113 protein-coding genes, 12 pseudogenes and 1 riboswitch (2 of these 126 only partly in view) are annotated in these 114758 nt (G+C 60.6%); of the genes and pseudogenes, 58 read left to right on the top strand and 67 right to left on the bottom strand.

The window, feature by feature from the left end:
* Positions 1-155 carry the 5' portion of an ABC transporter substrate-binding protein gene (locus ELH03_RS35715; protein WP_128404054.1) on the bottom strand. Its footprint begins 1150 nt before the window's first position, so only the first 155 of its 1305 coding nucleotides appear in the window; it begins with the start codon at positions 153-155; its stop codon lies beyond the left edge, outside the window.
* Positions 156-297: 142 nt separating this feature from the next.
* Here ELH03_RS35715 and ELH03_RS38595 point away from each other — a divergent pair, with 142 nt between their 5' ends.
* Positions 298-432, top strand: a complete 135-nt coding sequence (locus tag ELH03_RS38595; protein WP_261319829.1) for a hypothetical protein — start codon at positions 298-300, stop codon at positions 430-432.
* 229 nt (positions 433-661) lie between these two features.
* Positions 662-961: an I78 family peptidase inhibitor gene (locus ELH03_RS35705; RefSeq protein WP_128404056.1), complete on the top strand. Its 300-nt coding sequence runs from the start codon at positions 662-664 to the stop codon at positions 959-961.
* A gap of 286 nt (positions 962-1247) precedes the next feature.
* On the opposite strand, the gene ELH03_RS35700 is transcribed toward ELH03_RS35705, so the two are convergent.
* The gene (locus ELH03_RS35700; RefSeq protein ID WP_128404057.1) at positions 1248-1985 is read right to left on the bottom strand and encodes a GGDEF domain-containing protein; all 738 of its coding nucleotides are present in this window, start codon (positions 1983-1985) and stop codon (positions 1248-1250) included.
* 305 nt (positions 1986-2290) lie between these two features.
* A complete protein-coding gene (locus tag ELH03_RS35695) occupies positions 2291-2710 on the bottom strand; it encodes a GNAT family N-acetyltransferase (protein WP_128404086.1) in 420 nt (139 codons plus the stop codon).
* Between the two features lie 615 nt (positions 2711-3325).
* Here ELH03_RS35695 and ELH03_RS35685 point away from each other — a divergent pair.
* From ELH03_RS35685 to ELH03_RS35670, 3 genes are all read left to right on the top strand, one after another.
* Positions 3326-4669, top strand: coding sequence for a chloride channel protein (locus ELH03_RS35685; RefSeq protein ID WP_128404058.1), 1344 nt, complete (start codon positions 3326-3328; stop codon positions 4667-4669).
* A 1180-nt stretch (positions 4670-5849) separates the two neighbouring features.
* Positions 5850-6275, top strand: a complete 426-nt coding sequence (locus tag ELH03_RS35675; RefSeq protein WP_130660113.1) for a hypothetical protein — start codon at positions 5850-5852, stop codon at positions 6273-6275.
* Between the two features lie 92 nt (positions 6276-6367).
* Complete coding sequence (locus tag ELH03_RS35670; protein ID WP_130767568.1) at positions 6368-7174, top strand: MBL fold metallo-hydrolase; 807 nt, start codon at positions 6368-6370, stop codon at positions 7172-7174.
* On the opposite strand, the gene ELH03_RS35665 is transcribed toward ELH03_RS35670, so the two are convergent.
* The 9 genes and pseudogenes from ELH03_RS35665 to ELH03_RS35625 form a co-directional block, all read right to left on the bottom strand.
* On the bottom strand, positions 7154-7420 hold the full coding sequence (locus ELH03_RS35665) for a DUF982 domain-containing protein (RefSeq protein ID WP_130660114.1): 267 nt from the start codon (positions 7418-7420) through the stop codon (positions 7154-7156). The two genes, ELH03_RS35670 and ELH03_RS35665, sit on opposite strands and share 21 nt — an antisense overlap.
* Positions 7421-7535: 115 nt before the next feature.
* A pseudogene (locus ELH03_RS38400) lies at positions 7536-7666 on the bottom strand (VapC toxin family PIN domain ribonuclease); the annotation flags it as partial.
* A 127-nt stretch (positions 7667-7793) separates the two neighbouring features.
* The gene (locus ELH03_RS35660) at positions 7794-8402 is read right to left on the bottom strand and encodes a thiamine phosphate synthase (protein WP_128410182.1); all 609 of its coding nucleotides are present in this window, start codon (positions 8400-8402) and stop codon (positions 7794-7796) included.
* Positions 8399-9172, bottom strand: a complete 774-nt coding sequence (locus ELH03_RS35655; RefSeq protein ID WP_128404063.1) for a thiazole synthase — start codon at positions 9170-9172, stop codon at positions 8399-8401. Before ELH03_RS35655 ends, ELH03_RS35660 begins: the two co-directional genes overlap by 4 nt.
* Positions 9173-9175: 3 nt before the next feature.
* Positions 9176-9373, bottom strand: coding sequence for a sulfur carrier protein ThiS (thiS, locus tag ELH03_RS35650; protein ID WP_128410184.1), 198 nt, complete (start codon positions 9371-9373; stop codon positions 9176-9178).
* 4 nt (positions 9374-9377) lie between these two features.
* Positions 9378-10355: a glycine oxidase ThiO gene (thiO, locus tag ELH03_RS35645; protein WP_128410185.1), complete on the bottom strand. Its 978-nt coding sequence runs from the start codon at positions 10353-10355 to the stop codon at positions 9378-9380.
* On the bottom strand, positions 10355-12178 hold the full coding sequence (gene thiC, locus ELH03_RS35640) for a phosphomethylpyrimidine synthase ThiC (protein WP_130660116.1): 1824 nt from the start codon (positions 12176-12178) through the stop codon (positions 10355-10357). Before thiC ends, thiO begins: the two co-directional genes overlap by 1 nt.
* Positions 12179-12277: 99 nt before the next feature.
* Positions 12278-12410, bottom strand: a riboswitch (TPP riboswitch).
* 539 nt (positions 12411-12949) lie between these two features.
* On the bottom strand, positions 12950-13144 hold the full coding sequence (locus ELH03_RS35630) for a hypothetical protein (RefSeq protein WP_128404067.1): 195 nt from the start codon (positions 13142-13144) through the stop codon (positions 12950-12952).
* Positions 13145-13493: 349 nt separating this feature from the next.
* The gene (locus ELH03_RS35625) at positions 13494-14333 is read right to left on the bottom strand and encodes an SDR family NAD(P)-dependent oxidoreductase (protein WP_128404068.1); all 840 of its coding nucleotides are present in this window, start codon (positions 14331-14333) and stop codon (positions 13494-13496) included.
* 315 nt (positions 14334-14648) lie between these two features.
* On the opposite strand from ELH03_RS35625, the gene ELH03_RS35620 reads away from it, so the two are divergent.
* Positions 14649-15299, top strand: coding sequence for a pyridoxamine 5'-phosphate oxidase family protein (locus tag ELH03_RS35620; RefSeq protein ID WP_128404069.1), 651 nt, complete (start codon positions 14649-14651; stop codon positions 15297-15299).
* Between the two features lie 346 nt (positions 15300-15645).
* On the opposite strand, the gene ELH03_RS35615 is transcribed toward ELH03_RS35620, so the two are convergent.
* Both ELH03_RS35615 and ELH03_RS35610 read right to left on the bottom strand, forming a co-directional pair.
* Positions 15646-16050: a type II toxin-antitoxin system VapC family toxin gene (locus ELH03_RS35615; RefSeq protein ID WP_130767552.1), complete on the bottom strand. Its 405-nt coding sequence runs from the start codon at positions 16048-16050 to the stop codon at positions 15646-15648.
* Positions 16047-16280, bottom strand: coding sequence for an AbrB/MazE/SpoVT family DNA-binding domain-containing protein (locus ELH03_RS35610; RefSeq protein WP_128410187.1), 234 nt, complete (start codon positions 16278-16280; stop codon positions 16047-16049). Before ELH03_RS35610 ends, ELH03_RS35615 begins: the two co-directional genes overlap by 4 nt.
* 75 nt (positions 16281-16355) lie before the next feature.
* Between ELH03_RS35610 and ELH03_RS35605 the strand changes: the two are divergent.
* A pseudogene (locus ELH03_RS35605) lies at positions 16356-16562 on the top strand (DinB/UmuC family translesion DNA polymerase); the annotation flags it as partial.
* A 103-nt stretch (positions 16563-16665) separates the two neighbouring features.
* On the opposite strand, the gene ELH03_RS35600 reads toward ELH03_RS35605, so the two are convergent.
* Both ELH03_RS35600 and ELH03_RS35595 read right to left on the bottom strand, forming a co-directional pair.
* Positions 16666-16974, bottom strand: coding sequence for a hypothetical protein (locus ELH03_RS35600; protein WP_432422312.1), 309 nt, complete (start codon positions 16972-16974; stop codon positions 16666-16668).
* 16 nt (positions 16975-16990) lie between these two features.
* Positions 16991-17098 (bottom strand): annotated as a pseudogene (locus tag ELH03_RS35595) (LysR family transcriptional regulator); the annotation flags it as partial.
* 99 nt (positions 17099-17197) lie between these two features.
* On the opposite strand from ELH03_RS35595, the gene ELH03_RS35590 reads away from it, so the two are divergent.
* The 3 genes and pseudogenes from ELH03_RS35590 to ELH03_RS38395 form a co-directional block, all read left to right on the top strand.
* Positions 17198-18547, top strand: coding sequence for an NfeD family protein (locus ELH03_RS35590; RefSeq protein ID WP_128404074.1), 1350 nt, complete (start codon positions 17198-17200; stop codon positions 18545-18547).
* A gap of 28 nt (positions 18548-18575) precedes the next feature.
* Positions 18576-19340, top strand: a complete 765-nt coding sequence (locus ELH03_RS35585; protein WP_003550345.1) for a slipin family protein — start codon at positions 18576-18578, stop codon at positions 19338-19340.
* Positions 19341-19447: 107 nt separating this feature from the next.
* Positions 19448-19569: pseudogene (locus ELH03_RS38395) on the top strand (site-2 protease family protein); the annotation flags it as partial.
* Between the two features lie 374 nt (positions 19570-19943).
* Here the strand turns inward: ELH03_RS38395 and ELH03_RS35575 are convergent.
* The 18 genes and pseudogenes from ELH03_RS35575 to ELH03_RS35490 form a co-directional block, all read right to left on the bottom strand.
* Complete coding sequence (locus ELH03_RS35575) at positions 19944-20486, bottom strand: GNAT family N-acetyltransferase (RefSeq protein ID WP_130767551.1); 543 nt, start codon at positions 20484-20486, stop codon at positions 19944-19946.
* Entirely contained in the window at positions 20486-20794 is a 309-nt protein-coding gene (locus ELH03_RS35570) for a type II toxin-antitoxin system TacA family antitoxin (RefSeq protein WP_128410189.1), read from the bottom strand. The genes ELH03_RS35575 and ELH03_RS35570 overlap by 1 nt, the downstream gene beginning before the upstream one ends.
* Before the next feature lie 75 nt (positions 20795-20869).
* Positions 20870-20970, bottom strand: a pseudogene (locus ELH03_RS38865) (nucleotidyl transferase AbiEii/AbiGii toxin family protein); the annotation flags it as partial.
* Entirely contained in the window at positions 20960-21580 is a 621-nt protein-coding gene (locus ELH03_RS35560) for a type IV toxin-antitoxin system AbiEi family antitoxin domain-containing protein (protein WP_130767550.1), read from the bottom strand. The pseudogene ELH03_RS38865 and the gene ELH03_RS35560, both read right to left, overlap by 11 nt.
* 291 nt (positions 21581-21871) lie before the next feature.
* A complete protein-coding gene (locus ELH03_RS35555) occupies positions 21872-22495 on the bottom strand; it encodes a nucleotidyltransferase family protein (RefSeq protein WP_033184099.1) in 624 nt (207 codons plus the stop codon).
* Between the two features lie 189 nt (positions 22496-22684).
* Positions 22685-23380, bottom strand: coding sequence for an XdhC family protein (locus tag ELH03_RS35550; RefSeq protein ID WP_130767549.1), 696 nt, complete (start codon positions 23378-23380; stop codon positions 22685-22687).
* Positions 23380-23709: an XdhC family protein gene (locus ELH03_RS35545; protein ID WP_029874441.1), complete on the bottom strand. Its 330-nt coding sequence runs from the start codon at positions 23707-23709 to the stop codon at positions 23380-23382. The genes ELH03_RS35550 and ELH03_RS35545 overlap by 1 nt, the downstream gene beginning before the upstream one ends.
* A 16-nt stretch (positions 23710-23725) precedes the next feature.
* Positions 23726-26068, bottom strand: a complete 2343-nt coding sequence (locus ELH03_RS35540; RefSeq protein WP_130767548.1) for a beta-glucosidase family protein — start codon at positions 26066-26068, stop codon at positions 23726-23728.
* 33 nt (positions 26069-26101) lie between these two features.
* Positions 26102-26581: a MarR family winged helix-turn-helix transcriptional regulator gene (locus tag ELH03_RS35535; RefSeq protein WP_128404080.1), complete on the bottom strand. Its 480-nt coding sequence runs from the start codon at positions 26579-26581 to the stop codon at positions 26102-26104.
* A 54-nt stretch (positions 26582-26635) separates the two neighbouring features.
* Positions 26636-27235 (bottom strand): cysteine hydrolase family protein, encoded by a 600-nt coding sequence (locus ELH03_RS35530; RefSeq protein ID WP_003554929.1) that lies wholly within the window; start codon positions 27233-27235, stop codon positions 26636-26638.
* Positions 27235-28284 (bottom strand): ABC transporter ATP-binding protein, encoded by a 1050-nt coding sequence (locus tag ELH03_RS35525; RefSeq protein WP_130767547.1) that lies wholly within the window; start codon positions 28282-28284, stop codon positions 27235-27237. The genes ELH03_RS35530 and ELH03_RS35525 overlap by 1 nt, the downstream gene beginning before the upstream one ends.
* Complete coding sequence (locus ELH03_RS35520; protein WP_003554934.1) at positions 28271-29050, bottom strand: ABC transporter permease; 780 nt, start codon at positions 29048-29050, stop codon at positions 28271-28273. The genes ELH03_RS35525 and ELH03_RS35520 overlap by 14 nt, the downstream gene beginning before the upstream one ends.
* A 10-nt stretch (positions 29051-29060) precedes the next feature.
* Positions 29061-29975: an ABC transporter permease gene (locus ELH03_RS35515; protein ID WP_128404082.1), complete on the bottom strand. Its 915-nt coding sequence runs from the start codon at positions 29973-29975 to the stop codon at positions 29061-29063.
* Positions 29965-31041, bottom strand: a complete 1077-nt coding sequence (locus ELH03_RS35510; protein WP_128404083.1) for an ABC transporter substrate-binding protein — start codon at positions 31039-31041, stop codon at positions 29965-29967. Before ELH03_RS35510 ends, ELH03_RS35515 begins: the two co-directional genes overlap by 11 nt.
* Positions 31042-31406: 365 nt before the next feature.
* A complete protein-coding gene (locus ELH03_RS35505) occupies positions 31407-33644 on the bottom strand; it encodes an MGH1-like glycoside hydrolase domain-containing protein (protein ID WP_128410194.1) in 2238 nt (745 codons plus the stop codon).
* 17 nt (positions 33645-33661) lie between these two features.
* Positions 33662-36346 carry a carbohydrate-binding protein gene (locus ELH03_RS35500; RefSeq protein ID WP_130767546.1) on the bottom strand — a complete coding sequence of 895 codons (2685 nt, stop codon included), beginning with the start codon at positions 36344-36346 and terminating at the stop codon, positions 33662-33664.
* Positions 36347-36357: 11 nt separating this feature from the next.
* Positions 36358-39897: a molybdopterin cofactor-binding domain-containing protein gene (locus ELH03_RS35495; protein WP_128402191.1), complete on the bottom strand. Its 3540-nt coding sequence runs from the start codon at positions 39895-39897 to the stop codon at positions 36358-36360.
* A complete protein-coding gene (locus tag ELH03_RS35490; protein ID WP_128402192.1) occupies positions 39894-40418 on the bottom strand; it encodes a (2Fe-2S)-binding protein in 525 nt (174 codons plus the stop codon). Before ELH03_RS35490 ends, ELH03_RS35495 begins: the two co-directional genes overlap by 4 nt.
* Before the next feature lie 351 nt (positions 40419-40769).
* Between ELH03_RS35490 and ELH03_RS35485 the strand changes: the two genes are divergently transcribed.
* From ELH03_RS35485 to ELH03_RS35460, 6 genes are all read left to right on the top strand, one after another.
* Complete coding sequence (locus tag ELH03_RS35485; protein ID WP_017997013.1) at positions 40770-41906, top strand: FAD-dependent monooxygenase; 1137 nt, start codon at positions 40770-40772, stop codon at positions 41904-41906.
* The gene (locus tag ELH03_RS35480; RefSeq protein ID WP_128402193.1) at positions 41903-42700 is read left to right on the top strand and encodes an alpha/beta fold hydrolase; all 798 of its coding nucleotides are present in this window, start codon (positions 41903-41905) and stop codon (positions 42698-42700) included. Before ELH03_RS35485 ends, ELH03_RS35480 begins: the two co-directional genes overlap by 4 nt.
* A gap of 89 nt (positions 42701-42789) precedes the next feature.
* Positions 42790-43542: a maleate cis-trans isomerase family protein gene (locus tag ELH03_RS35475; RefSeq protein ID WP_128402194.1), complete on the top strand. Its 753-nt coding sequence runs from the start codon at positions 42790-42792 to the stop codon at positions 43540-43542.
* A 55-nt stretch (positions 43543-43597) separates the two neighbouring features.
* Complete coding sequence (locus ELH03_RS35470; protein ID WP_128402195.1) at positions 43598-44239, top strand: N-carbamoylsarcosine amidohydrolase; 642 nt, start codon at positions 43598-43600, stop codon at positions 44237-44239.
* 45 nt (positions 44240-44284) lie between these two features.
* Positions 44285-45319 carry a 2,5-dihydroxypyridine 5,6-dioxygenase NicX family protein gene (locus ELH03_RS35465; RefSeq protein WP_128402196.1) on the top strand — a complete coding sequence of 345 codons (1035 nt, stop codon included), beginning with the start codon at positions 44285-44287 and terminating at the stop codon, positions 45317-45319.
* Positions 45320-45447: 128 nt separating this feature from the next.
* Positions 45448-45930: a MarR family winged helix-turn-helix transcriptional regulator gene (locus ELH03_RS35460; RefSeq protein WP_128402197.1), complete on the top strand. Its 483-nt coding sequence runs from the start codon at positions 45448-45450 to the stop codon at positions 45928-45930.
* Between the two features lie 431 nt (positions 45931-46361).
* On the opposite strand, the gene ELH03_RS35455 is transcribed toward ELH03_RS35460, so the two are convergent.
* From ELH03_RS35455 to ELH03_RS35445, 3 genes and pseudogenes are all read right to left on the bottom strand, one after another.
* Positions 46362-47888 (bottom strand): SulP family inorganic anion transporter, encoded by a 1527-nt coding sequence (locus ELH03_RS35455; RefSeq protein ID WP_128402198.1) that lies wholly within the window; start codon positions 47886-47888, stop codon positions 46362-46364.
* Positions 47889-47892: 4 nt separating this feature from the next.
* Positions 47893-48597 carry a carbonic anhydrase gene (locus tag ELH03_RS35450; protein ID WP_128402199.1) on the bottom strand — a complete coding sequence of 235 codons (705 nt, stop codon included), beginning with the start codon at positions 48595-48597 and terminating at the stop codon, positions 47893-47895.
* Between the two features lie 244 nt (positions 48598-48841).
* Positions 48842-49081, bottom strand: a pseudogene (locus ELH03_RS35445) (ABC transporter permease subunit); the annotation flags it as partial.
* Between the two features lie 149 nt (positions 49082-49230).
* On the opposite strand from ELH03_RS35445, the gene ELH03_RS35440 reads away from it, so the two are divergent.
* The 6 genes from ELH03_RS35440 to ELH03_RS35415 are packed head-to-tail and all read left to right on the top strand — an operon-like array spanning position 49231 to position 55101.
* Complete coding sequence (locus ELH03_RS35440) at positions 49231-50067, top strand: transporter substrate-binding domain-containing protein (protein WP_128402200.1); 837 nt, start codon at positions 49231-49233, stop codon at positions 50065-50067.
* Positions 50068-50090: 23 nt separating this feature from the next.
* Entirely contained in the window at positions 50091-50837 is a 747-nt protein-coding gene (locus tag ELH03_RS35435; protein WP_130767545.1) for an amino acid ABC transporter permease, read from the top strand.
* Between the two features lie 38 nt (positions 50838-50875).
* Entirely contained in the window at positions 50876-51616 is a 741-nt protein-coding gene (locus ELH03_RS35430; RefSeq protein WP_233943864.1) for an amino acid ABC transporter permease, read from the top strand.
* Positions 51617-51628: 12 nt separating this feature from the next.
* Complete coding sequence (locus ELH03_RS35425; protein WP_128402203.1) at positions 51629-52414, top strand: amino acid ABC transporter ATP-binding protein; 786 nt, start codon at positions 51629-51631, stop codon at positions 52412-52414.
* A gap of 9 nt (positions 52415-52423) precedes the next feature.
* Positions 52424-53782 (top strand): MmgE/PrpD family protein, encoded by a 1359-nt coding sequence (locus ELH03_RS35420; RefSeq protein WP_130767544.1) that lies wholly within the window; start codon positions 52424-52426, stop codon positions 53780-53782.
* A gap of 14 nt (positions 53783-53796) precedes the next feature.
* On the top strand, positions 53797-55101 hold the full coding sequence (locus ELH03_RS35415) for an LLM class flavin-dependent oxidoreductase (protein WP_128402205.1): 1305 nt from the start codon (positions 53797-53799) through the stop codon (positions 55099-55101).
* A 59-nt stretch (positions 55102-55160) separates the two neighbouring features.
* On the opposite strand, the gene ELH03_RS38905 is transcribed toward ELH03_RS35415, so the two are convergent.
* From ELH03_RS38905 to ELH03_RS38385, 6 genes and pseudogenes are all read right to left on the bottom strand, one after another.
* Complete coding sequence (locus ELH03_RS38905; RefSeq protein ID WP_497006783.1) at positions 55161-55253, bottom strand: AAA family ATPase; 93 nt, start codon at positions 55251-55253, stop codon at positions 55161-55163.
* Between the two features lie 377 nt (positions 55254-55630).
* Entirely contained in the window at positions 55631-55813 is a 183-nt protein-coding gene (locus ELH03_RS35405; RefSeq protein ID WP_128402206.1) for a hypothetical protein, read from the bottom strand.
* Between the two features lie 130 nt (positions 55814-55943).
* Entirely contained in the window at positions 55944-57905 is a 1962-nt protein-coding gene (locus tag ELH03_RS35400) for an elongation factor G (protein ID WP_128402207.1), read from the bottom strand.
* A gap of 529 nt (positions 57906-58434) precedes the next feature.
* Complete coding sequence (locus tag ELH03_RS35395; protein WP_245504935.1) at positions 58435-59415, bottom strand: MBL fold metallo-hydrolase; 981 nt, start codon at positions 59413-59415, stop codon at positions 58435-58437.
* A 315-nt stretch (positions 59416-59730) separates the two neighbouring features.
* A complete protein-coding gene (locus tag ELH03_RS35390; RefSeq protein ID WP_130767542.1) occupies positions 59731-60648 on the bottom strand; it encodes a LysR family transcriptional regulator in 918 nt (305 codons plus the stop codon).
* Between the two features lie 205 nt (positions 60649-60853).
* Positions 60854-61456, bottom strand: a pseudogene (locus ELH03_RS38385) (helix-turn-helix transcriptional regulator); the annotation flags it as partial.
* Between ELH03_RS38385 and ELH03_RS35380 the strand changes: the two are divergent.
* The 12 genes and pseudogenes from ELH03_RS35380 to ELH03_RS35325 form a co-directional block, all read left to right on the top strand.
* Positions 61455-61640, top strand: a pseudogene (locus ELH03_RS35380) (short-chain dehydrogenase/reductase); the annotation flags it as partial. The pseudogenes ELH03_RS38385 and ELH03_RS35380 overlap by 2 nt on opposite strands.
* 246 nt (positions 61641-61886) lie before the next feature.
* Positions 61887-62984: a LysR family transcriptional regulator gene (locus tag ELH03_RS35375; RefSeq protein ID WP_245461692.1), complete on the top strand. Its 1098-nt coding sequence runs from the start codon at positions 61887-61889 to the stop codon at positions 62982-62984.
* A gap of 137 nt (positions 62985-63121) precedes the next feature.
* A complete protein-coding gene (locus tag ELH03_RS35370; protein WP_233943377.1) occupies positions 63122-64204 on the top strand; it encodes an ABC transporter substrate-binding protein in 1083 nt (360 codons plus the stop codon).
* Between the two features lie 2 nt (positions 64205-64206).
* On the top strand, positions 64207-65292 hold the full coding sequence (locus tag ELH03_RS35365) for an ABC transporter ATP-binding protein (protein ID WP_128402209.1): 1086 nt from the start codon (positions 64207-64209) through the stop codon (positions 65290-65292).
* Complete coding sequence (locus ELH03_RS35360) at positions 65292-66170, top strand: ABC transporter permease (RefSeq protein WP_128402210.1); 879 nt, start codon at positions 65292-65294, stop codon at positions 66168-66170. Before ELH03_RS35365 ends, ELH03_RS35360 begins: the two co-directional genes overlap by 1 nt.
* Positions 66167-66964, top strand: coding sequence for an ABC transporter permease (locus tag ELH03_RS35355; RefSeq protein WP_128402211.1), 798 nt, complete (start codon positions 66167-66169; stop codon positions 66962-66964). The genes ELH03_RS35360 and ELH03_RS35355 overlap by 4 nt, the downstream gene beginning before the upstream one ends.
* Positions 66961-68475 (top strand): NAD(P)-binding domain-containing protein, encoded by a 1515-nt coding sequence (locus ELH03_RS35350; protein WP_130767541.1) that lies wholly within the window; start codon positions 66961-66963, stop codon positions 68473-68475. The genes ELH03_RS35355 and ELH03_RS35350 overlap by 4 nt, the downstream gene beginning before the upstream one ends.
* Positions 68472-69290 carry a creatininase family protein gene (locus ELH03_RS35345; protein WP_128402213.1) on the top strand — a complete coding sequence of 273 codons (819 nt, stop codon included), beginning with the start codon at positions 68472-68474 and terminating at the stop codon, positions 69288-69290. Before ELH03_RS35350 ends, ELH03_RS35345 begins: the two co-directional genes overlap by 4 nt.
* A 2-nt stretch (positions 69291-69292) precedes the next feature.
* Complete coding sequence (locus tag ELH03_RS35340; RefSeq protein WP_130767540.1) at positions 69293-70981, top strand: CocE/NonD family hydrolase; 1689 nt, start codon at positions 69293-69295, stop codon at positions 70979-70981.
* A complete protein-coding gene (locus ELH03_RS35335; RefSeq protein WP_130767539.1) occupies positions 70971-71453 on the top strand; it encodes a nucleoside deaminase in 483 nt (160 codons plus the stop codon). The genes ELH03_RS35340 and ELH03_RS35335 overlap by 11 nt, the downstream gene beginning before the upstream one ends.
* A 41-nt stretch (positions 71454-71494) precedes the next feature.
* A complete protein-coding gene (locus tag ELH03_RS35330; protein ID WP_128410206.1) occupies positions 71495-72544 on the top strand; it encodes a questin oxidase family protein in 1050 nt (349 codons plus the stop codon).
* Positions 72541-74112 carry an amidohydrolase family protein gene (locus ELH03_RS35325; RefSeq protein ID WP_128402217.1) on the top strand — a complete coding sequence of 524 codons (1572 nt, stop codon included), beginning with the start codon at positions 72541-72543 and terminating at the stop codon, positions 74110-74112. Before ELH03_RS35330 ends, ELH03_RS35325 begins: the two co-directional genes overlap by 4 nt.
* A 280-nt stretch (positions 74113-74392) precedes the next feature.
* On the opposite strand, the gene ELH03_RS35320 is transcribed toward ELH03_RS35325, so the two are convergent.
* From ELH03_RS35320 to ELH03_RS35280, 10 genes are all read right to left on the bottom strand, one after another.
* On the bottom strand, positions 74393-74890 hold the full coding sequence (locus tag ELH03_RS35320; protein WP_130767538.1) for a GNAT family N-acetyltransferase: 498 nt from the start codon (positions 74888-74890) through the stop codon (positions 74393-74395).
* Complete coding sequence (locus ELH03_RS35315; protein WP_018494987.1) at positions 74887-75183, bottom strand: type II toxin-antitoxin system TacA family antitoxin; 297 nt, start codon at positions 75181-75183, stop codon at positions 74887-74889. The genes ELH03_RS35320 and ELH03_RS35315 overlap by 4 nt, the downstream gene beginning before the upstream one ends.
* 144 nt (positions 75184-75327) lie before the next feature.
* Positions 75328-75735, bottom strand: a complete 408-nt coding sequence (locus ELH03_RS38590; RefSeq protein ID WP_261319826.1) for a M24 family metallopeptidase — start codon at positions 75733-75735, stop codon at positions 75328-75330.
* A complete protein-coding gene (locus ELH03_RS35310) occupies positions 75671-76411 on the bottom strand; it encodes a M24 family metallopeptidase (protein ID WP_246798819.1) in 741 nt (246 codons plus the stop codon). Before ELH03_RS35310 ends, ELH03_RS38590 begins: the two co-directional genes overlap by 65 nt.
* Before the next feature lie 53 nt (positions 76412-76464).
* Positions 76465-77685 carry a M20 family metallopeptidase gene (locus ELH03_RS35305; protein ID WP_128410209.1) on the bottom strand — a complete coding sequence of 407 codons (1221 nt, stop codon included), beginning with the start codon at positions 77683-77685 and terminating at the stop codon, positions 76465-76467.
* A gap of 22 nt (positions 77686-77707) precedes the next feature.
* Complete coding sequence (locus ELH03_RS35300) at positions 77708-79339, bottom strand: dipeptide ABC transporter ATP-binding protein (protein WP_130767537.1); 1632 nt, start codon at positions 79337-79339, stop codon at positions 77708-77710.
* Positions 79340-79349: 10 nt separating this feature from the next.
* On the bottom strand, positions 79350-80174 hold the full coding sequence (locus tag ELH03_RS35295; RefSeq protein WP_130767536.1) for an ABC transporter permease: 825 nt from the start codon (positions 80172-80174) through the stop codon (positions 79350-79352).
* Positions 80167-81114, bottom strand: coding sequence for an ABC transporter permease (locus ELH03_RS35290; RefSeq protein WP_105009197.1), 948 nt, complete (start codon positions 81112-81114; stop codon positions 80167-80169). Before ELH03_RS35290 ends, ELH03_RS35295 begins: the two co-directional genes overlap by 8 nt.
* A 62-nt stretch (positions 81115-81176) precedes the next feature.
* Positions 81177-82727: an ABC transporter substrate-binding protein gene (locus tag ELH03_RS35285; RefSeq protein WP_130767535.1), complete on the bottom strand. Its 1551-nt coding sequence runs from the start codon at positions 82725-82727 to the stop codon at positions 81177-81179.
* A gap of 19 nt (positions 82728-82746) precedes the next feature.
* Positions 82747-84060, bottom strand: coding sequence for a M20 family metallopeptidase (locus tag ELH03_RS35280; protein WP_130767534.1), 1314 nt, complete (start codon positions 84058-84060; stop codon positions 82747-82749).
* Positions 84061-84175: 115 nt separating this feature from the next.
* On the opposite strand from ELH03_RS35280, the gene ELH03_RS35275 reads away from it, so the two are divergent.
* Positions 84176-84940 carry a GntR family transcriptional regulator gene (locus tag ELH03_RS35275; RefSeq protein WP_128410213.1) on the top strand — a complete coding sequence of 255 codons (765 nt, stop codon included), beginning with the start codon at positions 84176-84178 and terminating at the stop codon, positions 84938-84940.
* Between the two features lie 27 nt (positions 84941-84967).
* A pseudogene (locus tag ELH03_RS35270) lies at positions 84968-85690 on the top strand (DinB/UmuC family translesion DNA polymerase); the annotation flags it as partial.
* Between the two features lie 361 nt (positions 85691-86051).
* Here the strand turns inward: ELH03_RS35270 and ELH03_RS35265 are convergent.
* Positions 86052-86198, bottom strand: coding sequence for a DUF1127 domain-containing protein (locus ELH03_RS35265; protein WP_128402225.1), 147 nt, complete (start codon positions 86196-86198; stop codon positions 86052-86054).
* A gap of 934 nt (positions 86199-87132) precedes the next feature.
* Here ELH03_RS35265 and ELH03_RS35260 point away from each other — a divergent pair.
* Positions 87133-87483, top strand: coding sequence for a LysR substrate-binding domain-containing protein (locus tag ELH03_RS35260; RefSeq protein ID WP_245504934.1), 351 nt, complete (start codon positions 87133-87135; stop codon positions 87481-87483).
* A gap of 13 nt (positions 87484-87496) precedes the next feature.
* Complete coding sequence (locus tag ELH03_RS35255) at positions 87497-88012, top strand: DUF2867 domain-containing protein (protein ID WP_128402226.1); 516 nt, start codon at positions 87497-87499, stop codon at positions 88010-88012.
* A gap of 428 nt (positions 88013-88440) precedes the next feature.
* Here the strand turns inward: ELH03_RS35255 and ELH03_RS35250 are convergent, their stop codons facing one another.
* A complete protein-coding gene (locus ELH03_RS35250) occupies positions 88441-89694 on the bottom strand; it encodes an ATP-binding protein (protein WP_130767533.1) in 1254 nt (417 codons plus the stop codon).
* 98 nt (positions 89695-89792) lie between these two features.
* On the opposite strand from ELH03_RS35250, the pseudogene ELH03_RS35245 reads away from it, so the two are divergent.
* Positions 89793-90229, top strand: a pseudogene (locus ELH03_RS35245) (DinB/UmuC family translesion DNA polymerase); the annotation flags it as partial.
* Between the two features lie 56 nt (positions 90230-90285).
* Positions 90286-90384, top strand: a pseudogene (locus tag ELH03_RS35240) (cold-shock protein); the annotation flags it as partial.
* A gap of 47 nt (positions 90385-90431) precedes the next feature.
* Here ELH03_RS35240 and ELH03_RS35235 read toward each other — a convergent pair.
* From ELH03_RS35235 to ELH03_RS35180, 12 genes are all read right to left on the bottom strand, one after another.
* A complete protein-coding gene (locus ELH03_RS35235) occupies positions 90432-91244 on the bottom strand; it encodes a hypothetical protein (protein WP_128402228.1) in 813 nt (270 codons plus the stop codon).
* Between the two features lie 130 nt (positions 91245-91374).
* Positions 91375-92091 (bottom strand): histidine utilization transcriptional repressor HutC, encoded by a 717-nt coding sequence (gene hutC, locus ELH03_RS35230; protein ID WP_128402231.1) that lies wholly within the window; start codon positions 92089-92091, stop codon positions 91375-91377.
* 33 nt (positions 92092-92124) lie between these two features.
* Entirely contained in the window at positions 92125-92901 is a 777-nt protein-coding gene (locus ELH03_RS35225; RefSeq protein WP_130767532.1) for an enoyl-CoA hydratase-related protein, read from the bottom strand.
* Positions 92898-93812: a 3-hydroxyacyl-CoA dehydrogenase family protein gene (locus ELH03_RS35220; RefSeq protein ID WP_130767531.1), complete on the bottom strand. Its 915-nt coding sequence runs from the start codon at positions 93810-93812 to the stop codon at positions 92898-92900. Before ELH03_RS35220 ends, ELH03_RS35225 begins: the two co-directional genes overlap by 4 nt.
* Positions 93813-93814: 2 nt before the next feature.
* On the bottom strand, positions 93815-95020 hold the full coding sequence (locus tag ELH03_RS35215; RefSeq protein WP_245504933.1) for a CaiB/BaiF CoA transferase family protein: 1206 nt from the start codon (positions 95018-95020) through the stop codon (positions 93815-93817).
* 16 nt (positions 95021-95036) lie between these two features.
* Entirely contained in the window at positions 95037-96587 is a 1551-nt protein-coding gene (locus tag ELH03_RS35210; RefSeq protein ID WP_130807005.1) for an HAL/PAL/TAL family ammonia-lyase, read from the bottom strand.
* 112 nt (positions 96588-96699) lie between these two features.
* A complete protein-coding gene (locus ELH03_RS35205) occupies positions 96700-97617 on the bottom strand; it encodes an ABC transporter substrate-binding protein (RefSeq protein ID WP_245511923.1) in 918 nt (305 codons plus the stop codon).
* Positions 97618-97625: 8 nt separating this feature from the next.
* Complete coding sequence (locus ELH03_RS35200; RefSeq protein ID WP_128404971.1) at positions 97626-98351, bottom strand: ABC transporter permease; 726 nt, start codon at positions 98349-98351, stop codon at positions 97626-97628.
* 4 nt (positions 98352-98355) lie between these two features.
* Positions 98356-99000, bottom strand: coding sequence for an ABC transporter permease (locus ELH03_RS35195; RefSeq protein ID WP_128404972.1), 645 nt, complete (start codon positions 98998-99000; stop codon positions 98356-98358).
* Positions 98990-100117 carry an ABC transporter ATP-binding protein gene (locus ELH03_RS35190; protein ID WP_128404973.1) on the bottom strand — a complete coding sequence of 376 codons (1128 nt, stop codon included), beginning with the start codon at positions 100115-100117 and terminating at the stop codon, positions 98990-98992. Before ELH03_RS35190 ends, ELH03_RS35195 begins: the two co-directional genes overlap by 11 nt.
* Positions 100118-100385: 268 nt before the next feature.
* Positions 100386-101096: a histidine utilization transcriptional repressor HutC gene (hutC, locus tag ELH03_RS35185; RefSeq protein ID WP_128404974.1), complete on the bottom strand. Its 711-nt coding sequence runs from the start codon at positions 101094-101096 to the stop codon at positions 100386-100388.
* A 19-nt stretch (positions 101097-101115) separates the two neighbouring features.
* Entirely contained in the window at positions 101116-101733 is a 618-nt protein-coding gene (locus ELH03_RS35180) for a LuxR C-terminal-related transcriptional regulator (RefSeq protein ID WP_197729813.1), read from the bottom strand.
* Positions 101734-102107: 374 nt separating this feature from the next.
* Here ELH03_RS35180 and ELH03_RS35175 point away from each other — a divergent pair, with 374 nt between their 5' ends.
* From ELH03_RS35175 to ELH03_RS35095, 18 genes and pseudogenes are all read left to right on the top strand, one after another.
* On the top strand, positions 102108-103082 hold the full coding sequence (locus ELH03_RS35175; protein WP_130660171.1) for a CobW family GTP-binding protein: 975 nt from the start codon (positions 102108-102110) through the stop codon (positions 103080-103082).
* A 37-nt stretch (positions 103083-103119) separates the two neighbouring features.
* Positions 103120-103620, top strand: coding sequence for a DUF1097 domain-containing protein (locus tag ELH03_RS35170; protein WP_105008789.1), 501 nt, complete (start codon positions 103120-103122; stop codon positions 103618-103620).
* 35 nt (positions 103621-103655) lie between these two features.
* Positions 103656-104399, top strand: a complete 744-nt coding sequence (nthB, locus tag ELH03_RS35165) for a nitrile hydratase subunit beta (protein ID WP_128404976.1) — start codon at positions 103656-103658, stop codon at positions 104397-104399.
* 25 nt (positions 104400-104424) lie between these two features.
* Positions 104425-105042: a nitrile hydratase subunit alpha gene (gene nthA / locus ELH03_RS35160; RefSeq protein ID WP_130660172.1), complete on the top strand. Its 618-nt coding sequence runs from the start codon at positions 104425-104427 to the stop codon at positions 105040-105042.
* A 10-nt stretch (positions 105043-105052) separates the two neighbouring features.
* The gene (locus ELH03_RS35155) at positions 105053-105379 is read left to right on the top strand and encodes a nitrile hydratase accessory protein (protein ID WP_130660173.1); all 327 of its coding nucleotides are present in this window, start codon (positions 105053-105055) and stop codon (positions 105377-105379) included.
* A gap of 163 nt (positions 105380-105542) precedes the next feature.
* A complete protein-coding gene (locus tag ELH03_RS35150) occupies positions 105543-105731 on the top strand; it encodes a CbtB domain-containing protein (protein ID WP_164902185.1) in 189 nt (62 codons plus the stop codon).
* A gap of 13 nt (positions 105732-105744) precedes the next feature.
* Positions 105745-106470: a CbtA family protein gene (locus tag ELH03_RS35145; RefSeq protein ID WP_130660174.1), complete on the top strand. Its 726-nt coding sequence runs from the start codon at positions 105745-105747 to the stop codon at positions 106468-106470.
* Between the two features lies 1 nt (position 106471).
* A complete protein-coding gene (locus tag ELH03_RS35140; RefSeq protein ID WP_128404981.1) occupies positions 106472-106735 on the top strand; it encodes a hypothetical protein in 264 nt (87 codons plus the stop codon).
* Positions 106736-106806: 71 nt separating this feature from the next.
* Positions 106807-107832: a GlxA family transcriptional regulator gene (locus tag ELH03_RS35135; RefSeq protein ID WP_128404982.1), complete on the top strand. Its 1026-nt coding sequence runs from the start codon at positions 106807-106809 to the stop codon at positions 107830-107832.
* A 539-nt stretch (positions 107833-108371) separates the two neighbouring features.
* Positions 108372-108557, top strand: a pseudogene (locus tag ELH03_RS38380) (LysR family transcriptional regulator); the annotation flags it as partial.
* A 72-nt stretch (positions 108558-108629) separates the two neighbouring features.
* On the top strand, positions 108630-109274 hold the full coding sequence (locus ELH03_RS35130) for a LysR substrate-binding domain-containing protein (RefSeq protein ID WP_245461808.1): 645 nt from the start codon (positions 108630-108632) through the stop codon (positions 109272-109274).
* Between the two features lie 119 nt (positions 109275-109393).
* Positions 109394-110290 carry an NAD-dependent epimerase/dehydratase family protein gene (locus ELH03_RS35125; RefSeq protein WP_128404984.1) on the top strand — a complete coding sequence of 299 codons (897 nt, stop codon included), beginning with the start codon at positions 109394-109396 and terminating at the stop codon, positions 110288-110290.
* A gap of 52 nt (positions 110291-110342) precedes the next feature.
* Positions 110343-111311 carry an aldo/keto reductase gene (locus ELH03_RS35120; RefSeq protein WP_130767528.1) on the top strand — a complete coding sequence of 323 codons (969 nt, stop codon included), beginning with the start codon at positions 110343-110345 and terminating at the stop codon, positions 111309-111311.
* 64 nt (positions 111312-111375) lie between these two features.
* Entirely contained in the window at positions 111376-112200 is an 825-nt protein-coding gene (locus ELH03_RS35115; RefSeq protein WP_130767527.1) for an aldo/keto reductase, read from the top strand.
* A 455-nt stretch (positions 112201-112655) separates the two neighbouring features.
* Complete coding sequence (locus ELH03_RS35110; protein WP_130767526.1) at positions 112656-112988, top strand: Dabb family protein; 333 nt, start codon at positions 112656-112658, stop codon at positions 112986-112988.
* A gap of 24 nt (positions 112989-113012) precedes the next feature.
* Positions 113013-113573, top strand: coding sequence for an ATP-binding cassette domain-containing protein (locus tag ELH03_RS35105; protein WP_130767525.1), 561 nt, complete (start codon positions 113013-113015; stop codon positions 113571-113573).
* A gap of 92 nt (positions 113574-113665) precedes the next feature.
* Positions 113666-113950: a YciI family protein gene (locus ELH03_RS35100; RefSeq protein WP_130660179.1), complete on the top strand. Its 285-nt coding sequence runs from the start codon at positions 113666-113668 to the stop codon at positions 113948-113950.
* A gap of 48 nt (positions 113951-113998) precedes the next feature.
* Positions 113999-114758, top strand: partial view of a maleylacetate reductase gene (locus ELH03_RS35095; RefSeq protein ID WP_130767524.1) — the 5' portion only. The gene runs 302 nt beyond the window's last position; only the first 760 of its 1062 coding nucleotides appear in the window; the start codon lies at positions 113999-114001; its stop codon lies off the right edge, out of view.

The following is a 114758-nucleotide window of genomic DNA, read 5'->3' as shown; positions in this document are numbered from 1 at the left end:
GCCTCGGAACCACCGATCCAGTTGAGAACGACAAGCTCGCCACTCACGGTATCCTGCGCCCGGACGCGGCCGGCCAGCGCCGCCAATGCGGCACTTCCTGCCCCCGCGAGCAGAGTACGGCGATGGATTTGAGGCATAAATCTGCTGCTGGTCATCTCACGTCCTCCCAAACGATGATGCGCCTTTCGGCATGCAATTTAATTGAAACGTTATCATCTAATTTGCATCAGGCAAGTGCTTTCTGGGAAAGACGGCTATCGTATCCGGCGTCCGCCGTGGTTCATCGGCACCCGCATCATGGCTGCCAATCGGCGCGACCGCGAATTCGCGCTTCTCGAAGGAGCTTTGCTGGTTGGCGCAGCCATGCGCGATTTCGGCGTCGCAACGGGTATTTTCGCGGGGCAGGACTTGAGCGGATCGGATATCGCCTGAACAATAGGCCCAAATTCCAGGTACCGGAGGTCGGCTCTCAACCTATAGGCTGATAAAATGATTTATGAGCTCATATCCTAGTATGATTTATGGACATTGATAATCAGTGTAACAGCTGCGAAAGCCTCCAAGGACTGCCTGATCAAGATTTCAACACACTCCCCAGCACTAATAGGTCCCGGCCCATGCACCGCTGGACTAACCGTCGGCAGGAAGAGGGAAAAAATTAATGCAGCATGCAGTCCGTGTCCTGTCTGGTTTGGTATTCCTGGGCGCAGTTGCAGCGTTGGTGGCGTGCTCAGCGGGCACAACGGCTCAAGTTACAAGTGGCCGATGCGATGCCGCGGCCGCCCAAACACTCATTGGAAGGCCCAAGCCGACCGACGAAGAAGCCAGGCGGATAACCGGAGCAATCAGTGCGCGTCAGATCGCACCCGGCCAGCCCGTTACACATGATTACAGACCCAACCGAGTGACCCTCGAGACCGATTCCGCCTCCGGCCGAGTGGTGAGAGCCAGCTGCGGATGATATTGACCCAAAATGCTGTGAGTGCATTGTCTTGGTCGAAACAGGAAAGCGGCTAGCCGTGAGCCTCTGGACCAATGCCGCGCAATGTCAATCAGGATCAACGCTGGCATCAGTAGCTTTCTGCTGGCTCACGGTCCGACATCACGATGTGCTGCCAAACTCGCGCGCAATCCCCTGCTGTGGCCAAGTGTCCCAAGCGGTTCATGAATATCCGGCACTCGGACTCTCAGCACCACCTGTGACAGTGGAAAGGTTTTTTCTAGATCTTCGGACACATGCTCGATAGCTACCCGATGACCATGTTTCTACCCGAGGCTTTAGCCTGATAAAGGTTTTCGTCCGCGGCTTTCAAACAAGAGTGGGGATGAAACCCGGGCTGGCAATGGAATACACCGATACTCGCCGATATTCGCACTTTCGAACCTGAGGGAGATCGCAGATCAATACGCGCGATCTCTTCCCGAATTTCCTCGCAACGCATAAGCATCTCGGCAGCCGTCAATTTGCTTTGAAACAGACCGAACTCTTCGCCTCCGAGGCGTCCTGCGAAATCTGACTGTCCTTGGTAGCGGGCGAGGATACGACCGGTGCAGCGAAGAGCTTCATCGCCAGTTGCATGACCATATCGGTCGTTGATCGACTTGAAATAGTCCAGGTCCAGAAACAGCAAGGCGCCGGATAAACCGCGTTGACTGGTTGCGTCTAGGTCTTCCATGAAGGCGCTGCGAGTGAGAATGCCCGTCAGGCCATCCGTGCGAGATTGGACGCGAAGGGCGTCATAGGCGTCCGCGAGCTTGTTCAAAGCCTCTTTTGTCGCAGCTTCAGCGCGCCGGACTTTTTCCGACTGAGTAAAATGCAGCGCCGAAGCCGGGATCGATATGGCCAGCGGGCAAAAAATGGTCATGAATAGGCCAGCGCCTGCCACTTCCCCGCCCAACAGTGGAACAATGATGAACGAAAGAGCCAGTGAGGCGAACACTGAGAGCAGTCCAGTTAAAATTGACTTTTCGACAATACGACGCATCAATACCACCGTGACGAAGTGAAACTGCTATGGGCTCATGAATTTAAAATCGGTTGAAACACATCGATAAAACTTGATTCATGCGTCTCTCTCACCGTCGATTCGGTTCGAATGGCCAAAACCTTCACCTGACTACCAGATTGCGCCTGACCTCGACTTCTGTGTGCAGATGCGCGGCCGTAGTCATCGTGGCCGCCTTGAATGGTCGTGGAACATCGAGACGTTCATCCCATGATTTCCGCCCGGCAAACGGAGCTTCTAAGCCTGCCGGCAGAGGAGCGGGATGGCTCGCCTGACGCCTGTCGTCAGGCAACTTTCCTCGCCATCCCGACCGAGCGCGGCGCGGTTTCAGCGAAACCGAACTGTCGGTAGAGGCGGTTCGCCGGGACGTCGGCGATCAGACTGACATAGGCCATCTTTGGCAACTTGTTCTCGATATGGTTCGTCAGCGCGGCCATGATCATCTTGCCAAGCCCCCTGCCCTGGTGCTCGGGCATAATCGCGATGTCGGTGACCTGAAAGAAGCAGCCTCCGTCGCCGATAATGCGACCCATGCCGATTACCGCATCGCCGCTCATCAGGCAGACGCCAAAGATTGAATTGGGCAGCCCCTTTTTGGCAGCCTCTCTCGAAAAGGGGCTGAGGCCGGACAGATGGCGCAGGCGCAGATAATCGTCGATGCCCGGGACACGAGGCTCGATGCGGTAATCGCCGGGCTGAGTCAATGTGATGCCTTTCAATGCAGCCTCCTAAAAAATTTCTCTCGCCGCCCTTGATGATAGTTGGCTGCATCGTGCCCCATTAATCACTTGGTAATCCAGCCTGGCGTCGACTTTTCCGCCGGATTTGCTGACGAACGGCGGTCTTGCTGCCCTCACCTAACCACGGCCAGGATTCCAACGTAGGTTAGATGATACAACTTTTGATCTGCTCCATGTGCCGCCCAGAACGCGCGGGTTTGACCTGCAGGCAGGCGAGTAGACCAATAAGGCAAGATGCACTCTTCATGATCCCTCCTCCCTCAAAGCGGGGGCGATTTCCGGTCCAGGGTAAAGATCGGCACCGGTTGCGATTTGCCAGACGAAGGATGGCTCGGTGAATGTCGCCTACAACGATTTCGACTGGATTGCCCGACGCCATGGCATCGAGAACCGCAAGAAAGAATTCCAAATGGCGACCGAGGTGATCGAATCCGTAATTCATCCGTTCGCAAATGAAATCCAGGAATTTAGATGGGATGGGCCGCCCAAGCTCCACCACCGAAGTCCGATGCCAATAGATCTTCCCGCGCATTTGGCGTTAGAAGGCTTCAGCCAGCTTCATCGTGTGCCGAGTTCGAGATGCCCAATCCCTATCGCTATTCCAAACTGCTTCGACGATCCCGTGTGCTCTGGGGCTCGTTCGCACTCTGGCGACCGAGGCTGGTCTTCTGGTGCGGGGCGTTGGCGATAGGAGTAATCAGCGTCGGCTTCGCCAAGCTCGCGGACCTGGCGCAGGAGGCATTCAGCGAGCTCACCTCATCCGGCGAATGGGCCTTCCTCCTCCCGTTGGTCCTGACGCCGGCCGGATTCATGCTGTCGGCCTTTCTTGCCGCGACGCTGTTTCCGAACTCGCAGGGCAGCGGCATTCCACAGGCGATCGCGGCGCGGCATCTGCGGGACGAGGAGGATCGGACGCGGCTGCTGTCACTGAAGATCGCCTTCGGCAAGATCGTGCTGACCGTGCTGGGCCTGTTCTGCGGCGCCTCGATCGGCCGCGAGGGACCGACCGTGCAGGTCGGTGCATCGATCATGCTCGCCGTCGCCCGGCTCAGTGGCATGGCGCAGGCGCGGGGGCTGATCTTGGCAGGATCGGCGGCGGGCATTGCGGCGGCCTTCAATACGCCGCTTGCCGGTATCGTCTTCGCCATCGAGGAGATGAGCCGGAGCTACGAGTCTCGGGCGAACGGGCTGGTGCTCACGGCAGTCATCCTCTCTGGTCTCGCGGCGCTCGGGCTTTCCGGAAGCTACAATTATTTCGGCATGGCATCGGCAGCTCCGACCGCATTTCGCGACTGGGGACTTGTTCTGATCTGCGGTGTCGGCGGCGGCGCGCTCGGCGCGGGCTTCAGCAGCTTCGCGCTGCACTTCGGCCAGAAGATCCGCCGTTGGGCGCAACCGCAACCGCTGAAACGCATGCTGGCGACTGCGGGCATTTGCGGGCTTGCGATCGCGCTGATTGGCCTCGCATCCGGGGGTACGACCTTCGGCACCGGCTACCAGCAGGCCAGAGGCGCAGTCGAGGGAAATGCCCTGCCGTTGCTCTTCTTCGTCGAGAAGCTCGCCGCCAGCTTCCTGTCGATGCTGTCGGGCATACCGGGAGGTATCTTTGCGCCGTCGCTGGCGATCGGCGCTGGATTTGGCAGCACAGTCGGTTCGTTGCTTGGTACCAGCATCGCGTTGGCGGCCATCCTTGGCATGGCGGGTTATTTCGCGGGCGTGGTACAGGCACCGATGACGGCTTTCGTCATCATCCTGGAAATGACCGGCGACCACCAGGCCGTTATCCCGATCATGGCGGTGTCTATGATCGGCTACGTGACTTCGCGGATACTGTCGCGCGAACCGCTATACCACGGACTTTCGCGGGTCTTTTTAGCCGCAGCGATCAGAGCCCGCCGGGCCGTCGAAAAGGAAACTGAGTAGGAGATGTGAGAGGCAGCAGGAATGAGACGACTGGCCGGATGCTCACGCGGTCGGCCAGTAGTCACCGTCGAAGGAGAACCCACAAATATCTCCGCCTGCCCACTGCCAGGCCCGCCAACGTCGCACCGGTCTTAGACGTCATTTCCGCCACCGCCTCTCTGTGGCATGACGGTATATTTCCTGTCGTTTTGATGTTCAGCCGTCACGCGAAGCGAGCAGATAATCGCGTAACATGTTCCCACGTTTGGTTGGAACTTGCCGACGGAATCGCCGTTTCCTAGGCAAGGAAAGGTCGAACAGATGCATCGCTCGTTCATCAAAATCGACCGTGGTTACTATCGCGACCCTGCAGCCGACGCGCTGTGGACGGAAGGGTGAATACCGTGAATTCATGTTCGATGTTCCCATCGCATGTTCGACGAAACTGGAATTCTTGCCTCATGGGCGCACGACGTCGTGATGTCGGAGATGGGTCTAACTAGCCGCCATCCCCGCGGAGCCTGAAGGACCGAGATGATGAAGTACCCCGCTACCGATGAGTATTCCAACGCCACGCTCTGCCGCCATTACGGCTTGGCGCCGGGCGAGGCGGAACGTCTCATGACGCGGTTCGGTAGATCCAAAGAAGAACTCGACAGGCTGCTGGCCGCGCGGGGAAGGACTCCGCGTCATCGAAAGCGCGAGCTTGCCATTTCCGAGGTTAGAGCACCTTTCGGAATTTAACGCCGAGGCTGCTCAACATTGTCCTATGGCTATCAACTGCCTTCGCAGTCACCCAGGCGCAGCCCTCCGTGTCATGCTCGAAAAACACCGTCCATGCCGAAGCCGGTGGTGGCAAATTTTCTCTACGAGTGGATTCTCGCGTCCCCAATCCGGTTGATTGATGTCGCGGGATGTTGCCTTGTTATCTCGCTTTCGCAATGCCACTTCCACTCCGGCAATCCGCTCCAACGCGGCTCGGGCGGCGACAGGGTCTATGGTGGGCACAGGCACACCCTTCGCAAGCGCGCAGACCTCCGCCCATTCATCGAGCCAATCCGCTTCATCGGGCGGCAATGTAAGAGCTTTTGTTGCTCGCGCTGAAGCGCAACGCCCTGATATGCGCCGCAACCACGTCGTATTTTGGAAAATGGGATCTACGGATTTTCGACTCATAGGGCGTACTTGATGCAGCTCGATCATGCTGGACCGGATAGATGACTACCGGGCGACGCTGCAATCCCATTCGGCGCCGTTGATGGCTTACATCGACTGGCGTCCCTCCCCAGACAGGAACGTCGAGATTCTCAACGACACAGACGACCTTTGCCGGTATTTCGTCTGCACTGACGCTGCGACCTTCCTGTATCAGCGCGTCCAGCGCACTGTTGAGCACGACCTCCCCCGCGAGATCGATTATCTGCGGCGCCATGATGAAGCCCGGCGCGCGATCATGGACACGGTCGAGATGCCGGATCGACTAGCAGATGACCTGTTGATGTTCATTCGTCAGAACAACGGGGCCTTGCCCAGGAAAAGAAGGGAACGTGAGTTCGAAAAATTAACCGATCAGGAGATTACGCGGGTCGAGGCAATCATCCAGGATATCTTTGAAGGCTTCGCTTAAGCCGGTCCCATCTCAGATTCCCAGTTTGAAAGTACCCGCGTTTTGTTGCTGGGAATGATGAGGTCACACCCATGCCTGTCGAGGATTTGAGAATGACTTGTTTTCTCTGTACCGCCTGCGGCGCTCAGTTCAGCGAGAGATCTGAGCCGCCGCCAGCCTGCCCAATCTGCGAAGACGACCGTCAGTTCGTGCCCCAGTCGGGGCAAAGATGGACGGATATGGCGACAATCAGCCGGACACACAGTGTGATTTGGAACCAAGAAGCGCAGGGTGTTCACAGCCTGCAGATCTCACCTGCCTTCGCAATTGGTCAGCGCGCCTTTCTCATCGAGGGACCGCATGGCAACATTCTTTGGGATTGCCTCAGCCTCGTTGACGAGGCGAGTGCGGCCCGAATTGGTGCGATGGGCGGTCTTATGGCGATCGCCATTTCGCACCCACACTTCTATTCTTCAATGGTCGAGTGGAGCACAGCCTGTGGTGGCGTGCCGATCTATCTCCACGCCGATGACGGCGAGTGGGTACAGAGACCTGGTCCGGCACTTCGCCTATGGAAGGGTGAAACTCTGCAACTAGGTCCGGCGACCTTCATTCGTTGCGGTGGGCATTTCGCTGGCAGTTCGGTGCTTCATTGTCCGTGGCTGGAAGCTGGGCGGGGCGCTCTGTTCGTGGGCGACACGATGCAAGTCACTCTGGACCGTCAGTTTGTGAGCTTCATGGGCAGCTATCCGAACCTCATTCCGCTCAACGCCAGAACTGTGAATGGCATATCGGAGGCCGTACGGCCTTACCGATTTGACTCGATTTACGGCGCATTCGCCGGGAGAACGATCCAAACAGGCGGCTCACCTGTCCTGGAAAGGTCTGTACAACGATACTTAAGGGCCATTGAAGGTTAATGGTGGGCGGAGGATACCCGCTTCGATCGCCGCTTCCTGAAAAGCACGCGCTGCCGCGGCATGGTCCGCTTCTCCGCTGAGCGACTTCATGCAGGCACGTTTTGCAAGGGCGAACGATCTGCCGCCTTTTTCGGGCCAGCAGGTCATGAGGGTCTCAAGGGCCTCGCGGCTGTTTTGGACACTTTTGAAGTGATCGCCGCCTTCGACCGCGACCTCGATTGGCGTCTGCCAGATTTCCGTGGGCATCGATACCTCCTGGTAGTGGAAATGATAAGATAAATGCCCCCGGTGCGAACGGCGTTCCAATGCTAGGACCTTGGTCTGATAGGCGCAGTTGCGACAGCACTTAGATCACTGTCGTTTATTCGGACCATGGATTGAACACTTCAATCCGGCGGCCTCGAAGGGGCTGGTGTCGCGAGTCGCAAGTGCCGGGCCGGTCGCCGCTGCTATGGCTGCAATATATCCATCAGCCTTGCCAATGGCCTTCCCCCATGAGCCCTGCTCCAAACCCCGCGCACTTCGGGTGAAATGCTCGGCGGCCGCGCACCCAGCGCGTCGACGCTCGATATCGAACTGGACTTCCTGGAGAGCGCACGACGGACGCGTGGTGGTACCCTCAATAACGCCACGGTGCTGTGCGATCGATCCATTCGCGCGTCCGCGCTTCGGGATCGGCGTTCAAGGTGATGTCGGTGACAACGGCCACGGTGTCGGCGCTCGCGTCGAATACGCCCTGTAGCCTGTCGACATTCAACCCTCCGATCACCACCAGCGGCAACGGCGCGACACGCCTCTTCCAGTCTGTGATCCGTTCCAGACCTTGCGGCGCCCATTTCATCTGCTTGAGAATAGTGGGATAGATCGGGCCGAGCGCCACATAGTCAGGTTTTGCAGCCAAAGCCGTTTCGAGCTCAGCCTCGTCATGTGTCGAGAGGCCTAGTTTCAGGCCGGCTCTGCGAATGGCATCAAGGTCGGCTTCCACAAGATCCTCCTGGCCCAGATGGATGAAATCGCATCCCTCGTCGATCGCCAGTTTCCAGTAGTCGTTGACAACCAGCTGGCAATTCGCCGCTGCGCAAACGGCCTTAGTACGACGGATTTCCTGGCGCAGGATCTCGTCCGGGCGATCCTTCACGCGCAGTTGCACCAGTTTGACGCCCAGCGGCACGAGACGTTCGATCCATTCGGCACTGTCGACGATGAGATAGAAGGGATCGAGCCTCATGCGAAAACGCCCTTTCCGACAACCGGGGTGGACGGTACCGCCATGTCGCGCGGCTCCAGCATGCCGGAAAGATAAGCGAGCCGTCCCGCCTCGATCGCCTTGCCAAACGCCTCGGCCATGGCGGGCGGATCGCCTGCGACGGCGACCGCCGTATTGAGCAGCACCGCGTCGTAACCGAATTCCATCACCGTTGTCGCATGCGACGGTCTCCCGATCCCCGCATCCACGATCAGCGGGATGTCCGGGAAGGCGCTCCGCATGGCGGTGAGCGCGGACGGGTTGCGCGGACCGGCGGCAGAACCGATCGGCGCGCACCAGGGCATCAAGACCTGGCATCCGACGGAGACCAGCTTTTCACCGACCACCAGATCGTCCGTCGTATAGGGAAATACGCAGAACCCTTCCGCGCAAAGAATGCGTGCGGCTTCGACCAGTTCGAACACATCCGGCTGGAGACTGTCGTGATGACCAATCACCTCGAGCTTGATCCAGTCGGTACCAAATACTTCGCGTGCCATCTTGGCGGTCAGGATCGCCTCCGACGCACTGTGACATCCCGCGGTGTTGGGCAGGACGTGCACCGCGAGCTGGCGGATGAGTTCGAAGAAGGCTCCACCCATCTTTCCGCCGGCCGTTTCGCGGCGAAGCGAGACCGTGACGATCTCCGCACCGGACCGGCTCACCGCCTCGGCAAGGACGGCCGGTGACGGATAACGCGCGGTACCGAGCAGAAGCCGCGAAGACAACTCAGCATCATAAAGAGAAAGCATGGATCAACCTCCCTGCATCGGGGACAGGATTTCGATACGATCACCGTCGTCGAGCAGGTGGCCGGCTCGGTCCTCGCGATGCACGAGATCTCCGTTGACGGCGGTTGCCAACCAGTCGCCCTCGTATTCCAGAACATGAAGAAGTTCGGCCAGGGTTACGGCCTCGCAGACCTGGGTTTCGCCATTGATGATCAGTTTCACGGGGTTAGCCTTTCAGACGTGAATGTCGCCCGAGGAGAATATCGGCGGCCCGCACAGCCATGGCGGGTGCCAACAGGAAGCCATGCCGATGCATGCCGGCGATGGCGAGCCCCTCCTCCGTTTCGATTACTTGCGGAATGTTGTTGGCAAACGCCGGACGTATGCCAGTCCCGGTCTCGATAACGCGTGCCTCGCCAAACGCCGGATGCAGCGTGTAGGCCGTGTTCAGGAATTCCATGAGCGAACGCGCGGTAATCGGTCCGTCATCTTCGGCCTCGATCATCGTCGCCCCGACCATGAAACGGTGATCGTCGCGGGGCACGATATAGATCGGATGGCGTGGATGCAGCATCCTGATCGGCCTGGAAAGCGTCACATCCGCAGTTTCCAGATAGAGCATTTCGCCTCGCACGCCGCGCATGCCGGAAAATCGCGGTATCGCCGCTGGCCCGGTGCAGTCGAGCACGCCGGAAAATCGCCGGTCTTGCGGCTCGTATCCGCCGAAATGGAAGACCACGCCGCGCTCGCGGAGTCTGTCGGCTAGCCCGGCCAGTGCGCGCCGTGGATCGAGATGCGCTTCCTGCTCGAAGAAAAGAGCCTTTTCGAAGCGGCCGGCAAGGGCAGGTTCCAGGTCGGTTACGCCCTTGCGATCGATCAAAACATGACCGGTCGTGCGCGCGGCAAACCGAGCGAGATCCGGAAGGTCGCGTGGCTGCGCCAATACCAGAGTACCGCGGCGACGAACCTCGCCGGGCACGGCCTCCTCCCACCATCCGGCCGCGCCCAGCCCCAATGTCAGGACAACCTCTTCGGCCGCCTCCCGCTCGCAATAGGGTGCCAGCATTCCTCCAGCAAAATGCGAGGCGCCAAGGCCCGCCGCGCCGGCCTTCTCGATCACCTCAACCGAAAAGCCCCGCTTGACGAGTTCATGGGCCGCCGCCAGGCCGGCAACGCCGGCCCCTCTGACGAGAAAGGTAGACACTATGCGTTACTCGGAAGGTTTTCGACCGGCATGTAAAGATCGCCGCCATCGCGATATTTGGCGGCCATGGCTTGCAACCCCTCCCTCTGCGCTTCGGCGCGGATATCGTGCGAAATCCGCATCGAGCAGAATTTCGGGCCGCACATGGAGCAGAAATGCGCCACCTTATGCGCCTCCTTCGGCAGCGTTTCGTCGTGGAAGGAACGGGCGGTTTCCGGATCGAGCGAGAGGTTGAACTGGTCCTCCCATCGGAATTCGAAACGGGCGCGCGAGAGCGCATCGTCGCGCACCTGCGCCGCCGGATGGCCCTTGGCGAGATCGGCGGCATGCGCCGCGATCTTATAGGTGATGACGCCCACCTTGACGTCGTTGCGGTCCGGCAGGCCGAGATGTTCCTTGGGCGTCACGTAGCAGAGCATGGCGGTACCGAACCAGCCGATCATCGCAGCCCCGATGCCGGACGTGATGTGGTCGTAGCCCGGCGCGATATCGGTGGTTAACGGTCCGAGCGTATAAAAGGGCGCCTCGCCGCAGACCGCAAGCTGCTTGTCCATGTTTTCCTTGATCTTGTGCATCGGCACATGGCCGGGACCTTCGATCATCACCTGGCAATCCTTCGCCCAGGCGATTTTCGTTAACTCGCCGAGCGTTTCCAGTTCCGCAAACTGCGCCGCATCATTGGCATCAGCGATCGATCCCGGGCGCAGGCCATCACCGAGCGAGAAGGAAACGTCGTAAGCGCGGCAGATGTCGCAGATCTCCTCGAAATGCTCGTAGAGAAAACTCTCCCTGTGGTGGTGCAGACACCACTTGGCCATGATCGAGCCGCCGCGGGAAACGATGCCGGTGACGCGATTGACGGTCAGCGGGATATAGGCGAGCCGCACGCCGGCATGGATGGTGAAATAGTCGACGCCCTGCTCGGCCTGTTCGATCAGCGTATCGCGATAGACCTCCCAGGTGAGGTCCTCGGCAATGCCGTTTACCTTTTCGAGTGCCTGGTAGAGCGGTACGGTACCGATCGGCACCGGCGAATTGCGGACGATCCATTCGCGGATGTTGTGGATGTTTCGGCCTGTCGACAGGTCCATGACCGTATCGGCGCCCCAGCGGATGGCCCAGACCATCTTTTCGACTTCCTCCTCCATCGACGAGGTGACGGCGGAATTGCCGATATTGGCATTGATCTTTACCAGGAAGTTCCGGCCGATGATCATCGGTTCGGATTCTGGATGGTTTATATTGGCGGGAATGATCGCTCGGCCTTCCGCGACTTCCCGACGGACGAAATCCGGTGTCACGAAATCCGGGATATGGGCGCCAAAACTTTCGCCGTCGCGGATGAGAGCATCCTTAGCCGCCTGTCGGCCGAGGTTTTCGCGAATGGCGATGAATTCCATCTCCGGCGTGACGATGCCGGCCCGCGCATAGGCGAGCTGGGTAACGGCCCTCCCCGCCTTCGCCTTGAAAGGCTGGTTGCGAACGGAGAATTCCGGCGTCAACCGGTCAGCGGAAATAAAGCCGTTATCCTCCGGCCTGACGATGCGGCCGTCGTAGGATTCGACATCGCCGCGGGCAAGAACCCAGCTTTCGCGCAGGCGTGGCAGGCCTGCATCGATGTGGATGTCGGTGCCTTCTGCGGTGTAGGGACCGGAAGAATCGTAGACAGTGACCGGCGGTTCGCCAGAGGTCGGATGCAATGCGATCTGACGCATCGGCACACGGATATCCGGATGAATGGTGCCTGCTTTGAGGACTTTCGCGGAGGCGGGAAGCGGACCTGTGGTGACGACCGGAGTGAGTTTGGTGGTTGCAATATTCATGGTTCGAGGCTCCAAGGTTTGACGTTTGGAGACCCAGTTCCAGTGTTGGAATGATGAAAAAACGCCGTGGATTCCGAAGGACGGATACCCGCCCTCGCTGCCGCAGCGCCCGCACCGTCCCTACGCCAGTATGAACTGGATCAGGTTCAACGGGTCACTGCGCCTCGGGCGGCCAAAGCCGATCCGACCAGCAATATCTCAGCCCCTTGGCGGGACCCCCCTGGTGAATAGGTTTAAGCTATTGTGAGAAATGGCGTTCCGTCAAGCCCTTAGGGCACCATCCGGAACCGACCGCTGGAGGCATGCTCAGCGCCGGCGCGATTCCCCGCCAGAACCTCCAGGAACGCGAAGAAATCGCCAACGGCTCGGTGCCCATCCGCTATCACCCGACCACTCCTGACTTTTCCTGCATGCGAACTCAGCCCCGCCACGTGGCGGGGGCTTTTTCATGGGCAACCCCATCGCACGCAAGGTGCACCGACAAATTGCCTATACCTACGAACAATTGTGAGGTTGGCCGCCCGCGCACCATCGGTGCCGAGGGTCAAAGGGTATTCCCGAAAATGAGTTTGAAAAGGGTGCTCCGGATCAGGGGCAGACACCCTTTTCGTGCTGAGTTTTGCAGTGTCAGCGGAACGGAAATTAGCAGAGAGCTTGCTGACTACCATCGGACCGAAGTCCGACTCACTCGCAATAATTCATCGATGTCAGCGCCGAGGTGACACCATCATCAATGCGTCCCTCGATCCGTTTATAGGCTCACCGCCATCGTCAACGGCCAGGCTTGGTGATCACAGACTGCCCGTCAGGCTCCTCGACCAGATTGGCATTCGCGGGGAGATAGACGACGCCCAGTCCGAAGGCGAACGAAGAGCGGGCGATGGAGGGGCCGGTGAGACCGTCGCCCAGCCGAACGTCGATGATCGCGACATCGGCCTCCGATGCAAGCTTCAAGGCCTCAGACATGATCGTCGCGATCCCGGCGTTTCAAATCCCTCAGCGATCGCGACCTCTTCGATCATCACAGCGACCCCACGTCCGTTCTTCTATGACCAGCAGGCGCATGGTTCTTCTCCCTTAAACACAGGTAATCGCCGCTACGCGTCGGTTCGGCAGCCCTGAAGGGCACGGCGCTTCAGGGCTGACTCAAGCTGGTCTCTAAGCAAAGATCGCCGAAAGAGCCGAAGACGCATGCATCTACGACCCAGCCCGCAGTCGCCGGCAGGGGCATTTGGGGCAATCGGCCTCCGTCCCTCCGCATGGGCGCAGAGTTTCCCAGTTTGATCGAGCCAACCCGCTCCATCGGGCGGCAACGTCAGAGCTTTTGTTGCTCGATAGCGCTGAAGCGCAACGCCCTGCCATCCGCCGCGACCACGTCGTACATTTCCTCTTCGAGCGCGTCGCGATCATCGACGCCGCGCAAGAGCCGACCAGCAAGAACATCGAAACGACCAGCAGCGATATCTCTGATCAGAAGGGCAGCGCGTGAAGGGTCGATGTCGACGCCATCGTCGAAGAGCTGCTGGATGCCAGGAAGATAAGTTTTCCCCGCCTCCGATGACAGCTGCATTTCGGTCATCGCACTTCGCACAAGCCCCGGATCGACTGCGAAGGCACGCACGCTGTGAGCGATCGTCGTATCGTTGAGACACTCGGTCAGACGCATGATGGCTGCTTTACTCGATGCGTAACCGGAGCCGTGTGGGAAGCTGTTGCCTGTTCCACCACCCACAAGGTTGACGATCCGACCCTTGCCCCGCGCCAACATCGTCGGAGATACCGCGCGGCAGGTGTGGAAGGTTCCTCGAAAATTGATCTCTACATCCCGCCACCAGACAAGAGGATCACATTCCCATACTGGTCCGAAAGCCTGGAAAGAGCCGTGATTATTGACCAATGTATCAACTGGGCCTAATTCAGTCGCGATCCGCCTAAAGGCGCTTTCCACGGCGCCTTGGTCGGTAACGTCGGTCGGCAAAGCTATCGCTTGACCGCCCTCTCCTTGAATCAGCGAAACTGTTTCCTCGATCTCGGTGGCTGTTCGCGCAAGCACAGCGACCCTGGCGCCCTCCCGTGCCTGTTGGAGGGCGATCTCCCGTCCAATTCCTCTGCCGCCACCAGTCACGACGGCTACGGTGTCGATAAGCCGGGCCATTTGTTCTCCTGATCTTGTAGTGAGGATTCGGTTCTGCTCGCCAGCACTATGTAGACGGCGCTGCAGGTTGATCAATGGTCGCGCCTCGGTTAAGGACCCGGCGCTTACGTCGCACAGCTGTCATATCTGCGACTTCGTTTGCCCTCAGGTCGTGTCCCGCGAGTGGGTGTCGGGGGTTAATCCTTCGACGATCTTGATCGTCGCTGTGATTTGCTGTACGAGAATGAGGTACGTACATCTTTTTACGGTCGCCGCCTAGGCGAATTGCTCGGGCGAGGCCGCCGCCCAGTCAACACTACCGCTTCGAGGGGGTGCATGAACAGGTTCGAGCTCGACCCGGAATTCGCCATAAGAGACGAGCAGTCTCTTCGTGGCCTGTTCGAGGCAACCCATGCGCTGGCCATTCAGAAATGTCAGGCGACGATCGGCCAGCATGCGAGGGAGTTCATCAGCCGGTCGCCATTCCTCTGCATCGGTACGCAGGATCTGGATGGGAAGGCGGATGTCAGCCCGCGCGGCGACCCCGTCGGCTTCGTCAAGGTTCTTGACGAGCGCACGCTGGCGATACCCGACCGCCCTGGAAACAACCGTCTCGATACGCTGGTCAACATCATCGCCAATCCGATCGTCGGATTGCTCTTCATCATACCGGGCTTTGACGACACGTTGCGGGTGAACGGGCACGCCACGCTGACGACCGACCCCGAACTTCTGGCGGGCATGAGCGTCAACGATCGCGCTCCCAAGCTCGCAATCGTGGTCGAGGTGAGCGAAGTCTACATGCACTGCGCCAAGGCGTTCCGGCGCTCCCACCTGTGGAGCCCGGATCATTTTCAGGATCGCCGCGAAATGCCATCTCTCGTCAAGATCATCCTCGACGAAACGACGGGCGCACCGACGGATGCCGATGAGATGCGCAGAATGGATGACGATCTGGAGGTCGCCTACAAGAGGACACTTTACTGACTGCGAGCCTTTGTCGGGAGAGGGCATCTACAGCCAATCGGCCGCGCAGAGGGCACTAAGCTGAGTGGTTCAAACTTCGAGAGATACGCACTAAGGCTTTCTGCTCACCTAGTCGATAGCAGCCTTCGTGGGTGCTGCCGGTTGTCCCCGATACTGCAACGAGGCCATGGGCTAGGTCGGCCTCGTTCCCCTCATGCGATATTCACGAGGTCAGTATTTCCGCCGATACGAGAGCAATTTGGCAAATGACTGCTCTTGATGACATTCGAACCATCGACCCCGTTCTTGAAAGTTCAGGGGCTGACCAAGGTGCCAGGGTTGTGATTTTGCCCCCCCTGCGGTGAAATCACTGAGCCGGTGAGATCAACACGACAGTTGGGAAATATGGCCGGTACCGACCAACGTCTCGTGTTAACAGCGGGACCTGCTGAACCGCAGCATGCGCGCCGATGAAGAAATCCGGCAAGACACCCGTCCGAGAACCACCGGCCCGGCGATACCGCGTGAAGGCCTTTCCGGCAAGAAACAGCGCCGCCCGCGGAAACGCCGCGACGACCAGTCCCGCCTCGTCGATGAACGCGTCCAGTTCCTCGATGCGATCATAGCGGACCGCAAGTTCGGCATAAACGACATCGTTAATCAGCAGCGGGCCGGCGAGATTGGCCGCTTCGAGTTGCTCAATCGACCAGTCAGCCCAAGTTCCGTCATTGGTCACGAGATCGAGCAGGACATTCGTGTCGATGAGCGTCACACGTCACCACGGGTGAGCGCCATGATCGCGTCGGTATTGAGCCCCTCTCCGGCGTGTCCCCGAAGCTTTTGAAAGCGGCTGGGGGGCTGCTTCCTGTCGGCTCTTGTCAGTACCACACTACCATCTGCAGTCCGATGAAAATCGACCTCGCTTCCGGGAACAATCCCGAGCAATTCCCGAACCGCTTTAGGGATGGTGACCTGCCCTTTTGCTGTGACTGTCGTCGTCATGCCGAAACCTCGTAATACCGCTTTGACATTAGGTATTACCATCCGGGTTCGATTTCAATATCCCGGGTGAACCAAACGCTCAACGTCAAGTATGCCGACTTCACCCAGATCACCACTAGCAAGACAGTTCCGACAGTTCTGCTGGCAATTGCCGATCTCGAGGAGGTGGTCGACCTGCTTCTTGTGCAGCTCTTCCCTCCACGAAATGGAATACGTCTGCTTGGCGTCTCCCTGTCCTCACTGGAAGAACGACGGCCGCCACAGTTGCGGCTTGCGCTTTAAACCGACAAAAGTGACTTCAGAGAAACGGATGCCTCGACCATGCCCACAGCCGCGATATGTCATATATGATGAATTATACCGCTATATGATGCATATTTGGTAATTAAACATTGTTCGCTAGGTCAGTCTGGTCGTTTATGAAGGCGGGCTCATATTGCCGCGCCAAAGCCCCGGAGACGCCCACCTGTCGAAGCGCCTCACGCCATAGATCGGAAATACGCCGCGCCCTCTCGCGGATCATTTGGCGGGCGTCCTCGTCGGCGATCTCGAAGAACTCGCACGCTTCGAGGGCCAGAAGGATCGACCGGTCATGCGCGCCGCTCTCGATGATCGCCGTTTCGAGATGCGGATTGCGGTCAGGCGCGGGGTTCACATCGAAAACCGGAGACAACCGCCAGCGGCCGGCTCCCACATAGAGGAAGCCGTGGTTCTTGAGGTGGTCTGTCCAACGCCTGCACCGCCGGCTGTATCTGGGCGGCGAAGATCGCGCCATCGGTCGTCAGCGACACCTGGCGCGTGGTCCGCACGAAGAGTTGAGAAAAGACTTGTCTCTTACCGTTTCGCAGTTCTGCCATATATTTCAAAATATGAGAGTCCGGCGGACGATTGTGTGGCGTTTGGAGCTTTGGCGGTGGATGCCGTCAATCCTTGCTTTGCTACTGACGTTGTTCTCGGCTTTGGGCCTGGCGACGCCCGCATCCGAAGCTGAGCGTGTCGCTATAGTCTTGAAGGTGAACGGGGCGATTGGCCCGGCGACGGCCGACTATGTAAGACGCGGCCTTCAACGGGCCAATGAACGTGGCGCCAGCCTGGTTGTCCTGCAGATCGACACGCCCGGCGGTCTCGACACGTCGATGCGCGACATCATTCGTGCGATCCTTGCCTCCTCGATACCGGTCGCGAGTTTCGTTGCACCCAGCGGAGCACGAGCCGCCAGCGCCGGCACCTATATTCTTTACGCAAGCCATATCGCGGCAATGGCACCGGGCACCAATCTGGGTGCGGCGACGCCGATCGCAATTGGCGGCCGACCATCCGATGATGACCGGAACGACAGCCCTGATACGACCGGCAAGCAGCGGCAGGTGCCGCGCGATGCCGGCGAGGCGAAGGCGATCAACGATGCGGTGGCCTATATCCGCGGGCTTGCGGAACTGCGCAATCGTAACGCCGACTGGGCGGAGCGCGCCGTGCGCGAGGCCGCGAGCCTTTCCTCCGCGGCAGCTCTGCGTGAGAAGGTCATAGATTTCACGGCGGCCGATATAAACGATCTCCTGGCACAGGCGCAGGGCCGGGTCGTCCGGGTCGGTCAAACGGATGTCCGGCTCGAAACATCGGGTCTCATCGTCCAGGAACTTGAACCGGACTGGCGAACCCGCCTGCTTTCGGTGATCACCGATCCGAACATCGCGCTGATCTTGATGATGGTCGGTATCTACGGCCTGATCTTTGAATTTCTGACGCCCGGGACGCTGGTGCCGGGAACGATCGGCGGCATCTGCCTGCTGCTTGGTCTCTATGCTTTGGCCCTGCTGCCGGTGAGTTTTGCGGGCCTCGGGCTGGTCATTCTCGGCGTGGGTCTGACGGTGGCCGAGGCGCATTCGCCGTCCTTCGGCGCACTCGGCGTCGGCGGCGGCATCGCACTGGTGCTCGGCGCTACCATCTTGTTCGACACGGACATACCCGGGCTTAAGGTTTCCTGGTCGGTGCTTGGCGCAATCGCCGTCGCCTGCCTCGCTCTTAGCTTTCTCATTGCTCGTCTGGCCTTCATCTCGCGCTGGCACGATGTCGTCACCGGCGGCGAGCAGATGATCGGAATTTCAGGCAAGGTCGACAGCTGGACGGGCATCTCGGGCTACGTCATCGCCCATGGCGAGCGCTGGAAGGCCGTTTCAACCGAGCCGCTTGCCGCCGGCGACGGCGTAAAAGTGACCGGCCGGGATGGGTTGACGCTCGAAGTGGTCCGCAGTTCGCAGGAGGCCTAACGGCCTTCAGAATGCAGGAGGAAAAGTCATGGGCATGTTTGCAGATCTCGCCTTCTATCTTGTGATCATCTTTATTCTGCTCGTCGTCGTCGCATCTGCGATCAAGATCCTGCGGGAATATGAACGCGGCGTGGTTTTCACGCTTGGCCGTTTCACCGGTGTCAAGGGGCCCGGCTTGATCCTGCTCATCCCATATGTCCAGCAGATGATGCGGGTCGACCTGCGCACGCGGGTGCTCGACGTGCCCGGCCAGGATGTCATTTCGCATGACAATGTTTCGGTCCGCGTCAGCGCGGTGATCTATTTCAGGGTCGTCGATCCCGAGAGGTCGACGATCCAGGTCGAGGACTTCATGATGGCGACGAGCCAGCTCGCCCAGACGACACTGCGCTCGGTGCTCGGCAAGCATGACCTCGACGAGATGCTGGCGGAACGCGACAAGCTCAACATCGACATTCAGGAAATCCTCGACGCCCAGACCGATGCCTGGGGCATCAAGGTCGCCAATGTGGAGATCAAACATGTCGACATCAACGAATCGATGATCCGCGCAATTGCCCGTCAGGCAGAAGCCGAGCGCGAGCGGCGCGCCAAGATCATCAATGCCGAAGGCGAGCAGCAGGCTGCAGCCAAACTGCTTGAAGCAGCCGAAATCCTCGCCAGGCAACCCGAGGCCATGCAACTTCGTTATTTGAGTACATTGAACGTCATCGCCGGCGAAAAGACCTCGACGATCATATTTCCTTTTCCGATGGAGTTCGGCAATTTGATGCCGCCCAAACCGGACCGATGACGACGCCTTGAATGCGTTGTTTTTGCCGATGTAGCGATGGTCCTGCGGTCAAGGTGTCAGCTAAGAAGCGCGTTTGAGATCTTCATCAGAATGGAAGGGAGTGACCGATGGGTCGGTCCTTCAAGATCGGGACGATCGGCGGCACTGCAATACGCGTTCACATCACCTTCGCGCTCCTGCTCGTCTGGATATGGTTTGCGCGCATTATCGCATCGGCGGCGCGCCATCGGACATCTCATTTTGTCAAGGTATTGAGAAACCAACTCTTACGACCCGAGCTATATTCCGGCTGCTCCGCCGAAGTTCTTGCTCTCCCGCATTGTCCATAACTTTGAGACGTTGCGCGGACGAAACAGCGTTGCCGGCATGGAGAAGCTCTATTTAGTGCGACTCCCACGCAAGTGCGGCTTACGCTGTTAGAAATCAAGCTCGGGATGAACTAGGCTGCACTGTCAGCGATGGTTCATGTACCGAGTTATTCAATCCGGGATGGCCTAGCTTCGTGCTAGAGATTTGCACATTCAAGTCGACGAGACCTCACCTTCTAAAGTCATGACGAAATCCTTACGACAGACCAGTCGAGAACTCCATGAGCGGCAGGGTTTAGTCGAACATCTTTTTGATCGTCGCGATTGGGATGAACATCCGCATCGCATTTGTTGGCAGAGGCTGGAAGCCGTATTCCTTGTAAAGCTTTACTCGTCTCTCGGTCCGCTCTGCATCACCGCAATCCAGGACATCGAGCATGACGATAGCCGTTCCTATGTCATCCGAGATACGCGCTATTCGCGTGAAGCAGTCGATCAGCAGGTCGCCGCCGTATCCGCTGCCAGCGAATTTCAAGTCGCGACCGATCATTGAGATGTAGGCCGCGGGAATTGACCCATGTCCGGGCCGGTCGCGGGCGAACCTTTTCGGAAGCTCCGTATAATCAACAGCGTGACTGTTGATGGCGTAGAAGCCCATCACCGGGCCTCCGTCTTGCGTCATCACGAAAACACGAAGATTGTCGCTCTTCTGAAGCTTGTTTGCGGTCTTCTGAAAGAAATTGTCGACCTGCTCAATGCCGCACGAAAAAGCCGCCCGATCATGTTTTAGGGGATCGAGCGGCTCGATGATTGGCTTTGGCGCTTCGTTTTGCGGCATTATTTTGAAACGACAGTCTCGCTGTGACGCTTGAAAGCAGCCTTAAGGCTATCTGTCGGCTCTGGCGGGTTGTCCAGTGCAGCAAAAAACGCAGCATGATCGGCTGGCTGCAAAAGGGTCCGTTCATGAACGGCAATCGTCGTCATGGCGGCTTGATAAGCAGCGTTGATCGTGAAAGCGGAGTCGTCTACACCGGACAGCGCAGCAGCGCGTTGAATTGCCGTCTTGATGCGCGCCTTCGTACGGAAGCCCATGCGTGCGTCGTTTGGTTCATCGATTTCGGCAGTCATGTCTTTGAAAGCAAGCATAGTCGCCTCCTGTTCAGGTGTAACAGTGTGGCTATGCGTACGTCAAAATGACGTACACGTCAAGATTTTCCGCTTCCGCGTCAGTAGGATCTGAAAGTCCGTACGCTCTGCGCGAGACCGATCCAGCAGCCGGGCGCGCACCGATGCCCTACGTTTTTCTTGGGTTCACGCGCCATCGGCCACCGTCGCTTCGACATAGGGTCGCATGGTCGACCAGATCCTGGCTTCTTTCGCATATGTCCAGAGGTCGTCGCTTGTGGTCTTGCGCCGGCGGAGCCCCTCGCGCAACCCCTCCATCGCAACGTCGAGGCCAACTTTCGTCCGATAGCGGAAGCAATCGACGATCGAACGCGCCGGATTTGTGATCGGCACCTCGACGCCCTCGATGCGATGCCGTTCGACGCCCTCGGTGAGAGCGGACCCCTTGAAGCGTTCGAACTTGATAGGCGGATAATCGATCTTGGGGCGCCAGGCAGTGCGGTCGATCGCCATCCACACAGCCGAGGGCATCTGCAGCGTCAGTTCGTGGTATTGGAGCGCCGAGGTCAAGCAGACCACGCCCTTTGGAACCAGAACAGCCGCTTCAGCGAGCGCATGGGCCGCCTCAGCCTGAGTGTCTGGGAGTAGATACAGGCCTCGTGCCGGGCGTACGACCGCCTCCTCCCGAACGAGACGGGCGAGCGTCTCCGGTCCAATGCCTTCGGCAACGAAATCCTTCAGCCGGAGCATTCCCCGCGCTTTCAGGAGGTCGAGCGCACGAAGTCTCTGGGCGGTGGTGGATGTCATCGTCTGTGACGATTCCTCTATTCATCGAATATATAGCAGAGGTTTCATCACAGGGCCGGTTACTCGGAAATCCCCCATTTCGACAAAGCGGCAGGGGCCCCTTTTCGCCCGCCTGCCATACAGCGATCAGGATCAACACCTTTCAGAGGCTAGGCTCGGCATGTCCTGATCGGTTTCTTCGCCTAGCTCCCGGGCTGAGACAGCATTGACGGATGACCACGGTGACGTGGATCTCTTCACCGTCGGCGTCCAAACGGCTTGAGAACCCGCTGGGTCGAGCGGCGGCATCGCTTAGCAGTCCTCAACAGGAATGCCACCGGCAGCGACAATCGCCTCGGCGGTATCGACATCGGTTAGCGCCGCGGTTCCTATCTCGACCTCAATGACCTGCAGCCCCGATGTTCTGATCAGGTCGCGGGCACCGATATCGCCCCTCAAGCGGAGAACGCTGTCGTTAAGGGACCGTGGCAAGATTACCGGGTTGCCTGGCATACCCTCAGAAGCGGCGCAAACGATTGGCGCGCCGTCCGCGACTTGGAACGCGTCAATCAGCTGATTCAGATTGTCTGTAGAAATGCCTGGCATATCGGCAAGCAAGATCAGAACACCATCGGCGCCGTCGGCTACAGCAGCGGCAAATCCGGCCGCCAGTGAACTCGACATGCCCGCTCGGTAGTCTGGATTGACGATAATATGCACGGGCAGGCCGGTGAGAACCTCGCGGATATCGTCTTGCCGATGGCCGACGACGACGATGATGGAAAGGGCGGTACTGGCGTTGGCGACCAAAGCCGAGCGACGCACGAGCGGCATTCCGTCAAACATGGCCAACAGCTTGTGCCCGCCATTCGAGCCCATGCGCGTTGCCAAGCCAGCCGCCAGCACGACGATTGATACATTCGGCTTTGCTCGCATCTCTTTCCCGATCCCACCAACGCCGCAGCGTCCTCCGTCGACAAACTCCAGGTTGCGAGGTACCGAACGTGCAGCGGCTTTTACCTCGGCAGCAATGCGTTTTCGAAACAACCCCTTGCAGCAGCTTAGCGTTCAGGCAAGCTATTTTCCATCTTCGTCATCGTCGGAGGGCGAGCCTCTCCATAGGCGCTACGCAGGCATCGTCTGGCGGCTGCTCGTGCGAAGCGCTTTGATGACCTGAGCAAGGATCGCTACGGCGATCTCAGCTGGATTGGATGCGCCGATGTCGAGCCCGATCGGCGCATGGATCGTCGAAAGCGCATCGGCACCGAAGCCGTATGCGGCAAGGCGGCCTGCCCGCGCTGCGTGGGTCTTTCGGCTGCCGAGCGCGCCGATATAGAAGCAGCCGGTGCGCAATGCCTCGGCCAGGGGAAAATCATCGATCTTGGGATCGTGGGTGAGTGCGACTAAGGCGGTATAGCGGTCGAGTGGATCCGCCATCAATGCATCGACGGGCCAATCGGTGCACATCTGCACATCGGGAAAGCGATCACGCGTCGCAAAGGCTGTGCGCGGATCGATGATGCGCACATCGAAGCCGGCCAACCTTGCCATCGGCGTCAGATACTGGCTGATATGGACGGCGCCGATGACGGCGATGCGCGGGGCAGGTAGGTAAACATTGAGGAAGCCGCTGGCATCTATCGTCTCGAAAGCCATCGAGCGGCCAGACCGAAAGGCGCCTTCGACGAGCGCGGCAAATGGCGGCTCGACCGGATCCCCTTCCAGGAAGATATGCTCTTCTCCCCGAAAATCTGTCAGCAGCACGACGGCGAGACGCTTCCGGCGCGCGGCGTTCAAACGCTGCAGGCTGTCGCGGAGCATCAGCCGAGCCTCTCGACAAAGACACGGATACGCCCGCCGCACGACAGCCCGGCGCGCCAGGCGGTCTCGTCCGCAACGCCGAATTCCAGCATCTGCGCCTTGCCGGCGGCAATTACCTCGGCAGCGGCGGTAACCACCGCACCCTCGACGCAGCCACCGGAAACCGAACCCTCGAAGTTGCCATCACCATCGACCACCAGATGACTGCCAACCGGACGCGGCGCCGAACCCCACGTCTCGATCACCGTCGCAATCGCAACAGCTCGGCCCGCTTCCATCCAGTGCTCGGCCGTCAGCAACGGGTCGGTCAGGTTCGTCTGGATGGTCATTCCTGCGGGCCTCAATCTAGTGTTGGTTTAGTTCTGAGAAGACTTCGGCAATATCCGCCTCTTTGACGCTGTCTCCGACATACCAGCTCAAAGTGTCGTAGAATCCGAGAAAGGAGCCCTTTGTCTTGGCAAGAAGGGCCATGGCTTCGGCAGCGGAGATCGAAAGCCTGCTGACGAAGAAACGAACGAGAGCGGCCTCGGCGTTCGGGTGGGCAAAGACAAGCGCTGTCGGAGAATTGGCCGAAATCGTCGGCAGGGCCGGAGCCTCCGAGCTGCATGGCAGGGTGATCGACAAGCGGATATCTCTGGAGGATGCAGCCGCTTCGATTACAAAAGCCTCAGCGTCAAGAACCCATGCCGAACGCGACGTGTCGAAATACTGGAAATCGCGCTGCGCAAGGTCAAGCGTTACCCTCTTCGCTTCTCCTGGCGCCAGATGAAGCTTGGTGAAGGACTTGAGCTCACGCACGGGTCGCTTGAGACCCGACTTTATTGGCCGGACATAGAGTTGGACGATTTCCTTGCCGGCAACCGTACCTGTGTTGCGGATGGTAAGGGTGGCGATGCAGCCGGCGCCGGGCGTGATCTCCTGCGTATCGAGCCTGAGATCCTCATAGGCGAACGTGGTGTAGCTGAGCCCATGTCCGAACGGAAAGGCTGGCGCAATATCCTTCAGATCGTAGAACCGGTAACCGACGAATATGCCCTCGCTATAGACATGCCGGCCATGCTCGCCCGGGTAGGTGTGCCATCCAGGAATATCCTGCATGCGAACCGGAATGCTGGCGGAGAGCTTGCCGCACGGGTTCTGCTCTCCAAACAGGATGCGGGCCAGTGCTTCGCCACCGCCCTGCCCGGCATAGAAACTGGCCAGGACGGCGTCGACATCCCCGATCCATGGCATCTCGACCGCGTCTGGCATCGAGAGCACGACGACGACCTTGCGACCTGTCGCCGCCAACGCCGTGATGAGTGCATTGTGGCCGGCGGCGAGCTTCAGTGTGTCGCGGTCGTTGCCCTCGCCGTGACGGCTCTTCTCGTTTTCCGCAAACACCATAACCAAATCGGCACGCTCCGCGGCTTCGACGATCGCCTCGATCGACGCCGCCACGTCGGGCTGCGCGACCGGCGAGAAGGGCAGATGCCGGACCTTCAGGCTGTCTCCCGCCCGCGCGGCAATCTGGACGAACGGAATGTCGACGCGATAGGGATTGGTGGTGGCCGAGCCGGAGCCTTGGATAACAGGAGTGACGGCGCCGTCGCCGACAATGAGAAGCTCACCCGGCCGGCCGGGATCGAGCGGCAGCGCCTTGCCTTCATTGCGCAGCAGCACGATCGATTCCGCCGCGATATCGCGCGCCAGCGCATGATGCGCCTCGAAATCCGCCGGCGTGCCGCGCCGCTCGCTCGACTTGCATTTGCGCACGAACGCCAGAACTTTGGCGCAAGCCGCATCGATCACCTCGGGCGCCACGTCGCCGGCGTTGATCGCCGCATGGAGACGCGCCTTGCGGGGCTTGCTTTCCGGCATGTCGAGTTCGGTGCCGGCATCGAGTGCTGCGCCACGATCCTTGATCGCGTGCCAGTCTGACAGGACAAGCCCGTCATAGCCCCATTCACCGCGCAGCACGGTGCGCAGCAGCCAATGATGTTCGGCGGCCTGGATGCCGTTCAGCGGATTGTAGGCGCTCATCACGGTCCACGGCGCGCTCTTTTCGATCGCCCGCTCGAAGCCTGCCAGGTATATTTCGCGCAGGGCGCGCTCATCGACATTGGAACTGGTCGTGGTTCGCTCGATTTCGGAATTATTGCAGGCGAAATGCTTGAGCGAGGCGCCGACGCCGTTATCCTGCAATCCGCAGATGACGGCCGCTGCCATGTCGCCGCTGATAACAGGATCCTCGGAATAATATTCGTAGGCCCGCCCGGCCAGCGGCGTGCGCCTTATGTTGATGCCGGGGCCCAAAAGCAGATGAACCCCGAAATCCTGGCACTCGGCCGCCAGCGCAGAGCCCATGCGATAGGCAAGATCGATATCCCAGGAACAGCCGAGCAGATTGCCGTTGGGAAAGCAAGTGGCCGGGCGGGTGGCACCGAACATGCCGCCCGATCCGTCGCCCTGTTGCCCGACGAGATCGAGGAACGCCCGCAGACTGTCTTCGTCGTTGTCGCCGGCGTCGATCTGGGTGGTCGAGTAGCGTACCCCATAGGCCCCATCGGTCATGACGATCGAAGGAACATCGAGCCTATCGATCGATGCCGTCTTCCACAGGCCACGCCCGCTCAGGAGATCGACCTTTTCGGCCACCGTCATCTGATCGACAAGCGCTCGAATGTCGGGGTCGCTCGGCTGGAACATGATTTGTCTCCGGTACTGCGGATCAGGCGTGTGTCAACAGATCTTCTGAAGGAGTTCCATCAGCATCATCCGCTCGGCAAGTGTCAGCGTGCTCAACGTTTCCTGCGAGATCTGCAGCGCGACCGACAGGTTGCGGGCGACTGTCACCTCGCCTTCCGGCGTCAGCGTCAGCACCAGGCGGCGCGCGTCGGTCGCGTCGGGGGCGGTGTGAACGAGGCCACGCTTCACCAGTCGATCGACGACGCCCTTGATGGTCGCCATATCCATAGCGGTCTCGCGGCCGAGATTGCCCTGCGAACAGGGCTGCAGGTCCTTCAGCCTGACGAGCGCCGCCCATTGGGTGGTGGTCAGCTTCTCCGCCATCAGGCTCGCAAAGATCGCCACGTGCCGCTGGTTGGCCTGGCGCAGATAGAAGCCGATCTGCTCGCCAAGCGTATACTGTGCCTGCTGGCCGGGCCCTTCGGTCGCTGCGGTCTTTTGTCGGCCGCCCTTGTCTTTGAACGGAACGTCCATAGGATCTCTCAAATCTGCCTGTTCTCGTGGTGACCGGCAATGGCGCTGCCGAATTTACTCTCGCCATAATTTCAGAATGGCTTCTGTCGTTAGAATTTCAATCTGCTCCGAAAGCCTTGGCGCCAGGATCTCGATGACCATAGCGTGCGCCTTCAAGTCGCCGCTTGCCAGTGCGTCCTCGGCGAGGATGACCCGGTAGCCGGCGTCGACGGCATCAAGAACGCTGGCGTAGACGCAAACGTCGGTCTCGACCCCCGAGAAAATCAGCGTGTCCGTTGCCGATCCTTGCAAGCGCGCAGTAAACCCGGGCGAGCCAAAGACCGAGTAGGTCTTTTTGTCGACGATGGAGCCTGGAGCGGCGATCGCTGTAAGCGGCGCCACCAGATCCAGCATGGCGATATCGAGCTCATCCAGCGTCACCGATGACCAGCGACGATAGTAAGTCTTCCAGCGGCCTGTGGCACCTTCGGCATTTTGGGGCACCATGAAGCGAGCAAAGACAGTCTCAGCGGGCCGCGCTTTGCTCAGCGCCACCACATTGGGAAGGATGCCTTCGATAGCTGGCGTATACCACGCCGTTTGCTCAGCGAAGAGACGTTGCATGTCGATGACGACATGCAGCGCATTCCTGGAGAGTGGCGCGGGTGCCATCATCAGTCGGCCACCGGGACGGTGTGTTCCGCGGCCCAGGTCAGGGTGATGGTGTCGCCATCGCTCAGGACCTTGCCATCGCGGTTCTGTGCAAACAGCTTCAGCGGCAGACCGTCTGCCGTCTCCAGCAGATAGGACAGCACGGGACCTGCGTAGATGACGGTGGTGATGCGCGCTGTCAGGCTGTTGCCATCCGTCGGACCCGATGCGATCGACATCTTCTCCGGGCGCACCGCGAGCGTGACGTTCGAGCCGCTCGATGGCAACGTGCCGGTGGTCTGAACTACCGTCCCATCGGCGAGACGCACGGCGCCGTTGTCCACCGTCCCGGTGAGGAAGTTGGAATCGCCGAGGAATTCGGCGGCAAAGCGCGTCAGCGGTCTCTCATAGACGGTTTCCGGCTCGCCGATCTGGACGATGCGGCCCTTGTCGAGGATCGCTACCTTATCGGACAGCGTCAGCGCTTCTTCCTGGTCGTGGGTGACGAAGATCGTCGTCAGGCCGCTTTCGCGCTGGATGCGCAGCAGTTCGACCTGCATTTCCTGGCGCAGGCGCCGATCGAGCGCCGACAGCGGCTCGTCGAGGAGCAGCACGCTCGGCTTGATGACCATGGCGCGGGCAAGCGCAACGCGCTGCTGCTGGCCCCCGGACAGCTGCTTGGGCATGCGATCGGCAAAGCCAGGCAGATGCACCATTTCCAACGCACGGTCGACTTCCTTGCGGGCGGCAGCACCCTTGATGCCCCGGCGTTCGAGACCGAAGGCGACGTTCTGGGCAATCGTCATATGCGGGAACAGCGCGTAAGACTGGAACATCATGCCGATGTTACGGCCCCAGACAGGAATGTCGGTGACATCATTGTTGCCGATCGTGACGACGCCCTGGTCGGGCTTGATAAAGCCCGCGATGATGCGCAGTAGCGTGGTCTTGCCGGAGCCGGATGGGCCGAGAAGGCTGGTGAAAGAGCCTTCGGGGAACTCGGTGGTGATATCGGACAGGACCGGTGTGGTGCCGTAGGTCTTGGCGACGGAATTGACTTTAACGTTTGTCACTTGTGTCTCCGGGCTTGGCGAAGCGCGCAAAAATCAGGATGATCGTCATCGAGCCGAGCAGAAGCACGGTGGAGATCGCGTTGATTTCAGGGGTGAAGCCCTTGCGGATCGAGGAGTAGATCTGCACCGGCAGGGTGGTGTACCCGGGCGTTGCGAGGAAGTAGGAAATCACGAACTGGTCGAGCGACACGGCGAAGGCGAAGAGCGCAGCGCCAAGGATGCTCGGATAAAGGAGCGGTAGCGTCACCGAGAAGAAGGCGTGAACCGGTGTCGAACCAAGGCTCATCGCGGCTTCTTCTAGGTCGGCGCGGATTGTCTTGAAGCCCGTGCCGACGACCAGAACAACGTAGGGGATGGCGAGTGCCACGTGGCCGATCAACAGGGCATGCATGCCGCGCCCGATACCGGTCCAATAAAAGAAGATCAGCATGGCCGTGCCGGTGATCAGCCAGGGAATGGCAATCGGCGGCAGAAGCATCAGTTGCAGGAGACTTCTGCCGCGAAAGGTCCGGCGCGACAGCGCAACGGACGCCATGGTTCCCAAAGCCGTCGCCAGAACCGCGGTGATACTCGCGATCACCAGGCTGTTCAGGCCCGCCGTCAGAAGGATGCTGTTGTCCCAGAGCGCGTCGTACCATTGCAGCGAGAAATGGAATGGCAGTTCGTAAAGTGGCGAAGCGTTGAACCCCATCGCCATCATCACGAGAATGGGCGTGTAGAGGAAGATGAGGATGGCGATGAGATAGATTGGACCGAGCGTTTTCATGATCCCTTCCTCAAGCGACCGTTCCGCGGCGCAGGACACCGGAGAAGGTTGCGAAAATTGCGAGCACGACAGCCAGCAGCGTAAAGGACAACGATGCGCCCAAAGGCCAGTTGAAGGCCTGGGTGAACTGATCCTCGATCACCGTTCCCATGGTCACGCCGACACGACCGCCCAGAATGCGCGGTTCCATGAATGAACCGATGACCGGAATGAAGATCAAAACGGCGCCGGAGATCAGCCCGGGAGCCGCAAGCGGCATCAAAATCTTGAACAGGATGGTCCACCAGCGCGCGCCGAGGCTTGAAGCAGCCTCAATGATCGCGTCGTCGATGGCCACCAGAGCTATGTAGCAGGTCAGGATCATGTACGGCAGGTAGCCGTGAACAAGACCAACCACCACAGCATAGCGCGTGTAGAGAAAGCCGATGGAACCCGCGTCCGGAGCAATAATGTGCAGCAGACTGTCGAGAAAGCCGTTTTCGCGCAGCACCATGGTCCACGAAAAGACGCGCACAAGACCGTTGGTCCAGAATGGCAGGAGAATGAGGATCAACAACATCTCTCGCGTCTTGCCGAAGGTCGAGCGGACCAGTGCCACGGCCGCCAGGAAACCAAGCACCGCGCAGAACAGCGTCGTCCAGAAGCCGATCAGCAGCGACGTGATACCGATCCCGACCAGATAGGGTTGATCGATGAACGCGCGGTACTGCTTCAGCGTAAAGACGATCGGGGCCTTGCCCATCGGTGTCGCCGACATGAAGCTGAACACGAACATGGTCAGCAGCGGCAGAAAGACGGCAAGTGTCAGCCACCCATAGGTCGGCAGCAGCAGCGCCGTCGTCGAAACCCATGGCGGGAGTGGGCGCCGGCTGCGCGGACCCGAAGGTCCGCGCTCTGACGCTGATATCAGACGATCATTCTGCATAGAAGGCTTTCACTTCCTGCCAGATATTGTTGAAGGCTTCGCGCCGGTCGTCGGGAATGCCCGAGACAAAGGACGTGGTCTTCAAATATTCGGTCTTGTGTACCAGGCGGGTGAGATCGTCGGCAGGAAGTGCTGAAAGGGCTGCCGAATTTGAAGAAGCAGGGGCTCCAATCTTGGTTGCCCATTCGACATAGAATATCGGATCGATCATCCAGTTGACGAAGGCAAGAGCACCTTCTGGATTCGGAGCCGATGTCGGAACACCGAGACCATCGACCCAACCGACGCCGCCTTCCTTAGGCACTACGAACTGAACCGGAAGTTTGGAAACGCGCTTGGATCGCACCGAGCCGCCCGACCAGAACAGCGACAGGTCGAATTCCTTGGCGGCGAACGACTTGTTCCACTGATCTTCCGTCGACCACAGCAACTTGACGTTCGGCTTGATCGATTTCAGCGCTGCCGTAACAGCAGCCAGATCCTTGGGATCGTTGATGTCCTGCCCGCTCATCAGCGCGCCAACGCCGACATTGATGATGGCGTCGTCGTCCATGGCAACACGGCCCTTATAGGCCGGGTCGGCGAGCACCGCGTAACTGTCGGGAACGGTCATGCCTTCACGGATGGCAAGCGAGGTCATGCCCCAGACCCACGGAACGGCATAACCCTTGCCATCCTTGCTGAAGTTCGGGTTGGCGCGCAGGGTCTCGTCGACTGTTGACGCGTTTGGAACCTTGCTGAAATCGATCGGCTGCAGCAGGTCTTCGGCAACCGCCTGGGCGCAACGCGCAGCGTTGAGAATAACAAGATCGTAGGCGCCCGGATTCGTGCGCATCTTGGTCAGCATTTCCGATTCCGAGCTGTAGTAGTCATGGACGACTGTGATGCCCGTCTTTTCGGTGAAAGCCTTCAGCGACCAGGCTTCGTCGGTGCCGTAGCCCTGCCAGTTGAGGACCGTGATGGATCCGGCCGAAAAGGCTTTACGCGGCAAGGTGGAGATGCTGACGCCAGCAATCAGTGCTGCGGACATCAACTTCATTGTGTTGCGTCTGGTGAGTTCAGTCATTGTGGCACCCCTCTTGAAGATACACAGTTATGGACCATCATGACCCGCGGTCATCGACCTCAACGGATCGGCTAGCTTGAAAACAAACAACGTGCCAAAGCGCGCTTAATCATTTGTATGCATACTAAAAGCAGATGAGCATTGTCCGTGGAGCACTGACGTCTCGGCGAAATGAAGCGCGCGCTGCGACGCAGCGGCACACCACTTCTGTAAGAATAGTACATCACTTCACTGAGCGGCCGGCATGAATCCACGGATCTCCTGCAAGCTGTTCGTTCAACCCTCTGACTTTAGCATCAGTCTTTTATTTTATATGTACACAAACTATCTGTGAGGAATCGAGACCTGTCAAGCACTGCCTTGCTTTAGTGAGCGCTTGACGATGAAAAATAGACGTCGAGCCGGCGATCCTCCGCGTGTTCAGCAATCATGACGCGTATTCCGTCGCCGCCCGACACATAGTTGATGTCCTGCCCGTTGATACGGGCGGCAAGAACATCGCCCAATGCCAAGCCTGGCAACTCGATGAAACCTGCCTCGGAGACCGGAGCAATCGTGCAGGCCACCCGCCCGTTGGCGAAGACGATGCGCGACAGCGTAGTGTGCAGATCTGTCTTCAGTGCTGCGCGCCCGTTCAATGTCATCACCAGGGTTCCGGACTTGACGACCAGCTCGAGCGTTCCCGACGGCGAGACCATAGGTCCGAGCACCACATCCCGGCCGGCATGGCGCATCGTCCATCCGGTCCACGGATCGAAGTCAACAATCTCACTGGCAGCCATCAGCGGTAGCATGGCGGCCCAGATGTAGAATGGATCGGTATCACCTTGGTCCATCGCCTCGCCGGTGACGGCATTGTAGTTTTCGGAGGCGATACGATCCTCGCGCCAATTCTTCATGAACAGGTCGTAGCTCTGGCTTGCCAGCTTGCTCGCCGCCGCCACGAAGCCGTAGCGCCGCAGGCCGAGCCAGACCATATAGTTGACGTTCGGCCAGATGCGACCGCGCCAGTAGACGTTGTCGGCGAAGGCCGGATCGTCTCGCGTTGCGTTCGGCAGCACGAAATCACCGCCGAAGGTCGTCTCGTCGCTCAGATGCTCGAGCAGACGCTCCGCCTGCGCCGGCGTCGCGGCGCCGCACAGCAGCGGGTAGAAGCTGGTCGGCGACAGCGAGCGCACGAAACCGCCGCGCCGCTGGCGATTGGCGAAGATGCCGCGGCTCTCGTCCCAGAGCGTCTGCGAGATCAGCGTCCGGTGACGCTCGGCCAGAGCGGCGAATTCGCGGGCATCGTCATGCTTGCCGAGCACGGCGGCCATTTTCGAAAGCATCTCGGCATCGAGAGCGGCCGCGCAGTTAAGGCCGAGATCGAAGGTCGACAGCGTCCGGGTGACGGGATCGTAGATCGCCTCGTCATGGGTCGCGGAATTGTCCATGCCGGTCTCGTTGCGCGCGGCAAAGGCCGTCCCCTTGTAGAGGCCCTCGCCCACATCGGAGGTGCCGCAGGACAAAAGGCCGGTACCATCAGGATCGCGGTTGTCTTGCCACCAGCGCCGATTGCGCACCAGCGCCTCGTAACTTGCCTGGATCATCGATCGCTCGCCGGTCCGCTGGTAGAGTTGCCAGACGACCAGTGCGCCGAACGGCAGCTGGGTGCGATCGACCCAGGCATCGTTGGAGGTGACGATGCAGGCGATATTGCCCTGCGGGGTTGCGCCGGCCATCGCGGTCGCCATGTTCTCGCGCGCCAGATCGGCGTCGAACACGCCCGCAAGAAGGGCGGCGAAAATCTGGTCGTTGAACCAGACGGCGAATTTCCCGAGGTTCCAGATCCGGGTGACCGCCGTGTAGGAACGCGCGTTGGTTTCGTCCCAGATGGTGTTCCAGGCGACGACGTCACGCATCGCGTCGAGCGCGCCCTCGAACATGCCGGTCTGCGCATCAGCAATCGCAGCTGGCGCACCGGCGGCAAGGCATGTCTGCGCCTTGGCGATCGCCAATTCGGCACTGTCGGCGACGCCTGCGGCATAGGTGCCCTGGCGCATCATCTCTAGATTGAAACGCAGGGCAATCAACGGCGCTTCGCTCCTGCGGGTGGCGGTATAGAAATAACCGTTTTCCTCGAAGTCGGCCCGCAGCGCGTCGATCGTCTCATGGCCGGTGACGTGCACCGGCGCCTCGGCGGTCGCGACCGCCACGAAGCGCGTTCCGACCTTCACCAGCGTGATGTTGCGGCCCGCGTCATGGACCACCACCTCGCCGCCATCTGAGGAGATTGCCAGCGTTAGCCAGAATCGCAGTCCCCACTCGGCCGATACCTTGCCGTTCCAGCTGCCGCGGATGGCGAAGGGGTCTGTCTTCGTCGTAGAAAAGGCGACCGTCGTGCCGCTGAGCTCGGTCTCCAGCTCGATCAGCGAGCCGTCGATGGTGTGACGGCCGAGGCGAACCATATCGCGTCGCGGCTCGATCGCGGAGGTCGTCTTGCTGCGGGTCGAATAGAGAACCGGTGTGATCCGCACGCCGAGCGGCAGGAAGACCATTTCGGCCGGCCGGTTGGACCAGCTGTTCCAGGCACGCATCAGGGGTATCGTCGAATGTTGTAGCATGGGTCTGTAACTTCCGGTCAGTTTGCCAGCTGGATGAGCTTCGGTGCGGCGGACAAGCCGCTCTTGTCGGCGGTGTCACCGAGATAAGGCGTGTTGATGTAGTAGCGATTTGCGGCCGTGTTGGCGACGCGCAGTTCCAGCGAATGGACGCTTGGAAGCAGCCGCCCCAGAGCAAAGAGGTAGGGGCGCCAGCCTCTTCGATCGATCTGCCGGCCATCGAGCAGCGCCGCGACCACCGTGTGGACCTCGGGCAATTCGAGGACCCACTCGGCCTCATCGCCGATTTCGAGCGCCAGCCGATAAATGCCGGTACCGGAGAAACCGTCAAAACCCTGCGTTTCCCACCCTGCAACCACCGAGATCGGCACGAATCCCGCGTCAGGGCCGGGCGCGAAGCTCCAGCCGTCGACAAGCGATATGGCACGAGCCGCGGCAAGCAGCGGCTGGTGCTCGAGATGGCCTTGCACGGTAATCTTCTGCGTCGTCTCGCTCAGTCGAATGCATTGCACCTCCTGGGGCGCGAGCGCGACTGCAAGGTGGCTGAAGGCGGTTGCCTTTCCCACGTCTCCCGTCGTCGCGGACCAGACCTCGCACGCGAAACCGTCGCCGAAGGAAATCTCACTGATGAGGTGCGATGCGCTATCGTTGAACAGCACGACCCGCCACCAACCAGCGGCCTCATACCCCACCCATTGCCAGGGCCTGCCCGCGGAATGACAGCCAAGATCTGGACCCGATGACCGAAGCGACTGCAACAGAGCGGTGAGGTCGCCTTTGCCGGGCATGCCTTCGAGATGGATCGACGTGCCGACGGCACACCCCGCGGCGCCATCGCAGACGGTGGAGAGCCGCTCGCCTGAAGACCAGACAGCACCACCCGCCGCCTTGAAGACGGCGAGCGTGTGCAAGGTCTTCGTCGTCTCGAGCACGGTGACGGACGGCAGAACGACAGCATCGAAAGCAAGGCCGGACGCGCGCAGGCGGCCGTTCTCGATCGTAGCGGTCGCCAAATCGGCCTCGCTGACGAACATGAAGTCGCAGCCTTCTGCTAAGAGCCCTTCGCACCAGGCGCCGATATGGGTTGCATGGCTGTGGCGCGGCCCCTCCGCGAAGGCGGTCTGAAGCGGATAAAGGATCGCAACCGGCGTGCGGGGCGTAGCCCCCTCGATGAAGGCGGAAATCCGTGCCGTCTCCTCGGCAAACAGATCGTGGTAGCTCCACCACGGCTCGAAATTGATGCCCGGCCCGAAATCGAAACGTGGATTGGAAAACGGCGTCGGATCGTTGTCGCGCCCGTCCGTCTGGTAGACGCCGTGCCAGAGGAATTGCCGGGTCCCAAGGCAGTGAAGCCGGATGGCCTGCGCCCGCATCGTCTCCAGCGTCAGTTCCCATTGCCCGGCGGCGCGAACGGGCGTTCGCTCGGCGCTGGCATAGGTTTCGACGACGCATCGGCTGCGACCATTCGAACGGGCAACGGAGTCGCCGAGCTTCGGCGCCAGCTGCGCCACGAAATTGTTGGAATCAACCGCCGTCTCGTGCCGGTAGGCATCGATGCCGAAGAAATCCACGGCAAGCGCCACCCTGGGGTCGATGCTGGTAAAACCGCCGTTCAGCGACCAGGAACTGACATGCGGCAGGATCTCGTGCCCGGTGAGGACGATCCCCCTGCCCTCGGCCCATCGGCGCAACGTGCCGGAGAAGGCCTCGTTCATCAGGGCCGAATAGGCGGCGTAGAATTGGGCGCGCAGGCGCAGGGTTTCAGGCCCGACGTCACGCACCAGCGCCAGCAGGGCCCTGGCGAAGGTCTCTCCCGTGCCGCGCGACACGGCGTCCGGCAGGGTCGGCGCATAGAGCAGGCTGTTGCCGAGGTCACCGGAGATCTGGCTCCACTTGTAGAAACCCGCCGCCGGCTGGTCGTAGAATACGAAGCCGACGGGGTCTGGCACGAGATCGCCAAGCACCTCGACCAGCGGGTGGAGCCCGACCTCGATGAACCGCTCCGCTGCCTCCGGCAGGAGATAATTGATCAACCGCGAGGTCGTCGACCGGGCGCTGACGAACACCGTGAGCATCTGCCCCTCGGCGGGCACACCGTCGAACGCATGGGTGCAGGATATTCCGTCGCTTTCGATGATGGATGTCCGCGCGGTGACATCGACCACCTGATCGAGGCTGTCGATGCCGACCGACGGATGCAGCAGCGCTGCCTCGACGGTCCACTGGCACCACTCGACGATGCTGCCCTCATACTGCCACGCGACGATATCGGGGCCCATCGTCCGGGTGAACGGCGGATGGATGCCGCTGATCTCGCCCCGCGCGTCTCCCGAGGACGACCAGAACAGGTGGCGCTCGCGCAGGTCGTCGCGGTCCGCGACCGTCCGGCCCCCGGCGTGACCGCTGATCCAGTTGTAGTCGTCGTAGATACCGAGCTTCAGCCCCAGCTTGCCGGCAATCCCTGCCGCAACACGATAGGCGTCCAGAAAGGCCGGCGACAGGTAGTCATCGCGCGACATTGCGAGACGGGCCTGGATCAGGATCGTGCCGATCCCCTTCTGTTTGAAATCGGCGAGCTGCGCGTGGCAAACGTCCTCTGTCGGGATCGAATGCCAGAACCAGTAGGCCGACGGGCGAAACGCGGCTGTCGGGATCTCGAACAAGTCGCGGCGGCCGATATCCTGCCCGGTTCGGATCTGCTCCAACTCGTCTCTCCCTAGTGGCTTGCTGCCGTCACGCGTTGCATGGCTTTGGTCGTTTCCGTCCAGGCCGGCTTGTCGGGGGCGAAGCGCGCTCTCAGATAATCGGCGAGATCCTTGATCTGGCCGTCGTTCAGCGTCTGGCGGAAAGCCGGCATCGACATCACCTCCGGGGCTTGGCGGCCGGTCGTCTGCGCCAGGATTGCCGGCGCCTCGACACCGTTCATGATTGCCTGGATAAGATTGTCAGGGGTCGCCGCATGAAGGTTGCTGTTGAGCGCCAGCGACGACAGGATCGTGTTTCCAGTGTGGCATGTGGCGCAGGCGCCACTAAACAGCCGCTCGCCCTTCGGCGAAATCCGCGCGGCGGAAGCCTTGGCCGCTTCACTCGCGGCAATGGCCGCCTCGCTCTGCGCCTTGCTATCGGCGGGGGCCTCGTTGAGGCTTGCGAGATATGTGGCCATAGCGCGGATATCGCTATCCGGAAGCGGCTGCATGACTTCGACGACATGCGCCATCGGGCCGGCGGCACTGCCGTGATCGCGCGAATGTCCGGTGCGCAGATAGTCATAGAAGGCGTCTGCCGTCCAGCCGACCGGGCCCTTGGCGAACGCATTCAGGGCCGGCGCCTCCCAGCCATCGGCAAAGCCGCCGGAAAGCCGGGCGCTGCCGCTCTTTTCCGCGCCGAGCGCATTTCGGTCCGTGTGGCAGGCCGAACAGTGGCCCAAGGTCTCGACGAGATAGGCCCCCCTGTTCCACTGCGCATCGCGGGTCTCGACATATTTGAACGGCTGCGCCTTCAGGAACAGCGCGTTCCAGCCCGCCATCATCGCGCGGATGCTGTAGGGGAATTTGAGCTTCGTCTCAGGCGCTTTTTCGGCGACCGGCGCCTGCGTCATCATGTAGGCGTAGAGCGCCTGAAGATCGGCATCCTCGGCGCCCGCGAACGAGGTGTAGGGGTGCGCGGGATAGAGGTGATGGCCGTCGCGGCTGATGCCCTCGCGCATGGCACGTTCGAAGGCCGGGTAGGACCAGGCGCCGATGCCGCTTTGGACATCGGGCGTGATGTTGGTGGCATAAACTGCGCCGAATGGCGTGTCGAAGCGCCGGCCACCGGCAAAGGGCGTTCCGTCGTTTCCGACATGGCAGACATTGCAGGCGCCGGCCGCCGCCGCCAGCCGGCCGCGCTCGATGGTGGCGGCGCTGTAGACATTGGCGTCCGGCTGCTGGATGGTGCCGATCGCCGGGCGCCATGGCGATGTCATGGTCACGATACCGGACAGAGCGGCGACGGCACCGATCGCCGACAGGCCGACGTTCCACCACCTCCGCTTTTTCGCGACCGGGGTGGCCGGCGTTTCGCCCGTCTTGCCGTTCAGCGCGGCAAGGACCAGTTCCGGCGTCAGCGGCAGTTCGCGGAAACGAATGCCGGTGGCATCGTAGACGGCATTGGCGATGGCCGAGGCGCTGGGAACGGAGGCGGACTCTCCGACACCGAGCGGCGGCTCGTCCTGCCGCGGCACCATCAGCACGTCGATATCAGGTACCTCGGGGAAGGTGATCAGCGGATAACCGCCCCATTCCTTCGACTGCACCGCGGTCGAGGAAAATTCGACCTTTTCCTTCAGCACCCGGCTGGTGGACTGAATGATGTTGCCGTGGATCTGGTGACGCACTCCGTCGGGATTGATCATCATTCCCGAGTCCTGCGCGCATGTCACCTTCGTAACCGCGATCTCGCCGGTCTTCTTGTTGACGGCGACATCGGCAACCCATGCCGCCCAGGCGGCGGCCTTGCCCGGAAACGGCCCGTGGACGTAGACGGCATAGGCAAATCCACGGCCGTAGAGCAGATCGCCTTCGCCGCTGAGCGTGCCCCATGTCGTATGCGGCACCCACTTCGCCCGTTCGGCCAGCGCGTTCACCAGGTCGACGGCGCGTGGGTCGTGGAGATAACGGAGCCGGTACTCGACCGGATCGACGCCGGCGGCGGCGGCCAGCTCGTCGACGTAGCATTCGTGGGCGAAGGTATTCGGCATCGCCGACACGCCACGGAACCAGGAGGCGCGTGCGATCGGCGGCATGTCGTGCACGGTTACGCGCAGGTTGCCGTAGGCATAGGGTGGGATGGCGGTACGATCGCCCATCTGCACGACGTCGGAAACGGGCGGCAGCTTGCCGGTGAGGATCAGGGGAAGGGTTGGCGCCAGATTAGAGGGATAGCGCGTTTCGAAATCATAGGCGGACGGACCGCCCTCCAGGTCGAGACCGCCGCGCACATCCATGATCTGGGCGGCGCCCTTCGGCTCCCAGGCATGTTCCTGTTCGCGCGTCAGCTGGACCCGGACGGGTGCCTTGACGGCCCGCGACAGCAGCGCCGCGTCGGCTGTTACGTCATCGGCGCAGTTGCGGCCGTAACAGCCGGCCGCCTCCAGCCGCTCGACCCTGATCTGCTCTTCCGGCAAGTCGAGCAGCAGCGCCAGATCGCGGCGCATGGGATAAGGGTTCTGGGTTCCCGACCAGACGGTCAGCCCGGCGTTATTGTAATCGGCCACCGCGCAGGACGGGCCGATCGAACCGTGCATCTGGTAAGGCCAGACATAGGTGCGGTTCATCGGCTGGGCGCTGCCGGCCAATGCCATGTCGACATTGCCGCGATCGGCAAGCTTGCGTGGCGTCGACGGATTGGCACGCAGCGCCTTCTCCGGCATGTTCAGATCCGGCCACTCGGGCGGCGCGCGCCACACGACCTTCAGGCTCCCGGACGCCTCGATGGCGATTTCCTCACGGGTCGCGACAACACCGACGAAATCACCGATGGCGACGACGCCGACCAGCCCGTCGATATGCGCGACCGAGGTCTCGTCGATCGAGATCAAGCTGTTTCCGACATGCTCGCCGTGATCGAATCCGGCATATGGCGGGCGAATAACGCGGCCGTGCAGCATGCCAGGCACGCGCACATCGTGGACATAGGTCCAGCGCCCGGTTGCTTTCTCGGGAATATCGACGCGCGGGCGCGACGAGCCAACCAGTTTATAGTCCGACGCCGGCTTCAGCGCCGCATTGCTGTCGATCGACAGCCTGACATGGCTGCCGACGACAACATCGCCGAAGTTCAGCTGCCAGTTCTCGCCGCCGTCGGCACGGATGATGCCGTCCTCCAGCCGCAGCCGCTCAATCGGCACGCCGACCTTCTCGGCGGCCCTGACGAGCAGATGGTGGCGGGCGGTGGCGGCGGCCTGGCGCAGCGGTATCGCGGTGATCTGGATGGTTTCGCTGGCAATGGTCGCGCCCTGATTGGGCGCGGCGGTCGTCGTGCCGAGCACCATGTCCACCTGTTCGAACGGCACGCTGAGCTCTTCGGCGACGATTTGCGCCAGCGAGGTGCGGATGCCTGTCCCGAGATCGACGTGGCCGTTGAACGCTGTCACCCGGCTATCGGCCCCTACAGCGATATAAAGCTCGGCGGCGTCGCCCATCGACGCGTCATTGACAATGAGAAGCGTGCTCGCGGCTGCCATGTAGGCGGACTTGGGTGCTTCGCGGTGGTTCATCGCGAAGCCTCCGTCATGTCGTCGGTCATCGAGTCGACTGGCCGGCCGGCTTTGGTAAGGGTTACGGCGCGCCGCACAGCGGCCAGTATCTCAACATGCGTTCCGCACCGGCAGAGATGGTGCCGCAGAGCATCGCGAATATCGCTCTCGTCGGGATCCGTATTTCGCTGAAGCAGTCCAACCGTGGCGATGATCATGCCGTTAAGGCAATAACCGCATTGCGCCGCCGCCTCTTCGATGAAAGCCTGCTGTACCGGGTGCAGAAGCCCATCCACCGCCAGCCCCTCGAGCGTGATCACGCGTCGTTTGCCGATCGCGCCAAGCGGCACAGTACAAGACCGCACCGGACGGCCGTCAACCAGAACCGCGCAGGCGCCGCATTCGCCCAGGCCACAGCCATATTTCGGTCCATTCAGGCACAGGTCGTTACGCAAGATGTAGAGAAGCGGTGTTTCCGGTTTCGCGCTAACGCGCCAAAGAGCGTCGTTGACATTCAGTGAAACGGAAACGGGAGGCTTCACGGCAACTCCTCCAGCTTCGCGCAAATAGCCAGGCCTTTTGCTACTGGACGGATCGCTATACGGCGGGCGCCTTGACGGCGCGTGCGCATCATAACGATGCGACTGTCACCGACATCACGCATCTACTGCCCCTCATTTTGTATAAATAGCGTATACGCTTCATATGGAGCGCTGGCAAGTCGAATTTCGTTGTTGCAAACGTCGAAAAACGCGTTACGCTTGGGTATCCAATGAAACCAGCCGTCACGAAATGCTTGTCTCGCTGTTGCATTTTAAAGCGTATACGCTATAAGCAAGCCAATTCGCCTATCGCCAGAGCGATACGTTGAAAAACGGAAAAAAGGGGTCGCCATGTCCACGGGAAATGAAAAGATCGCGATCATCGGTGCCGGCCTCGGCGGCGCGGCAGCGGGGGCGCTGCTCCAGCATGCCGGCTTCAACGTCCAGATCTTTGAACAGGCCCCGAGCTTTTCCCGCCTCGGCGCCGGCATCCACATGGGACCGAATGTCCTGAAGATCTTCCAGCGCATCGGCATGGACCAGAAGCTGATCGATATCAGCAGCACGCCGGCCTATTGGTTCAGCCGGGATGGCCTGACGGGAGACTATCTCTCCCGCATTCCGCTCGAAGGTTATGGCGCGACCTATTGTACCGTCCATCGCGGCGATCTCTCTGCCTTGCAGATGGACACCATGACTCCCGGCACCGTCCAGTTCAACAAGCGATTGACCCGCCTCGAAGACAATGGCTCGGATGTCTACCTCGAATTCCAGGACGGCACCTCGGCGCGCGCCACGATCGTGATCGGTGCCGACGGCATCAATTCGCGCGTCCGCGAGACATTGTTGGGAGCCGAAAAGCCGCACTATAGCGGCTGGGTCGGTCATCGCGCGATGATCTCGGCGGAAAAGCTGAAGAAGTTCGACCTGACCTTCGAGGATTGCGTCAAGTGGTGGGGGCCGGATCGCCACATGATGGTCTATTACACCACCAGCCGCCGCGACGAATATTACTACGTGACCGGCGTCCCGCACCCCGCCTGGGAATTCGACGGCGCTTTCGTGCAGAGCAGCCGCGAAGAAATGTCGGAAGCCTTTGCCGGATACCATCCGGTCATCCAGGCGCTGATCGAAGCCACCGACGACGTCACCAAGTGGCCGCTGTTCAACCGTAACCCGCTACCGCTCTGGAGCCAGGGCCGCATGGTCCTGCTCGGCGATGCCTGCCACCCGATGAAGCCGCATATGGCTCAGGGTGCCGCCATGGCGATCGAGGATGCGGCCATGCTGGCGCGATGCCTGGAGGAAACCGGATCGCAGGATTACGCGACCGCCTTCCGCCTCTATGAGGCCAGCCGACGCGATCGCGCGACGCAGGTTCAGACCGTGTCCAACGCCAATACGTTCCTGCAGACGCAGGAAGATCCTTCATGGGTCTACGGCTACGACGTCTATGCCGAGCCTATCCTCGACAAGAGCGTCGCATGAGCGCGGCCCTTCTCTACGGCGCGAATGTCTCTGCCAACGGCATTCGCCAGCATTACCTCCGCTATGGCGGCAAGGGTCGGCCGGTCATCCTCATTCCCGGCATCACCAGCCCGGCGATCACCTGGGGCTTCGTTGCCGAACGCCTTGCCGAACGCCATGACGTCTACGTTCTCGATGTCCGGGGACGCGGCCTGTCCTCGACCGGTCCGGATCTCGACTACGGTCTCGATGCCATGGCCGCCGACGTCATCGGCTTTGCCCAGGCGCTCGGTGTTGGCGCTCCTGCGCTGCTTGGCCATTCGATGGGTGCGCGCATCGCCATGCGGGCGGCAAATACCGGCGGCGAGTTCTCCCGCCTCGCCCTTATCGATCCCCCCGTCTCCGGGCCGGGCCGCCGGCCTTATCCGAGCAAGCTGCCCTGGTATGTCGATAGCATTCGCCTCGCGCTGGCAGGCATCGATGCCGAGGGCATGAAGGCGTTTTGCCCGACATGGACGGAAAGCCAGCTGCAGTTGCGTGCCGAATGGCTGCACACCTGCTTCGAGCCTGCCATCGTCACCGCCTTCGAGGACTTCCACAAGGACGACATCTTCCCGGATTTCGCCACACTGAAGCAGCCGTCGATGCTGATGGTCGCGGGACGTGGCGGCGTGATTGCGCCGGAAGATGTAGCGGAAATCCGTGGGCTCAATCCCGCTATCGAGATCAGCCGCGTCCCGAATGCCGGCCACATGATCCCTTGGGACGATCTCGACGGCTTCTTCGAGGCGCTTGGAGATTTCCTCTCCCGATAAACGCCAATGGCGGGTCTTTGGCCCGCCATTTTTATTGCCGCAGCGAGAGCGCCCAATGTGCGCCCGCTCACTCATCAAAGGAGCCGTCCGTGCAGAAACCCTATCGTATCGGCCAGATCGTGCCGAGTTCCAACACAACGATGGAGACGGAAATTCCGGCGATGCTGATGGCTCGCCAACTGATCCGACCGGAGCGCTTCACCTTCCACTCCAGCCGCATGCGCATGAAGAAGGTGGTCAAGGAAGAACTGGCCGCCATGGACGCCGAATCCGATCGGTGCGCCATCGAACTGTCCGATGCCCGCGTCGACGTGCTGGGATATGCCTGCCTCGTCGCCATCATGGCGATGGGCCTCGGCTACCATCGCCAGTCGGAAAAGCGCCTGACCGGCCGCACGCAGGAAAACGACACGAACATCCCGGTCGTCACCAGCGCCGGCGCGCTGATCGAGGGCCTGAAGGTGATGAAGGCGAAGAAGATCGCCGTCGTCGCGCCCTATATGAAGCCGCTGACCGAACTCGTCGTGAACTATATTCGCGAGGAAGGCTTCGAAGTGATGGATTGGCGGGCGCTTGAAATTCCCGACAATCTGGATGTTGCCCGCCACGATCCGGAAAACCTGCCGGCCATCGTCCAGACGCTCGATCTTTCTGATGTCGATGTCATCGTGCTTTCGGCGTGCGTGCAGATGCCGTCGCTGCCCGTCATCGCCAAGGTCGAGGCCATAACCGGCAAACCGGTGCTCACCGCTGCCGTGGCAACCACCTATTGCATGCTGAAATCACTAGGACTGGAAGCCGTCGTGCCGGGTGCCGGTGCCCTTCTGTCCGGCGCTTATTGAACCTGAATTTGTCGTTTCCGGCCGCATTGCGGCGGAGGAAAACAAGGAGTGCCCTATGCAGAGTGCTGAAACCAACTATCAGGGCGTTTGGGGCAACCGCATCGGTTTCGGCCAGCGGCCGGCCCTTCTGGTGATCGACTTCCTGAAAGCCTATACGGTGGAAGGCGCGCCGCTCTATGCGCCGGGTGTCGTCGATGCCGTCGCACAAACACCGGCACTTCTGGCTGCGGCGCGCGCCGCAGGCATTCCTGTCATCCACACCCGCATTCTCTATCTCGCCGAGAACTGCGCCGATGGCGGCATGTGGGTGAAAAAGGCTCCGGTCATGATGGCCATGGTCGAGGGCAACGTGCTGGCCGAATTCTGCGACGGCGTCGAGCCGGAAAAGGGCGAGCTGGTCATCGTCAAGCAATATGCCAGCGCCTTTTTCGGCACCAGTCTCGCCTCTCTGCTTCACACGCAGGGTATCGATACCGTCGTTCTTGCTGGATGCTCGACAAGCGGCTGCATTCGCGCAAGTGCGGTGGATGCCGTCCAGCACGGCTTTCGGACGATCGTCGTGCGCGATTGCGTCGGCGACCGGCACCCCGATCCGCACAATGCCAACCTCTTCGATATCGACAGCAAGTATGGCGATGTCGTTTCGAGGGAGGATGCCATTGCCGAAATCGCCAAGATCAAGTCCGACCGTCCGTAAGTTTGCAAAAACAGCCAAGCCTTCACGTAAGATAGGGGAACGAGCATGGATCAATTCAGCTTCACCGAAATCTGCCTGCATCAGTTGAAGATGTCGGGCGTCCACGAGGGCGAAAAACTCATCGTCCTGACCCAGGGCAACGAGCGCCTCGATTATGCCGACGCCTTCATGGCGGCGGGCATGCGTCTTGGGGCCAAGATGTATCACATGCGTTTACCGCCGGTGCCACCGGCGGGTGCATGGGCCGTCGGCCAGACAGGCCTAGCGGCCATGCCTGACGCGGTCGAGGCCCTGAAGGCCGCCGACATGCTGATCGATTGCATCTTCCTGCTCTTCAGCCCGGAACAGATGGCGATCCAGGCGGCCGGAACGCGCATCCTGACCGCCGTCGAACCGCCGGAAATTCTTGCCCGCATGTTGCCGACAAAGGAACTGCGCGAGCGCGTCGAATTTGCAGGAGACCTGCTGTCCAAGGCGAAGGTGATGCGGATCACCTCGGACCATGGCACGGATGTCACCTACAAGCTCAACACCTATCCGGCCGTCACGGAATATGCGTGCACGGACGAACCGGGCCGCTGGGATCATTGGCCATCCGGCTTTGTCTTCACCGGTGGTGACGATGACGGCGTCGACGGTACGATCGTCGTTGCTCCGGGCGATATTCTGCTGCCGCAGAACATCTACGTGCGCGATCCGATCTACTACACCATTGAAAACGGTTGGATCACCGACATTCGCGGTGGCCTCGACGCCGAGCTAGTCAAATCCTACATGGACGGTTTCAACGATCCGCGTGGCATGGGCATGAGCCATGTCGGCTGGGGTCTTAATCAAAACGCCAAGTGGCATCGCATGGTGCCCGGCGAATTTCCGGGCGGCATGGGCATGGAGGCCCGCTCGTTCTACGGCAATGTCATGTTCTCGACCGGCCCGAACAATGAATTGGGCGGCCCGAACGACACGGCCTGCCATCTCGATATCCCGATGCGCAATTGCTCGCTCTTTCTCGACGATGAGCCGATGGTCCTGAAAGGCGATATCGCCGTCAAGGAAATGAAGCACACCGTCAAATCGTAATCGCAACCAACCTGCTTGGCGTGAAAACACGCCAAGCAGCCCGAGCCTCGTATGCCTTGACCGGTGAAACATGCTGTGGTGTTTCCTGCATGGACGCACTAGACGCCGCAACCGATGGACCCGCTAACATGACTGTCAAAGACATCGAACGCCCACGTGAAGCCGCGGTGTCTGAAACCGCCTATGATGTTACCGAGCAGGTGGGTCACTTGCTGCGAAAAGCCTATCAGCGGCATCTCTCGATCTTCCAGGCCAACGCCAGTGACCCAGACCTGACATCCGTCCAGTTCGTCACGCTCTGCGCGCTACACGATCTCGGACCGAGCTCTCAGGTCGAATTGGTGAAGGCCACGTCGGTCGATCAGGCGACCATCCGCGGGATTGTCGAGCGTCTGAAAGCACGTGGATTGATCGACCTGTCCAAAGACAGAGCCGACGCCCGCAAGGTCGTCATTTCTCTCCTGCCGAAGGGTGAGGCGCTGCTTCAGGACATGTATCCTCGCGCATATCTCATCAGCGAGAAAACTGTCTCTCCCCTCAATTCGGCGGAGAGAATTGCGCTGCTGTATCTTCTTCGCAAAATCGCGGACGATGAGGTTGGAGATCGGTGACGAGATTGGCGCCCAGCCGATGCACCGACATGGTCCCCCAACTGCCTCGGGGCGGAAGATACCCGTCAACAATGATGGCGTGTAGTGGGAACACGACCTCATGACCGGCATCGTCGTTAGTGCGGCAAGTTTGGCGCACAGCACCTCAAGCGCCGCCATCATCTCTGATAACGAAAGTAACTAGCGATCGATCCTTGTCGCCTCAAGATGCAACAATGCGTCATTGAAATTCGAGTGACATGCCGCTGCCGCTCATTAAGATTTTAACATCGGATGGTAAAGTCGCGCTTGGCAACCATTGCCGGAGGCTCATCGATTTCCCTTGAAGTTCTAAGTAATCGTCTATCTTGACGCGGCTCGCGCAAAGGAATGGATTTGGAGCTTCCACGCTGCGGGGCGGAAGGGCATCGGATTTGCCCCTCCTCGCAGGTTCAGGCGGCTTCGGCTGAGAATCGGTCAAACAGCGGCTTGAGGCGGGGATGACGGGCGGCCCGGGGCGGGTGGATCTCGACGATTCGGCCAGATTTCGTCTCGCGCCGGAGCCATTCGCTAATCGTCTCAGCGCTGGTGTGATCCATGTAAAACAGGTGTTTGCCGATGATATTTACTTTGCGGCCGTCAGGTAGCCCTTCGAACGTGCTGAGTAGCGCCGGCACGTCCTTGCAGGTGACCGCTCCGCGCAAACGGATATGAATTTCGTCGTCGATCTCAGCATGCCGGATCACAAGTTTTCGGCGCAGATAGGGGAGAATTTCCAGTATCGACAGCGCAAGGCCGAGCGCCACGCCGACCAGCAAATCTTGCAGGACGACCATGGCCACCGTCACTGCCCAGATTCCGACCGGTACAAGACCATGGTGCTCGAACAAGTGACGCACATGCTGGAGACTGATCAGCCTCCAGCCAGTGACGAGCAGCACGGCGGCAAGCGCCGTCAACGGCACCATTCCCAAGACGCCCGGCAAAAGCGCCACCAACGCCAGGATCCAAACGCCATGTAATATTGCCGAGGTGCGCGTGCGAGCTCCGGCCTGGATATTGGCCGATGATCGAACAATGACACCGGTGATCGGCAATGCCCCGAGCAATCCACAAAGGCCGTTACCGACGCCTTGGGCGAATAGTTCCTTGTTGAAGCGGGTACGTTCTCCATCGTGCATTCGGTCGACGGCGGCCGCGGAAAGAAGCGTTTCGGCGCTTGCAATGACGGCAATCATCAACGTCGTCAAAATAATTCCCGGCTGCACAAGCTGGGCGAAATTCCCGGCCGTCGGAAAGGAGATGCTGTCAACCAGAGAGGCGGGCACGTCCACGCGCGCGATCGGGAGTTCAAGCGTGGTTGTCAACATTGTAGCCGCGGCAACACCGACAAGAGCTCCCGGGACCAGCGACAGTGATTTCGGGCGGAATTTCTCCCAACACACCATTGCAAGGAGAGCGATGAGGCCGACTAACAGTGCGACGGCCTCGTTGGTGACATTGGTGCCCGTTAACCGGCTGACGCTCTCCTCGATGGCGGTGACATTCTCTATGCCGCCTGCTGCGGGCTTGGCACCCATGAGAACATGGATCTGTCCTAGGATGATCAAAATTCCGATGCCGGCCAGCATGCCATGAACGACGGCCGGAGAAATTGCTCTGAACCAGGAGCCGATTCGAAGAAAGCCCGCCGCGATCTGCAGGAGGCCGACAATGAGCAATACAGGACCGAGCATGGCAACGCCATACTCTTCGACGAAACCGAAAACGATGACGGCAAGACCGGCGGCAGGTCCGGAGACCTGTAAAGGCGACCCCGCGAGCAGGCCGACAACGATGCCACCTACGATACCGGAGATCAGCCCCATGGCCACTGGAACCCCCGATGCGATCGCAATGCCCAGGCAGAGCGGAATAGCAACAAGGAAAACCACGAGAGACGAAGCGAGGTCGCGTGAAACAGAGCCGGAGTTGGCCATGGCACTACTCCCCTGCAAGCGCTGCGGCAATCCGCGGCATGACATGCGGATGGCCTCGTCCTGTGAAGGCGACCGGCAGCGGCTCCCCCTCCTGTACCTCCGTAAACCTAGCCAGGACCCCGTCATAGACTTGGACCTCGCCTGTCCCGATGTCGAAGAACCAGCCGTGCAGCGTGATCTCGTTGGTCGCAAGCTTCGCAGCTACCGACGGATGGGTCTTTAAATGGTCGAGCTGCACGACGACGTTTTCCATCGCTACCGCACGCACGCGGTCGCCTTCCGAGAGATCGTCGGGATAGGCCTGGCAAACAATCGAATAGGCGGCGTGGCTGTGCCGCAGCCAGGCTGCGACATTCGGCATTGGTACCAGCATTTCCGGGTGGCACAGCCCCTTCATCGCCCCGCAATCGGAGTGACCGCAGACAACAATGTCGCTGACGCCGAGCGCCAGGATGGCGTATTCAATTGCAGAAGAGACTCCACCATTGAGGGTCGAGAATGGGGGAACGATATTACCGGCATTGCGGCAGACGAAGAGATCGCCGGGTCCGGACTGCGTTATGGTTTCCGGCATCACGCGGCTGTCGGCACAAGATATCATCAGGGCATGTGGCTGCTGGCCCTCGCGCGCGAGCTTGCGGTAAAGCGCCGAATGACTCGGGAACACGGCGCCGCGAAAACTGGAGATGCCTTTCAGGAGATCACCCATATTCGGATCCTCTTTCTGGCCGGACACTGGGAGGATTGTCTCGCCCGGCGGGTTGCAGAAGCGATCTGTTCGCACGTGCACAATAGAGGACAAGACGAGAGCAAAGAAAGAGCCCCGCAGCATATTGCATCGCAACATTTTTTGAACAAATGTGATCTGCTGCTTGCCACTTAACCCCAAGGGAAGGTGGCAGCTCTGGCCTGCGCTCGCCCACGGCCGACGGAGCCCGATAAAGCCTAGAGAAGCCCGGAGCCAACAGCCAGGGCGCCTCGGCAAGCGACCTGATGTTCTGCGCTTCCTGGAGAAGCACGCCCCAGCTAACGACGCGCGGACGGAGCCCGATCCCGAGGAAGGAAAGCGACGTCTGGGCTATGATCATCGCCGGGATCGCAGGTGTCGTCGAAGCGATGATATGGCTGATGAAGCCCGGCACGAGATGGCGCGCGATGATCTTCATTTCAGACGTGCCGTCGAGCCAGGCGGCAAATCCATGCCAATGCGCGCAGCATATTTTTTCTATAGAATTAGAATATTGCGGGATAAGAGTTTTGCTCTCGCCCCGAAGAGAGGACGCGATTGCTCGTGGCAGCTTTGAGGCTCCTCTAGGTTCTTGGTCGAACAAAGGAGTACGGAATGTCGTCTGCCAAATTCACCAAGCTATACTTTGGACTTGCTCTTTCAATTTGCGCACTGACGTCGACGCAGTCGTTCGCGGATGCCACGCTGGACCGCATCAAGGGACGCGGTAAGTTGACCGTCGGCGTGATCCTGTCCGGCGCGCCCTTCGGCTATATTGACCCGAAGACCCAGGCGCAGAAGGGCTTCAATCTCGACATCGCCCAGGCGCTGGCCGATGATCTTGGCGTCAAACTCGAGACGGTGACGGTGACGCCGCCGAACCGCGTGCAGTTCCTTCAGCAAGGCAAGGTCGATATCTTGATCGCCAACATGCAGTACACCGAAGAGCGCGCCAAGATTCTCGACTACGTGCCGACACCCTATGACCGCAGCGGTGGCGCGGCCGTGGTGCGCAAGGACAGCGGCCTGAAGGACTGGGCGGATCTTAAGGGCAAGCCGGTCTGCGTGTCACAGGGCTCCAACTACACGCAGCCTCTCATAGAAGAATTTGGTGCAGCTGTTAAGGCGCTGCCGAGCCAGCCGGAATCGCTGCTCGCACTGCAGGGCGGCAATTGCGTTGCGGCCGTGCATGTCGGCGCGACAGTCGGCCTTTTGCTACAGGACCGACCGGAGGAATGGAAGGACTATGCCATTCCCTTCCCCACCGAGCTGATCCCATCGGATTCGGTGATCTGGTTGCGCAAGGGCGAGAAGGATACGCAAGCTGCCCTAGACGCCGGCGTCAAGATGCTACACGTGTCGGGCAAGCTCCTAGAATTCGCTAGGATCAATCGCCTGCCCAACACCGAATACCTGCAGCAGCAGAACAAAGTGCTCTCCGCCAGCAAGTGAGCTGGAGAGACCGGTAGAACGACATGCAGGACATGAACCTGACCGACCTGTTCGTTAGTCTGATGGGCAGGGTCGGCCTGAATTACGAATTCTTCGCGACGGGATACGAGGCGCAGATCTGGCGTGACGGCTTCATCACCACGCTCTATCTGATCGCTTTGCTCATCCCTGTCAGCCTTGTGGCCGGCCTGCTCTTTGCCGCCTGCCTGAGATCGGGCCGGGTCTGGTTTTCGGCGCCGGTGCGGGCCTTCGTGGAAATCACCCGCAACACGCCGACGCTGGTGCAGCTGATGTTCAGCTTCCTCGTCCTCAATACCTTCGTGTCCAATCTGGTCGGCGGCGCCCAGAACAATCCGCTGTCGCCGTTCTTCTGGGTGGTCGCGGTGGTCGGGCTGCATATCGCGGCCCTGCATGCCGAAGCGATCCGCGCCGGCATCGAGGCGGTGCCGGCTTCGACCGTCGAGGCAGCCCGCGGCATTGGCTTCAGCCAGTTGCAAATCCTGCGTTACGTCGAAGTGCCGCTGGCATTGCGAGCATCGCTGCCGGCAATCGTCAACAACCTCGTCAATCTCGTGAAGCTCACCACGGTCGGCAACGCGATTGCGGTGAGCGAAATCACCTATGCCTCGATCATGGTCTGGACGCAACGCGACAACGTCGTCTCGCTGATGATCGTCATCCTCTTGTTCTTCAGCCTCATCAACATCGTCGTCGCCCGTGTCGGCCTGTGGGTGGAGCGCAGGCTCGCCGTACCAGGATACGGCCTGTGACGGTCGCCACGCGCTTCCAACCGCGCAGGAGCGGCAAGATCCTGCGCAATATCGGCTTCGTGGCGCTGCCGCTCCTCGCCCTCGTCTGGTCGCTCGCCGACCTGACGCTCGGCCGCGAATTGCTCGAATGGGTCCCCTATCTCGCTTCCGGCTTCGGGATGAACATCCTTATCGCCCTTTGCGCCATGGCGCTGGGCACGCTGGTCGGCGTGCTGTTCGGCATTCTCGAACTGGTCCCCTACCGGCTGCTGCGCTATCCGGTCGTCGCCTATGTCCAGATTTTCCGCAACGCGCCGCATCTCGTGCTGATCTTCGCCACGACCTATATTTTTCCCTTCGAAATCGTCGTGTTCGGCAACTACCTGCCCTTTCCCGACTGGGTGAAAGCCGTGATCGGGCTTGCCATTCCGGCCAGCGCCTACGTGGCCGAGATCACCCGCGGCGCGATCCTCTCCATCCCGACCACCCAGTGGGAGGCGGCCAAGGGCCTCGGTTTGTCGCGCAATCAGGCGCTGCGCTGGATCATCCTGCCGCAATGCCTGCGCCGGTCGCTGCCGCCATGGATGAACGTCGCCGCCTCGATCACCATGGGCACGGCGCTTGCCTCGCTGGTCGGCGTGCACGAATTGCTGCATGCGGCAACCGATGCCAGCACCGCCGTGCGCCGGCTCGATTTCACGGTCATCGCCTATATCGTTGTGATGGCCGCCTTCTTCACACTTTGCTACCCGATCGCCCGCCTGACCCGACGCCTGGAACGTCGCTTCAATGCAGCCTGAGGAATTGAGACGATGAACATATCCGCCGACAATGCGATCGTTCGCCTGGAAGACGTGCATTTGTCTTTCGGCCAGACCCAGGTGCTGAAGGGAATAGACCTTACCGTCAAAAGGGGTGACGCGGTCTCCATCATCGGCCCGTCCGGCTCGGGCAAGTCGACGATCCTGCGCTGCATCAACGCGCTTGTGCAGCCGCAGAGCGGCCGCATCACCGTCGGCGCCACCCGTGTTGACCAGCTGACCAAAGAGAGCGAGCGCATTGCAATTCGCAAGCGCGTCGGCATCGTGTTCCAGCAATACAACCTTTTCCCGCATCTGACGGTGCTCGACAACATCGTGCTGGCACCGACCCGAATTCTCGGCACCGACCGGCGGGAGGCGGAAAAGCTCGCCCGCGAGCTGCTGGACAAGGTCCGGCTTTCGGAAAAGGCCGGTGCCTATCCCGGCCAGCTCTCCGGCGGCCAACAGCAGCGCGTGGCGATCGCCAGGGCGCTGGCGATGAAGCCCGAGCTGGTTCTGTTCGACGAGGTGACCTCGGCGCTCGATCCGGAGACGGTCGGCGAAGTGCTGTGGGTGATCCGCGATCTCATTCGTGACGGCATGACTAGCATTCTCGTGACGCATGAAATGCGCTTTGCCGAGGAGATCAGCGACACCGTCGTCTTTACCGAGAACGGTCGCATCATCGACCAGGGTTCGCCCGAGCAAATCTTCCACAGCGCAGACAATCCCCGTGTGCGCCAGTTCGTCAGTGGGCTTTCCGGGCGCGGCGCAGTGCGCGGCGGCGAAGGCATCTAGGATTTCTTCATGACCACGACAGCCGCACCCCTGACCCATGCCTTTGCCGAGGCGATCGTCGTCTCGGACCCGACGACCGATGCCGCCGCAATGGAAGCGGCCCGCACGGCGATCGTCGATTTCCTCGCCTGCACGATCGCCGGCGCCGCCGGTCGCACCACTGCCGTCCTGGCCGACGCCGTCGGCGCCAATCTGCCGGGCGAAGCAATCCTGGTCGGAGCCAAGCGCCGCACCGATCCGCTGGTTGCCGCCATCGTCAACGGCTATGCCGGCCATGTCCTCGACTACGACGATGTCCATGCCAGCGTGCGCGGCCATCCGACCACGGTGATCCTCCCGGCCTTGCTGGCGCTTGCCGCCGAGCGCGAATTTACCGCGGACGCGCTGGTCGCCTCCTATGTGGTCGGGCTCGAGGCTATGGCGCGGCTCGGCCTGTCGATCGGCTCCAAGCATTACGAAAACGGCTTTCATGCCACGGCGACGCTCGGGACGGTTGGCGCCGCAGCGGCCATCGCGCATCTGGCGAAGGCTTCGGCTGAGGAGACCGCGGTCGCACTGGGGCTGGCCGCGACCCAATCCTCGGGCCTGCGCCTGCAATTCGGCTATGACGCGAACCCTTACCATGCGGGCATGGCCGCACGCTCCGGCCTGCTCTCGGCAAGGCTGGCCGCCGCAGGCTTCGGTGGCGCTCCCGATTTCCTCGACAATCCCGTCGGCTTCCATTCCGCTTATGCGTTCGGCGCGGAGCATCTCCGGGCGGTCGTCGACAATTGGGGCCAGCCGTGGCAGATCACTTCGCCGGGACTAACGCTAAAAGCATATCCCTGCTGCACAGCCAGCCACCCGGTCGCCACGCTGGGCATCGAACTGCATCGAGAGGGAGTTGCGGCCGATACGATCGAGAGCATCACCTTCACCTACCCACCGGGCGCCGACGCGGCGCTGGTGGTTACGAAACCGACAAACGGTATCGAGGCACGGTTCAGCCCGGAATACGTGTTCTCCGCAGCGCTGATCGACGGTGCCCTGCGGCTCGACCATTTCGACGACCGGCCGGTGCAGCCGCACCTGATGGCGCTGGCCAGTCGCGCCGGCCGTCGCCATGACGAGACCGCACCGCGCATGTCCAGTGATCCCAAGTCCCGCTTCGTGATCCTCGATATTGCGCTCCGCGACGGCAGCCCGGTCACCCGCCGCTTCGACGGACTTCCGGGCCTCACTGATCCGACCGAAAAATTCCGCGATGCGACCGCAGGCAATCCGGCCTTTGCCGACATTCCATCACTCGTCCGCTCGATGAGCAGCGCCGCCGATCTCCATCGGCTGCTGGCATTGCTTGGCCAGGACGTCATCCAAAACGCCGATTGAAGAAAGACTTCGCCATGAGCCGTAAGAGAGAAATCCATCTTGGCCTCTTCCTGCAGGGAGCGGGCCATCACGTATCCGGCTGGCGGCATCCGCATGCGGAAGCGGGCAGTGAAAACTTCGACCTGCTGCGCCGCGTCTCACAGATCGCTGAAAAGGCGAAGTTCGACATGGTCTTTCTTGCCGACGGCCTGACCAGCGGCGTTGATGCGCATCCTTCCACAATCGCCCGTTTCGAGCCGCTGACGCTGCTTGCCGCACTGGCGCTGGTGACGGACAAGATCGGACTGGCGGCGACATCATCGACGACCTATGGCGAGCCCTATCACACCGCCCGCGCTTTTTCCTCGATCGACCACCTGAGCCAGGGGCGCGCCGCCTGGAACATCGTCACCACGTCCTACGCGCGCACCGCCAACAACTTTTCCAAGTCGCATCCGGAACATGACGAACGTTATGCCGTGGCGGAAGAGTTCGTCGATGTCGTGCGGGGCCTGTGGGATAGCTGGGACGACGACGCCTTCATCAAGAACAAGCAGAGCGGCGTTTACGCCGATCCCGCCAAGGTCCATGTGCTCGACCACAAGAGCAAATTTTATTCGGTGAAGGGACCGCTGAACATCCCGCGCTCGCCGCAGGGCCATCCGATCCTGATCCAGGCAGGTTCCTCCGGCCCCGGCCAGGATCTCGCCGCCCGGACCGCCGACGTAGTTTTCACCGCCCAGCAGAGCCTCGCCGAAGCGCAGGCCTTCTACAAGAGCCTGAAGGAGCGCGTCGTCAAGTTAGGCCGCAAGGCCGACGATGTTGCGGTCATGCCTGGCTTCCTGCCGGTGATCGGCCGTACGGCCAAGGAAGCGGCCGACAAGCTCGCCGAGCTGGACCAGTGGACGGACCTTAAGAGCGCCATGCCGCTGCTCGAAGAACGTATTGGCCACAGCCTTACCGATTATGATCCGGACGGCCCGCTGCCGGACCTGCCGATCTCAGACCAGTTGCGCAGCCGCGCCGAACTCTTGACGGCACTTGCCAGGCGCGAGAACCTGACCATTCGTCAGCTGGCACTGCGCGTCGCAGCCGGTCGTGGCCACCACATTATGCTCGGTACGCCGGTCGAAATCGCCGACCGCATGCAGGAATGGTTCGACGGACGTGCCGCCGACGGCTTCAACGTCATGCCGCCCTTCTTCCCCGAGGGGCTGGAGGACTTTACACAGCTAGTGGTGCCGATCCTGCAGGAGCGCGGTCTGTTCCGCACCGAATACAGTGGGTCGATGCTACGTGACCACCTCGGACTTGCAAGGCCCGCTTTGCCCTCGGTCTAGTTGTGAACCACCGCCTTGAAGGGAATCGAACCTGGGGCCGTCGCATTGTCCAGCATGTATTACTCCATCCCCTTGTTGGCCATCTTCTTGGCCAACGTTGTTTTTCCTGATTGTCGGGGACCGACGATCAGTACGACTCGCGCGTCTGACATGGCGTCGGCAACACGTTGCTCAACGAGTCTTGGATACAGCGCCATAGCTACATTCCTTTGATGACTGTTTTGAAACAACGATCATGACCGATTGAAAGTCGAGGCGTGACCACTTGAAATCCACATGGCGGCTGATTGAAACGAGAAACCAAAAGCAGGTGGCATGCCAGATTGCGGCATGAGGTAGGCGAGAGGCCACGCAGGCGCTGCTGAAGCTTTGGCGGCGGTCACCGGAACTGAACTGGCTGATCCTCAACGGAGGGGTACCTGATCAGGAGGGAAGCGAAAGCAAATTTGTGTATATTTCCATCGCACCGCCAAGCCGACCAGCTTCTAACAAACGGAAGAAATGCATTGCAGTTGAAAGGCAGCGAACCTTAGGCACGCATTACCAGGTGAGCAAATACTGATTTGAAATCGAATTCACGCAGCAACGGGATCAAGCGAAACGCATCGAGACAACCGGACCAGCCGACGGCAGATTTCACCTGCTGGCAATCGGCAACGCGGTTGATTTGCCAAACGACTTGAGCCCGCAGACTGGTGGTCGACTTCCACATGATTGCCATCGGCGAACCGATCAAGTACCCAGCACCAACCGCGGGCCTGTGCTACTACCACTGCAGACGTTCCAGGCACGTAAGGGCGGGCGTGAGCCCGGCTCTACGAGCATGAAGTGGTGTGAACGTTTCAGTGTGCGGTACCTGGTTTCTCGTTTGCCCTCACAATCGCGTCCGCTTCCTTGCCATATAGCTCCTCGAAGTGATCGAAGGTCTTAAAAAAATAACCAATGCCCTGCGTTGCCGAGCGCAGCGCCCGCGCCAGATCGTTAAGTGCGCCACCCGGAACGAGCGCCCGGAAGATGTCCCATCCCTTGGCGGTTTCATCACGATCGAAACCGAGTACCTGACCGTTGAGAGTGGAGACGATCTGGACAAGGCTGCCTGAATAGACCGACGGGATGTGGAACTCGCAGCGGAAGACCGGCTGCATCAACACGGTCGATCCTTCGGAAAGCGCCTGTCGCACCCCCATTTTCGACGCAGTCCGGAAGGCGTGTTCCGAACTGTCGACGGTATGGTGCTGACCATCCAACAGCGTTACGCCGACATCGATGACTTCGAAGCCTAGCGGTCCTTTCTCCATCGCTTCGCGCGCGCCCGCTTCGACGGCAGGGATGTAATTGCGCGGAACGGCGCCGCCCTTGATGGTTTCGCCAAAGGTGAAGCCCTGGCCGCGCTCGTTGGGGTGAATGCTCAACTTCACATCCGCGAATTGCCCGGCACCGCCGGTCTGTTTGCGATGGCGGTAATGAACCTCCAATGGTTTCGTGATCGTCTCGCGGTAGATTGGGCTGGGCGTTTGGTCGGTCACGGAGATATGAAAGACATCGGACAGCGTTCGGCAGAGATCACGCAGATGCACCGGCCCCTGGGCGCGGACGAGTTGAGCGCCCGTGCCTTCCTCCTGCAAGACTTCCAGACCGCGATCCGTCCCGGAAAGTTTCGCCAGCGTTTCGGAAAGTTTGTTTTCATCGCGCTCGCTGCCCGGAATTAGGATCCTTTCAAGCATCGGCGTGGGTGGTTTCGTCCACTCAGGCGGGGCGACCACCGCGCCGGAGGTCAACATCGAAGGGATGGGCAGGTGGTCGGACTTGACCGTCGCGAAGACATCCCCCGGCGCAGGCAGAACCGCCAAATTGGACCGCCCGTTTGCGAGATTTTGTACGGCGCCGAGGCTGGAGCCGCCCAGTGATGCGCCTTGCCGCAGTCCCTCGCCAAGTGCGCGCACGAGCACCGTCTTGCCGACATTCTGGCGATGATAGGCATGGAAGCTCACGGCCACCAGCTTGCCTTCATCGACAATTCCCGTATGAGCGAGACGCTGACGTAGAACCCCTACCGGCGGCGCCTCGTGGCGCAGCGCCTTCATCAGCCTCGTTATGCCGTTGCCGTGAATTGCAGCACCGATCAGGACCGGGATAATTCTGTTTTCCCTTAGAACCCGTGATGAAATGGCATAGAGCGCATCACTGGATGGCTCGCGGTCCTCGATCAGCTCCTCGAGAAGCCAGTCATCGAATTCAGACAGGTGTTCCAGGAGCTCGGTGCGCGCTTCGTGCTCGCGTTCGGCAGTGCTATCGGGGATTGCGATCAGCGCCGAAGTCTGGCCTTCCCGGTATCGCCACGCCCGTTCCGAAATCAGATCGCAACTGCCAATGACCCTGTCCCCCTCGCGAATCGGGATCTGGCGAAGCAAAAGCGTGTGGTTGGCGTAGTCTTGAAGCGCGGCGATCACGTCCCTCAACCGCCCTCGCGGTTCGTCCATCCGGTTGACGAAGAGGATGCAAGGCGTCCCTGAGGCTTCGACTATCCGCAGATAGGGCGCGGCGAGCACAGCCTCCGCGGGTGCCGATGAAACGCACAGTATGCAGGCGTCGCTGGCAAGAAGCGCGTGCTGCGCATGCGCCAACGCTTCGTTGGGTCCTGGCGCATCCAGTGCACACCACGCCTCGTTTCCGAAGGTGAATTCTGTGAGGTTCAATCCATAAGGGGAGCTGGATTTTCTCGGCGTTCCCTCCAGGGAGCCGAGCTTTTCCACGACTGTCGATTTTCCGGTCTGCGAGGGTCCAAGCACGGTGAAGCAGCGCATCGGCCTTCCTCCAACTGCCATAAACACAATTTTCAGCCATCATAGGATGCCCTGAACCGCTGCAAGGCGCCAGAGGCAGTGTCACAACGCTTGACCTGGACTTGCATTTGAGGCTGATCCATTCAGTGGCTGAGAACGCATTGACGAATTTGCGATTATCGACGTCTACACGAACGCGCCAAAGAGGGCATCAGTCATGGCGGTAGCTCCCGCGTGAGCGCTGAAATCCCCACGGCGGAGATCGCACTGTCCGATCTTGCGACCGAAACGTCGAAACGGTCTTCGAGAAGGACCGACAAGACGGCTGGATAGCCATCCCCATGGGCCTAGCGCGCCGCGTCGTCCAGCCGCTGAAGCTTCGACACCCGATCGAGCATGATAAGCCGCTCCAGATAGAAGAGCACCAGCTCGCCCCAATGCCCGAGGATTACCTGGAGGTTCGGAAAGGCGCACCGCCCCGGTTGGTTCACTGGCCTGGCAAAGGCTCAAGCCTTTGAATCCAATCCGGGGCGGCACGTTTCGTCAGGCTCTATTGGCCGGCGCGGTTGCGATATTGGACCGGATGCCAGGAGAACGAGCCCTGGCCTTCAGCGCGAATGTAGCCGATGCCAGGGAAGGGAAGATGCGGCGCGGCGACGAGTTCGCGACGCGCGGCAAAATCTGAGAAGGTTTCCTTGCGCACGGACGCGGCGTCCTGTGGCTTGACGTCGTAGACGATTGTCACATTCGGATCGGGAAACTGGACCGCTGCGACATGGATCACATCACCGATGAAAGTCATCGATCGGCCCTTGCTCGTGACGGTGAAGAAGGCGCTGCCTGGCGTGTGGCCTGGATGTAAGGAGGTCGCGATGCCGGGCAAGATCGTGTCGCCGTCGCCGAATGTCTTCGCCTTCCCCAGCTTTTCATAGACACCAATCGTCTTCGCCGCCTCGTCGAAATACTGATCCGCATAGCCTGCCTTCCGGGCATTGGAGGGATCAAGGAAGAATTTCAGGTCCGGAGCGCCCACATGGACCGTGGCGTTGGGGAATGCGGGTCGACCGTTGCGCACCAGGCCGCCCGTATGGTCTGTGTGAATATGCGTGATGAGAACGTCCGTCACGTCACCTGCCTTCACGCCGACGCCGGAAAGGCTGTCGAGGAGCTTGCCGCCATCGCCCGGTCCGAAGAGGTCGCCGGAGCCGGTGTCGACAAGGATGGTGCGCGTCCCGTCCTGGATCAGAAAGGCGTTGATCGATGCCTCGACGGGGTTTGCGAGGAATTCCTTTTCGAGGAGATCGTCGGTATGGGCGTGGGATGTTCCGATCAGGAGCTTATAGAGATCCTGCGGGACGGTGCCATCCGAAAGGGCTGTGATCCGCAAATCACCGAGAGGAAAGGAGTAGCTGTCGGTGACCTGCTGGTATCTCGCCGTCGCCGGTGCGTTGTCGACGGCGAAGGCGGGTGCAGAAACCGCGGTCAGAAGGGCCACGGCGGTCGAGAAGAGTAGGGTTCTTGCAGTTGTCATGTCTTTCATTCCTGCTTTTTTGGACGTTGAAATCCGTCGCCGGACAGATGGTCGGCGCGGAGCGACAAAGAGTGAGCGAGTGGCCTGGATTGCGGGCCGGAAGCGTCAGTGGCGAGAAAACAAGCTGGCTTGCGACCGCTCATCTGATGCTGAACTGAACGACGCTCGAAGATGTCGATGGCTCGACGTCTAAAGCGAGATCCAGCTCTCGGCGGCCACTCTTGCGGCCGTCCCAAAAGTGCCATTCTCCGACGTCGAGGACCAATCGCAATTGATCATGCGACCTATTGCTTTGCCTGATGGCTGAATTCCGCCTCAGGCCTTGTCAAGCGCCGCTTCAGCCACCATGGACCGCAGCCAGCCATGCGCGGGGTCCGCCGCCATCTTCGGATGCCAGAAATATTTCAATGCGAACCTGCCGAGGGCGAGTGGTGGTTCGAAAAGGTCAAGGCTGTGGGTGAAGCGTTGGAGCAACCGCCTCGGCAGCGTGCACAGGCAGTCGGTCGTCGCCACGAGGAGAGGAGCGAGCGCATAACTTTGAACGGACACCGTCACTCTGCGGCTTCGACCGTGCTCAGCCAGGGCTCCGTCAATAATCCCCGAAAACATACCCCCGTCTGACGAAATCAACAGATGGTCGAGCGAACAGAATTCGTCGAGCGACAACGGTCCGGTTCCGCGGGGATGACCGATCCGCTGGGCCGTTACCAGTTCGTCGTCGAACAGGCTGCGGCCAATCAGATCCTGGGGCGCATCATCCGGCGCGCCGATGTAGAGATCGAGGTCGCCATGCTCCAACAGCTCGCCGATCCTGCTCCTGTCGGGAAAGATGAACGCGATCCTGAGGCCGGGCGCCCGATCATGAATAAGAGGAAGCAGGTCGGGAGCGAGGATTGCCGCAGGATTGTCCGAAGCTGCGATCCTGAATGTGCGATCGCTCGATGCGGGATCGAAGAGATGGGCCTTCTGCGCGAACTGCTTCAAGCGCTCGAGAAGTTGCTCCAATTCCGGCTTCATTGCCAGGGCATGCGGCGTCGCCGTTACGCCCCGTCCAGTCGACGCCGGAAGAAACAGCGGGTCATTGAGGATCTGCCGAAGCTTGTTCAACCGACCGGACAAGGCAGATTGGGTTATATTCAGCCTTGCGGCCGCATGCGTGACGTTTTCTTCGCGCAGCAGCGCGTCGAGCGCGAGCAAAAGATTGATTTCCAGATCACCCACACGATGTGCCAAGTCCAACGTCCTGATTTTGATCCGACCAATGTCCAAAGTAACGGATTGGGCAGCGCTTTTCCAAGGCGAAGTCAAAGCCGGTCCAGCTGGCCACGGCAGTGCTAAAGCGTCGCGGCGCTACGTCGAGATGTACTGGCGCGAGCCTGCCCTCATTCCGAAGTTCTTCAGTACGCGGTTCTCGGTGCGGTTTCTTGCGGCAGCTCTGTGCTGCCGTGCTTTCCCGTGAATAGGCCCCCTGTGGCTTCCCGACATGGCGGGTGAAGGCGACGCTGAAAGCGCTCGCCGAGCCGTAGTCGACGCGTTGCGCAATCTCCGCCGTGGCCACGTCCTTGCGAAGGAGTTCCTTCGCCAGGACGTGGCCAGCCGGTTGCGTATTCCATAGGGGGCACTCCGACCTCTCTGCGGAGGCGATCGAAGAAGGTCGATCGTGACATTGCGGCATCTTGCGCCAGTGCTTCAACCGTCATGCTGCGACCCGGATCCGCGTGGATCCGGCGCAGTGTCGGCGCAAGTAGCGGATCGGCCATGCCGCGCAGCAACCCTGGAGGCGCCGCTGCTCCGCCCGTCGAGCGGAGCGCCTCGATCAGCAGCACCTCCAACAACCGGCGAAGCACCATGGCGCGGGCGGTCCGGTCGGCGCTGGTCTCGTCGTTGATCATCCGGACATCGCGACGACCTCGACCGGCGCGTCAGGATCTTCGAGCCGGAAGACACCGGGGCTCGTCTCAAGGCGCTGTGCAATTGCCTCGCGCGGCGGTTGCCGCAGACTGCTCATCGTGAACGAGAAGATTTCCGGAACCAGCACACTGCCGGGATCGGCGCCGACCACAGGGTTCGGCAAAAATGCCGTGGCCCGGATGGGCATGGATATTCCAGAGCCCTATAGCGTGTTCGTCCACGACTATCTCACGACGCTGCGATCCGGCACTGAATTCACAACGCCGGAAGACGTGGCCGAGGCCGTCTGGCGTGCCGTAACGGAGCGGGACTCGCTGCACGCGGCCACGTGCTTTCGTCCATCGACCGGCTAAGCCCTCTTGCAGGACAGGCCGGCATCATTGTCCGGCGAGAGAGTGGCTCGCTTGCGGGCGCCCACGATCCGCGTGGCGACGGGGTCGCATGGCTCGTGGAGCAGATGTGATGACTTACATTGGAGTAGCTCCCGACACGGTAGTGGGCGCAAATTCCCCGTGCGGAAGTACTTCCAAATCGGGCGATCCTCTGCCCGACAATTTTCGATGCTCTTGATCGCCGTAATTGCAGGCATGACCAGCGAGCTCCCGGCTGGCATGAAATATGCCTCTTCTCAAGCTTGTTGCACCGTTCGACAAGGGAAGCTGATCATGATGCGACAGGCGAATGGGATGATGGATGTGCGTCTGATGCGCACGCTCCTGACCTTGCTGACGGAATGCAGCGTTTCGAAAACCGCCGACATTCTGGGGCAGGCCCAGCCGACGGTCAGCCTGACGCTGAAACGGCTGCGGGAAATGCTGGACGATCCGCTTCTGGTCAGGTCCGGAGGCGCGCTGGTACCAACGGAGCGAGGTCTCGCCCTGAAAGAGACGTTGCGCGACATTCTCGGCCAGATCGACGCGCATCTATCGCCTCACGCCACCTTCGACCCGGACAATGCGACGCGAAACTTCCGCATCATCGCAGACAATTGCCTCGGAGCCGTGTTTCTGCCTCAGCTGGTCGGAAAAATTGCACAAAAGGCACCCAATGTCGGCGTCGATGCGTCCCACATGCCGAGCTATGATGATCTTATCAGCCAGCTTGCGGACGGGTCCATCGATGCGGTCATCGGTAATTGGCCGCATCCGCCGGAGTATCTGCGGATGTCTCCCCTGTTAACCACCGACATTGTCTGCGTCGTCCGCCCGAACCATAGACTGGCAAGTCAACGTGAACCGATCTCGATGGGCGAGTTCCTGAAGGAAAAGCATCTTTCTCCGACTTCCGACAAGCGGGCCCACCTTAGCCCGATCGACGGGCGGCTGATCGAACTAGGGCTCAAGCGCAACATCGCTGTATCCGTGCCAGAATATGCGATCACGCCCTACGTGTTGACACAATCGGACCTCGTGTTCACCACGGGGCGGATTTTTGCCGAGCAAATCGCTCAGGCCTTTCCACTGGTCGTTCTGGAGGCGCCGCGCGAACTCGGACACATGCAGTTCTACATGCTCTGGCATGAGTGCAAGCACCAGTCTCCCGATCACGTCTGGCTCCGGCAGATGATCAAGTCGGTTGCGGCCGGCGTCCGTGTCTGCGATCCGACGGAGTCGGTACCGATCACATTCCTGCGGGCCGGAGCGCCGGTCTTCGTTTAAACCAATCTCGCGGGATCGCGGTAGAGGTCGCCCGGCTTTTGCGCAGTGCAATATAGTCTATTTGGGTTCGGTTATAGGCTTTCCTGTCCAAACAAACGACACTGGTCGCAGTTCACTCGCAACCAGATGAGGGCAAGATGGCAGGTTCAGGAGTTAGCCGACGTGAAGTGCTTGCAGGGATCGCCGCCGGTGCGGCGGCGGGGATGTTCGGTTCACTGAGCAGCGCCAAAGCTGCCGTTTCCGAAATGGTCTGGGCGACCTGGGATTCCAACGGGCATCCTGAATACATTGCGGCCTTCGAGGCGCAGACCGGCGTCAAGGTAAAGCTGTCCTATCTCTCCAGCGAGGACGCGCAGTTCGCGGCGCTGAAAACCGGCACGGCTTCCGACTGGGACATGATCAATCCGTCGCTGAATGGAAGCTGGCGCTATATCAAGGCAGGCCTGCTCGAAGAAATCGACATGGCGAAGATCCCCAACGCCGCCAAGATGTACGACGTCTTCAAGACCACGCCCAAGGTTCTCGATGCCTCGGGCAAGCAGTTCGCGGTTCCCTATCTCTGGGGCCTCAATCCAATCGTATACCGAAAGGACAAGTTCGACAGCGAACCTGACTACACGACGTTGTTCAACGAGAAATACAAGGGCCAGCTCGCCATGCGCGACTATGCGTTGGAATCCATTGGCATCGCCGGTCTGGTCGCCGGCGTGCCGCGCGACAAGGTCTTTCTCATGGAGACCAAGGAGTTGGCGGAAGCCAAGAAGCTTTTGGTTGCGCAAAAGCCGCTGCTGCGCACCTATTGGCAGACGATCGGCGATCTCACCAATCTGTTTGCCACCGGCGAGGTTTCCTGCGCGTTTTCGTGGCGGGTTCCCTATGATGCGTTGAAAGACAAGCTGGCGATGGGGATGGCCAAGCCGAAAGCCGGCATTATGGGCTGGTGCGACTGCTTTGCCATGCCGGCCACGCTGTCTGCGGAAAAGAGCGAGATCGGCTACAAGTTCATCGATTATCTGCTTGGGGCGGAATTCGCGACCCAGATCGCTAAGATCGGCAACTATGCGACCACATCCTCGATCATCCGCGACGAATTGTCGAAGGAGCAGCAGCAAGCGATCTTCGTCGACGACATGGATGTGATGAAGTCGTTCATGTGGCCGGTCGCCCCGGAGAATTATTCCGAGTGGCTGAAGATCTGGAATGAAGTCAAGGCAAGCTGATCATGACGACGACGCCTGACATGACGGCCGATCCGTCAAGATCCGGGCTTTTGCTTTCGGCGCGCGGTCTGACCAAGAATTACGGCAGGGACCGCGCTGTCGATAGCGTCGATCTCGATATTCCGGAAAGGGCTTTCACTACCTTTCTCGGCCCTTCCGGATGCGGCAAGACCACGATCTTGCGCATGATCGCCGGCTTCGAGACGCCGGACGCGGGATCGATCGTGCTTGACGGACGGTCGCTTTCCGGCGTTCCGCCGGAGCGACGTCCGGTCAACACCGTATTCCAGAGCTACGCGCTGTTTCCGCACCTCACCGTATTCGGAAATGTCGCGTTCTCGCTGACACTGCGGCGCCACAGCAATGTCGACGTGGCCGCGCGCGTCAAAAGGGCTCTGGACGCCGTGCATATGGCGGAGTTCGGCGATCGGTATCCACACCAGCTCTCTGGCGGCCAGCAGCAGCGGGTCGCGGTGGCCCGCGCCATCATTGCCGAGCCGCATCTGCTGCTTCTCGACGAACCCTTGTCTGCACTGGACAAAAAGATGCGCGGGCATTTGCAAATCGAACTGAAGGATTTGCAGCGTCGCCTCGGTATTGCCTTCGTCTACGTCACGCACGATCAGGAGGAGGCCTTTGCGCTCTCCGACATCGTGGTTGTCATGAACAAGGGGCGCATTGTTCAAAGGGCTGCGCCGCTGACAATCTATGCCCGTCCTGCCAACGCTTTCGTTGCTGACTTCATCGGCGCGGCGGCACTCATTCCAGGCGAAATCGTCGATTGCGGCGGGGCCTCCGGATCGGCTGCGATCGATACGGCCATCTGCATCGTGCAATGCCCGGCAGTGGAGGGATTGGCGAAAGGGGATAAGGCAGTGCTCGCTATTCGGCCGGAGCATGTCCGTATTGGCACCGATGGCCTGAACGCGACGATCCGGCATGTGGTGTTCAAAGGAGATCGCTACCTTGTCGAGGCCGAGGTTAACGGTGTCATTTTGCGGTTCATGGCGGATAACCCGCTTTCGCCTGGAGCGAATGTCGGGCTCGTCGTCGATCAGGACCGCGCCTTCATCACGAGGATCGACTGATGGCTTCGGTTTTTCACCGGGCACAGCTCGCGGTGCCAGTCGCCTGCATTTTAATCCTCGGATGCGTTCTACCGCTTGCCGTGCTCGTGGTTTTCAGCGTCTTTGAGGTGGATCTCGATGCCTTCACGCTCGTTCCGGCCTTTTCCGGACAGAGTTGGGCGCAGATGTTTGCCAATCCGGTCTTCGCCTTTCTGATCGGCAAATCGGTCGTCTCGGGCGCGGGCACGGCTTTACTGGCGGCTTTGATCGGGTACCCGATCGCCGTCTCGATGACGCGGCTGCCCGTTCTCTGGAAAGGCATCGGCAGCATCGTCCTTTTGACGCCACTCTACACCGGCGAAATCGTCCGGATTTATGCCTGGCGGGTCGTTCTTGGCTCCGAAGGACTGGTCAACGCCGCTCTGAAATGGTTTGGCGTGATCGATGAGCCGGTGAAATTCCTGCTGTTTTCGCCGTTCACCACGCATCTCGTGCTTCTCTACAACAATCTGCCCTTCATGGTGCTGGCCATCTGGATCTCGGCGGAATTGATCGACAAACGGTTGATCGAAGCCGCACGGGATCTCGGGGCTCGCCCGATAGACGCGTTCTTCAAGGTCATCTTGCCTTTGACCACACCCGGACTGGCTGTCGGCGTCTTTACGGTCTTTGCACTCGCCGCCGGCGACATGATGACGCCGAGCCTTTTGGGCGGCACGTCGGGTGCGACCCCGATGGCCATGATCGACAACCTGTTCGGGACGGCGTTCGATTGGCCGCTGGCTTCCGCGCTGTCGCTCAGCCTTCTTGTCGTCCTGTTCGCCTTTGCCACCGGGTTTGTGACCATCCTGCTTCGGTTCGACGGCGCCCGCGCGGTCTTTCGACGGGGGGCACGATGAACCGCCTAGTCATCCTCACGCTCGGTCTTGCCGTGTGTTTCTTCTATCTGCCGATCGTCGTTCTTGGAATTTTTTCCTTCAACGCCGCAAGCACGATGGCCTTTCCGTTGAGCGGATTTACTTTCACCTGGTATGCCGATCTTTTCGGCAACGAAGCGTTTCTGGGTGGCTTCGTCACCAGTTTTCTGATTGCACAGCCCGTCGGTCTGCTCGGCGCGCTGATCGGGCTGATGGCAGCATTGGCCGTGACGTCGCCACGCATGAAGTTTAGGGCAGCATTCGCCATCCTGGTCCTCGTGCCCTTTCTGGTGCCGAAGACGGTGCTTTCCATTGCGCAGGCCATGCTCATGAGCTGGGTGGGATTGGGCCGCGGGGCAACCGCGCTCATATTGGCGCAGACTTTGGTCGTCATTCCCTTCACCACCACAATCCTTGCCGCCGTGATGGTCCGGCTCGACCCGCGGCTTGAAGAAGCGGCGCGGGATCTCGGCGCCACCCCGTGGCAGAGCTTCCGGCGTGTTCTGCTGCCACAGTTGAGCGTCGCGCTGAGTGCCGCCTATTCCATCGGGGTCATCTTGTCGCTGGCCGATCTGACCATCTCCATGTTCCTCGCCGGCCGCACGCAGCCCCTGTCGCTGATCGTCGCATCGGAATTCCGGCGCGAGCTGAAGCCCGACCTCAATGCCATGCAGGTGGCCGTCCTCGTGTTGACGGCCCTGATCGTGGCGATGACCGAAATCAATCGCCGACGTCGCCTGCGCGGACGTATGGCCCATATACGAGATGACCTATGATGATTGCCCCAATCGATGCGCTGCCCGTGACGCTTGACGACCTGAAGCAGGCAGCGCTTGCCGATCTTGCCGCCCTCGGCTACCCGAGCGCAGCATGGCTCAGCGACCTGCCGAGACCAGACGCGGCTGATATCGCCGATGCGATCATCGTCGGTGGCGGCCAGTCAGGCGTCACGATCGCGGCAGCCCTGAAGTGGGACGGGCTCCGGCGCATCCACGTCTTGGACAGCGGCGCGCCGGGCGCTGAGGGGCCATGGCTGACCTTTGCGCGCATGGAGGAATTGCGCACCCCGAAGACCCAGGTCGGCAACGAGTTCAACGTCGTCAATCTCTCCATCCGCCGCTGGTTCGAAACGCGCTATGGGCAGCAGGCCTGGACGGATCTGTCCCGCATTCCGCGAACAGACTGGAAGGCCTATCTCGACTGGTATGCCGACGTTTTCGAGATCGCCATCACCAATCATTGCGACGTCCTGGACGTCGCGCCGGAGGGCGATCTGATCGCGGTTACGACCCGCATCGGAGGCAGGATTGAAAAATCTCTGGCGCGAACCGTGGTGCTGGCCACCGGGTATGACGGCGCCGGCGCATGGCGGGTGCCGCCCTTTGTATCAGAAGCACTGGCGCCCGAAAAATTCAATCACACGAACGGTCCCGTCGATTTCGACGCTTTGAAGGGATTGCGCGTCGGCGTGCTCGGCCATGGCGCCTCTGCGTTCGACAATGCGATCAAGGCGCTGGAAGCCGGTGCTGCCTGCGTCGATCTCTGCTTCCGGCGCGCGCGCCTGCCGCGTACGAATCCCCACCGCGCGGTCGAGACGCCCGGCATGATGACGCATTATCCTGAGCTTTCCGAGACCACACGCTGGGATATCGCCCGGTTCTTTCGCAGCGTCGATCAGCCGCCGCCGGTGCGCAGTTTCGAGACCGCAATGCTCCTTGAAAATTTCAAGCTTCGTCCCGCAACACCATGGCTGGAGGTCTCTCAACAGACAGACGCGATCCGCGTCACCACCCCGGACGGTATTCTGGAGTTCGATCACCTGCTGCTTGCAACGGGGATGGATGTCGATCTCGCCGTCAGGCCTGAACTCAAAACCATTCATGACAAGGTCGCGCTTTGGGGCGAACGTTACACGCCGCAAGACGGCCGCGCGGATGCCCGGCTGGCACGGTTTCCCTATCTCGACGGGTTCTACGGGTTCATCCCGAAAGATCCGGATGAGACGTGGGTCAGCCGGGTATTTGCCTTCAACAGCAGCAGTTTCGTCAGTCACGGTCCGCACTCGACGTCGATCAGTGGGCACAAGCATGCCGTTCCACGGCTCGTGCGCGGCGTCCTGCGCCGGCTGCTGCTCGATCGGGAAGCGGTCATCCTGCCGGAACTGGCATCTTACGTCTCACCGGATCTGCCGATCGCCGACGACTTCGAGATCATGATAGCCGAGGCCAATCGGCAATCGGCAAGCTCTCAAGATACCGGCAAGCCGGCCATGCGGAGTGGCGCATGACGCATTCCCTTTACTGGGCCGATTATTCGACTGCGGATTTTGCGTCCCGCGATCTGAGCGAGACCGTCGTCATCCTGCCGATTGCGGCTGTCGAGCAGCATGGCCCCCATCTTCCCGTACAGGTTGATGCCGCCATCAACGCCGCCATCATCGATCGGATGGTGCCGTTGCTTGACGCAAACGCGGACGTCCTCATCCTGCCGGCATTCGGTGTCGGCAAGTCGGATGAGCACCTCGCCTATCCGGGGACGCTGACCATATCGGCACAAACCCTGCGGCTCGTCTGGCTCGATATGGCCAGAAGCGTGAAGCGGGCCGGCGTCCGAAAGATGATCCTGTTCAATTCTCATGGCGGGCAGATCTCGCTGATGGAGATGACCTGCCGCGATATCCGTGTCGAACTTGCCATCCTGGCGGTAGCCTGCTCCTGGTTCAGGATCGCGCCGGTCGACGATCTGTTTTCGTCCGCGGAAATCGTTCATGGCATTCACGGCGGCGATATCGAAACCAGCATGATGCTGGCCATCGCGCCGGAGCTGGTCGCCATGGACAAGGCCGAAGATTTCGTGCCGCTGACCGTCGACATCGAGCAGTCCGGCAGCCCGTTGACGGCGGAAGGCGCGGTCGGCTTTGGCTGGCAGGCGCAGGACCTTCATCCCGCAGGCGTTAGCGGAAATGCCGCCAATGCCGACGCCGTCAAAGGCGCGCTGGTGCTTGACCGGGCCGCGGCAGGTTTGGTGCGCCTCATCGAGGCGACGCGCAAATTCGACATGGCGAGGCTCACCTCCGAAACCCGCTTTTCGGTCATGAGATAAGCATGCTGGCACTCCGCGACATCGAAACTCTTCGGATGCGCATGGCGGACGGCGTTCATCTCGCCGCCGACGTCTATCGTCCCGTCGGCCCGGAGAGCTATCCCGTTCTGGTGATGCGCCTGCCCTACGGGCGAAAGGTCGCCTCGACGGTCGTTCTGGCCCATCCCGCATGGTATGCGGCGCATGGTTATGTCGTGCTGGTGCAGGACGTTCGCGGCCGGGGCGATTCAGAGGGCATTTTCAGGGTTCTGGAGGATGATGTTGCCGACGGCGCGCAGACGCTGGCGCTGGCGGCCGATCTTGCCGGCGGCAACGGCATGGTGGCAAGCTATGGCTTCAGCTACCACGGCATGAACCAGTTCCTGGCCCTTGCCGGCGCTCGAAAATCCGGCGGGAAAGTGCCCGATGCGATGGCGATCGCCATGGCGGCTTTTGATGTGCGCAATCACTGGGCATTTGAGGGCGACGGGTTCCGTCTGCAGTCCAATCAGATGTGGGCGTGTCAGATGGCCGTCGAAAATGCTCGGCTGGCCGACGACCTCGATGCCGCCCATATGTTGCATGCCGCTTTGCCTTCTCTGCATTCAGGCGCGGTTTCGGCACGGCCGGACGTGTTGAAGCAGACATCGCGATACACGCATTATCATGACTGGCTTGCCGATGATCCGTCCTATTGGCGGACAAGGTCGCCGCAATCGCTGCTTAAGGGCGTGACGCTCGACGTCCCCGTCCTGCATGTCGGCGGATGGAACGACATTATGCTTGAGGGCACCTTCGCCGCCTTCGAGGCATTTTCCGCGAGTCGCAATCTGCAGCGGCTCTCCATCGGACCGTGGTCGCATATCCCCTGGGGACGACGGGTCGGGGCATTGGATGCCGGAGCCGACGCTGCAGACGGCATCGACCGCGAGATCGTCGCATTCTTCGACGAGGCGCTCAAAGGCCGCGAGAATCCTTACCCGAAGGTCCGGCTCTACGATGTCGTCAAAAAGGCCTGGGCCGGTTTCGAAAGCCTGCCCACAGCCGAGACGCTGGTGCTTCATCTCTCATCGGGCGGCCGGGCGGCCGCGACGAGCATCGATGGAACGCTTGCCGAGAAGGCGGGGCTAGCGAGCGCCGATTATCTCGTCCACGATCCATGGCGGCCGGCCCCGAGCGTCGGGCTGCATCTCGGCACGCCGCCGGATTTTGCCGACCGGGCCGCCATCGACGACAGGGCCGACGTGTTGGTCTACACCTCCGATCCGCTCGACCGGCCGCTCCTGCTGACCGGAGCCCCGAAAGTGGACCTCTTCGTCACCGCCGACAGGCCGAGTTTCGACCTGGATTGCACCTTGAGCATGCTCACCTCTGATGGGGCCGCCATCAGCGTGACGTTGGGACATAAAACCGTAAAGGACGACGGCGCAGGATCGCCGGTTTCCTTCGCGCTGCGGCCCGTCCACGTAACGGTGCGGGCGGGGCATTGCCTGCGTCTATCGATACAGGCGGCGTCGTTTCCCGCTTTCCCCGTCAATCCGGGCACCGGCGCACGCCCGCAGGACGCGGCCGTAACGGATCGGCTGGTCACGACCCTCGTGCTGCGGTCAGGCGATGGTTACCCCTCCACCTTGCGATTGCCGGTGATGCGGCAGGCCGATGCGAAAGACAGCCAATCGCATACGGTAGAGGAGAACGGGCATGAGCCCTGATCACGAAAGCCTTCTCAGATTGACCTTCGAGATTGCGCACAGCGCCACAGCGCATGGCAATATGCCCTTCGGCGCGCTTCTGGCCGGTCCCGGCGGTGAAATTCTTCTTGAGGAAGAAAACGGATATTTCCCCGACCTCGATGCAACGGCCCATGCCGAGCGCCTGTTGGCGACGCGTGCCTCGAAGCTCTATCGCGAGCCGTTTCTGGCGCGGTGTACCTTGTACAGCTCGGCGGAACCCTGCGCCATGTGCGCCGGCGCCATTTATTGGGTCGGTATCGGCCGGGTCGTCTATGGCCTTTCCGAACAAAGGCTGAAGGCCATGACAGGGGATCACCCGGACAACCCGACAATGGATTTGCCATGCCGCGATGTGTTTTCGGCGGACCAGAAAAGCATCGAGGTCATCGGACCCTTGATGGAGACGGAAGCGGAAGCTGTTCACCGGGACGCCTGGCAAACAACGGTGTGAATGCAAGCGGGCATTCCGTTTTCAACGAGGAGTTTAGATCCATGGTACGAAAAGAAAGCACTTCGGACGAACTGAAAACGCTGCTGGCCGACATGCCGGCATGGGGTTCTGAATTTTCGCGCACATTCGCCAACCATGCTCCGATGGTCCTCGTCGCGCTGGACCGGATCGGCGGCGGGTCGGCTCAGCTTCGACGGTTCTTCCATCACTACAGAGACGCCAAGCAGCTTGCGCCCTTCGCCCAGCCATTGAGGCGCTTGGATGGCAAGAGCTGGAAAGCCGCCATCGGAATGCGTGAGCGTGAGCCCGATCTGCGCGTCTTCTTTGCCGGCGAGGTGACGCGGCTCGGAATACATGAGGCACTGGAGCTTTATCTTCCCGATCTTGCCAACGGCATTGGCGCCAGCGCTTTTCACGCGCTGATGCGGGCGGCCTACGGGGTACTTCGCGCCGACGAGACCGATGTCGCCATTGCGCTCGCCTACTGGAGCGCCACCTACCTGCCGCTTCCCGAAGCAAAAGGGACGCCGCCGATCACGCACGAGCCGGCCGAAGTCTTGGCCATGACCGCTGCGATCAAGCCCTTGCATGGCATGCAGCTTCACGACCTTCTCTGGCAGAACATGCGTGACGCCGGCAACGTGCTCGAATTTGCGCCCGTCGTCGATTGGCTCGACATCGGGCCGGACACGATGGAAAAAATGGCGGCGACTGCGCTCGCCATATTTGCAGCAACCCAGCATTTCGCCGCATTGCACATCATTACAGGGCTGCACTGGATCCGTCTCCTTGAGCCGCATTGCGATGAGGCGACCCTCCATCGGATGTTGCGGGTGTTCTGGCAGGGGATCGCCGCTCTGATGGGCGAACTCGGGTTTCCCGAGATGCCGGACAGAATGGCAGTCGATCGCTGGCGTCATATCCAGGCGCCGGATTGGCCCGAGATGCATGCGATCGCCGCGCAAAGCTACGACGAGCACGATATCAGTCTCGCCTTTTCCGCCAGCGAGGAAATGAAAGTCTATGGCGACCCGCTCTACCGCGTCGTGGTCGCTCGCCGCCTCGGATTGATCGGAGACTACACGAAATGAGCCTTGGAGAGCCGATGTCGGGTGACTGCATCATTGAAGCCGGAACCGTGCTGTGCGGTATTTTGCCTGACGGCACCATGTCCATGCGCCACGACGTGGGCCTCCGTGTCGCTGGCGGCATGATCGCGCAGATCGGGCCTCTTGCCGCCGTTGGCTACGGCAACGACCATCTTGCCCGCTTCGGATCTCCCGACATGATCGCCATGCCGGGGCTGGTCAACAGCCACCACCATTTCGGGATCACGCCCCTGATGCAGGGTGTGCCCTTCGCGCCTCTGGAACTATGGCTGCCGCAGTTCCGGGCGATGCGGCAGGTCGATGTCCGGTTGGATACTCTCTATTCAGCGATCGAGATGTTGGAAAGCGGAACGACGACGGTGCAGCATATCAACAGCGGACTTGCGGGCGCACCCGAGAGCTGGATGGCGACGGCCGACGCCACGCTCAAGGCCTATACCGATATCGGCATGCGGGCCGGCTTTTCCTTCATGATCCGCGATCGCAATATCCTGACCTATGACGAAGACGCCAAGGCCCTGGCCACCCTTCCCGAAGCCGTTCGCAACTGGATCGCCCCCAAACTCGACGCGTCGAATATCCCGATCGCAGACCTGATGACATTTTATCGCGCGCTCAGGGAAAGCTGGTTCGACGCACGTCCTGATCACGTCCGCTTCAATCTCGCCCCCGCCAATCTGCACTGGTGCACCGACGAATGCCTCCAGACGATTTTCGAGACGGCCCGCGAAACCGACGCGCAGGTCCATATGCATCTTCTGGAGACCGAGCGGCAATCAAGCTTCGCCCACAACACATTCGGCCACAGCGCCGTCCAGCATTTGAAGGCACTCGAATGCCTCGGGCCAAACGTCACGCTTGGGCACGGCAACTGGATGAGCCGCGCGGATCTCGACATCGTAGCCGATTGCGGCTGCAGCATGTGCCACAATGCCTCATCCGGCCTGCGGCTCGGCAGCGGCATCGCTCCCGTCAACGAAATGCGCCGTCGCGGCATTCCGATAGCGCTCGGCATAGACCAGTCCAACATAGCCGACGACCGAGACATGACGCTGGAAATGAAACTGGTCTGGGCACTGCACCGCGAAACGGGCCTGTGGAACGACCGTCCCGATGCTGGTGCCGTGCTGCAGATGGCGACGGAACATGGCGCCAAAACCGTCGGCTTCGGCGGCTTTACGGGCCGGCTCGAACCGGGTCAACAGGCCGACATCGTGCTGATGGACCGACGCAAGATCGAAAGGCCCCGCATGAGCGCGCGGACGCCGGTGGCGGAGAGCGTTTTGCATCGCGGCGGACGGCATGCCATCAGCCAGGTATTCGTCGGCGGCCGTCTGGTCGTCGATGACGGAAAGGTCATTACGATCGACCGCGAGGCAGTGCTCGCGGAAATCGCCGAACGGCTAAAACATCCCGAAACCGAAGGGGAAACAGCAACCTGGGAAGCGATTGATGTCCTTCTTCCCCATCTTGAGGTATTTCACCGAAAGTTCACGACGACAGCCGGGTATCGTCCCTATCGATACAATGCGATGGCGGACCAAGAGTAGGCGCCGATCGTTTCAAAAGATCTGCGAAAAGCAGGCTTGGCCGTTCACTGCATCGTCTGGGAGCCTGTATCCATTCTCGTCCACAGCGTTGCCTCGATGCAAGTCGGCCGTACACAATCGGCGCTAAGGATGCAGATGCAGCGGTAGGAGAAAGCTAAGGTACGCGGTCGTAAATAAGCCTCGCCACATTCGACCGCCTTGAACGGATGGGAACCCTCGGCACCTCATTTCTTGCGCCGAAGTTCATGATTTGGTTTCAGCGATTTAGCAATCAGCTTGGTCAGGAGGTCAGCGCATTGTTGAGGTCATGCAACCCGACCAGCAGCATCATCGGGTCGGACGGGGAAGGCAGGAAGCCAACCGCTTCGTAAAAGGCTCGTGCGTCATCCGAGATCGCATGGACTAAAACGCAGCGAATCCCAAGTATCTCGGCGGCATTGATCAAGCGCAGACCTGCGTCGCGCACTAACGCCCTGCCGAAACCACGTCCCTGATAGGATTGATCAATGGCAAGACGTCCAAGCACGGCGACTGGTATCGGATCAGGCATGTTCCGCCGGAAACGTCCCGATGCTTCCGATTGCTTTACCGCGCCGGAAGCGAGCGCGTAGTAGGCGATGACGCGGTTGGCCTCACACACGACGAAGGTACGCGATGCGCCGCTCGCCTGATTGGCGCGGGCGCGGAGACGCAGCCAATCATCAAGCTCAGGGACACCAGAATGGAATTCGGCTAGCTCGTGATGATCAGCAAGCGGCGCGGGTACGCTTACGGTCACGCCTCATCCCACGGCGCTTTGGTCGACATAGTGCGTTTAAGACGATCATTGGGCTGTGTTGGCGCATCGAGCCGGGCCAGATACTCTGCGTAGACTTCGGCGCTGACAGTGAAGATCGTCCGGTCAAGTAGTACTTCCTCGGCACGGCGCTCGGAAGCCTCCAGCATGAAATCTGTACGTGTCTTGCCTAGCATCTCAGCGGCGCGGTCAATCAAGTTGCGCGTCGCAGGCTTGATGCGCATATTCAGCGGCACGCTTGCGTCCGGGCTTTTGCTCGTGTGTGAGGTCGGCATGGGAAGCTCCTGTCTACAAGGACCATATAGCGTAACGACATCATCTTTACAAGGATCGTAAAGATGATGTCGTTACGCGAGCAATCGGCGGCTCGAATGCGGCCTTTCCGGAGCAGACCCACAGCCGATGATCGATCCACCTTTTTACCAACGGCCATCTGGGGGCGCTAAAACCAATCTTGGCGTTTTCGTGAGCCGAGTGCCTCCCTCTTTATCGACGACCACCGTTTCGCTGAAGCCCAGGCCTCGAGCTGTAGCATAAAGGTGAAACACCATCCCCTCCTCCAGAACCCAATTGGATGTCGGCAGGAAAACCCTCGAAAAGTCGCTGGTACGCGGCGTGCGGGTATAGAGGCCGAGGGTATAGGCGGTGACGTTTTCGTAGGTCGGTCGCAGGCCCGTGTCGAGGGCACCTCGGCGCATAATCGCGTCCACGTCTCGCGCTAGGGCGCCCGGCTTCATCGCCATAATCTGCCGATCCTGCAGCTCAACCAGCTTTCCGGCCGTAGCGGTAAGTTCCGCGGAGGGCCCACCCACGACGATTGGCCGCATCATCCGCGCGCCTTAGTTTCTGACGCGCGGAACGAGTTCGACATGCAGGACGTCGCCTTCCGTTGATCGTTTCGGTCTTAAACGCACCGTGCAGAAACTCGTGGCTGCCGGTGGCCTTGACGACGGAGCCCACTTCCCCGGTATCAGCACCTTCACGCAGGAAGACCTGCGAGGCGATTGCCGCAGCATCGCGGGTGGTCATTCCCGGACGAGCCTGCCTTGCAACCTCCAGCATCGCCTTGTCGGCGATTGGAGATGCTTGGCGAAGGATGGCAATCTCCTCCTCCGACTTGACCCAGCGCAGGCTGTCGCTGAGCCCCGGCATGGGAATGAAGCTCGCATTCGGTAGCAGCACCGAAAGCCGCATGAACGTCGCAGCACTCATGCTGTAGGAATTGGTATCGAGGCCGATGCGCGCACCGGCAAATCGGCGCTCGCGGATGCTTGCCGCGACGGCCGCTTGCGCTTCGTCGGTATCGGCGAAGCCGACCACGTCGGAAATCCAGCTCTTTTCCCGGCACGGCGCCTCGTCCAGCGCCCGCAGTGCAAACCAGGCGTCACCCTCGCGCGGCAAAAAGGCGGCCCGGTACATGGTTTCGGAGACGGTGTAGCCGGTCAGCCAAGCCAGCAGCTCGCCGCTATCGACGAGCAGCAGATCGACGCCGGCGGATGCCATGGCATCCCGGGCGCATGCGATACGGCGATCGAATTCCGCCCGGGAGAACATAGTTAGGCAACCTCGCAGATATCGAGGATGGTCAGCATGTAGACGCGGATCATGTCGAGATAGTCGACGATGTCGACACGCTCGTCTGGCATGGTGTTGTAACGACCGCCGGGGCCACAGACGATACCTTCCATGTCGAGTTCCTTGTAGAGATGGCCGGCATCAGTACCGTAGAAGCGGGTCGGCGTGATCGCGCCGGTCGGCTGTTTTTCGCCGCGCACGGCTTCATAGGCCGCGTTGATGGATTTGACGATGCGCGATGTCGGCGAGACCTCGAAGGGCGGCATAAGCGGGCGACCCTCGATCAATTCCGGAACCAGCTTTGCCTTGAGGCCGGGGAAGCGGCCTTCGAGGGCCGCCAGTTCCTTTTCGAGATCGGCCAGCACGCCCTCCTGCGTCTGCCCCGGCGCATAACGGCACGAGCCCTTGAGGCGGACGAAATCTGCGACCTGCGGCGGACGCCATTCTTCGAGGGTGCGCCCGAGAGCACCATGGACGACGCCGACATGGCCGCGGTTGATCGACCGGTGCACGTCGCTCCTGGCGCCGCTGAAGGTCATGGCGTTGATGCGCGGGATGATGTCGCAAGCCGCGGCGATCGCATCGACGGATTCCTCGCGCTTGGAGAGATGGCGCGTGTCGCCGGTCAGTTCGATGACATAGCTGAGAGCTGCCGCATGCATGGTGACGGCGACGAGATCGCTCGGTTCGCTGTTGATAAAATAGTCCGCCTTGACGCCGTGTCTGATCGCCGCAAGCGTGCCGACACCGCCCTGCAGTTCGCCGACCACGAAGGTCAGGACAACGTCACCCTTGAGCTTGACGCCGGCATCGAGCAGCGTCTTGACCGCGCAGAAATAGGCAGCATCGCCGGCCTTCATGTTCGACACGCCGATACCGTAGATGAACTTGTCATCGACGAGGCCGGCATAAGGATCGACCGTCCAGCCTTCGGTGACCGGATTGGTGTCGAGATGGCCGTTGAACAGCAGGCTCTTGCCGCCGCCGGTGCCCCTGAGGCGTCCGATCGTGTTGAAGCGGCGGCCTTCGTCGAATGGCTGTAGTTCGGCTTCGACCCCGATCTTTTCCAGTTCGCCGGCCATGTAGCGCGCAAGGTCACGCTCGCCATCGGTTTCCGAATGGCTCTTGTGCTGGACCATCTTCGATAGGAAATCGAGGCAGGCCTTTTCGTCGATCCGATCCACCAGGGATTTCGGGTCCATTGTCATACTCCTTGATGCATTGTCATAGGTATTCCCCGGCCGCCCGCGGCACCGCCTCGATCAGGCGGCGGGTATATTCGGCCCGATCCTGGCTATCGATGTCTGCGGCCGGTGCGATCTCGACGAGATTGCCGCGATACATCACGGCGATCCGGTGGGCGATCTGGCGGATAAGGTTGAGGTCGTGGGTAATGAACAGGTAGGCGGTGCCACTGGCCTTCTGCAGCTCCAGGAGCAGTTGGACGATGGACGCCTGCACCGATACGTCGAGCGCGGAAGTGATCTCGTCGCAGATCACCAATTTCGGCTTGGAAGCAAACGCACGGGCGATCGCCACGCGCTGTTTCTCGCCACCCGACAGCTGATGCGGATACCGCTGGACATGGGTGCGCGGCAGGCGCACCTGCTCCAGCATGTCGCCGACCTTCTGGTCGAGATGAGACGCGTCCCCGAACAGCTTTAGCGGCCGCGACAGGATCTCGCTGATCTTCTGGCGGGGATTGAGCGAGGCGTCGGGATGCTGGAAGATGATCTGCACGTCCTTGCGATAGGCATTGTCCATGTCGCCAAGGTTCCTGATCTCGCGACCGTCGAACCAGATCTTGCCCTCGAAGCGGTTGAGACCGGTCATCGCCTTCGCCAGGGTCGATTTACCGGAGCCGGATTCACCAACGACGCCGAGAATTTCCCCCGGATTGATGCTAAGGCTGATGGCATTGTTGCCGGCAACGCGTTCGGTGGCGCGGCCGGTCAGCGCTGCCAGAAACGGCTTGCGGCCATAATAGACGCTAACGTTTTCGACACGCACCAGCGGCTTGTCGGTTTCAACGACGATGTCGCCGACCAGCCTGCGGGCCGGATCGGGAACCGCCGCGATCAGCTCGCGGGTATAATCCTGCTGCGGATTGGCAAAGATATCGCGCACCGCGCCCTGCTCGACGATTTCGCCGCGACGGATGACCGCGACGCGGCTGGCCGTGCGCGATACCAGCGCTAGATCGTGGGAAATGTAGAGCGAGGCGACGCCCGTCTCGGCCTGCAGTTCCACGAACAGGTCGAGGATCTGGCATGAGGTGATGACGTCGAGCGCCGTCGTCGGTTCGTCGAAGATGATGCATTCGGGATTGCACGCGAACGCCGATGCGATGACGACGCGCTGCTTCTCGCCGCCCGATGCCTCGTGCGGCATGCGGTTCATCATCGCGGCCGGTGTCTTCAGACCGACGCGGTCCAGCATCGCCTCGCCTTCCTTCCAGGCCTGCTGCCGTGTCAGCCCGCGGTGACGGACCAGCACCTCGGCGAGCTGGGTGCCGAGCGACAGTGTCGGGTTGAGCGACGTGCTCGGATCCTGGAACACCATGCTGATGCGCCGGCCGCGAAAGGTCTCGATCTGGGCATCGGTCTTTTCGAGCAGGTTCTCGCCACTCAGCAGTATGCGGCCGACCGGTTCGCGGGCGTTCTTGGGCAGATAGCGCATGATCGACCAGGCAAGCGAGGTCTTGCCGGAACCGGATTCACCGACCAGGCCGAGGATCTCGCCTCGGTGGACGGAGAGGTCGATGTTCTTGAGCGCATGGAAGACGCCGGAGGCCGTGTCATAATCTAATGAGTAATTTTCGATCGCGAGAACCGGAGTTTCTGGTTTTGTCGTCATGGTGGTGGCCTCAGGTTCGCGGATTGAGGGCATCGCGAAGACCGTCGCCCAGAAGATTGAAGCCGACGGCGACGATGGCGATCGCAGCACTCGGACAGATCAGGATGCCGGCGGAGAGATGCATGTAACGGCGCGCCTCCGAGACCATCAGGCCCCATTCGGCAGCCGGCGGCTGGGCACCGAGACCGAGGAAGCTGAGCGTCGCAAACAGCATCACGGCAAACGACACGCGGATGGTCATCTCGACGATGATCGGCGCAATCACGTTGGGCAGCATTTCGCGACGGATGATGTAACCCGAGCTTTCGCCACGGGCGATCGCCGCGTTGACATAGTCCTGCTTGCGAACCGAAAGCGCCACGCTGCGGGTAATGCGGGCCATGCCCGGAGCAAAGGCGATGGCGACTGCCACCAGCGCGTTGACGGTGCTGGAACCGAGCAGGTTCACAACCAGAAGCGCAAACAGGAGGCTCGGGATCGACATCACGGCATCGATGGTGCGCATGATGAACTCGTCGGCACGTCCGCCGAAAAAGGCGGACGCGGTGCCGATCAGAGCGCCGACCAGCGTGCCGCCGATGGTGGCGAGAACCGCCATGACGACCGTTGCGCGGGCGCCGATCAGGAGGCGGCTGAAGATGTCGCGGCCATACTGGTCGGTGCCGAGCCAATAGGCGGCACTTGGGCTTTTGTAGCGGGCGAGCGGTGAGATCGCTTCCGGATCATGCGGGGCGACCAGCGGGCCGAACACGACGATCAGCAACACAAGCGCGACGAGGAACAGACCTATGGCGCCCTGCGGCGTCTTCAGGAGACGTTTCAAGAACTCAGTCATACTGGATCCTCTTGTCGAGCCAGGCATAGAGGATGTCGGCAATGAAATTGACGATTGAATAGGTGGCGGCCATGATCAGCACCCCGGCCTGGATGGCCGGCAGGTCGCGCGCCTGGATGGCGACGATCAGCTGGCGGCCGATACCGGGAATGGCGAAGATTTCCTCCACCACGATGACGCCGCCGAGCAGATAACCGACGTCGAGCGCGACGATGGTGATGGTCGGCAAAAGCGCGTTGCGCAGCGCATGACGGCGCAGCACATGTCCGCGCGACATACCCTTCAGCCGGGCGGCGCGGATATAGTCGGTATGCAGCACATCGACGAGTTCGGAGCGCACCATGCGCGAAACGTGGGCTATCAGGATGATCGAGATGACGCAGACCGGCAGCACGAGATGGGCGAGGCCATCGGGGAAATTTTCCGTCAGCGGCACGTAACCGGTCGGCGGCAACCACTTCATCCAGTCGGCAAAGACGAGAACGGCGATTGTCGCCGTCACGAATTCCGGCAGAGCGACACCGGCATAGGAGATCAGACTGACGACCATATCAGCAATCTTGCCGCGGCGGACCGCGGCGATGATGCCGAGCGGAATCGCAAGCACCAGCATCAGGCCGATAGAAAGCACTGCTAGCAGAAGCGAGCGGCCAAGCGCTTCGAACATAACCGGGCCGACGGGCTGACCGGTGCGCAGCGAGGTGCCGAGGTCGCCCTGCAGGACATGCCAGATCCAAGTGAGATATTGCTGCCAGACCGGCTGGTCCAGACCCATGGTCTGGCGCAACGCGTCGAGCGCATTCTGTGTGGCGTTCTCGCCCAGCATCATGACTGCAGCATCGGCCGGCAGGATCTGAGTGATGGCGAAGACGATGAGCGATACGACTAACAGCGTGTAGACGATCATCACCAGCCGCTTGGCTATGTAGTTCGGAGACAGGAGCATGTTCCTTGGGACAAGAGGGCCGGACGCCATGTCAGGCGCCCGGCGATATTGACGGATCAGCCGCGCTTGGGCGCCTTGTCGGTCAACGAGGCGTAGTCGAGACGGAAAACCGAGGCGCGCGGATGCGCTTCGAACCCCTCGACCCAGTTGCGCTTCGCAGCCAGCACGTCGAAGAAGGACGGAATGATTGAGGGCACTTCGTCGTTCATGATTTCCTGCGCCTTCGTGTAGAGGGCGGTGCGCTTCTCCGCATCGATCGTGCCGCGGGCTTCTGCGACCAGAGCATCGAAAGCCTTGTTGTTCCAGCGCGTCTCATTCCAGGAGGCGTCCGACGTGTAGAGTAACTTGAAGATGCCATCCGGGGTCGGCTGCATGTTGTAGAAGCCGACATAGAAGCTACCCTTCTTCCAGACCTGGTCGAGATAGGTCGCATGCGGCATGGTCTGCACGTTGATGGTGATGCCGGCCTCCTTGGCCATCTCCTTCAGCGCCACGGCGAGCTGGGTGCGCACGGCCGGACGGTCGGAGGCGACCAGCGTTGCTTCGAGGCCCTTGGGGAAACCTGCTTCCGCCAGCAGCTTCTTGGCTTCCTCGATGTTCTTCTCGCGCTGCTTGACATCCTTGAAGAAACGGTAGGACGGGTTGAGCGGCGTGTCGTTGCCTATGGTGCCGAAACCTTCGGTGACGAAACCGACCATAGCTTCGCGATCGACGGTGAGCGCAATCGCCCGGCGCACGCGGGCATCGTTGAACGGTGCCGTGTCGCAACCGAAGTTGATGTTGCAGAACTGGCCGGACGGCGTGCGCAGCGTGGTGATGCCGTCATTGCCATCGACGCGCATGAATTCCGGCGGCTGGATGGTCGAGACGATGTCGATATCGCCGGCGAGCAGCGCGGAGCTTTCCGCCGAGGTATCCGGGAACACCTGCACTTCGATACGGTCGACATAGGGACGGGCCGGATCGTAGTAGGTCGGGTTGCGCTCGACGACGATCAGGCGGTCCGGCTCGTAGGACGCGAGCTTGAACGGACCGGTGCCGACAGCCTTGCTGGAAAGGCTCTTCAGGTCGCCGGTGGCGATTGCGGCCGGAATGATGCGGGCATTGGTATAAGCCATGGCGACGGGAAGGTCGGCATAGGCGCTCGACAGCTTGAACAGCACGGTCGAATCATCGACAGCGACGATATCGGCGATCGGGCCGACATTGTTACGGCCCGGCGATGCCGTTGCCGGATCGAGGATCGCCTTGAAGGTGGCGACGACATCCTTGGCGGTGAAGGCGGAACCGTCATGGAAAGTGACGCCCTTGCGCAGCTTGAAGGTCCATTCGGTCAACGCGTCGTTTGCGCTCCAGCTCTCAGCCAGATCCGACTCCACCGACATGTCGACCTTCAGCCGCGTCAGGTTGCTGTAGAGCAGTTCGGTGACCAGGTATTCCGGGTTGACGCGGGTCAGGAGCGGATGGATGACGCTTGCTGCTTGATCGACCGAGATGCGCAGCGTGCCGCCCATGGCCGGCTTTGTGGTCTGCGCCAGGCCCAGCACCGGTGCAGCAAAGACGGCGGCGGTGCCGGCCAGGAAGACGCGACGTTTGATTTCCAGCATTTTTCTGTTCCCTTATGATTCAGGCGCGGTTTTCAGGAATGGAGTCGGCGGCAAAGTCCGCCGCGAGATAGGCCAGTATGCTTTTCGCCAAGGCGATGATGTCCCGGCGGGTAGTATGCTCTTCGGGACTGTGGATGCAGCTTTCCGGCCGGCCGAGCCCGCCCAGCAGCACTTCCTGCGCAAAGCCGGACTTCTGCACGTAGCCGAAGTCGGAGCAGCTTGCGGCGCCCCATTTTTGGAAGTCTTCCGGCTTGTAGCCGAAGCCCAGCGACAGCGCCTTTTGCCAGCGCGGCCAATGGGGACCTTCCGGATCGTCCGTCGGGATGAGGTGGCCGACAAGGTCCATTTCGAGCCCCAGCCCTGTGCCCGCAACGCTGTCGTGGATCAGGCTTTCGATCTCGGCGCGCGCATCCTCATAGCTTTCTTCCGGAGCGTAACGCCGGCTCACGAGAATCTTGATCTCGGCCGGGACCTGGCCGCCGGCAGTGCCGCCGTTCACGGCCGAAATTGAAAGCTGCGGTCGCAGCGGACCTGACGCGTGCGGCGGTGGCGTCAGTGCGGATGCCCGGCTGGCCACGTCCGGCTTCAATGCCATCAAGGCATTGAGCAAAGGTAAGGCGCCTTCGATAGCATTGATGCCGGCGCCGGTGCGATTGCCTTCGCCCGCATGAACGGCGTGGCCCCTAATCGTCAACTGCAGATTGAAGACGCCGAAGCAGCCCTCCCAGATGCGCGGCGCCGCGGACCCGTTGAAATTGACGATATGGCCTTTCAATATGCCCTGCTCCGCCAGATAGCGAATGCCGGGATATAGGCCCCCTTCCTCATCGGTGCAGAGGAGCAGCATCGGATCGTAGTACAGAGGCAGACCGCATTTTTTGGCAGACCGCAACGCCAGCAGGGTTGCTGCGATCGTGCCTTTCATGTCCGCTGCGCCGAGCCCGAATAGATCGTCACCCTCGACCGTCAGTTTCAAAGGATCGCGTGCCCAGCCAGGCGCGGCCGGGACCGTGTCGACATGATAATAAAGACCGCAGACGGGCTTTCCCGTATCGCGGGTGGCAATGAGGTTGGTCCGCTCGCCGGATGCCGGTCCACCGGCCACGAACCAAAGATCACGCGGCACGACGACCCGCTCGAATTCAAACCCCAAGGGCGAAAGGAGTTCGGCCATCAGATCGGCAAAAGCGTCATAGCCCAGTCCCGGTGGGAATGAGGTGTCAACTTCGATCATCCGGGCCAGATCATCGACAGCAACCTCGACATCCCGCTCGATCGCTGCCATGGCAGGTCCAAAGATCTGTTGCGAAGTAGCTGGCTGCGGCATGTTCATGGCAGTGCCCTCGGTATCCGTCGCGCCGGCCTCCCAGCTTGCGCTTTTATATAAACTATATAGTAATACTGCGTAGATCGAGACCCTGAGTCAACTCCAAAGAAGAGGCAAATCATTGCCGGAACTGCCCAACAATTCATCAGGAGTGGTCAAGCTGACGGAGTTGTCGTTGCCGCTTTATGAAGTGGTCAAACGACAGATCACCGAAGCGATCATGCTCGGCAAACTGGAGCCGGGTTCGGTTCTGCCGAGCGAAGTGGCGCTGTCGCAAACCTATGGCGTGGCCGTGGGTACGATCCGGCGGGCGCTAATGGATCTCACCAATGACGGTCTTCTCAGCCGCCGTCGCAAGACCGGCACAGTCGTGACCGGTCGCAAGCCGCAGCACAGCCTGCGACTGTTTTTTCAATATTTTCGACTGCACGGGCTGGATGGTTCGCTCAGCAAGTCGGTCACGAAGGTGACTTCGCTCGACAGGAGCGTTGCTTCCACGGCCGATGCGCGAAAACTTCAGATCGACGAAGGATCGCCGATCGTCAGCTTCCACCGGGTGCGTTACGTCGACGAACGCCCGATCATGCATGAGACGCTGACGCTTTCGCGCGAACGGGTCCCCGACTTCCCGGAAAGGCCAGAGGAAATCCCTCAGCTCTTCTACCTGCATCTGCTGGAAAATTATGGAATCCGCATCTCGGCCATACGCGAGCAGATCGGCGCCGATCTTGCGGCCGAGTGCGATGCCCATTGGCTGGACCTGAGCCCGCCAGCAGCGGTCCTAACGATCGACGAAGTGGCCTATGACCAGATGGCTGTACCGGTTTTGATTTCAGCGCATCGGGCAACCACCGCCAACCACCGCTATGTCAACGAGGTGCAGTGAGGCGATGTCTTCGCAGGCCACATGGACGATGTCACCGAGAATCTAAAGGGCATGGAAATCGCCACCGAAATCGCCCAGGAGATTCGCGCGAAGATCAACCAGGTCACCGGGCTCAACGCCTCAGCCGGCATTTCGTACAACAAGTTTCTCGCCAAAATGGCGAGCGACTTCAACAAGCCCAATGGCCAGGCGGTCATCACCCCGAAGAACGGACCAGGTTTTGTCGAAACCCTCCCCGTCAAGAAATTCCATGGGGTCGGGCCGGCCACCGCCGAGCGGATGAGGAAGTACGGGATCGAGACGGGCCTTGATCTGAGATCGAAGTCGCTCGCCTTCTTGCAGCAGCATTTTGGCAAGTCCGGTCCGTATTTCTACGGCATCGCCCGTGGGATCGACGAACGGCAGGTTAGACCTGATCGCGTCCGGAATTCGTTGACGACATCGACAATTTCGATCTCGCCAAAGCCGAGCTGCGACCATTAGCCGAGAAAGTCCGGCGCTACTGCGAGGCGCACGACATCACGGGAAAGACCGTAACAGTCAAAATCAAATATTCGGATTTCAGCCAGACGACCCGCAGCCAGACAGTGTTGGGAGCGGTCTCGGACGTCGACCAGATGCTGAGATTGCAGAGACCTGCTCGCCTCGGTGTTCCCGTTCAAACGTCCGGTGCGGCTCTTGGGGGTCACCCTTTCGTCGCTCAACACCGAAGAGAGCGGGCAAGAACCGCAGCTGGATCTGGGACTTTGATGCAGCCGGGCCTGAAAACGAAAAAGCCTGCCGCGGGAGGAGGTGCGGCAGGCATTCCGAAAAGAACCGAACAGCAGCTGGGAGGAGGAATGCCGCTGTTCCGACAGACGTCTCTTGGGAGGAGGAGTGAGCCGTCTGAAATCAAAGCTCTGCGGGAGGAGGTGCATCACTTCGATGAAACCAGAATACCCATTTTCGCCGCACATTAAATAGACTTTGCTGCAGTGCAGCTATGCGGAAAATGCACGACCCCCCCTGACGAAAGAAATCTCCAACCCAGGGCTTCGTGGCAGGCCAGATACAGAAACGCCCGCGTCATCAGCGGGCGTTTAGTCATTCAATATGGCCTCGGAAAAGCCGCTTAACGAGCGACCGACTGGCGGGCAACGCTTTGGATGTCGGCACGATCGATACCGAGGTCCTGCAGTTCGCGCGAGCTCATGCGGCCAAGTTCGGTAACGGTCTGACGATACTTGCGCCAGTTATTGAAAGAGCGTGCTACGTTCATGATGATCCCCTTTCGTGAGGTCTCTTGACGCTAGCAACCTCGCTTTGGTTCCAACGTCGTTTCGATAATTGGAATATAGGCTCTTGCCCAGCCGTCGATAAGGCACAAGGTCTCAGGTCGGCCATGCGCTCACAGCATGGGTCCGGTCAGATATGGGTCGAGGGGGGCCATCAGGCGCGGAAGCGATCGAAGGCGCAGACCGCTGTCGTTCAATATTGGGAACACGTATCGCCTCCCGATGTGCGAAGCCGCTCGTCTCAACGAGTCGTTCAGATCGGCGGACTACAAGGCAACATCGTTCCGTGCACTGCGAGGTGCCGACCCGCTACACTGGTCTGCTCCCGACCGCAGCTCATTCCCATGAATCCATCTGGCGATCCGCGAGCGAACCCGGCGTTGCGCGTGTCGGTGATGCGGATAGCTTCATCAATATCCGCAAGTGCGGAAACGTCTGTCAACGGCGGAGCAAAAGCAGGCCAGTGTGGCGGAGTAAAACCAGGCCTGGCAGTGGCGCAACGATGCCAGCGGCAAAAATACCCGCGCGATATCGTCAGCGATCCGGCGTGGTCGTCGGGTTGATGCGTCCACGCAGCACCATGAACTGCGCACCTCTGCCGCGATATCGTCACCGCGTTTAAACATCGTCGTAAAGGATGCCCTTGATCCGCGTGTTCCGGTGGCCGTGACCAGCGCTGCAACTCTGTCACCCGCCAATACGACGTCGGCGTCGATGGCCAGGATCTTCGTCCGGTCACACTGGAACTCGTTTTGCGAAGGAGGCCTATCGCCACAGTTGGGGAAGATGTTTTGGACGAATAGGGAAGACGTGCGGCAAGGGTAACGGCGCGGGAATGCGAATCCGTCGCATAGGCCAAGAGGACACGATGCTGTATGCCTCTCGGCGTATATCGAAGCTCGAGGCGAGCCGGCGACAGTGTCGGAGCTCGCCTTTCACGACGCCGTCACTTACGGCCGCAGCGGGAGGGTGCAGTCCTGGATGCTCGAGCAGGAAGGAGCCATCCTCGAATTCAATCCGAGGTCCAGGTTCCGATTCGACGCCATCGCGGACGCCGTGGCAGATGGCCTCGGACTGGCCTGGTTGCCCTATTGGCTTGTTCGGAAACGTATCGAGTCCGGAGAACTCGTAAGAGTAATGCACCAGATATCTTCTCACGTGTCGGAAGTGTGGGCCGTCTGGCCCGAGGGACCTCGCCTGCCCACCCGCGTGCGGTCCGCTATCGACGCACTCGCAGTAGCATTCCCCAAGCTCGCTTCGCCTCCATGATCGAGTTTTCGGCATGTGTTTAGAACGCAAAACGCGGGTGCGCCGGACGACGCCGCCACCTGAAAGCGTCGTTGCAAGCTGGTACGAGAACGCCAGCCTACTCGACAGCTACAGCATCGATTTGAGTTCATCGAAACAGTACAGCATGCGCGTGCTGGCGACCCGGACAGTCGGTGATCCGCCCGAGTGGATCAAGGCGTTGATCGCGGTGCGCGACACCTTGGTGACGCCCTTTGGCGTCAAGACCTCTGGAGAGGTCCGAGCGTCCAGGGCTGACAACGAACGCGTGGACTTCTTCCCTGTGCAATGGGAAAGCAACGACGAGATTGTGCTGGGTGAGGATGATCGACACCTGGACTTTCGATTATCGCTGCTCCGTCGCAATTCTCCAACCGGCACGCAGCTCATCGCGACAACCGTCGTGCACTCCCACAATGCCTTCGGCCTCACTTATCTCAACGTGATCAGGCCTCTTCATCACCTCGTGATCAAGGCCAACCTGGCACACTTTGCGCGAGCACAAGGTTAGGTGGTCACAAAAATCTTGATTTTATCAGCGTCGATGTCGTGCTCCGGCGATGAGAAAAGCCGGCGGCGGGCGGATCGTCGCAATCTCGTCCTTTGCCGGTTGGTACATCACCCCGCAACCAGGACCCGCCCATTCGTCGAGTAAGGCGGCGAACGTATGTGAACCAGAGACGCCTTACTCTGACGAGATAAGTGCTTGCTAAATCAAATGTCGAGACATGTCTTGCCTGTATGGTAACGCGAGCGGGCGCCAAAGAAGAAGGCCTCAACCGGTATGATCCCGAACCGATCTAGCGCGTTGATCGTCCACTTCGTCGCCAAGACCATCTGTCAGGATGGCGCTCGCGATGGAATCGAAGATGGCGAAGCTGCCTCCGCCGAACCGGACCAGCGCACTCGCGGCACAGTGCTCAGCGCCTTCCGTTGTTTTTACATCGACCAGAGAATTGATAGGGGGGCGGCGTGCAACTTCTCTCCGAACGGGGTCACGCGATCATGATCGTGAAGCACCAGGCCACGGATAAAGCGCTCCCCAACAGCTTCCTGTAGTTGCCTCAACCCTTTGAAGTCGTCCGATTTGACCGTGGCTGATGCTTTCACTTCAATCCCAACGATCCGCCCGCGACGGTCCTCGATTACCACGTCCACCTCGTCCTGATCTTTGGTCCGGTAGTGCGAGAAGGTTAGGCGCCGCTCCGACCAGGACGCGAGTTTCAGAAGCTCGGAAACCACGAAGCTTTCCAGAAGTGCTCCAAACCTGGTTCTGTCGCGTCGCAGCGTTTCCAGATCGTCTTCCCGGAGGCTAGCGAGAAGGCCCGTATCGACAAAGTGAAGCTTTGGGGTTTTCACGAGGCGGCTGAGGCGGTTGTTCGACCACGGCGCGATAGTCCGCACCAGAAAGAGCCGCTCAAGGATTGCCACATATTTCTGGGCCGTTACGCTCGACAATCCGAGCGCTGATCCGAAGCTGCTGTGGTTCACCAGTTGCCCAGAATGTTCAGCAAGAACGTCAAGCAATCGCGGCAGCCGGTCAAGCTGGTCGATGTTGGCTATATCCCGCACGTCACGATCGAGAATGAGAGACACGTAGTCCTCAAGCCATGCCGTCCGGCGCGCCGGTGTCGATCGGCGTAGAACTTCAGGATACCCCCCCTTCAGGACGACATTCATTAAATCATCGCCAAAAACGGCCCCTTCACTAGTCGCCGGCTCATCACCAGCAAACAAGCCATCCAGCAACCGGCCAGGCGTCGAGAGAATTTCGGATTGTGCAAATGGAAGCAGCGAAACGACTGCCATTCGTCCCGCCAGGGAATCGGCAATAGCCGGCACCGTTGCAAGGTTGGCGGATCCAGTTAGCAAGAACCGGCCGGGCTTTTCGTCACGATCTACGCTTTCCTTGATGGCTAGCATCAGATCAGGAGCACGTTGGACTTCGTCTATTACAGCGCGGTCGATGCCGCGAATAAAGCCGGTTGGATCAGACTTCGCGGCGTTCAGCGTACCAGCGTCGTCCAGGGTTATGTACGGACGATTGCCATCGGCAAACTGCCGTACGAGCGTCGTCTTCCCCGCTTGACGCGGCCCTGATATAAGAACGACGCGCGTGTCGGCCAACGCGGTTTCCACAATGGGCCTGGCTTTTCTTTCTATGTAGGATTTTGCCGTAGGATCAGTCTTCATCCGACCATTCTTAGTTCACATTCCGTCTGATTTAAAGCCTAAATGCGGCCAATTTAAATTTTCATGTCCAACACCGCTGAAGGGCGATGCGTCTACTTTTCGGCAAGTCGGGACCCTATTTCTACGGCATCGCCCGTGGCATTGACGAGCGCCAGGTCAAACCCGACCGCATCCGCAAATCGGTCGGCGCGGAAGACACATTCGCCGAGGATATCGATGACGTCGAACGCGCGACGCTGAGCTGAGGCCACTTGCCGAGAAGGTCTGGCACTACTGCGAGGCGCAGGGTATCGGCGGCAAGACGGTGACCGTGAAGATCAAATACTCGGATTTCACCCAGGCGACGCGCAGCCGGACTGGCACAGCGCCGTTGGCAAACATGGCGGACGTATTCGACGCGGCATCCGGACTTCTGGCAACCGTCTATCCCTTCAAACGGTCCGTGCGCCTGTTGGGCGTAACGCTCTCGTCGCTGACCACCGATCAGTCGAGCGACGCCATGGAAGACCATCCGCAACTCGATCTCAATCTGTAGCAGGTTAGTGCGGACAATGGCGCATTGGCTAATAGACGCAACAAGGGAAAGGCTTCATTGTGTCTGTACCAAACCGACATAGGGGATTTGGCTTCATCACTCCAGAGAATGGAGGAGCGGATGTATTCGTTCACGTGTCTGCTTTGCAGCTAGGCAGTGTCACCAAGAACCGTTCTTGTTCCGACCCCAGAAGGGGCCTTCCTCAAGCCCCCGCCATTATCCCTTTCAATCGCGCCGCAATCGTCGCAATCTCCGGCAGCGAGGCATCAAGCCGCTTGAGCTCCGCGTCGAGCAGTACCGGCACGCTTGCCCCTTCCGGCAGCGCCGCCAACGCCATTCGGCGGTGCCCGTCGAGCCAATAGGGCTCTTCCTTCCCACCAAAGCGCGACAGCGCCAGCAGCGGCTTGCCCTTGCGGTCGGCGCCATATTGGAACTGCACATACTTGCCGCCCAAGACCGGGTTGATTTGGGCCACCTTGACTTCTCGAAGATCCAGCGTGGATTCCCGCCGCGCCAAACGGCGGCTGCGATCGCTCTTGGCGCCTCCCGCGAACAGGCCAATCCCTGCTGCCGCGATCCCCAGCACGAGGGCGCTGTCCACGAGCGTGCGGTTCCACAGCATGTCCAACCCCAGCGACAGCGCCGCTCGGTTGGGCTGCGATGCCGAACGCACCACGTCGACCTCATAATCGCCCGTGTGGAAATTCACGAACATCAAGTCGATATCGTGCTCCACGCTCTTGCCTTCGATTTCATAGGCGACATGGGCTGAGCAATCGACGAATACTACCCGCCGCGCATGGCATTCCCCATCGGTGATCGTCGCGTCGGGCACCGCCACCGGATCGCTCGCCACCAGCCAGTCATTGACCACGCCTGGCGCCTGCCATACCCCGATGAACCCCGCCACCCCCAGCAGCATCAGCGCCCCGAGATAGAAAAATACCCCCGGCCAAACCCCCGTCTTCCGGATACGAATTTTCCGGTTGGGCAACGCTTGGTTCAGGTCTGTCATCTCTTTTCCTGCTTTAGCCCGTTCTCGTTCCTCTAGTTGCTCTTAAATGTCTCTGAAGCGACGAGCGCAATCTCAATCGTGTGGGATAACGCCTACTTATGGAACTTAGTCGTTAGGCTCGCGCGGCATGTCAACGGATCGCTTCAAGTCGGTACCGACCAGCCGGAGAAACCAAGCGAGCAACCGAGACTACATTCCGGTTTGAAGTGAGGCGCACGTGGATGGACAAACACGGCTTGGTCGGAAGGATCGCAAGGAGCGTCTGTTCCCATCCCTCTGGCGAAACCGCTCTTATGGAATATTCGTTTCTGGCACCCTGCGCGGCCTCTAGGAGATAAGAAGTAGGCGTGCGCTCCGTGAAATCCTGCGTGAGGTAGGCAGGAACGGCGCTCGGAAGTACGAAGCGATCTTCCAGCTGCACCGGAACGTTGTCTTTGTGATGCAGGATCACGGAATGAAAAACGGTGGAGCCGACCTCAACCCCGAGTTCATTGCCGATCTCGAAACTGGCTGGATGTTCAGACAATGTGATAACATTGGCCGTATGGATTTTTCCACGCTGGCGAATATCATCAGCAATATCGAGCATATCGAAGACCGCCAGGAAGCCCTTTGGCTTGGCTACGAACGAACCGGTCCCGGGTATCCGCAACAGTACGCCTTCGCCGGCAAGTTCGTACAACGCGCGCTCTGCGGTGGTCTTGCTGACCCCATATGATACCACAAGTTCATTTTCGGACGGCACACGGTGGTGCGGCGGCCATTTTCCGGTACGGATACAGGCGAGAATAAATTGTTTGACGTCCTTGTAGGTTCGCAAGCTTCCTGCCGGAGCTGGACCGCTTATGTGGTTATCCTGCCCGCGCGGCGTCTCCACGGCTTATCGTCCCTTGAACTGCGGCCGTTCCTTCGCGCCAAAGGCACGCATCCCCTCCGCCCGGTCGTCGCTTGCCGCAATCAATGCGGACAGCGAACGCTCGTAACGAATGCCAGCGGACAGCGGAGTCTCGAAACTTTCGAGAACAGCGGCCTTGGCCATGGTGACCGCGATGGGGGCAGCCTGGGCGATACGCTCAGCGATCGCGCAGGCTAAATCCTCCACCGTCTCGCCATCTCCGGCGATACTGCTGATCAGGCCGCAGGCCCTCGCCTCTTCCGCACTAAGCTTTCGCCCGGCCAGAACCATCTCCATCGCCATCGACTTGCCGACGGCGCGCACCAGGCGCTGCGTTCCGCCGGCGCCGGGTATGGTGCCGATCGCGGTTTCCGGCAGGCCGAATAGCGCCGTTCGATCGGCGACGACGATGTCGCAGATCAGCGCCAGCTCAAGACCGCCGCCAAGGGCATAGCTCGAAATCGCGGCGATGAGCGGCTTGGTGATGGCCGCCACTTCGTCCCATTTCTCGCTGAAGCCGCTGGTATAAAGCTCGATGGGACTGGCGGCGGCAAGCGATCCGATATCGGCGCCGGCGGCAAAACCGCGCTCGCTGCCGCAGATGACGATCGCCCGTATCGCCGAGTCCGCCTGACAGTCGCGAAGCGCATCGACAAGCCCAGTCAACATCTCGATGTTGAGCGCGTTTCGCTTGGCCGGACGGTCGAGGATGACGCGCGCGAAGCCGCTTTGCGTCTCGGTTTTGACGAGAGATGATGTCATGGCTTGCGCCTTTCCGTCAGCAGGCGGACGGTATCGTCGCGGCGCGCGATTGCAGCCGCGATCTCTTCAGCCGTCCAGTCGTAAAAGCCGCGACCACTCTTCGTTCCGAAAGCACCCTCCTCGCATAGGCGGCTCACCAGGGAGGGTATGGCTTCGTTGCGGTCCAGTGCCGGCATCAGAATACGCGACACTTTCTCGACCGTGTCGAGACCGGCCAGATCCATCAGCCGCAGCGGCCCCGCCGCAGACCAGCGCGGCGCAAGCGTCGTTTCGACCGCCCGGTCGACATCCTCAATCGAGGCGGCACCCACTTCGACGAGGTGAAGTGCTTCTCGCAGGATCGCATATTGCAGCCGGTTGACGACGAAGCCCGCTATATCGGTCTTCACCTCGATCACTTCCTTGCCGATATCGGCGCAGAGTTCGCGGGCGCGTTGGACGACCTCATCCGACGTTTTGTCGCCGCGCACGATTTCGACAAGCGGCATGACGGTCGGCGGATTGAACCAGTGAATGCCGACAACCCGCTCCGGCCGGGCAAGCCCCGCCGCGATCAGGGTGATCGGAACGCTGGAAGTATTCGTCGTCAAAAGGCAATCGACCGGCGCCATGGCTTCGATCTCGCCGAAGACGCGCTGCTTCAGCGTAACGTCTTCCGCGAGATTCTCACTGACGATGCCGGCGCCGGCAACGCAATCCTCCATCGAGGTCGTGTACGTGACCGCCGCTTCGCCAGCGATGGCGACGATCCGGCTCCGCGCCTTGTCAAGCGTCTCCGCGCTGCGGGAATAAATGGCGACGGGATAGCCTTGTGCTGCAAATACGCCGGCGATGCCGGCACCCATCGTGCCCGCGCCGAGGACGGCGACCTTCGGCCGGGTGCGGGTCTTGTGATTGATGTCCTGCGTCATAGTCAGATGACTCCCCGCAACCTGAGGTTTTCGATATCGGGGCCAGCCAGCCCCAACTCATCGCTCAAGACTGCATCAGTATGTTGACCCAAGGTCGGCGCGGCATAATCTCCGCCCGAGGGAATGCCGCTGAAACGGACCGGCTGGGGCATAACCTGGAATTCACCGGCATTGCCATGCTGCACGGTATGCAATAGCTGGCGGTGTTGCGCATGCGGCGTAGCGAGCGCCTGGGCGAGATCATAGATCGGCGCGGCGGGGACACCCGCCTCATCGAGCAGCTGCGTCACCTCCTCCGTCGAGCGGGTGCGCGTCCAAGCCTCGATGAGGGCTCGCAGCACCTCCTGATGGCCCTGCCGATCCGGATCCGTCTTGAAGCGGGGATCCGCGGTCAGGCCCGGATTGCCGAGCGCGCGCGCAAGGCGGGCAAAGAGCGCGTCGTTGGCAACGGCGATGACAACATAGCCATCGGCCGCCTGATAGGAATCCATCGGCGCACTGATCGGATGCGCGTTGCCGACGCGGCCAGGTGCGCCCTTGCCGCCTGTGATCTGCGACAGTGAGACCATCTGCAGGGACATGATGGAATCGAGCATGGCGACATCGACATGCTGGCCCTTGCCGGTGCGATCGCGCTGAAGCAGCGCTGCAAGCGCGCCCCAGGAACCATAGATCCCGGCCACGACATCGCCGATCGCGTCGCCAACGCGGGTCGGCGGGCCGTCCGGCCAGCCGGTGACCGTCATGATGCCGCCCATCGCCTGGACGACGTGATCATAGGCGGCGCGGTGGGCAAGCGGCCCGTCCTGACCAAAGCCGGAAATGCTGACATAGATGAGGCGCGGATTGAGCGCTTTTACGGCCTCGTAGTCGATGCCCAAACGCGCCGTGACGCCCGGCCTGAAATTCTCGACGAGAATATCGGCCTGCTTGATCAATCCGAGCAACAGCTCGCGGCCCTCATCCGATTTCAGATCGAGCGTGACGCTCTTCTTGCCGCGATTGACCAGCATGAAATAGCTGCTCTCGCCGCCGACATGCGGGGAGAAGGCGCGGGAATCGTCGCCATGATCGGGGATTTCGATCTTAGTCACCGTTGCGCCGAGATCGCCGAGCATGGCGGAGCATAAGGGCCCCGCAAGCACGCGCGCCAGATCCAGCACCTTTATTCCATCGAGCGGCCGTAAGGCCTGCATTGCTTCGGTCACGGAAGTCTCCAAGCTCTTAAACGTTGACTGCGAGGGCACGGTCGACGGCCCCGGCGATAGTGCCGTTGTCGATAAGGTCGCGGACGGCCTGCAATTCCGGATACATGGCGCGGTCGCTGTCGCGCGGCGGAACGACCTGCCGGATCGCGTCATAGGCCGCACCCGTGCCCCTGCCCGGCCGCAAAGGCCGGTGAAATTCCAGCCCCTGGGCGGCACAGATGAGCTCGATCGTCAGGATATCCGCGAGATTGTCGGCCGCTGTGCGCGCCTGCATTGCGGCGGAGACGCCCATGCTCACATGGTCCTCCTGGCTGGCGCAGGTGCTCACCGTATGGACCGAAGCCGGCGCCGCAAGGCTGCGATTGTCGCCGGCGATGGCAGCGGCCGCATAAGGCGGGATCATGAAGCCGGAATTGGCGCCGCTCGCGCCCATGAGGAAAGGCGGCAGCTCGCTGATATGGCCGTTGGTCAGGCGGTCGGACCTTGCCTGCGACATGGTGCTCACATGGGCGATTGCGATCGCCAGCACATCCAGCGCGAGCGCCGTCGGCGCGCCATGGCCGTTGCCGCCGGGCAGAGGCACAAGCTCCTCATCTTCGATGACGAAAACGGGGTTGTCAGTCACCGAATTGATCTCGATGGTCAGGACATCGCGGCAATAGGCGAGCGCATCGCGCACGCCGCCATGGACCTGCGGAATGCAGCGCAGGCTGAGCGCGTCCTGAAGGCGATGATCGCGATGCTTCGCCAGTACCTCGCTATCCGACAACAGGTTTCGCAGCCGGCTCGCCGTCTCGACCTGTCCAGGATGCGGCCGCATCCGCTGCAGGCGTTCGTCATAGCCCCGGCTGTTGCCCTTCAGTGCCTCCAGGCTCATGGCGCCGGCGACATCGGCGATCGCCACCAACTGCTCGGCCTGATGAACGGCAAGCGCGCCGATGCCGGTAATCTCATAGGTGCCGCTCATCAGCGCATGTCCTTCGCGCGGACCGGGAGCCTTGATGGTGATACCGGCGCGGGTCATCGCCTCGCGTCCGGAAAGCAACTCGCCTTCGTACCAGGCGCGTCCCTCGCCGAAAATGACGAGACCGATATGCGAGGTTGCGATCAGATAGCCGACCGAACCTTTCGCAGGTGACCAGGGAATGACGCCGCGATTGAGCATCTCGCTCATGGTCTGCACCAGCCCGGCGCTGACGCCGCTGCAACCCTGCAAGAGCGCCTTGATCATCGTCGCCATGATGGCGCGCACGGCCGGCGGATCAAGCGGCGTACCCATGCCGCTCGCATGGCTGAGCAGCATTTTGAGCTGCGCACGGGAAATATCCTCGGGTTGAAGCTTCACGGTGTAGAGGTCACCGACCCCCGTCGTCAGGCCGTATATCGGCCTGTTTGTCTCAATGGCTTGGAACAGAAGACTCTGAACTTTGCTCATGCCGTCTACTGCATCGGGGCAAAGGGTCACTCTTGCTCCGGCGGCGATGTCCGCGATTTCCTGGATCGTGGTCGGCGACGCGCCGAGCCGAACGGTCGCGGAGTTCTGTGAACGTTTGTTGCTGTGCGGCATTTCCGGTTTCCTTGGGCGGACGCCAGCCTTCCCCGTCTGGAGACAAGCGGCCCCTCTACTTCCCTTTATTCAGGTCCGGCGGCCGAACATGGCTCGGCCGCCGTGATATCGATTAGTTCAGCTTGTTCTTCGCCAGCCAATCGCCGGCAACGGTGTCGAAGCTTTCCTGATTGGCGAGGCGGCCGTTCATCTCGATCAGGTCCTCGGTCGTCAGCGCAGCGGAGATGGCGTTGAGCGTCGCGGTGACCTTGTCGTTGACCTTGCTGGTGGCGATGATCGGCAGGATGTTCTGCGCCGGGAACAGGTTCTTCGTATCCTTCAGCGCGACGAGCTTGCTCGCCTTCATCGCCGGATCGGTCGAGGTCATATCAGCGGCTTGAACCTGACCGTTGGTCAGAGCCGAAAGAGTCAGCGGACCCGCCACGTCAAGGGTTTTGAAATCCTTGAATACCAGGCCATAGACGTCCTTCAGCCCGACGACGCCTTCCTTGCGCGTCTTCCATTCCGGCGGACCGCCGAGGATGAGTTCGCCGGCGACCGGCTTCAGATCCTCGATCGATGTCAGGGAGTATTTCTTGGCGGTTTCTTCGGTGACGGCAAGCACGTCCGAATCCTGGGCATCGGATGCGGTCAGCATCGACACGCCATTCGGCAGCACCTTGCCGAGCGCCTCGACGACATCCTTCGGAGCGTGCGCGGTCGCGTTCTTGTCGAGATAGCTCAGCGTCGCGCCGGCATATTCGGGAAGAAGATCGATCGAGCCGTCGAGCAGCGCCGGCATGTAGACTTCACGGCTGCCGATATTGAGCTTCGTGTCCACCTTCATGCCCTTGGCAGCGAGCGCCAGGGCATAGATCTTGGCAAGAAGCTGGCTTTCCGGGAAGTCCGCGGATCCGACGATGATCGTATCGGCATCCGAGCGTGGCGTGCTCGAGGACAAGGGGTCTTCAGCCCGCGCCAGCGGAGCGACCGTGAGAAGGGCAGAAATGGCAATAGCGCCGATTGCAAGCATGTTTCGCTTTATCATCATCGTTCTTCCTAGCTGTTCCGTTGTTTTTCGTTTGCAAGCTGGCGCCGGATGGCGACGCCTTTCACAGTCCGGCGCGTCAAGCCGGGCGAGACTGCGATCCTTGAGGCGAGGCCGAAGAACAGGTCGACGATCAGGGCGAGAACACCCACGAGAACGGCGCCAGCGGCCATTTGCATGTAGTCGTTTTGGGCGCGGCCATCGATGATGAGCCGGCCGAGGCCGCCAAGCGAGACGTAGGCAGCGATTGTCGCTGTCGAAATCACCTGCAGGGCCGCACTGCGGAAGCCCGAAAAGATCAGCGGCAATGCACAGGGAAACTCGACGGTGAGCAGCAAGGCGAGTGGTCTGTATCCCATGCCTCTGGCCGCATCGACAGCCGCCGGATCCACCGAGGTGATCCCGGAATAGGCGCCCATCATGATCGGCGGCACCGCAATCAGCACCAGGACAGCGATGCTTGGTACCAGATAGGCCAGGTCCGTTTTGAAATAGGGTCCGACGAGGATGACGAGCAGGACGATCAGGCCGAGGCTCGGCAAGGCGCGCGTGGCGTTCGCAAGCCCCGCGATCAGGAATGTCCCCTTGCCGGTATGCCCGACATAGAGGCCTGCAGGCAGGCCGATGAGCGCTGCGATGAAAAGAGAGATGAAACTATATTCCAGATGCTGGGCGAGAAGGTTCGGGATGCCCTCCGAACCGTGCCACTGCGCTGGGTTGAGAAACCATTCGATCATCAGCTCACACCTTTCTCGGCCGCCAGGGCGTCAGCCAACGATTGAGCAGGATCACCAGACCGTCGAGGACAACGGCAAGCAACAGGCAAAGCACGATGCCGGCGATCAGCGGCGTGACGAACCGAAGCTGAAGACCTTGCGTGAACAGCAGCCCGAGCTGCGGCGTCCCGATCAATGCCGCGACGGAAACGATGCTGACATTGGAGACGAGCGCGACGCGCAGGCCCGCCGCGATGACAGGCACGGCAATCGGCAACTCGACCAGGAAAAACCGCTGTAAAGGCCGATACCCCATGGCGGTCGCGGCCTGCAGCGTATCCGGGGGGACGGCGCCAAGGCCGTCGCTGACGGTGCGGACAAGCAGGGCAAGGGAGTAGACCGTCAGCGCCACGACCACGTTGAGCGGATCGAGGATCTTCGTGTGGAGCACCAGAGGCAGAAGAACGAAGAGCGCGAGCGACGGGATGGTGTAGAGCAGACCGGCAACGCCAAGGATCGCCGATTTGAACAGCCCGCTCTTATGCGCCAGCCATCCAAGCGGCAGCGAAAGGATGAGGGCGGCGATGACGGGAATGACGGAAAGACCGACATGCCACCAGAACAGGTTGGCAATGTTCCCGGACTCACGCAGCAGCCAGTCAAACCGCATGGTCCGCTCCCTTCACCGGAGCCGCCGGATCTTCCGATCCGTCGAGCAGCACAACCAGATCCGCAACCCCGATGCAGCCCATCAGCTGGCCCTTGTCGTCGACGACGACACCGCGGCGGCTGGGCGAGCTCAAAGCCGCGTCGAGAAGCTGTCGTAGCGAGCCGTCAGCCGAAGCGAGCGTGCCGCTGAGATTGAGGTCGCCCATCCGGATCGGCCCCTGCAGGCTTGCCGGTTCCGTCCAGCCAAGGGGCTCTCCGCGCTCGTTGGTGACAAGCAGCCACCGATCCTTGGTGGCACCTCGCGCTGCTTCCGGCGTATCGCCGAGGCGCACGGTCGGCTCGGTCTTGACAGCCAGCCGTCCATTGGCGCCGACGAAACCCAGGAAACGATAGCCTCGGTCGCGGCCGACGAAATTGGCGACGAAGGCATCGGCCGGTTTCGTCAGCAGCTCCTGCGGCGTCGCGATCTGAGCGAGCTCGCCGCCGACGCGCAGGACGGCGACCTGGTCGCCGAGCTTAAGCGCCTCGTCGATATCATGGGTGACCATGATGATGGTCTTGCCCATTTCTCGCTGAAGACGCAGGAACTCGTCCTGAAGCTGTGTGCGGACGATGGGATCGACGGCGCTAAAGGGCTCGTCCATCAGCATGAACTTGGGATTGGACGCCAAGGCGCGCGCCACGCCGACGCGCTGCTGCTGCCCTCCCGAAAGCTGCCAGGGATAGCGATCCGCAAAGCCCTGCGAGAGACCGACACGCTCGAGCAGTTCCAGCGCAATCGCGCGAGCCTGCTTTTTCGGCGTGCCGTTCAGACGGGCGGTCGTCGCGACATTGTCGATGATCGTCCGGTGCGGGAAGAGGCCGGCATGCTGAATGACATAGCCGATCCGACGGCGAAGCACCGCTTCATCCATCCGCGATGTCGGCTCGTCGCCCAGCCGGATCGTGCCGGAGCTCGGAGCCACGAGACGATTGATCATGCGCAGCGATGTCGTCTTGCCGCATCCGGACGGCCCGACAAGCACCGTCAATTTACCGGTCGGCGCCGTGAACGACAGTTCGTTCACCGCCACAACATCGCCGTGATAGCGCTTCGTCACATTTTCGAAAGTGATCAACCTGGCTCACCATACCTATATGTACCTGTATATATAGGTTACATAAAAGTGAGGGACGCGCAACCGGGCAAGACCAGTTTTTAGTCTTTATGCTGAATTGCACATAAAATGTGCGATTGGAGGATGGGGCCGTTTAAAGACGCGCCACAGACTGGATCAAATGCGCTACCACGGGCGCCAGGTCTTCCCGGTCGATGCACCGGATCTTGGATTTGGATGGCCAGCAGCGCTCATTCCAAGATCAAAGCTTCCGCCTTCGTGCCGGTCATCAGCGGCTATCTCGAGTGATGAAAGTATGGCGGGTCCCCGGATGGATGAAACGTGTGAATGTTGTGACATCATCACCGACCCAAGTCTTTCTCGTGACAACAAGGCAAGGATCGCTCTCGTTGAGTTCCAGAAGCTGTGCTTCTTTGGCAGTTGGAAGGACAGCCTGGATTTCGTTCTCCGTGCGCGTTGGAAGCGCGATCGACTGAAGATAGTCTGTCGTGGAATAACTGGTGAAGTTCTGGTTGAGATAGCCGGGAGCAAAGACAGGAGATACAAATCGGTCTTCTAGTTGCACCGGGCTGCCGTTTGCACAGTAGACGATAAGCGAGTGGAAGACGGGAACCCGAGCTCTTGTTCCCATTCGCTGCGCAATGTCGGGCGGGACACTTGTCTGCTCGACGGCGTGCACGCGAATCGATAGGACTTCTCCGCGGTTTCGTATGTCGTCCGCAATATTGTGCAATAGCACGAAAGTAGACGAAGCCCGGGGCGGAGCAACAAACGTTCCAACGCCGGCAATCCTCTGTAGCACACCGCTGACGGTCAGCTCGCGCAGCGCGCGATGGGCGGTCAATCGAGATGATCCCAACTCGGCGGCAAGCTGGTTTTCGCTTGGTATTTTCGCGCCGGGGCGGAACGTGCCATCCGCGATTCGTTCTAGCACATGGAGTTTGATTTGTTCGTATAAAGGCTGCGGCTGCGAGAGCATGCAATCTCCATGTAAAAATTCAAGGCGAGCGCTTACGCCAGCGAGTTCTTTTCTTTTTCGCTGACGATGCAAACTTATAGCACGTGAACTTGTATAGGCGATGGCTCTTCGAGAACGCCCCAATGACGGCCGCCTCTCGATTGTTGAAGGCTATCCCTGCAAAAGGAGTTGTATGAGCGCTTCCGTTGGGCGCGTCGTACTTCCGGAGCAAACGCCTCCGATAAACATCCACAGTACGAGGGCTGATATCGAGCGCCCTTGCCCCTTCCTTGCCTGTTTTTCCTTCGAACATCAAAGCTGCGATATCCCGTTCTCGAGGTGTCAGCGAGGTGCGCAGTGATTGGCCGGGCGTCTCGTTCTTGGCAATCTCCGTGAAGACCCAAAGCGTGTGGGAGTGAGCTTCTTCCGGTGTGTAGGTAAAGCCACGAACCCGCACCCAAGAGAGGTCGCCATCCTGCCGACGCATCACGCGGTCGTCTGAAAAATTCCGGTCCTGCGACAAATATTCGCCGACGCGCTGTCCCGCCTGCTCGAAGTCGGTCTGAGTCGGATATCCGATCGATGCCGGCTGGCTATGCAGCCTTACGGAAGGCAGAGACTTGTTGTCCCGTTCCGCCACCCATTTTGAATTGGCCAATCAGCTCGCGTAGCGTGACGCTCTCCTTCGCAAGCGACGCGGACGCGGCACTCGCCTCCTAGCGAAACGATATCCGATAGACTCCAGCCCGAGCTCGCCGATGATCGAAAAAATGCAACAAGATCAATTAATAGACTATATGCACAATTTTTGTTCATATCCAAAAACGCCCATCATTTTGGCAGTTTTTGCAATTTCTTTGGCCGAATATGAGACGTCGGCCCTATTGCCTCCTGGCGGCATTACCATTGTAATTCCTCTCGTTCGATCGACGCCAATGCAGCATCGGACCCGCAAACAGTAACATAGCCGCCTTTTCGCCTCGGTCAGCCGACTGGGATGGTAGGCGCGTCCGAACGCCGAGGGATGAGGCCATGACAAAGCTTGCGACGACAATTCTGACCGGGTTCCTCGGGGCCGGGAAGACCACGCTTCTCAATCACCTACTGACCTTGATCGGAATCGAGCGCGTGGCGGTGATCGTCAACGAGTACGGCGAGGTCGGCATCGACGGAAAGCTTGTCGTGCCGACGACCGACGAGATCATCGAGCTGAACAATGGCTGCATCTGCTGCACCGTGAGAGGCGATCTCATCTCCGCGATCGGCGAACTGCTGCGCTCCGGCCGGCCGATCGACCGCATCATCATCGAGACCTCGGGTCTTGCCGATCCGGCGCCCGTCATCCAGTCCTTCCTTCTCGACGAAACGCTCGCCGAACGGCTGCAGCTCGATGCGATCGTGACCGTCGTCGATGCCCGCCACGTGAAGCAGCAGCTTTCACAGGACGAGGCGATGGAGCAGATCAGCTTCGCAGACGTGCTGCTGCTCAACAAGATCGATCTGGAGAGTGCCGAGGATCTGGCCGCCACCGAGCAGCATCTGCGCGGGATCAATCCGCTCGCCCGGATCATCCGAACGAGCGATTGCAAGGTCGAACTCTCCGCGGTGCTCGACGTAGGTGCCTTCGATCTCAAGAACATCCTGGCGATCGATCCCGATATACTCAAGGACCATGAACACGAGCACGACCAGAGCATCGGCTGCGTGGCGATCCAGGAATTCGGCCCGCTCGATCCGGCGGCGCTGAACATCTGGCTCAATCGCCTGGTTCAAGAGATCGGCACGGACCTTTTCCGCATGAAGGGCGTGCTGCACTTTCAAGGCGAACAGCGCCGCTATGTCTTTCACGGCGTGCACATGACACTCGAAGGACGCCCGGGGAAAGCCTGGGCACCTTCGGAAACGCGGCTTAACGAAATCGTTTTCATCGGTAGGAACCTCGACGAGGCGATGCTTCGCGACGGCTTCATGAGCTGCCTCAGCCAGCCCCGCGCGCTGGCGTCCTGATCCGCATCCGCCCAACCCTCAACAAGGAGACAGACCCATGCCCCCGCTCGTTGCCGCAATGATCAGCCTCGGTGTGCTCGGTGCCATCGACACCTATATCACCGCGACGATATTTCCCGTTCCCGTGTGGGTCACCTTCATCGCCTGGGCTTCGTTCTTCGCCTGCGGCGGTGGAAATCAGGGACTGGTCAAATCGATCGTCTCCAACTGGACCGGCATCGGGATCGCCTCGATCACCCTGCTGATCATCCAATATGGCCCGGCCCATCCGATCTTCGCCGCGATCCTGGTCGGCGCCGGCACGGCGGCAATGATCCTCGTCTCGGCCATCCCGATCCTGAGCTTTCCTCCGGCGATCGTCTTCGGCTTCGCTTCGCTCGTTGGCACCAGCGCGGCAACGGACACGACGATCGTCACCGCAGGTCTCAATCATCCGACCCTCGTCGCCATGGCGGCGATGCTGCTCGGCGGTGTCTTCGGCCTGATATCGGAAATCGGAACCCATCTTCTGGCCGGCAAGAAATCCGCGACCGCCTGATCATCTCCCTCGCCACTTCATAAAGGAACGATCCGATGAAACTTCAGCACTATCTTGGCGGCCTTGAGGGGCTGGGTCCAGTGAGCACCGAAACGCGCATCTTTGTCGATGTCTGGGAGACCAGGATCTTCGGCATCCATACGGCGATGATGGCCCTTTCGCCGCAGCTTCCGCTTCCCGAGACGCCGTCGACATTCAAGACCATCTGGACCTGGGCGGATCTCAGGAAGGGGGCGGAGTCCCTCAATCCCTTCGATTACTTCAAGTTTCGCTATTACGAGAAGTGGCTCGGCGGGATATCGGGATACTTCGTCGACAACGGCTACATCACCGCCGAAGAGCTCGATGCGCTGACTGAGGAATATTACAACGAGCCGTCGAAGCCGCTGCCCGGAGCCGGCGATGAGGCGATCGACCAGCGCGTCGTGCAATATCTTGTCGAAGGCGACAGCCCCAAGCGCGACGTCGCCGTGACCTTCGAATTCAAGGTCGGCGATACGGTGGCGATCCGCAATGTGCCGACCGTCGAGCATACGAGGCTGCCCGGCTTTCTCCGCAACAAGTTCGGAACGATCGAGACCGTCTATGACGGCGCTTACACCTATCTTTGCGACACCGGCCCCGACGGCGTCGGCGCGGCGATGCCGGTCTACTGCGTTCGCTTCGAACCGAGCGACCTCTGGCCTGACAATGCTGAGAGGAACTTCAGCCTCTACGCCGATCTCTACGCACACTATGTCGAGGCACCGGAAGCCGCCGAAGCCTCGAAGGCCGCCTGAGCCGCTAGTCAAGGAGCGAACAACTATGATGGACCGTTTTCACTATCGCCAGGACCGGGAAGCCTACAGTGCCGCCCGCGTCAAAGCCCTGGAAGCCCTGCTGATCAAGAAGGGCGTGATCACCGACAAAACCGTCGATACCGTCCTCGATTTCTTCGAGACCAAGATGGGGCCGTTCAACGGCGCAAAGATCGTCGCGCGCGCCTGGGTCGACCCCACGTTCAAGGACAGGCTCGTCGCCGACACGCCGAAGGCCATCGCCGAGCTTCAGTTGCCCGAAGGCATGGCGGGCGCCGAGGGCGAGCACATGCGCGCGGTGGCCAACGCCCCCGATGTCCATAACCTCATCATCTGCACGCTGTGCTCCTGCTATCCCTGGCCGGTGCTCGGCCTGCCGCCCTACTGGTACAAGGACCCGACCTTCCGCAGCCGCGCCGCCCGCGAGCCGCGCGCCGTGCTGACGGAGTTCGGGCTCGCGGTTCCCGATGCGGTCGAGATCAAGGTCTGGGATTCCAGCGCCCAGATCCGCTGGTTCGTCGTGCCGGAACGCCCGGCCGGCACGGATGGGCTTTCCGAAGCCGAACTCGAGGCCCTTGTCACCCCGGAAGCGATGATGGGTGTCGCCGTCGCCAGGGCAGCGTGAGGAGGGCGCCGTGCTGACGCAATTCGAGCATTTCGCCGTCACCGAGATGATGGGCAGCACCGACAATCCGCCGCGGGCGAACGGCTCGCTTTGCTTCGGCAGCGAGTGGGAGCGAAAGGCCTTCGGCATGGCGCTTGCGCTCGCTAAGGACGGCTTCTTCGAATGGGACGAGTTCCGGGACGAGCTGATCGGCGCGATCGGCGCCTGGGAGGCCGCCCACCCGGTCGATCGATCCTCCTGGAACTACTACGATCAGTTCCTGGCCGCCCTCGAAAAGGCCGTGGTGAAATCCGGCGTCATCGACGCAGACGAGATCAAGGCCGCCTTCGCGGCCTGATCAGCATGGAGCACCACGCGTCCACCTGGACGCGCCAATGCTCTATCACTTTGAATTGGCGCATAGTCCTTTCCGAAAACCGATTCCGATTTTCGGGGTTATGCGCTGGCCCTTCAGTCAACATGTTATCGGCGCCGAACGCGCCAAGTTGAAAGGTTTTCCGATGTCCACGCCCACTCTCGTCTCATCCTCGGCACCTGTTGCCACGGCCTCCGCGACCAGGCTGCTTCAGTCGGCGATTGCCGCCTGCCTCGGCCTAATGATCGTCGGCTTTGTCGGCTTTTCGCATATCGAAGTCGTCCACAATGCTGCGCATGACACACGCCACGCCAACGCGTTTCCGTGCCATTGAGAGGAGAATGACAATGTCGCTTTTTCGCTCGATCGTCTTCACCGCGGTGCTCGTCGGCAGCATCGTCGGCACCACTGTCACGGCCGTCCAGTTCTTCGGCACGAGCCAGCTCATCGTCAAGGCTGAAGTCTACGAGAAGGCGGGTGAGGTACTGCCGGCGGCAGACGCCGCAGCCGCTGTTCCCGCCGGACACGATCATGCGGCGATGGCCGAACATGATCATGAAGAGGGAGGTTGGGAGCCCGCCGATGGTCTCGAGCGGACGGCCTTCACGCTGGCCGCCAATATTCTCACCGCCATCGGCTATGCGCTGGCGCTGACCGGGTTGATCTCGATGCGCGGCAAGGCGCTCGGCTGGCGTGAGGGGTTGATATGGGGACTGGCGGGGTTTGCCTGCGTGATGATCGCGCCGATGCTGGGATTGCCGCCCGAACTGCCGGGCACGCCATCGGCGCCGCTTGCCGACCGGCAGGTCTGGTGGATAGCGACGGCGGCTGCGACGGCCTGCGGCCTTGCCCTGATCGCCTTTCACAGGAAGCCATGGACAGCGGTCGCTGCCATCGTGCTGATCGCTGCTCCGCATGTAATCGGTGCGCCGGCTGCGCCCGAGGGCCAGCATGCGCTCGCTCCCGAAACGCTGGAGCATCAGTTCATCGCTGCCGCCGCCATGACCAGCCTCGTCTTCTGGGCGCTGCTTGGATCGCTGACAGGCACGTTCTTCCGGCGTTTCGAGGCATAGGGTGGAAGAGTTGCACCTCATATGGCGCGAGGATATCGACGCACTCCAGTTTGCCGCCGGAAATGGCGGCCAATGCTTCATCCACCGGCTTGCGCTGCGGACATTGCTCGGTCCCAAGCTTTCACCGGACGAATGCCTTACCTTCGCCAAGCAGAACGCCGCTGCCTTGCTCGGCGCCGCCCGGCAGAAGATCGAGGCGAGTGAGGCGCCGGCACATTGGAATTTCCATCTCGACAGCCGGCAGATCCGCCGCGGTCTTTCGTGAGCTGGCAGGCTAATTGCATGGATTGAAGATGCGGGCATTTCCGGATCCGCATCGCAACAGGGGTCAAGGCAATGCGCATCGTTATTCTTTCCCCTCCCGGGGTCCAGTCTCTGGATATCGTCGGTCCCGCCGAGGTCTTCTGGGAAGCCGCCCGAAGGCTTGGCGATATGGACGCATACGACATACAGATCATGTCGACGGGAGCGCCGTCCGTGAGCGGAACGGGCCAGCTTCGGTTCCTGGCCGACCGGACGATCTTCGACCCGGACGAGCCGATCGACACGCTGCTTGTCGCTGGCGACCCATCATTCCAGACGATCGATTCGGACGTCATTGCATGGCTGCAGCGGCGGGTGCCAACGGTGCGACGCTTCGGGTCGATCTGTACGGGCGTGTTCCTGCTCGCGTCGGCGGGGCTGCTCGAGGGAAAGAAGGTGACGACGCATTGGGAATGTGCTGACAAGTTCGCCAGGGACTTTCCGGCGATCGATCTCGATCCCGACGCGATCTATATCCGCGACGGCGCGCTCATCACGGCGGCGGGCGTCACCTCGGGCATCGATCTGGCGCTCTCGCTGGTCGAAGAGGATCACGGGCGCGACATTGCGATGATCGTCGCCCGCTACATGGTGATGTTCATGAAGCGTCCCGGAGGACAATCGCAGTTCAGCGCCCACCTCGTCGGTCAGATGTCGGAAACGACGCTGATCCAGAAGGCGCAGGAATATGTGCTGGCAAATCTCGGCGCTCCGCTCGCCGTCGATGATCTTGCGCAGAAGATCGGCATGAGCAAACGCAATTTTGCCCGAGTATTTCGCCGTGAGCTCGGCATGACACCGGCTGATTTCGTCACGGCGGCGCGAACCGATGCGGCCCGCCGCTTGCTGGAGGATACCGCCCAGCCGCTACAAAAGATCGCCGCCATGTGCGGCTTTAGCGACGTCAACGCGATGCGCCGCGCGTTTGCGCGAACGATCGGCGTTAGCCCGAACCACTATCGCGGCCGCTTTCAACGCCCCGCGCCCGCCAGTTTCGAGCGATTGAAGCATTCAGCCTACGAGATCCGGTTGGGATCCCGTCCGGAATTACGATTGTAAGCGAGCGCTCGGCGCAACCGTTGTTCGGCTGAGCAGTGCCGGACCACCTTTCAGCTGCTTGTTGGTGCCACTTTCCAGGCGCCTGAGAATTTGGTGTAGTTTCAGGAGTGATATCTCTCTGATCTCGTGAGCACGTCCGAGAAAATTGCGCTGCGGCCTGGCTCGCCTCGGCCAATGAACCGCGAATGTTGGATGCTCGGCCTTAAGGATTACGAGCGCGGCACCACTTGGCTTCGCCGCGATTGCGATGGCGGTGGTTGCAATCTGTTCCGAATCTCGTCATCGGTATGCTGCCATGGTCCATCGCAACATTGGCCAACGCAGCTCAGGGGCGCTCCGACATCAGGTCGTAGAGCGCCCTCGCCTTTTCGATTACCATTGTCGAAGATTGAAAGGCGCTACGATACCGGGTAATTCTGTGATCAGCATTGGAGGATCCGTGCCGGTAAAGCAGCATGCGGGCGCTGAGTTGCACCGAACGAGCTAGAGCCTTTAAGACCAGTTGCGAAGCATCGCCAAACTAGCCTCCTGAGATCAACATGCAGTTCAAGCGCAATGAAATTCACGAACTGACGATCTTTCTCGCGATAGTCCAGTACCGTAGTTTTCGGAAAGCGGCGGATCACCTGGAAGTAACGGCTTCCGCCCTGAGCCACAGCATGAAGACGCTTGAGCAACGGCTGGGCGTTCGCCTCCTTAATCGAACCAGCCGCAGCGTTGCACCAACCGCTGCCGGAACAGCCCTCGCCGAGAAGATTTCTGCTGGGCTCGAGCTTATCAACTCCGGATTGGAGGACTTGAACGGACATTATCAAGGTGGCGCCGGCAGCATTCGCATCAATGTTCTGAAAGATGCCGCCGTTCTGCTTTTGCGGCCAGCCATTCCGGTGTTCCAGCAACGCTTCCCGAATGTCGAGCTTGAGGTCGCCGTGGATGACCAGTTCATCGATGTCACCGCGGACGGCTTCGATGCCGGTATCCGGTACAGCGGCACCATCCCGGAAGACATGATCGCAGTTCCTCTCACTCCTCCTTTAAAGTGGGTCGCGGTCGCTGCCCCTGATTATCTCAGAAGTCATGGTCGCCCTGTCATGCCGGAGGACCTCAATTCCCACCACTGCATCCGGATACGGACGGGCCGCGGCCAGATCTACAAGTGGGAATTCGAACGCGGCGATGACCGGCGCGAGATCGACGTTCCCGGAGCGCTGATATCAGGCGAAACCGATCTTGCCATCAATGCGGCTCTGGAAGGCGCCGGGCTGTGCTATTGCCTGGAACGGTTGGCAAGCCCCTACGTTTCCGCAGGCCGCCTGGAAGTCGTCCTTCCCAAATGGGCATCGATAGGGCCGCCGTTTTCGATGTATTATTCCAGCCGGCGGCAGCTTCCCTTCGGCGTCGACGCGCTGATCAAGATCGTTCGCGGCTTGAACGGATTTTAGCGGCTGTTTCCAATCGATGAGCCAGGCTCATCGGTTCAGTGATTTCCACTCTATTGATTCATCGCTCTCCCGCGTTGTACCGCTTCCATCGAACCTTCATCAGGAAGCGGACACATCACATGAGCAAGCGGATCATCTTTACCGGCGGTAGCGGCAAGGCCGGCCGCCATGCGGTTCCATATCTGGTGGGGAAGGGACACAAGGTCCGCAACCTCGACCTCGTTCCCTTGAACTGCCCCGGCGTGCAGACGTTGATCACCGATCTCAGCGATAGCGGCCAGACCTTCAACGCCCTGTCGATGCATTTCAGCGGCGAGGGTCTGCAGGCGCCGGGCGGACCGGCCAAGGTCGATGCCGTCGTGCATTTCGCCGCTATACCGAGCCTGCTGCTCAAGCCCGACAACCAGACTTTTTTGGTCAATGCGATCTCGACCTACAACGTCATTGAAGCGGCGGTGAAGCTCGGCATTCCGAAGGTGATCATCGCGTCCAGCGAAACGACCTACGGCGTCTGTTTTGCCGAGGGCGACAAGGATTTCCATTCCTTTCCGCTCGAAGAAGACTATGACATCGACCCGATGGACAGCTATGGGCTCTCCAAGGTCGTCAACGAGAAGACGGCCCGCGCCTTTGCGATGCGCAGCGGCATCGACATCTACGCCCTGCGGATCGCCAACGTCATCGAACCGCATGAATATGAGCGTTTTCCGGGATTCCTTGCCGATCCGCTATCGCGCAAGCGCAACGCCTGGAGCTACATTGATGCCCGCGATCTCGGGCAGATCGTCGATCTTTGCCTGCAGGCCGACGGCCTCGGTTTCCAGGTCTTTAATGCCGTCAACGACACGATCACGGCAAGCGAGCCAACGCGGGATTTCCTCGACAAATGGGCGCCGAACACTCCGATCCTCCGGGAGCTCGGCGAATTCGAAGCGCCGCTCTCGAACCGGAAGATCCGGGAGGTGCTGGGTTTCAAGGAAGAACACAACTGGCGAAAATACGTTACCGGCGCATGATGCCGCGAGGCGCATTTCCGGCTCCGCCGATCAACAACTTTGAGGAAAGACCATGAAGACCACAAGACTTGGCAAGACAGGGCTTGAAGTCAGCCGCATCTGCTTCGGCTGCATGTCCTTTGGCAAGCAGACCGACGAACGCCCGTGGGTTCTCGGGCTCGAAGAGGCGCGGCCACTTTACAAGCGCGCATGGGATGCCGGCATCAATTTCTTCGATACGGCCAATGTCTATGCGCAGGGCACCAGCGAAGAGATCACTGGCGTCCTGCTCAAGGAACTGGCGCCCCGCCAGGAGACCGTGCTGGCGACCAAGGTCTTCGGCCGCATGCGTCCCGGGCCGAACGGCCAGGGTCTTTCCCGCGCCGCGATCCTTACCGAAATCGACAACAGCCTGCGCCGCCTCGGCACCGACTATGTCGATCTCTACCAGATCCACCGCTTCGACCCGTTCACCCCGGTCGAAGAAACCATGCAGGCGCTGAACGACGTCGTGCGCGCCGGCAAGGCCCGCTATATCGGCGCATCCTCGATGTGGGCCTGGCAGTTTTCCAAGCTCCAGCATGCAGCCGAGGTCAACGGCTGGACGAAGTTCGTTTCGATGCAGAACCAGGTCAGCCTCACCTATCGCGAGGAAGAACGCGAAATGCTGCCGCTCTGCAGCGATCAGGGTATCGCCGTCCTTCCGTGGAGCCCGCTTGCCGGCGGCAAGCTGACCCGTCCCTGGGGCACCGAGACCAAGCGCGCCACCACCGACCGCTACAACAAGAGCATGTACGAGAAGACCGGCGATCGGGACGTCGTCGAGGCCGTCGAAGCCGTCGCCAAGGCGCGCAAGACGTCCATGGCGCAGGTCGCGATGGCCTGGGTGCTGCAGAAGCCGGTCGTGACCTCGCCGATCGTCGGCGTCAGCAAGATGAGCCATCTCGAAGATGCGATCGCCGCGGTCGACTTCGAACTCACCGGTGATGACGTCAAGGCGCTTGAAGCCCCCTACAAATCGCTGCACGTCGCCGGTTTCTGACGATAACGCCGCGCGGCTTTTCAGACGCACAGTAACGTTTTGGATTGCGGCATAGGAAGAGATCATGACGAAAGAAGCAATGGTCGCTGGCATCCCGCAGATGGGGTACGGCACATGGAACCGCTCGGCCGATGAAGCCCATCAGGGCGTCATCTGGGCGCTCGAAGCCGGATGCCGCCACATCGACACCGCCCAGGGCTACGGCAACGAGCAGGATGTCGCCCGCGGCATCAAGGACGCCGGCGTGGCGCGCAACGAAATCTTCATCACCGCGAAGGTGAAACCCGACAATTACGGCCCTGGAGCCGTCATGCCGTCGGTCAGGGAAAGCCTGGAAAAGCTCCGCGTCGACCAGGTCGACCTGTTGCTCCTGCACTGGCCGTCGCCGCATAACAAATATCCGCTTGCCGATTATCTCGGCCAATTCGTCGAGGTTTTCGATGCCGGCCTTGCCAGGCAGATCGGCGTTTCGAACTTTACCAAAGCGCTGATCGACGAAAGCATCCGCCTGCTCGGCAGCCGCACGATCACGACCAACCAGGTGGAGTGCCATGTCTATATGCAGAACCGGCCGATCATCGATTATTGCCAAGAGCTCGGTATCGCGGTCACGGCCTATTCACCGCTCGCGCGCGGCGCCGTCGTCGGCGACCCAATTCTCGAAGAGATCGGCAGGGCCCGCGGCGCTACCAGCGACCAGATCGCGCTCGCCTTCCTGATCGCCAAGGGGCATGTCGTCATCCCGTCTTCCAGCAAGAGGGGCCGCATCACGCAGAATTTCGAAGCCCGCAAGATCACGCTGACGCCGGCCGAGATCAAACGGATCGAGGGCCTCGAGAAGGGCATGCGACTGGTAAAGGGCGATTGGTGCCCCGTTTGGGACGTGTGACGGTAGTTCGCTGCTCTTTCTTTCACCGCCGTCGACATCGAAATGACAGCCGCCGTTAATGCGTGGGTGGGGCCAGGCTTCGCTGGTTCCAGCCCAGATTTCCGTAGACGTAGAAATAGCCCGATCTTCCTCCCACCCGCACTCTCGGAACGGAAGCGGCGTCCGTTTAACGGCGCTGCATAGCGTAGCACACAGCCGGGCTGTTTCTTGCGCCGAGCGGGAAAGTGTTTCCCTTTGTGAGGTCTTTTTCCCGAAGTTCAGGAAGCTAAGTTTCGACCCACGGCGGAGGAAACAGCCGTTGGGAGGATTTCATGAGCTTCAATTTGTTTTGGTCGGCCTTGTTGCGCCTGCCTAAGCAGGCGTCGAGCCCCTACAGTCGGGAAACGTGATTTCCCAAGACCTCAACCGAGCCGGTCCTCCGGCAGTCCGCAACTCAAAAATCAAGAAGTAGATCGATGATCAAGCATATCGTCATGTGGGACGTCCGTGGGGAAAGCGCCGAAGAAAAGCAGGCCGCCGCCTTTGATCTCAAGACAAAGTTCGAGAGCCTCCGCGGGGAAATCCCCGGACTGTTGTTCCTTGAGGTCGGCATCGACTTCTCTCGCGTCGATTACGCCTGCGATGTCGTGCTCTATTCCGAGTTCACGGACGAAGCGTCCCTTGAGCGCTACGCCACTCATCCCGCGCACCTGCGGGTCAAGGATTCCCTGAAGGACGTCCGGATCGCCCGACACCAAGTCGACTATTCCCCGTTTAAGAGCGTCAGCGCGCATGCAGGCACCGACTGAGGCGTGAAGGCGGAGGAGGAACCTATGACCACGACGATCACGCAGTCCCAAGACCTCATGCCTTCGCCGGTCCTGAACGTCCGAGGCCACCGCAAGACCTACGGCGGAGTCGTCGCTCCGAAGGGTGTCGACTTCGACCTGATGCCGGGCGAAATCCACGGGCTGTGCGGGGAAAACGGAGCCGGCAAATCGACGTTGGTCAAGATTCTCGGTGGTCTTGCCGCCCCGACGGAGGGAGAAATCACAGTCGACGGCGTCCCACTCAAGGGCGGCCGCCGAACCGACCCTCGGCTGATCTCGATCGTCCATCAAGAGCTATCGATCATTCCGGACCTCTCGGTGCTCGACAACGTTCTCTTCGGCGACCAATCTATCTGTGAGTTCCTTTTCCGGGGCATCACCGCGATCGAGAACGGCACGCAGTATGCGAGCGTGCTCCAGTCGCCGATCGACGATGGCGTCTACGCCGCCCAGGCCGTCGCTGACGTCCTCGACGGCAAGACGGTGGAGAAGACCCGCTTCCTGCCGCATGAGATCATTACGAAGGACAACGTGAAGGATTGCTACCCGGCCAACGGGAAGTGATCGACGCAGGCTCGGTCGCGGCGTGCGAGCCGCTATCGCTCCCTCCGAGCTGACCTTTGAGGGAGAGCGATGACGATGAAAGGGAAAAGTCCATGCTCTTTGCGGTTCATTGCCTTGACCATGCGGATGGCCTGCCACGCCGCCTGGCGCACTACGACGCCCACAAGGCGTATCTCTCCGCGGGCGAGGTGAAGACCATAATCTCGGGACCGCTTGTCGCCGATGACGGCGAGACCATGATCGGCTCGCTCTTCGTCTTCGAGGCCGACAAGATCGACGACGTGATCGCGTTCAACAACGACGACCCGTTCGCCCACGCCAATGTCTGGCGGCAAGTGGACATCAACCCGTTCTTGAAGCGCGTCGACAATCGCTAGGAACGCAGGAGGTCCGGTCCGATCGAGGCCGGAATTCGAGGAACCGACATGCAGTCTTTCGTCTATAACGGCCAGTCGGCCAGAGTGATTTTCGGGTCAGGAACGTTGGCCCAGCTTCCCGCGGAAGTCGATCGTCTCGGGCTGAAGCGGGTCTTGGTACTGGCGACGCCGCCGCAGGCCGAGGATGCGGAGAATCTTTCCGCGCTTCTGGGCGCGCGTTCGGTCGGTGTCTATTCCCAAGCGACTATGCACACACCCGTCGACGTGACCGAGGACGCGATGAGGGTCGTGGCCGACAAGAACGTCGACGGCCTGATCGCAGTCGGTGGCGGATCGACCACAGGGTTGGCCAAGGCGATCGCGCTGCGGACCGATCTGCCTCAGATCGTCGCCCCGACCACTTATGCCGGATCGGAAATGACCCCGATCCTTGGCGAGACCAAGGACGGGCAGAAGGTCACGCAGAGCAGCCCGAAGATTCTTCCGGAGGTCGTCATCTACGATGTGGACCTCACCCTCACCCTTCCTGTCGGCATGTCGGGCACCAGCGGCATGAACGCCATCGCCCATGCGGTCGAGGCTCTCTACGCGAAGGAGCGGAACCCGGTCGTGTCGCTGATGGCGCTGGAGGCGATCCGGGCCTTGGCACGGTCGCTGCCGCTTATCCACGACGATCCAGCCGATCGCGACGCGCGAGCCGACGCGCTCTATGGCGCGTGGCTCTCCGGCATCTGTTTGGGTTCGGTGGGCATGGCTCTCCATCATAAGCTCTGCCACACGCTGGGCGGCTCGTTCGATTTGCCACATG

Source organism: Rhizobium beringeri (genome assembly GCF_004306515.1).
GTDB classification, from domain to species: domain Bacteria; phylum Pseudomonadota; class Alphaproteobacteria; order Rhizobiales; family Rhizobiaceae; genus Rhizobium; species Rhizobium beringeri.
Note: the sequence above shows the minus strand (reverse complement) of the source record. Positions and strands in the feature narration are given on the sequence as shown.

Coding starts and splice junctions, on each gene's coding strand:
- ELH03_RS38595 (WP_261319829.1), top strand. CDS start 298: ATGGCTGCCAATCGGCGCGACCGCGAATTCGCGCTTCTCGAAGGAGCT.
- ELH03_RS35705 (WP_128404056.1), top strand. CDS start 662: ATGCAGCATGCAGTCCGTGTCCTGTCTGGTTTGGTATTCCTGGGCGCA.
- ELH03_RS35700 (WP_128404057.1), bottom strand. CDS start 1,985: ATGCGTCGTATTGTCGAAAAGTCAATTTTAACTGGACTGCTCTCAGTG.
- ELH03_RS35685 (WP_128404058.1), top strand. CDS start 3,326: ATGCCCAATCCCTATCGCTATTCCAAACTGCTTCGACGATCCCGTGTG.
- ELH03_RS35675 (WP_130660113.1), top strand. CDS start 5,850: ATGCTGGACCGGATAGATGACTACCGGGCGACGCTGCAATCCCATTCG.
- ELH03_RS35670 (WP_130767568.1), top strand. CDS start 6,368: ATGACTTGTTTTCTCTGTACCGCCTGCGGCGCTCAGTTCAGCGAGAGA.
- ELH03_RS35665 (WP_130660114.1), bottom strand. CDS start 7,420: ATGCCCACGGAAATCTGGCAGACGCCAATCGAGGTCGCGGTCGAAGGC.
- ELH03_RS35660 (WP_128410182.1), bottom strand. CDS start 8,402: ATGAGGCTCGATCCCTTCTATCTCATCGTCGACAGTGCCGAATGGATC.
- ELH03_RS35655 (WP_128404063.1), bottom strand. CDS start 9,172: ATGCTTTCTCTTTATGATGCTGAGTTGTCTTCGCGGCTTCTGCTCGGT.
- thiC (WP_130660116.1), bottom strand. CDS start 12,178: ATGAATATTGCAACCACCAAACTCACTCCGGTCGTCACCACAGGTCCG.
- ELH03_RS35630 (WP_128404067.1), bottom strand. CDS start 13,144: ATGTCTGAGGCCTTGAAGCTTGCATCGGAGGCCGATGTCGCGATCATC.
- ELH03_RS35625 (WP_128404068.1), bottom strand. CDS start 14,333: ATGGCCCGGCTTATCGACACCGTAGCCGTCGTGACTGGTGGCGGCAGA.
- ELH03_RS35620 (WP_128404069.1), top strand. CDS start 14,649: ATGAACAGGTTCGAGCTCGACCCGGAATTCGCCATAAGAGACGAGCAG.
- ELH03_RS35610 (WP_128410187.1), bottom strand. CDS start 16,280: ATGACGACGACAGTCACAGCAAAAGGGCAGGTCACCATCCCTAAAGCG.
- ELH03_RS35590 (WP_128404074.1), top strand. CDS start 17,198: ATGCCGTCAATCCTTGCTTTGCTACTGACGTTGTTCTCGGCTTTGGGC.
- ELH03_RS35585 (WP_003550345.1), top strand. CDS start 18,576: ATGGGCATGTTTGCAGATCTCGCCTTCTATCTTGTGATCATCTTTATT.
- ELH03_RS35575 (WP_130767551.1), bottom strand. CDS start 20,486: ATGCCGCAAAACGAAGCGCCAAAGCCAATCATCGAGCCGCTCGATCCC.
- ELH03_RS35570 (WP_128410189.1), bottom strand. CDS start 20,794: ATGCTTGCTTTCAAAGACATGACTGCCGAAATCGATGAACCAAACGAC.
- ELH03_RS35560 (WP_130767550.1), bottom strand. CDS start 21,580: ATGACATCCACCACCGCCCAGAGACTTCGTGCGCTCGACCTCCTGAAA.
- ELH03_RS35555 (WP_033184099.1), bottom strand. CDS start 22,495: ATGCGAGCAAAGCCGAATGTATCAATCGTCGTGCTGGCGGCTGGCTTG.
- ELH03_RS35550 (WP_130767549.1), bottom strand. CDS start 23,380: ATGCTCCGCGACAGCCTGCAGCGTTTGAACGCCGCGCGCCGGAAGCGT.
- ELH03_RS35545 (WP_029874441.1), bottom strand. CDS start 23,709: ATGACCATCCAGACGAACCTGACCGACCCGTTGCTGACGGCCGAGCAC.
- ELH03_RS35540 (WP_130767548.1), bottom strand. CDS start 26,068: ATGTTCCAGCCGAGCGACCCCGACATTCGAGCGCTTGTCGATCAGATG.
- ELH03_RS35535 (WP_128404080.1), bottom strand. CDS start 26,581: ATGGACGTTCCGTTCAAAGACAAGGGCGGCCGACAAAAGACCGCAGCG.
- ELH03_RS35530 (WP_003554929.1), bottom strand. CDS start 27,235: ATGATGGCACCCGCGCCACTCTCCAGGAATGCGCTGCATGTCGTCATC.
- ELH03_RS35520 (WP_003554934.1), bottom strand. CDS start 29,050: ATGAAAACGCTCGGTCCAATCTATCTCATCGCCATCCTCATCTTCCTC.
- ELH03_RS35515 (WP_128404082.1), bottom strand. CDS start 29,975: ATGCAGAATGATCGTCTGATATCAGCGTCAGAGCGCGGACCTTCGGGT.
- ELH03_RS35510 (WP_128404083.1), bottom strand. CDS start 31,041: ATGACTGAACTCACCAGACGCAACACAATGAAGTTGATGTCCGCAGCA.
- ELH03_RS35505 (WP_128410194.1), bottom strand. CDS start 33,644: ATGCTACAACATTCGACGATACCCCTGATGCGTGCCTGGAACAGCTGG.
- ELH03_RS35495 (WP_128402191.1), bottom strand. CDS start 39,897: ATGAACCACCGCGAAGCACCCAAGTCCGCCTACATGGCAGCCGCGAGC.
- ELH03_RS35485 (WP_017997013.1), top strand. CDS start 40,770: ATGTCCACGGGAAATGAAAAGATCGCGATCATCGGTGCCGGCCTCGGC.
- ELH03_RS35480 (WP_128402193.1), top strand. CDS start 41,903: ATGAGCGCGGCCCTTCTCTACGGCGCGAATGTCTCTGCCAACGGCATT.
- ELH03_RS35470 (WP_128402195.1), top strand. CDS start 43,598: ATGCAGAGTGCTGAAACCAACTATCAGGGCGTTTGGGGCAACCGCATC.
- ELH03_RS35465 (WP_128402196.1), top strand. CDS start 44,285: ATGGATCAATTCAGCTTCACCGAAATCTGCCTGCATCAGTTGAAGATG.
- ELH03_RS35460 (WP_128402197.1), top strand. CDS start 45,448: ATGACTGTCAAAGACATCGAACGCCCACGTGAAGCCGCGGTGTCTGAA.
- ELH03_RS35455 (WP_128402198.1), bottom strand. CDS start 47,888: ATGGCCAACTCCGGCTCTGTTTCACGCGACCTCGCTTCGTCTCTCGTG.
- ELH03_RS35450 (WP_128402199.1), bottom strand. CDS start 48,597: ATGGGTGATCTCCTGAAAGGCATCTCCAGTTTTCGCGGCGCCGTGTTC.
- ELH03_RS35440 (WP_128402200.1), top strand. CDS start 49,231: ATGTCGTCTGCCAAATTCACCAAGCTATACTTTGGACTTGCTCTTTCA.
- ELH03_RS35435 (WP_130767545.1), top strand. CDS start 50,091: ATGCAGGACATGAACCTGACCGACCTGTTCGTTAGTCTGATGGGCAGG.
- ELH03_RS35425 (WP_128402203.1), top strand. CDS start 51,629: ATGAACATATCCGCCGACAATGCGATCGTTCGCCTGGAAGACGTGCAT.
- ELH03_RS35420 (WP_130767544.1), top strand. CDS start 52,424: ATGACCACGACAGCCGCACCCCTGACCCATGCCTTTGCCGAGGCGATC.
- ELH03_RS35415 (WP_128402205.1), top strand. CDS start 53,797: ATGAGCCGTAAGAGAGAAATCCATCTTGGCCTCTTCCTGCAGGGAGCG.
- ELH03_RS38905 (WP_497006783.1), bottom strand. CDS start 55,253: ATGTCAGACGCGCGAGTCGTACTGATCGTCGGTCCCCGACAATCAGGA.
- ELH03_RS35405 (WP_128402206.1), bottom strand. CDS start 55,813: ATGTGGAAGTCGACCACCAGTCTGCGGGCTCAAGTCGTTTGGCAAATC.
- ELH03_RS35400 (WP_128402207.1), bottom strand. CDS start 57,905: ATGCGCTGCTTCACCGTGCTTGGACCCTCGCAGACCGGAAAATCGACA.
- ELH03_RS35395 (WP_245504935.1), bottom strand. CDS start 59,415: ATGACAACTGCAAGAACCCTACTCTTCTCGACCGCCGTGGCCCTTCTG.
- ELH03_RS35375 (WP_245461692.1), top strand. CDS start 61,887: ATGCTCTTGATCGCCGTAATTGCAGGCATGACCAGCGAGCTCCCGGCT.
- ELH03_RS35370 (WP_233943377.1), top strand. CDS start 63,122: ATGGCAGGTTCAGGAGTTAGCCGACGTGAAGTGCTTGCAGGGATCGCC.
- ELH03_RS35365 (WP_128402209.1), top strand. CDS start 64,207: ATGACGACGACGCCTGACATGACGGCCGATCCGTCAAGATCCGGGCTT.
- ELH03_RS35360 (WP_128402210.1), top strand. CDS start 65,292: ATGGCTTCGGTTTTTCACCGGGCACAGCTCGCGGTGCCAGTCGCCTGC.
- ELH03_RS35355 (WP_128402211.1), top strand. CDS start 66,167: ATGAACCGCCTAGTCATCCTCACGCTCGGTCTTGCCGTGTGTTTCTTC.
- ELH03_RS35350 (WP_130767541.1), top strand. CDS start 66,961: ATGATGATTGCCCCAATCGATGCGCTGCCCGTGACGCTTGACGACCTG.
- ELH03_RS35345 (WP_128402213.1), top strand. CDS start 68,472: ATGACGCATTCCCTTTACTGGGCCGATTATTCGACTGCGGATTTTGCG.
- ELH03_RS35340 (WP_130767540.1), top strand. CDS start 69,293: ATGCTGGCACTCCGCGACATCGAAACTCTTCGGATGCGCATGGCGGAC.
- ELH03_RS35335 (WP_130767539.1), top strand. CDS start 70,971: ATGAGCCCTGATCACGAAAGCCTTCTCAGATTGACCTTCGAGATTGCG.
- ELH03_RS35330 (WP_128410206.1), top strand. CDS start 71,495: ATGGTACGAAAAGAAAGCACTTCGGACGAACTGAAAACGCTGCTGGCC.
- ELH03_RS35325 (WP_128402217.1), top strand. CDS start 72,541: ATGAGCCTTGGAGAGCCGATGTCGGGTGACTGCATCATTGAAGCCGGA.
- ELH03_RS35315 (WP_018494987.1), bottom strand. CDS start 75,183: ATGCCGACCTCACACACGAGCAAAAGCCCGGACGCAAGCGTGCCGCTG.
- ELH03_RS38590 (WP_261319826.1), bottom strand. CDS start 75,735: ATGCGGCCAATCGTCGTGGGTGGGCCCTCCGCGGAACTTACCGCTACG.
- ELH03_RS35310 (WP_246798819.1), bottom strand. CDS start 76,411: ATGGCATCCGCCGGCGTCGATCTGCTGCTCGTCGATAGCGGCGAGCTG.
- ELH03_RS35305 (WP_128410209.1), bottom strand. CDS start 77,685: ATGGACCCGAAATCCCTGGTGGATCGGATCGACGAAAAGGCCTGCCTC.
- ELH03_RS35300 (WP_130767537.1), bottom strand. CDS start 79,339: ATGACGACAAAACCAGAAACTCCGGTTCTCGCGATCGAAAATTACTCA.
- ELH03_RS35295 (WP_130767536.1), bottom strand. CDS start 80,174: ATGACTGAGTTCTTGAAACGTCTCCTGAAGACGCCGCAGGGCGCCATA.
- ELH03_RS35285 (WP_130767535.1), bottom strand. CDS start 82,727: ATGCTGGAAATCAAACGTCGCGTCTTCCTGGCCGGCACCGCCGCCGTC.
- ELH03_RS35280 (WP_130767534.1), bottom strand. CDS start 84,060: ATGAACATGCCGCAGCCAGCTACTTCGCAACAGATCTTTGGACCTGCC.
- ELH03_RS35265 (WP_128402225.1), bottom strand. CDS start 86,198: ATGAACGTAGCACGCTCTTTCAATAACTGGCGCAAGTATCGTCAGACC.
- ELH03_RS35255 (WP_128402226.1), top strand. CDS start 87,497: ATGTGTTTAGAACGCAAAACGCGGGTGCGCCGGACGACGCCGCCACCT.
- ELH03_RS35250 (WP_130767533.1), bottom strand. CDS start 89,694: ATGAAGACTGATCCTACGGCAAAATCCTACATAGAAAGAAAAGCCAGG.
- ELH03_RS35235 (WP_128402228.1), bottom strand. CDS start 91,244: ATGACAGACCTGAACCAAGCGTTGCCCAACCGGAAAATTCGTATCCGG.
- ELH03_RS35225 (WP_130767532.1), bottom strand. CDS start 92,901: ATGACATCATCTCTCGTCAAAACCGAGACGCAAAGCGGCTTCGCGCGC.
- ELH03_RS35220 (WP_130767531.1), bottom strand. CDS start 93,812: ATGACGCAGGACATCAATCACAAGACCCGCACCCGGCCGAAGGTCGCC.
- ELH03_RS35210 (WP_130807005.1), bottom strand. CDS start 96,587: ATGCCGCACAGCAACAAACGTTCACAGAACTCCGCGACCGTTCGGCTC.
- ELH03_RS35205 (WP_245511923.1), bottom strand. CDS start 97,617: ATGATGATAAAGCGAAACATGCTTGCAATCGGCGCTATTGCCATTTCT.
- ELH03_RS35200 (WP_128404971.1), bottom strand. CDS start 98,351: ATGATCGAATGGTTTCTCAACCCAGCGCAGTGGCACGGTTCGGAGGGC.
- ELH03_RS35195 (WP_128404972.1), bottom strand. CDS start 99,000: ATGCGGTTTGACTGGCTGCTGCGTGAGTCCGGGAACATTGCCAACCTG.
- hutC (WP_128404974.1), bottom strand. CDS start 101,096: ATGCTCTCGCAGCCGCAGCCTTTATACGAACAAATCAAACTCCATGTG.
- ELH03_RS35175 (WP_130660171.1), top strand. CDS start 102,108: ATGACAAAGCTTGCGACGACAATTCTGACCGGGTTCCTCGGGGCCGGG.
- ELH03_RS35170 (WP_105008789.1), top strand. CDS start 103,120: ATGCCCCCGCTCGTTGCCGCAATGATCAGCCTCGGTGTGCTCGGTGCC.
- nthB (WP_128404976.1), top strand. CDS start 103,656: ATGAAACTTCAGCACTATCTTGGCGGCCTTGAGGGGCTGGGTCCAGTG.
- nthA (WP_130660172.1), top strand. CDS start 104,425: ATGATGGACCGTTTTCACTATCGCCAGGACCGGGAAGCCTACAGTGCC.
- ELH03_RS35150 (WP_164902185.1), top strand. CDS start 105,543: ATGTCCACGCCCACTCTCGTCTCATCCTCGGCACCTGTTGCCACGGCC.
- ELH03_RS35145 (WP_130660174.1), top strand. CDS start 105,745: ATGTCGCTTTTTCGCTCGATCGTCTTCACCGCGGTGCTCGTCGGCAGC.
- ELH03_RS35135 (WP_128404982.1), top strand. CDS start 106,807: ATGCGCATCGTTATTCTTTCCCCTCCCGGGGTCCAGTCTCTGGATATC.
- ELH03_RS35125 (WP_128404984.1), top strand. CDS start 109,394: ATGAGCAAGCGGATCATCTTTACCGGCGGTAGCGGCAAGGCCGGCCGC.
- ELH03_RS35120 (WP_130767528.1), top strand. CDS start 110,343: ATGAAGACCACAAGACTTGGCAAGACAGGGCTTGAAGTCAGCCGCATC.
- ELH03_RS35115 (WP_130767527.1), top strand. CDS start 111,376: ATGACGAAAGAAGCAATGGTCGCTGGCATCCCGCAGATGGGGTACGGC.
- ELH03_RS35110 (WP_130767526.1), top strand. CDS start 112,656: ATGATCAAGCATATCGTCATGTGGGACGTCCGTGGGGAAAGCGCCGAA.
- ELH03_RS35105 (WP_130767525.1), top strand. CDS start 113,013: ATGACCACGACGATCACGCAGTCCCAAGACCTCATGCCTTCGCCGGTC.
- ELH03_RS35100 (WP_130660179.1), top strand. CDS start 113,666: ATGCTCTTTGCGGTTCATTGCCTTGACCATGCGGATGGCCTGCCACGC.